The sequence below is a fragment of the Pseudomonas sp. JAI115 genome (assembly GCF_014200835.1).
Taxonomy (GTDB): Bacteria; Pseudomonadota; Gammaproteobacteria; order Pseudomonadales; family Pseudomonadaceae; genus Aquipseudomonas; species Aquipseudomonas putida_A.
This window is the reverse complement of the sequence record NZ_JACHCY010000002.1, coordinates 54764-169372: the sequence shown is the minus strand read 5'-3', so window position 1 is coordinate 169372 and position 114609 is coordinate 54764. Positions and strand designations below refer to the sequence as shown.

105 protein-coding genes and 2 tRNA genes (1 of these 107 running past the window's edge) are annotated in these 114609 nt (G+C 60.9%); 62 read left to right on the top strand and 45 right to left on the bottom strand.

Translation table 11 applies throughout. The features are described 5' to 3' along the window. The 5 genes from HDC30_RS05885 to HDC30_RS05865 form a co-directional block, all read right to left on the bottom strand. Positions 1-653, bottom strand: partial view of a phosphatidylserine/phosphatidylglycerophosphate/cardiolipin synthase family protein gene (locus tag HDC30_RS05885; RefSeq protein WP_098967611.1) — the 5' portion only. The gene continues 505 nt to the left of window position 1, outside the view; 653 of the gene's 1158 nt are visible here — the first part of the coding sequence; its start codon is at positions 651-653; its stop codon lies off the left edge, out of view. A gap of 1 nt (position 654) precedes the next feature. Next, a complete protein-coding gene (locus tag HDC30_RS05880) occupies positions 655-1245 on the bottom strand; it encodes a YceI family protein (RefSeq protein ID WP_096797056.1) in 591 nt (196 codons plus the stop codon). A gap of 190 nt (positions 1246-1435) precedes the next feature. Then, on the bottom strand, positions 1436-1753 hold the full coding sequence (locus tag HDC30_RS05875; protein WP_096797055.1) for an amidase: 318 nt from the start codon (positions 1751-1753) through the stop codon (positions 1436-1438). After that, complete coding sequence (locus HDC30_RS05870; RefSeq protein ID WP_183781556.1) at positions 1750-2829, bottom strand: serine hydrolase; 1080 nt, start codon at positions 2827-2829, stop codon at positions 1750-1752. Before HDC30_RS05870 ends, HDC30_RS05875 begins: the two co-directional genes overlap by 4 nt. Positions 2830-2978: 149 nt before the next feature. Then, positions 2979-3857: an acyl-CoA dehydrogenase family protein gene (locus HDC30_RS05865; protein ID WP_097086613.1), complete on the bottom strand. Its 879-nt coding sequence runs from the start codon at positions 3855-3857 to the stop codon at positions 2979-2981. Positions 3858-4010: 153 nt separating this feature from the next. Here HDC30_RS05865 and olsB point away from each other — a divergent pair, with 153 nt between their 5' ends. Together olsB and HDC30_RS05855 are read left to right on the top strand one after the other, a co-directional pair. Next, on the top strand, positions 4011-4766 hold the full coding sequence (olsB, locus tag HDC30_RS05860; protein ID WP_007963187.1) for an L-ornithine N(alpha)-acyltransferase: 756 nt from the start codon (positions 4011-4013) through the stop codon (positions 4764-4766). Next, the gene (locus HDC30_RS05855) at positions 4766-5560 is read left to right on the top strand and encodes a 1-acyl-sn-glycerol-3-phosphate acyltransferase (RefSeq protein WP_183781553.1); all 795 of its coding nucleotides are present in this window, start codon (positions 4766-4768) and stop codon (positions 5558-5560) included. Before olsB ends, HDC30_RS05855 begins: the two co-directional genes overlap by 1 nt. A gap of 110 nt (positions 5561-5670) precedes the next feature. Here the strand turns inward: HDC30_RS05855 and HDC30_RS05850 are convergent, their stop codons facing one another. Further along, a complete protein-coding gene (locus tag HDC30_RS05850) occupies positions 5671-6249 on the bottom strand; it encodes an ACP phosphodiesterase (RefSeq protein ID WP_183781550.1) in 579 nt (192 codons plus the stop codon). Between the two features lie 169 nt (positions 6250-6418). Between HDC30_RS05850 and HDC30_RS05845 the strand changes: the two genes are divergently transcribed. The 4 genes from HDC30_RS05845 to HDC30_RS05830 all read left to right on the top strand — a co-directional run bounded on the left by HDC30_RS05845 (position 6419) and on the right by HDC30_RS05830 (position 9603). Then, positions 6419-6739: a helix-turn-helix transcriptional regulator gene (locus tag HDC30_RS05845; protein WP_003222436.1), complete on the top strand. Its 321-nt coding sequence runs from the start codon at positions 6419-6421 to the stop codon at positions 6737-6739. A gap of 5 nt (positions 6740-6744) precedes the next feature. Then, positions 6745-7911: an MFS transporter gene (locus HDC30_RS05840; RefSeq protein WP_003222434.1), complete on the top strand. Its 1167-nt coding sequence runs from the start codon at positions 6745-6747 to the stop codon at positions 7909-7911. 30 nt (positions 7912-7941) lie between these two features. Further along, complete coding sequence (locus HDC30_RS05835; protein WP_096797051.1) at positions 7942-8991, top strand: alkene reductase; 1050 nt, start codon at positions 7942-7944, stop codon at positions 8989-8991. Between the two features lie 162 nt (positions 8992-9153). Continuing rightward, positions 9154-9603, top strand: coding sequence for a hypothetical protein (locus HDC30_RS05830; protein ID WP_183781547.1), 450 nt, complete (start codon positions 9154-9156; stop codon positions 9601-9603). Between the two features lie 365 nt (positions 9604-9968). On the opposite strand, the gene emhR is transcribed toward HDC30_RS05830, so the two are convergent. Further along, complete coding sequence (gene emhR / locus HDC30_RS05825) at positions 9969-10601, bottom strand: efflux system transcriptional repressor EmhR (RefSeq protein ID WP_027614407.1); 633 nt, start codon at positions 10599-10601, stop codon at positions 9969-9971. 267 nt (positions 10602-10868) lie between these two features. Here emhR and emhA point away from each other — a divergent pair, with 267 nt between their 5' ends. The 5 genes from emhA to HDC30_RS05800 all read left to right on the top strand — a co-directional run bounded on the left by emhA (position 10869) and on the right by HDC30_RS05800 (position 19394). Beyond that, a complete protein-coding gene (gene emhA / locus HDC30_RS05820) occupies positions 10869-12023 on the top strand; it encodes an efflux RND transporter periplasmic adaptor subunit EmhA (RefSeq protein ID WP_027614406.1) in 1155 nt (384 codons plus the stop codon). A gap of 3 nt (positions 12024-12026) precedes the next feature. Next, positions 12027-15176 (top strand): efflux RND transporter permease subunit EmhB, encoded by a 3150-nt coding sequence (emhB, locus tag HDC30_RS05815; protein ID WP_027614405.1) that lies wholly within the window; start codon positions 12027-12029, stop codon positions 15174-15176. Continuing rightward, entirely contained in the window at positions 15173-16633 is a 1461-nt protein-coding gene (emhC, locus tag HDC30_RS05810) for an efflux RND transporter outer membrane subunit EmhC (RefSeq protein ID WP_027614404.1), read from the top strand. The genes emhB and emhC overlap by 4 nt, the downstream gene beginning before the upstream one ends. Positions 16634-17048: 415 nt before the next feature. Continuing rightward, positions 17049-18308, top strand: coding sequence for an OprD family porin (locus tag HDC30_RS05805; protein ID WP_115988059.1), 1260 nt, complete (start codon positions 17049-17051; stop codon positions 18306-18308). 279 nt (positions 18309-18587) lie between these two features. After that, positions 18588-19394 (top strand): methyltransferase domain-containing protein, encoded by an 807-nt coding sequence (locus tag HDC30_RS05800; RefSeq protein ID WP_183781544.1) that lies wholly within the window; start codon positions 18588-18590, stop codon positions 19392-19394. 236 nt (positions 19395-19630) lie between these two features. Here the strand turns inward: HDC30_RS05800 and pcaC are convergent, their stop codons facing one another. The 11 genes from pcaC to pcaR form a co-directional block, all read right to left on the bottom strand. Next, positions 19631-20023, bottom strand: coding sequence for a 4-carboxymuconolactone decarboxylase (gene pcaC / locus HDC30_RS05795; RefSeq protein ID WP_003222417.1), 393 nt, complete (start codon positions 20021-20023; stop codon positions 19631-19633). Between the two features lie 10 nt (positions 20024-20033). Then, complete coding sequence (gene pcaD / locus HDC30_RS05790) at positions 20034-20825, bottom strand: 3-oxoadipate enol-lactonase (protein WP_183781541.1); 792 nt, start codon at positions 20823-20825, stop codon at positions 20034-20036. A gap of 12 nt (positions 20826-20837) precedes the next feature. Continuing rightward, positions 20838-22202: a 3-carboxy-cis,cis-muconate cycloisomerase gene (locus HDC30_RS05785; RefSeq protein ID WP_183781538.1), complete on the bottom strand. Its 1365-nt coding sequence runs from the start codon at positions 22200-22202 to the stop codon at positions 20838-20840. Positions 22203-22248: 46 nt separating this feature from the next. Next, positions 22249-23544, bottom strand: a complete 1296-nt coding sequence (locus HDC30_RS05780) for an MFS family transporter (protein ID WP_134785599.1) — start codon at positions 23542-23544, stop codon at positions 22249-22251. Between the two features lie 196 nt (positions 23545-23740). Beyond that, positions 23741-24307: a protocatechuate 3,4-dioxygenase subunit alpha gene (pcaG, locus tag HDC30_RS05775; protein WP_027614395.1), complete on the bottom strand. Its 567-nt coding sequence runs from the start codon at positions 24305-24307 to the stop codon at positions 23741-23743. Between the two features lies 1 nt (position 24308). Beyond that, a complete protein-coding gene (gene pcaH / locus HDC30_RS05770) occupies positions 24309-25013 on the bottom strand; it encodes a protocatechuate 3,4-dioxygenase subunit beta (RefSeq protein WP_027614394.1) in 705 nt (234 codons plus the stop codon). A gap of 37 nt (positions 25014-25050) precedes the next feature. After that, a complete protein-coding gene (gene pcaF / locus HDC30_RS05765; protein WP_178083188.1) occupies positions 25051-26256 on the bottom strand; it encodes a 3-oxoadipyl-CoA thiolase in 1206 nt (401 codons plus the stop codon). Continuing rightward, positions 26253-27032 (bottom strand): CoA-transferase subunit beta, encoded by a 780-nt coding sequence (locus tag HDC30_RS05760; RefSeq protein ID WP_027614392.1) that lies wholly within the window; start codon positions 27030-27032, stop codon positions 26253-26255. The genes pcaF and HDC30_RS05760 overlap by 4 nt, the downstream gene beginning before the upstream one ends. Then, on the bottom strand, positions 27032-27889 hold the full coding sequence (locus HDC30_RS05755; protein WP_003222404.1) for a CoA transferase subunit A: 858 nt from the start codon (positions 27887-27889) through the stop codon (positions 27032-27034). The genes HDC30_RS05760 and HDC30_RS05755 overlap by 1 nt, the downstream gene beginning before the upstream one ends. Positions 27890-28156: 267 nt before the next feature. Beyond that, positions 28157-29503, bottom strand: coding sequence for an MFS transporter (locus tag HDC30_RS05750; RefSeq protein WP_047601129.1), 1347 nt, complete (start codon positions 29501-29503; stop codon positions 28157-28159). Between the two features lie 294 nt (positions 29504-29797). Then, positions 29798-30640 carry a pca regulon transcriptional regulator PcaR gene (gene pcaR, locus HDC30_RS05745; RefSeq protein ID WP_007963153.1) on the bottom strand — a complete coding sequence of 281 codons (843 nt, stop codon included), beginning with the start codon at positions 30638-30640 and terminating at the stop codon, positions 29798-29800. Between the two features lie 653 nt (positions 30641-31293). Here pcaR and HDC30_RS05740 point away from each other — a divergent pair. Next, positions 31294-31494 carry a hypothetical protein gene (locus HDC30_RS05740; RefSeq protein ID WP_003222398.1) on the top strand — a complete coding sequence of 67 codons (201 nt, stop codon included), beginning with the start codon at positions 31294-31296 and terminating at the stop codon, positions 31492-31494. A 377-nt stretch (positions 31495-31871) separates the two neighbouring features. After that, entirely contained in the window at positions 31872-33347 is a 1476-nt protein-coding gene (locus HDC30_RS05735; protein WP_003222397.1) for an inorganic phosphate transporter, read from the top strand. Positions 33348-34391: 1044 nt separating this feature from the next. Here HDC30_RS05735 and ccoM read toward each other — a convergent pair. From ccoM to HDC30_RS05725, 3 genes are all read right to left on the bottom strand, one after another. Further along, the gene (ccoM, locus tag HDC30_RS29310; protein WP_003222396.1) at positions 34392-34505 is read right to left on the bottom strand and encodes a cytochrome c oxidase subunit CcoM; all 114 of its coding nucleotides are present in this window, start codon (positions 34503-34505) and stop codon (positions 34392-34394) included. Between the two features lie 148 nt (positions 34506-34653). Beyond that, complete coding sequence (locus HDC30_RS05730) at positions 34654-34815, bottom strand: hypothetical protein (RefSeq protein WP_096797040.1); 162 nt, start codon at positions 34813-34815, stop codon at positions 34654-34656. A gap of 112 nt (positions 34816-34927) precedes the next feature. Next, positions 34928-35269 (bottom strand): hypothetical protein, encoded by a 342-nt coding sequence (locus tag HDC30_RS05725; RefSeq protein ID WP_003222394.1) that lies wholly within the window; start codon positions 35267-35269, stop codon positions 34928-34930. Positions 35270-35522: 253 nt separating this feature from the next. Here HDC30_RS05725 and rapA point away from each other — a divergent pair, with 253 nt between their 5' ends. Then, positions 35523-38369 carry an RNA polymerase-associated protein RapA gene (rapA, locus tag HDC30_RS05720; RefSeq protein ID WP_097086592.1) on the top strand — a complete coding sequence of 949 codons (2847 nt, stop codon included), beginning with the start codon at positions 35523-35525 and terminating at the stop codon, positions 38367-38369. A gap of 172 nt (positions 38370-38541) precedes the next feature. On the opposite strand, the gene HDC30_RS05715 is transcribed toward rapA, so the two are convergent. Continuing rightward, complete coding sequence (locus HDC30_RS05715) at positions 38542-39891, bottom strand: MFS transporter (protein ID WP_134785597.1); 1350 nt, start codon at positions 39889-39891, stop codon at positions 38542-38544. A gap of 301 nt (positions 39892-40192) precedes the next feature. Here HDC30_RS05715 and HDC30_RS05710 point away from each other — a divergent pair, with 301 nt between their 5' ends. Both HDC30_RS05710 and HDC30_RS05705 read left to right on the top strand, forming a co-directional pair. Continuing rightward, positions 40193-40561: a YkgJ family cysteine cluster protein gene (locus tag HDC30_RS05710; RefSeq protein WP_183781535.1), complete on the top strand. Its 369-nt coding sequence runs from the start codon at positions 40193-40195 to the stop codon at positions 40559-40561. Between the two features lie 148 nt (positions 40562-40709). Continuing rightward, positions 40710-42992 (top strand): bifunctional diguanylate cyclase/phosphodiesterase, encoded by a 2283-nt coding sequence (locus HDC30_RS05705; protein ID WP_183781532.1) that lies wholly within the window; start codon positions 40710-40712, stop codon positions 42990-42992. Here the strand turns inward: HDC30_RS05705 and HDC30_RS05700 are convergent. After that, on the bottom strand, positions 42883-43779 hold the full coding sequence (locus HDC30_RS05700; protein ID WP_177408940.1) for an NAD(P)-dependent oxidoreductase: 897 nt from the start codon (positions 43777-43779) through the stop codon (positions 42883-42885). The two genes, HDC30_RS05705 and HDC30_RS05700, sit on opposite strands and share 110 nt — an antisense overlap. Before the next feature lie 195 nt (positions 43780-43974). On the opposite strand from HDC30_RS05700, the gene HDC30_RS05695 reads away from it, so the two are divergent. Beyond that, positions 43975-46173, top strand: a complete 2199-nt coding sequence (locus HDC30_RS05695) for a hypothetical protein (RefSeq protein ID WP_027614384.1) — start codon at positions 43975-43977, stop codon at positions 46171-46173. 293 nt (positions 46174-46466) lie between these two features. Here HDC30_RS05695 and HDC30_RS05690 read toward each other — a convergent pair whose 3' ends face one another. Further along, a complete protein-coding gene (locus tag HDC30_RS05690) occupies positions 46467-46772 on the bottom strand; it encodes a DUF2288 domain-containing protein (protein ID WP_027614383.1) in 306 nt (101 codons plus the stop codon). 351 nt (positions 46773-47123) lie between these two features. On the opposite strand from HDC30_RS05690, the gene HDC30_RS05685 reads away from it, so the two are divergent. The 5 genes from HDC30_RS05685 (at position 47124) to HDC30_RS05665 (ending at position 52124) form a co-directional block, all read left to right on the top strand. Then, entirely contained in the window at positions 47124-48251 is a 1128-nt protein-coding gene (locus tag HDC30_RS05685) for a branched-chain amino acid ABC transporter substrate-binding protein (RefSeq protein WP_007969483.1), read from the top strand. A 230-nt stretch (positions 48252-48481) separates the two neighbouring features. Then, positions 48482-49405: a high-affinity branched-chain amino acid ABC transporter permease LivH gene (gene livH, locus HDC30_RS05680; protein WP_047601144.1), complete on the top strand. Its 924-nt coding sequence runs from the start codon at positions 48482-48484 to the stop codon at positions 49403-49405. Beyond that, complete coding sequence (locus tag HDC30_RS05675; protein WP_183781529.1) at positions 49402-50658, top strand: high-affinity branched-chain amino acid ABC transporter permease LivM; 1257 nt, start codon at positions 49402-49404, stop codon at positions 50656-50658. The genes livH and HDC30_RS05675 overlap by 4 nt, the downstream gene beginning before the upstream one ends. Further along, entirely contained in the window at positions 50655-51422 is a 768-nt protein-coding gene (gene livG / locus HDC30_RS05670) for a high-affinity branched-chain amino acid ABC transporter ATP-binding protein LivG (protein ID WP_007969480.1), read from the top strand. The genes HDC30_RS05675 and livG overlap by 4 nt, the downstream gene beginning before the upstream one ends. Then, positions 51423-52124, top strand: coding sequence for an ABC transporter ATP-binding protein (locus HDC30_RS05665; protein ID WP_003222380.1), 702 nt, complete (start codon positions 51423-51425; stop codon positions 52122-52124). A gap of 183 nt (positions 52125-52307) precedes the next feature. Here HDC30_RS05665 and HDC30_RS05660 read toward each other — a convergent pair whose 3' ends face one another. Then, positions 52308-53546, bottom strand: coding sequence for a DUF2599 domain-containing protein (locus tag HDC30_RS05660; RefSeq protein ID WP_183781526.1), 1239 nt, complete (start codon positions 53544-53546; stop codon positions 52308-52310). Between the two features lie 30 nt (positions 53547-53576). After that, on the bottom strand, positions 53577-54950 hold the full coding sequence (locus HDC30_RS05655) for a DUF2599 domain-containing protein (protein WP_183781523.1): 1374 nt from the start codon (positions 54948-54950) through the stop codon (positions 53577-53579). Positions 54951-55222: 272 nt separating this feature from the next. Between HDC30_RS05655 and HDC30_RS05650 the strand changes: the two genes are divergently transcribed. From HDC30_RS05650 to HDC30_RS05635, 4 genes are read left to right on the top strand one after another with little or no spacing between them, the layout of a single operon-like run. Next, positions 55223-55531, top strand: coding sequence for a DUF2282 domain-containing protein (locus HDC30_RS05650; protein WP_007969475.1), 309 nt, complete (start codon positions 55223-55225; stop codon positions 55529-55531). A 25-nt stretch (positions 55532-55556) separates the two neighbouring features. Then, positions 55557-56444 carry a DUF692 domain-containing protein gene (locus HDC30_RS05645; RefSeq protein ID WP_183781521.1) on the top strand — a complete coding sequence of 296 codons (888 nt, stop codon included), beginning with the start codon at positions 55557-55559 and terminating at the stop codon, positions 56442-56444. Next, on the top strand, positions 56441-57199 hold the full coding sequence (locus HDC30_RS05640) for a DNA-binding domain-containing protein (RefSeq protein ID WP_183781519.1): 759 nt from the start codon (positions 56441-56443) through the stop codon (positions 57197-57199). The genes HDC30_RS05645 and HDC30_RS05640 overlap by 4 nt, the downstream gene beginning before the upstream one ends. Beyond that, positions 57196-57672 carry a DoxX family protein gene (locus tag HDC30_RS05635; RefSeq protein ID WP_183781517.1) on the top strand — a complete coding sequence of 159 codons (477 nt, stop codon included), beginning with the start codon at positions 57196-57198 and terminating at the stop codon, positions 57670-57672. The genes HDC30_RS05640 and HDC30_RS05635 overlap by 4 nt, the downstream gene beginning before the upstream one ends. Before the next feature lie 20 nt (positions 57673-57692). On the opposite strand, the gene HDC30_RS05630 is transcribed toward HDC30_RS05635, so the two are convergent. Then, positions 57693-58607: a LysR family transcriptional regulator gene (locus tag HDC30_RS05630; protein WP_183781515.1), complete on the bottom strand. Its 915-nt coding sequence runs from the start codon at positions 58605-58607 to the stop codon at positions 57693-57695. A gap of 104 nt (positions 58608-58711) precedes the next feature. On the opposite strand from HDC30_RS05630, the gene HDC30_RS05625 reads away from it, so the two are divergent. The 3 genes from HDC30_RS05625 to HDC30_RS05615 all read left to right on the top strand — a co-directional run bounded on the left by HDC30_RS05625 (position 58712) and on the right by HDC30_RS05615 (position 61735). Next, on the top strand, positions 58712-59311 hold the full coding sequence (locus HDC30_RS05625; protein ID WP_098967565.1) for a short chain dehydrogenase: 600 nt from the start codon (positions 58712-58714) through the stop codon (positions 59309-59311). Positions 59312-59370: 59 nt separating this feature from the next. After that, positions 59371-60024: a COG3650 family protein gene (locus tag HDC30_RS05620; protein WP_183781513.1), complete on the top strand. Its 654-nt coding sequence runs from the start codon at positions 59371-59373 to the stop codon at positions 60022-60024. A gap of 97 nt (positions 60025-60121) precedes the next feature. After that, complete coding sequence (locus tag HDC30_RS05615; protein ID WP_183781511.1) at positions 60122-61735, top strand: NAD(P)/FAD-dependent oxidoreductase; 1614 nt, start codon at positions 60122-60124, stop codon at positions 61733-61735. A 138-nt stretch (positions 61736-61873) separates the two neighbouring features. Here the strand turns inward: HDC30_RS05615 and HDC30_RS05610 are convergent, their stop codons facing one another. After that, positions 61874-62968: a PLP-dependent cysteine synthase family protein gene (locus HDC30_RS05610; RefSeq protein ID WP_409347904.1), complete on the bottom strand. Its 1095-nt coding sequence runs from the start codon at positions 62966-62968 to the stop codon at positions 61874-61876. Positions 62969-63304: 336 nt separating this feature from the next. Here HDC30_RS05610 and HDC30_RS05605 point away from each other — a divergent pair, with 336 nt between their 5' ends. Together HDC30_RS05605 and HDC30_RS05600 are read left to right on the top strand one after the other, a co-directional pair. Beyond that, positions 63305-64531, top strand: coding sequence for an S-type pyocin domain-containing protein (locus HDC30_RS05605; protein ID WP_183781506.1), 1227 nt, complete (start codon positions 63305-63307; stop codon positions 64529-64531). Between the two features lie 5 nt (positions 64532-64536). Continuing rightward, on the top strand, positions 64537-64794 hold the full coding sequence (locus tag HDC30_RS05600; RefSeq protein ID WP_371917799.1) for a colicin E3-like toxin immunity protein: 258 nt from the start codon (positions 64537-64539) through the stop codon (positions 64792-64794). Between the two features lie 71 nt (positions 64795-64865). On the opposite strand, the gene HDC30_RS05595 is transcribed toward HDC30_RS05600, so the two are convergent. Next, a complete protein-coding gene (locus HDC30_RS05595; RefSeq protein ID WP_007969461.1) occupies positions 64866-65330 on the bottom strand; it encodes a glycine zipper 2TM domain-containing protein in 465 nt (154 codons plus the stop codon). 167 nt (positions 65331-65497) lie between these two features. On the opposite strand from HDC30_RS05595, the gene HDC30_RS05590 reads away from it, so the two are divergent. Beyond that, positions 65498-65734, top strand: coding sequence for a hypothetical protein (locus HDC30_RS05590; protein ID WP_103369626.1), 237 nt, complete (start codon positions 65498-65500; stop codon positions 65732-65734). Between the two features lie 5 nt (positions 65735-65739). Here HDC30_RS05590 and pdxH read toward each other — a convergent pair whose 3' ends face one another. The 5 genes from pdxH to dinG all read right to left on the bottom strand — a co-directional run bounded on the left by pdxH (position 65740) and on the right by dinG (position 73757). Then, positions 65740-66387, bottom strand: a complete 648-nt coding sequence (gene pdxH, locus HDC30_RS05585; protein ID WP_027614366.1) for a pyridoxamine 5'-phosphate oxidase — start codon at positions 66385-66387, stop codon at positions 65740-65742. Positions 66388-66411: 24 nt separating this feature from the next. Beyond that, complete coding sequence (locus HDC30_RS05580; RefSeq protein ID WP_027614365.1) at positions 66412-67548, bottom strand: OmpA family protein; 1137 nt, start codon at positions 67546-67548, stop codon at positions 66412-66414. 113 nt (positions 67549-67661) lie between these two features. Continuing rightward, positions 67662-68807, bottom strand: a complete 1146-nt coding sequence (locus HDC30_RS05575) for a serine hydrolase domain-containing protein (protein WP_098967554.1) — start codon at positions 68805-68807, stop codon at positions 67662-67664. Positions 68808-69025: 218 nt separating this feature from the next. After that, positions 69026-71518: a beta-galactosidase gene (locus tag HDC30_RS05570; protein WP_183781503.1), complete on the bottom strand. Its 2493-nt coding sequence runs from the start codon at positions 71516-71518 to the stop codon at positions 69026-69028. Between the two features lie 94 nt (positions 71519-71612). Further along, positions 71613-73757, bottom strand: a complete 2145-nt coding sequence (gene dinG / locus HDC30_RS05565) for an ATP-dependent DNA helicase DinG (RefSeq protein ID WP_003222341.1) — start codon at positions 73755-73757, stop codon at positions 71613-71615. 99 nt (positions 73758-73856) lie between these two features. Here dinG and HDC30_RS05560 point away from each other — a divergent pair, with 99 nt between their 5' ends. Further along, positions 73857-74321: a CopD family protein gene (locus HDC30_RS05560; protein WP_041070611.1), complete on the top strand. Its 465-nt coding sequence runs from the start codon at positions 73857-73859 to the stop codon at positions 74319-74321. 82 nt (positions 74322-74403) lie between these two features. Here the strand turns inward: HDC30_RS05560 and HDC30_RS05555 are convergent, their stop codons facing one another. The 4 genes from HDC30_RS05555 to HDC30_RS05540 all read right to left on the bottom strand — a co-directional run bounded on the left by HDC30_RS05555 (position 74404) and on the right by HDC30_RS05540 (position 77101). Beyond that, positions 74404-75162, bottom strand: coding sequence for a collagen-like protein (locus HDC30_RS05555; RefSeq protein ID WP_027614361.1), 759 nt, complete (start codon positions 75160-75162; stop codon positions 74404-74406). Continuing rightward, positions 75155-75430, bottom strand: a complete 276-nt coding sequence (locus tag HDC30_RS05550) for a DUF1145 domain-containing protein (RefSeq protein WP_183781501.1) — start codon at positions 75428-75430, stop codon at positions 75155-75157. Before HDC30_RS05550 ends, HDC30_RS05555 begins: the two co-directional genes overlap by 8 nt. Positions 75431-75592: 162 nt before the next feature. Beyond that, positions 75593-76315, bottom strand: coding sequence for an OmpA family protein (locus HDC30_RS05545; RefSeq protein ID WP_183781498.1), 723 nt, complete (start codon positions 76313-76315; stop codon positions 75593-75595). Between the two features lie 90 nt (positions 76316-76405). After that, the gene (locus HDC30_RS05540; RefSeq protein ID WP_098967546.1) at positions 76406-77101 is read right to left on the bottom strand and encodes an OmpA family protein; all 696 of its coding nucleotides are present in this window, start codon (positions 77099-77101) and stop codon (positions 76406-76408) included. Between the two features lie 197 nt (positions 77102-77298). Between HDC30_RS05540 and HDC30_RS05535 the strand changes: the two genes are divergently transcribed. Genes HDC30_RS05535 through HDC30_RS05520 form a run of 4 tightly spaced genes read left to right on the top strand, consistent with a single transcriptional unit; the run spans position 77299 to position 79009 of the window. Continuing rightward, on the top strand, positions 77299-77796 hold the full coding sequence (locus HDC30_RS05535; RefSeq protein WP_183781495.1) for a DUF6231 family protein: 498 nt from the start codon (positions 77299-77301) through the stop codon (positions 77794-77796). 4 nt (positions 77797-77800) lie between these two features. Beyond that, the gene (locus tag HDC30_RS05530) at positions 77801-78277 is read left to right on the top strand and encodes a YchJ family protein (RefSeq protein ID WP_183781491.1); all 477 of its coding nucleotides are present in this window, start codon (positions 77801-77803) and stop codon (positions 78275-78277) included. Between the two features lie 43 nt (positions 78278-78320). Next, positions 78321-78815, top strand: a complete 495-nt coding sequence (locus HDC30_RS05525; RefSeq protein WP_027614355.1) for an LEA type 2 family protein — start codon at positions 78321-78323, stop codon at positions 78813-78815. Next, positions 78812-79009 (top strand): SEC-C metal-binding domain-containing protein, encoded by a 198-nt coding sequence (locus tag HDC30_RS05520; protein WP_183781488.1) that lies wholly within the window; start codon positions 78812-78814, stop codon positions 79007-79009. The genes HDC30_RS05525 and HDC30_RS05520 overlap by 4 nt, the downstream gene beginning before the upstream one ends. Positions 79010-79201: 192 nt before the next feature. On the opposite strand, the gene HDC30_RS05515 is transcribed toward HDC30_RS05520, so the two are convergent. Then, positions 79202-79759 (bottom strand): cysteine hydrolase family protein, encoded by a 558-nt coding sequence (locus HDC30_RS05515; RefSeq protein ID WP_183781485.1) that lies wholly within the window; start codon positions 79757-79759, stop codon positions 79202-79204. Positions 79760-79949: 190 nt separating this feature from the next. Here HDC30_RS05515 and HDC30_RS05510 point away from each other — a divergent pair, with 190 nt between their 5' ends. From HDC30_RS05510 to pdeM, 10 genes are all read left to right on the top strand, one after another. After that, the gene (locus HDC30_RS05510; RefSeq protein WP_183781482.1) at positions 79950-82397 is read left to right on the top strand and encodes a penicillin acylase family protein; all 2448 of its coding nucleotides are present in this window, start codon (positions 79950-79952) and stop codon (positions 82395-82397) included. 190 nt (positions 82398-82587) lie between these two features. Continuing rightward, positions 82588-83622, top strand: coding sequence for a ligase-associated DNA damage response exonuclease (locus HDC30_RS05505; protein WP_098967542.1), 1035 nt, complete (start codon positions 82588-82590; stop codon positions 83620-83622). Beyond that, on the top strand, positions 83619-85307 hold the full coding sequence (locus HDC30_RS05500; RefSeq protein WP_183781480.1) for an ATP-dependent DNA ligase: 1689 nt from the start codon (positions 83619-83621) through the stop codon (positions 85305-85307). Before HDC30_RS05505 ends, HDC30_RS05500 begins: the two co-directional genes overlap by 4 nt. Positions 85308-85732: 425 nt before the next feature. Beyond that, the gene (locus HDC30_RS05495; RefSeq protein WP_003222321.1) at positions 85733-86515 is read left to right on the top strand and encodes a transporter substrate-binding domain-containing protein; all 783 of its coding nucleotides are present in this window, start codon (positions 85733-85735) and stop codon (positions 86513-86515) included. A gap of 57 nt (positions 86516-86572) precedes the next feature. Further along, positions 86573-87301, top strand: coding sequence for an ABC transporter permease (locus tag HDC30_RS05490; protein ID WP_003222319.1), 729 nt, complete (start codon positions 86573-86575; stop codon positions 87299-87301). Then, positions 87298-88008, top strand: coding sequence for an ABC transporter permease (locus HDC30_RS05485; RefSeq protein ID WP_097086541.1), 711 nt, complete (start codon positions 87298-87300; stop codon positions 88006-88008). Before HDC30_RS05490 ends, HDC30_RS05485 begins: the two co-directional genes overlap by 4 nt. A gap of 11 nt (positions 88009-88019) precedes the next feature. Beyond that, a complete protein-coding gene (locus HDC30_RS05480) occupies positions 88020-89138 on the top strand; it encodes a succinylglutamate desuccinylase/aspartoacylase family protein (protein WP_097086538.1) in 1119 nt (372 codons plus the stop codon). 13 nt (positions 89139-89151) lie between these two features. Further along, positions 89152-89916 carry an ABC transporter ATP-binding protein gene (locus HDC30_RS05475; RefSeq protein WP_123586990.1) on the top strand — a complete coding sequence of 255 codons (765 nt, stop codon included), beginning with the start codon at positions 89152-89154 and terminating at the stop codon, positions 89914-89916. 192 nt (positions 89917-90108) lie between these two features. Further along, positions 90109-92598 carry a ligase-associated DNA damage response DEXH box helicase gene (locus tag HDC30_RS05470; protein WP_183781477.1) on the top strand — a complete coding sequence of 830 codons (2490 nt, stop codon included), beginning with the start codon at positions 90109-90111 and terminating at the stop codon, positions 92596-92598. Beyond that, a complete protein-coding gene (gene pdeM, locus HDC30_RS05465) occupies positions 92595-93251 on the top strand; it encodes a ligase-associated DNA damage response endonuclease PdeM (RefSeq protein WP_150370399.1) in 657 nt (218 codons plus the stop codon). Before HDC30_RS05470 ends, pdeM begins: the two co-directional genes overlap by 4 nt. Positions 93252-93297: 46 nt before the next feature. Here the strand turns inward: pdeM and HDC30_RS05460 are convergent, their stop codons facing one another. Together HDC30_RS05460 and dcd are read right to left on the bottom strand one after the other, a co-directional pair. Then, positions 93298-93507 carry a hypothetical protein gene (locus HDC30_RS05460; protein ID WP_027614346.1) on the bottom strand — a complete coding sequence of 70 codons (210 nt, stop codon included), beginning with the start codon at positions 93505-93507 and terminating at the stop codon, positions 93298-93300. 102 nt (positions 93508-93609) lie between these two features. After that, positions 93610-94176: a dCTP deaminase gene (gene dcd / locus HDC30_RS05455; RefSeq protein ID WP_003222308.1), complete on the bottom strand. Its 567-nt coding sequence runs from the start codon at positions 94174-94176 to the stop codon at positions 93610-93612. A gap of 353 nt (positions 94177-94529) precedes the next feature. On the opposite strand from dcd, the gene HDC30_RS05450 reads away from it, so the two are divergent. Beyond that, positions 94530-94739: a cold-shock protein gene (locus tag HDC30_RS05450; protein ID WP_002554837.1), complete on the top strand. Its 210-nt coding sequence runs from the start codon at positions 94530-94532 to the stop codon at positions 94737-94739. Between the two features lie 115 nt (positions 94740-94854). Here the strand turns inward: HDC30_RS05450 and HDC30_RS05445 are convergent, their stop codons facing one another. Beyond that, a complete protein-coding gene (locus HDC30_RS05445; protein ID WP_027614345.1) occupies positions 94855-95862 on the bottom strand; it encodes a DUF481 domain-containing protein in 1008 nt (335 codons plus the stop codon). 165 nt (positions 95863-96027) lie between these two features. On the opposite strand from HDC30_RS05445, the gene HDC30_RS05440 reads away from it, so the two are divergent. From HDC30_RS05440 to HDC30_RS05425, 4 genes are all read left to right on the top strand, one after another. After that, positions 96028-96381: an MGMT family protein gene (locus HDC30_RS05440; protein ID WP_183781474.1), complete on the top strand. Its 354-nt coding sequence runs from the start codon at positions 96028-96030 to the stop codon at positions 96379-96381. Positions 96382-96424: 43 nt separating this feature from the next. After that, positions 96425-97984 carry an AmpG family muropeptide MFS transporter gene (locus HDC30_RS05435; protein WP_183781470.1) on the top strand — a complete coding sequence of 520 codons (1560 nt, stop codon included), beginning with the start codon at positions 96425-96427 and terminating at the stop codon, positions 97982-97984. Positions 97985-98113: 129 nt separating this feature from the next. After that, positions 98114-99829 carry a proline--tRNA ligase gene (locus HDC30_RS05430; RefSeq protein ID WP_183781467.1) on the top strand — a complete coding sequence of 572 codons (1716 nt, stop codon included), beginning with the start codon at positions 98114-98116 and terminating at the stop codon, positions 99827-99829. Between the two features lie 17 nt (positions 99830-99846). Continuing rightward, positions 99847-100800 (top strand): hypothetical protein, encoded by a 954-nt coding sequence (locus HDC30_RS05425; RefSeq protein WP_027614341.1) that lies wholly within the window; start codon positions 99847-99849, stop codon positions 100798-100800. A 119-nt stretch (positions 100801-100919) separates the two neighbouring features. On the opposite strand, the gene dinB is transcribed toward HDC30_RS05425, so the two are convergent. Together dinB and HDC30_RS29060 are read right to left on the bottom strand one after the other, a co-directional pair. After that, positions 100920-101981, bottom strand: coding sequence for a DNA polymerase IV (gene dinB / locus HDC30_RS05420; protein WP_098967529.1), 1062 nt, complete (start codon positions 101979-101981; stop codon positions 100920-100922). Positions 101982-102098: 117 nt separating this feature from the next. Next, complete coding sequence (locus HDC30_RS29060; protein WP_260319896.1) at positions 102099-102227, bottom strand: hypothetical protein; 129 nt, start codon at positions 102225-102227, stop codon at positions 102099-102101. A gap of 34 nt (positions 102228-102261) precedes the next feature. On the opposite strand from HDC30_RS29060, the gene HDC30_RS05415 reads away from it, so the two are divergent. The 5 genes from HDC30_RS05415 (at position 102262) to HDC30_RS05395 (ending at position 107691) form a co-directional block, all read left to right on the top strand. Further along, positions 102262-102338: transfer RNA gene (locus HDC30_RS05415), tRNA-Met, on the top strand. Positions 102339-102558: 220 nt separating this feature from the next. After that, positions 102559-102635, top strand: a tRNA-Met gene (locus HDC30_RS05410). Positions 102636-102914: 279 nt separating this feature from the next. Beyond that, positions 102915-105554, top strand: coding sequence for a bifunctional lysylphosphatidylglycerol flippase/synthetase MprF (mprF, locus tag HDC30_RS05405; protein WP_027611098.1), 2640 nt, complete (start codon positions 102915-102917; stop codon positions 105552-105554). Next, complete coding sequence (locus HDC30_RS05400) at positions 105554-106846, top strand: virulence factor family protein (RefSeq protein WP_007964390.1); 1293 nt, start codon at positions 105554-105556, stop codon at positions 106844-106846. The genes mprF and HDC30_RS05400 overlap by 1 nt, the downstream gene beginning before the upstream one ends. A 518-nt stretch (positions 106847-107364) precedes the next feature. Further along, complete coding sequence (locus tag HDC30_RS05395; protein ID WP_183781464.1) at positions 107365-107691, top strand: DUF3077 domain-containing protein; 327 nt, start codon at positions 107365-107367, stop codon at positions 107689-107691. A 161-nt stretch (positions 107692-107852) separates the two neighbouring features. On the opposite strand, the gene HDC30_RS05390 is transcribed toward HDC30_RS05395, so the two are convergent. Beyond that, positions 107853-109694, bottom strand: a complete 1842-nt coding sequence (locus HDC30_RS05390; RefSeq protein WP_409347906.1) for a potassium transporter Kup — start codon at positions 109692-109694, stop codon at positions 107853-107855. Between the two features lie 349 nt (positions 109695-110043). On the opposite strand from HDC30_RS05390, the gene rimO reads away from it, so the two are divergent. The 5 genes from rimO (at position 110044) to tsaA (ending at position 114505) form a co-directional block, all read left to right on the top strand. Continuing rightward, positions 110044-111381 carry a 30S ribosomal protein S12 methylthiotransferase RimO gene (rimO, locus tag HDC30_RS05385; protein WP_183781461.1) on the top strand — a complete coding sequence of 446 codons (1338 nt, stop codon included), beginning with the start codon at positions 110044-110046 and terminating at the stop codon, positions 111379-111381. Positions 111382-111708: 327 nt separating this feature from the next. Next, positions 111709-112182: a GNAT family N-acetyltransferase gene (locus HDC30_RS05380; RefSeq protein WP_183781458.1), complete on the top strand. Its 474-nt coding sequence runs from the start codon at positions 111709-111711 to the stop codon at positions 112180-112182. Between the two features lie 188 nt (positions 112183-112370). Continuing rightward, positions 112371-113081, top strand: a complete 711-nt coding sequence (locus HDC30_RS05375) for an rRNA pseudouridine synthase (protein WP_123587001.1) — start codon at positions 112371-112373, stop codon at positions 113079-113081. Between the two features lie 72 nt (positions 113082-113153). After that, positions 113154-113621 (top strand): DUF1456 family protein, encoded by a 468-nt coding sequence (locus HDC30_RS05370; protein WP_027611093.1) that lies wholly within the window; start codon positions 113154-113156, stop codon positions 113619-113621. Between the two features lie 185 nt (positions 113622-113806). Continuing rightward, the gene (tsaA, locus tag HDC30_RS05365) at positions 113807-114505 is read left to right on the top strand and encodes a tRNA (N6-threonylcarbamoyladenosine(37)-N6)-methyltransferase TrmO (RefSeq protein WP_183781455.1); all 699 of its coding nucleotides are present in this window, start codon (positions 113807-113809) and stop codon (positions 114503-114505) included. The last annotated feature ends 104 nt before the right edge of the window (positions 114506-114609 follow it).

Genomic DNA, 114609 nt, shown 5'->3' with positions numbered 1-114609 from the left:
AACAGCGACTGCAGAATGTCGCGATGCTGACGCGCATCGGCATAGGCCACACGGCCCATGCCCTCGCCCATGTCCGGAACCTTGGGCAAGCGTGGCAGGCCGACATGCGCCGACGGTTTCCAGGCCCGGCGATGGCGGTTGGCGATCCATTGCCGGTCGAACAGCACTTGCCAGTCGAGCACCAGCGGGCCGTTGATTTCCACCATCACTTCGTGCCACTCGCTGCTGTCCTGCCCCGGTGTCCAGAATTCATCGGTAACACCGGTGCCGCCGACCACCGCCAGACGCTGATCGACCAGCAGCAATTTGCGGTGATCACGATAGAAGTTGCCGACCCAGCGCCGCCAGTTCAGGCGATTGTAGAAACGCAGTTCGACCCCGGCTTTGGTCAGGCGCTGACGCAGGTGCAGGGTAAACGCGAGGCTGCCGTAGTCATCGAACAGGCAGCGTACCCGCACGCCGCGCTCGGCGGCCTGGACCAGCGCCTGAACCACGGCCTCGGCACAAGCGCCCGCCTCCACCAGATACAACTCCAGTTCGACCTGCTCCTCGGCGCGGGCAATTTCCACCAGCATGCGCGGGAAGAATTGCGGGCCGTCGATCAACAGTTCGAACCGGTTGCCGTCACGCCATGGAAACACCGCGCCGCGCATGTCAGCGCGCCGTGAAAATCAGCACCGCACCCACCGGCACCGACAGACTGATGGCCGACAGGCCGGCCAGGTTGCGCAGGGTTTCCAGCCCCGGCGCCAGATCGAAATCCTCGGCGTTGATCACCAGCGGTTCCAGGGTCACCACTTGAAAACGTCGGTCATCGAGACGGGTGGCCAGCAACTCTGCCGGGTATTCATGTTGCTTGCCGTGCAGGTTGACGGTCAGCGGCAGACGCAATTCCAGCTGCGCACCGGGGGCCAGATCGTTGATCGGGCGCAGGTCGATCCGGGTGCTGATGGTCGCTTCGGGGAATTGCTCGATCTGGAACAGCTCCTTGCGCATGCGCTCGTCGCGCAGCGGGATGCCGCTGTTGATCGAATCCAGCTCGACTTCGACTTCAGCGCGGCCATCCGGATCGACCTTGCCGTGCAGCACCAGAAAGCGCTGCACTTCAGAAATGTGGGCGTTTTTCGTGCTGACGAACGACAGCCGCGACGACTCGCCATCCAGATACCAGTTGGCCTGCGCCGGCAGCGCGGCGGCAGTCAGCAGCAGACTGGCGAAGGCTGTATAGAGGGAGCGGTTGAACATTGAATACTCGTGGGGGCGATAAACCTGCACGAACCTTAACCGCCCACGCCGTTATTGCAAACTGATCGCCGCAAATCTATCGATTGGTGAAACCTCCTGTGGGAGCTGGCTTGCTCGCGAAGGCGGTGAGTCAGTCAACACAAATACTGAATGGCACACCACATTCGCGAGCAAGCCCGCTCCCACAGGGTTATCTATTGACTTGAGGATTGAGGCGGCAGCCCTGGCGTTCGCCCAGCCACTGGGCACGATTGCTGCGGCCCATGCCGCTGACGGTGATGGTTTTGCTCGCGCTGTCATCGCTAAAGTGGCTGGTTGGCAGCCACTGTTTCACATAACCCCGGCAGTATTCGGCATCGTTGTTCATCACGTAACGACACGAACAATATTCCTTGGCCGTGTACGCGCTGATGATGTCGGGGAACGCCCAGAGGTTTTCCCGTTCGAGCCAGATCCAGCCGAGCAGCACGATCAGCGCCAACAGCAACACCCGCTTCAACAGCTTCATGGCTGCACCGCCTTGAGCACGCGTTTGAGCAGCTCGCTGTGGCGATAGCTGCCGTCGCGGTCATCGGCGTAACGCACGATCACCAGTTTCTCGCTGGGGATCACATACAGCGCCTGGCCCCAGTGGCCGAGGGCGGCGAAGGTGTCGGGCGGCGCGTCGGGCCACGGCGCGGCGGCGCCATCCGCCGGGCGATTGAGCCACCACTGACCACCGGGCACCGCTTCGTCCTGATGCACCTTGTAGCCGGCAAAGGCAGTGCGGTTGAAAGCGACCCAATCCTTGGGCAGCAATTGCCGGTCGTGCCAACGTCCGTCGCGAGCCATCAGCAGACCGACCCGCGCCAGATCCCGCGCCGTGAGATAGGCATAAGAGGACGCGACAAACGTACCGCCGGCATCGGTTTCCCACACGGCGTGGCGGATGCCCAGCGGCTCGAACAACGCGGTCCATGGATAGTCGGGATAACGCTGCGGGCCAACCATGTTCTTCAGCGCCGCCGCCAGCAGATTGCTGTCGCCACTGGAGTAACGGAACGTCTGCCCCGGCGGCGCATAAGCGTCGTGATTGGCAGTGAACGCGGGCATGTCGCGATGCCCACGGGTGTAGAGCATCGCCACCACCGAGGATTTCAGCGGCGCGTATTCGTAGTCTTCCTGCCAGTCCAGCCCGGAAGCCCAGTGCAGCAGATCCGCCACGGTGATCGCCGGATGTTTTTCCAGCGCCGGATAAAACTTCGAAACCGGATCATCCAGTTTGAACAGGTCTTCGCCATACGCCACGCCGAGTACCGTGGCCATCAGGCTTTTGCTGATCGACCAGGTCAGGTGCGGGGTCTCGGCACGGGTCGGGCCGGCGTAGCGTTCGTAGATCAACTGGCTGTCGCGGATGATCAGCAGCGCGTCCGTGCGGATGCCCTGGCGGGTAGTGTCGTCGCGGGGTGGGAAGGCGTAGGTCTCTAATGCCTCGACCGCTGCGCCGCTGATTTTTGCGCCAGTCGGCCATTGCTCACCGGGCCATTGCTCGGCCTGGACCGTGAAGCTGATCAGCAGCAGAAACAGGGACAGGCTTTTGCACATGGTGAGGGCTCTTGGGGAGAACCTGCTGAGGGTAGTCTTGCCACATGACAGATGTGTGGTGTTTCTGCTGCCGCCTTCGCGAGCAAGCCCGCTCCCACATTTGAAACGCATTCCAAGGGTGGGAGCGGGCTTGCTCGCGAAGAGGCCAGTCAGCCCACCGCCAAAGCCTTGGCCAAGCGTTTGGCCCGCGCGCCGGCCGCCAACTGCATCACTCCCTGATCACGCTGCCACATCTGCGCCCACTCCGGACTACCCTCGGCCAACGCCTGATCGATCTCGCCCTTCAGCGCATCAAACTGCGCAAACAACCCGCCCAACAGCACATGCCCGGCCGGATTGTTCGGCGGCTGGCGACTCGCCTCCGCGCACCCGGCCAACAGAGCCAGCAAGCGCAGTTGCAGCGGCTGCGACCAGCCGCTGTCCTGACCGACACCGTACAGCCACGCGGTCATCGCGCTCAGCACGTAGACATCTTCCAGGCTACGAAACGGCTTCACATAAGCGTCCCAGCCATCGCCCGCGAGCAACTCGCACAACGCGCCGTCCAGATGCAGCCGACCGTGACTGATGTCCGGCATCAGCGGCAGCGCCGGGAGTTTTTCCACGCGCACGCCGGGCTCGCCGGGATAGACCACCGCCAGACTCAGGCGCGGCGTTTCGCCGGGTTCTTCACTGCGCGCGGCAACGAGCAGCCAGTCCGCCGCGTCCCCGGCGGTGACGAAATCCTTGCGCCCGTTGAGGCGCAAATCCGTCATGCGCGTCTGCATGTCCGCCGGGCGCAGGCTGCGCTGTTCGGTCGCACACAACGCGCCAAGACTCGGCGGCGCGCTCGGCCAGAGCATGCGCAACGCCGCCTGATACCCCACCAGAAATGCCAGCCCCGGCGTCGCCATCCGCCGCCCTCCGGCCACCGCCAGTTCGAACGGCGTCACGTTGCCCAATTGATGCAGCAAGGTAGCGAAACCTTCCGCCAGATCAGTCACGGCGGGCAGGCGTTCATGGCTTTCGAGCAGGCTGGGCCAGGGCATAAGAGGCTCCTTGAGGGCTGTCATACAAGCATCACCAAACGTTCACGGTGATGACACCGGGGCTACATAGCCTGACTTTGCACAACATGGCTGCATAAAGAAAGTCGATCGGCTGCAACCCACGACGGGTTCAAGGCCCGTACGGAGATTCAAATGACTCAGATCGCCCGCATCAGCGACACCGGCAATGAACGCCGCCTGCAAGCCGAACGCCTGATCGGCGCCGAGGCCTTGCAGCAAGCCCAGGCCTTGCGCTTCAGCGTATTCAGCGGCGAGTTCAACGCCAAGCTGAAAGGCGCGGAACTGGGTCTGGACATGGATGACTATGATGTTCACTGCAGCCACATCGGCGTGCGTGACCTGAACACCGGGCGTCTGGTCGCCACCACCCGTTTGCTCGATCACACCGCCGCCAGCAGCCTGGGCAAGTTCTACAGCGAAGAAGAATTCAGTCTGCATGGCCTCGCCCATCTGCAAGGCCCGATCCTCGAAATCGGCCGCACCTGCGTCGACCCGGCCTACCGCAACGGCGGCACCATCGCCGTGCTCTGGGGTGAACTGGCCGAAGTGTTGAATCAGGGCGGCTACAGCTATCTGATGGGTTGCGCGAGCATTCCGATGCAGGATGGCGGCGTGCAGGCCCACGCGATCATGCAGCGTCTGCGCGAGCGTTATCTGTGCACCGAACACTTGCGCGCCGAACCGAAGAATCCCCTGCCGTCGCTGGATATTCCATCGAACGTAATCGCGGAAATGCCGCCGCTGCTCAAGGCCTACATGCGCCTGGGTGCGAAGATCTGCGGCGAGCCGTGCTGGGACGAAGATTTCCAGGTCGCCGACGTGTTCATCCTGCTCAAGCGCGACGAACTCTGCCCACGCTACGCCAAGCACTTCAAGGCGGCCGTGTGATGAGCCGGTTGCGCGTGTACGCGCGGATCACGCGAGTGCTGCTGGTGGTGGCGCTGGGCCTGACCATGGCCAGCGTCTTCGGCGTGTTCGAACGTCTGGGCCTGGCGCACTCGATGCAACGTCGGCAGCGCTGGTCGCGGTTTTTCATGGCGCGTTTGAGCCATGCCCTGCCCTTTCGCGTGACCGTGCACGGCGACCTGCCGAAGCAGCCGATGCTGTGGGTCAGCAATCATGTGTCATGGACTGACATTCCGCTGCTGGGCATGCTCACGCCGCTGTCGTTTCTGTCCAAGGCCGAAGTACGCACCTGGCCGGTGGCCGGCTGGCTGGCGGCGAAGGCCGGCAGTCTGTTCATCCGTCGCGGCTCGGGCGACAGCCAGTTGATCCGCAAACAGATGACCCGTCACTTGCAAACGCAACATCCGTTGCTGATGTTCCCGGAAGGTACCACCACCGATGGCCGCTCGCTGCGCACCTTTCATGGTCGCCTGCTGTCGGCGGCCATCGATTCGGAGGTGATGCTGCAACCGGTGGCGATCCGTTATCTGCGCAATGGCGAAATCGACGCGCTGGCGCCGTTCATTGGTGACGATGATCTGCTGTCGCATCTGATGCGTCTGTTCAGCCACGACTGCGGCGATGTCGAAGTGCATCTGCTCAAGCCGATCGCCTGTCAGGGCCGCGAACGTGCGGCGCTGGCGTTCGAAGCGCAGCAGGCGGTGCAGAAGGCGTTGTTTGGTGATATCGCCAAAGCGGCCGAACCGCGTCGCACCGGCGAATTGATCGCTGCCTGAAACACAGATCCCCCCTGTGGGAGCGGGCTTGCTCGCGAAAGCGGTGGTTCAGCCAATGCACATGTTGAATGACCTACCGCATTCGCGAGCAAGCCCGCTCCCACAGGGGGTTACTGCGTTGCCGACGTTTGTGCAAATTCTTGAAGCTGCGGATAGAACAAGCGGAAATCCTCACTCAGCGGTTCATACAAACGCCGTAATTCCTGCATCGCCCCCGCCAGCTCCTCAGGCCGGGTCAGGCGGCGGGAGATCCCACGCAGCACCTGCTCCAACACTTCAAACTCTTGATACGAACCCAGCCAATCATTGGCAACCATGTGCGGGGCGATTTTCGCCAGGCGTTCTGGCAATTGCCGTTCATTCGACAGCACCCGGTAAACAGCGCGGGTGAAATGTTCCAGCGGCTGATCGGCGTACAGCGTCCAGTCGCGCGCCAGGCAATGGTCGAAAAACACATCGAGGACAATCCCGGCATATCGCCGCCGGGTCTCGGTGAAACGCCCGAGGGCGATGTCCACCAACGGGTGGCGATCGGTGAACACATCAATCCGCCGATGCAACTGAATCGCCGCTTCAATCTGGGGTGCAAATTGCCCTTGCAGGCGTCCTTTGACGAAATCGCCATACAGACTGCCGAGTAATTGCTCGGGGTGCTGGCCTCCGAGGTGTAAATGTGCGAGATAGTTCATGGGCGCAGCTTAGCACTGCGCGCTTTCATCGTTACAGCACACGTATCGTTATAACCCGATATACCGATTTATGCGGTCGTCAGATCAAATTCATATTGGTATATCGCGAAATACCGATTTAAAGTTCGCCTCATCGCGATATAGCGCTACACATCACGAGCATAAAGCCATGAACCTCGACCTCGACGAAATAATAAAAGCCCTGGCACACCCAGTACGGCGAGACATTCTCATCTGGCTGAAAGACCCCAAAGCCCAGTTTCCTGAGCAGATTCACAACCACGAGTACGGCATCTGCGCCGGGCAGATCGATCAACGCTGCGGCCTGTCGCAGTCGACCGTCTCCGCCCACCTGGCGACCCTGCAACGCGCAGGTCTGATCAGCAGCCAGAAAGCCGGCCAGTGGCACTTCTTCAAACGCAACGAGGACGTGATCCAGGCGTTCCTCGACGCCATCGTCAAAGAGCTCAGCGCTCCCACAAGGAATTGATTCAAATGCCCCTCTCGCTACTCATCCTGGCCTTGAGCGCCTTCGCCATCGGCACCACCGAGTTCGTCATCATGGGCCTGCTGCCCGATGTGGCGGCCGACCTCGGTGTGTCGATTCCCGGCGCCGGCTGGCTGGTGACCGGTTACGCCCTGGGCGTGGCCATCGGTGCGCCGTTCATGGCACTGGCCACTGCCAGACTGCCGCGCAAGGCCGCACTGGTAGCGCTGATGGGCATTTTCATCGTCGGTAACCTGCTGTGTGCCATCGCCAGTGACTACAACGTGCTGATGTTTGCCCGTGTCGTCACGGCGCTGTGCCACGGTGCGTTCTTCGGTATCGGTTCTGTAGTAGCCGCCGGGCTGGTGGCGCCGAACAAACGGGCGTCGGCCGTGGCGCTGATGTTCACCGGCCTGACCCTGGCCAACGTCCTCGGTGTACCGCTGGGCACGGCGCTGGGCCAGGAAGCCGGCTGGCGCTCGACCTTCTGGGCGGTGACCGTGATTGGTGTAGTGGCGCTGATCGGTCTGATCCGCTTCCTGCCGGCCAAGCGTGACGAGGAAAAACTCGACATGCGCGCCGAACTCGCCGCCCTCAAAGGCGCCGGCATCTGGCTCTCGCTGAGCATGACCGCGCTGTTCGCCGCGTCGATGTTCACCCTCTTCACCTATGTCGCGCCGCTGCTCGGTGATGTCACCGGTGTCTCGCCAAAAGGCGTGACCTGGACCCTGCTGCTGATCGGCCTCGGTCTGACGGTGGGCAACATCATCGGCGGCAAACTGGCGGACAAGCGTCTCGGCGCCACCCTGATCGGCGTGTTCGTGGCGATGGCGGTGGTCTCCACTGTGCTGAGCTGGACCAGCGTTGCGCTGATCCCGACGGAGATCACCCTGTTCCTCTGGGCCACCGCTTCGTTTGCCGCCGTCCCGGCGCTGCAAGTCAACGTGGTGACCTTCGGCAAGGCCGCACCGAACCTGGTGTCGACCCTGAACATCGGCGCTTTCAACATCGGCAACGCCCTGGGCGCCTGGGTCGGTGGCAGCGTCATCGCCCACGGTTTCGGCCTGACCAGCGTGCCCCTGGCCGCCGCCGCGCTGGCCGTGCTCGCGCTGCTGGTGACCCTGATCACTTTCCGTCAGAACGGCGACGCCGGTCTGGCCCCCGCTACCCACTGATTAACCACTTAACTGACGAGGGTTGTACACATGGCAACTATTTTCGATCCGATCAAACTGGGCGACCTCGAGCTGTCCAACCGCATCATCATGGCTCCGCTGACCCGCTGCCGCGCCGACGAAGGCCGCGTGCCGAACGCGCTGATGGCTGAATACTACGTACAGCGCGCGTCGGCTGGCCTGATCCTGTCCGAAGCCACTTCGGTGACGCCGATGGGCGTCGGCTACCCGGACACCCCAGGCATCTGGTCCAACGACCAGGTTCGCGGCTGGACCAACGTGACCAAAGCCGTGCACGCTGCCGGCGGCAAGATCGTCCTGCAACTGTGGCACGTCGGCCGCATCTCGCATCCGTCGTACCTCAACGGCGAAACCCCGGTCGCGCCGAGCGCCATCCAGCCTAAAGGTCACGTCAGCCTGGTGCGTCCATTGGCCGACTACCCGACCCCGCGAGCTCTGGAAACCGCTGAAATCGCCGAGATCGTCGAGGCCTACCGCACCGGTGCCGAAAACGCCAAAGCCGCCGGTTTCGACGGCGTGGAAATCCACGGCGCCAACGGCTACCTGCTCGACCAGTTCCTGCAAAGCAGCACCAACCAGCGCACCGACAATTACGGTGGCTCCCTGGAAAACCGTGCGCGTCTCCTGCTGGAAGTGACTGACGCAGCGATCGACGTCTGGGGCGCCGGCCGTGTCGGCGTGCACTTGGCACCCCGCGCCGATTCCCATGACATGGGCGACGACAATCTGGCCGAGACTTTCACTTATGTGGCTCGCGAGCTGGGCAAGCGCGGTATCGCCTTCATCTGCTCCCGCGAGAAAGAAGGCGCCGACAGCCTCGGCCCACAGCTGAAAGAAGCTTTCGGCGGCGCGTACATCGCCAACGAACGCTTCACCAAGGACAGCGCCAATGCGTGGCTGGCTGAAGGCAAGGCTGACGCGGTAGCGTTCGGCGTACCGTTCATTGCCAACCCGGATCTGCCGGCACGCCTGAAGGCCGACGCACCGCTGAACGACGCACGTCCCGAGTTGTTCTACGCGAAAGGCCCGGTCGGTTATATCGATTATCCAACGCTGTAAACAACAACAACAACTAACAAGTAAGCCCCACCTCGAAAGAGGCGGGGCTTTTTTTATTTTCATACATTTAAAGATTCGCCATCAGAACAATATAAACCTAAGCTCCGCCTAGCAACTCATCAATTACAACCCACCAACTTAATCAAGCAAGGTTATATAAAAATGAATGATATAGATCCAAACAAACTTACATTCCTTCTGCAAATCACCAATGCCACGGACTCTACTTTCTGGCTTGACGACGCCTCTCCAAAGCACCCACCCTTGACGCGTATCGACAAGATCCTCCCTTACCAGACCGTTTTTATGCTGTTTGAAGGAGATCCTCATCTGAAACAGGACATCGTTATTGATTACGATATCAAAAAAGAGTTATTCAACACTTACATCTGCTACACCAACTACAAGCAGAAAGTACGGTTCGACACTACGCTCAGTTATTGCTACCGACAAATGGCGGGGCACAGGGCTCCAAAAGTCGAACTTTTCTGGGATACCAACGCGTTCTCTGTTGGTGCCGAACCCATCACCTGCGGCGCAGCATTGGAAAATGAAAACCCGGTTTACCCTTACAGCTATAAGATGATCGCATTCATGACGCCATCGGCCTGATAGAGAGTTACCTGCTCATGCAGTAACGGTACGGACAACGCTGACATTATAGAGGCGCGAGCAAACTAAAGGCCGTGGCTCAAGCCCATCGGAAGTAACGCAGCCTGGTGGTGAGGATCGGGCAAAGGGAACTCAGAAACGAAACGGATCGGTTGGTGCGTATCGGCTGCTCGGCGCCCTTTTAGCCCGAGTCGTTAACATTCATTCACACAGTCGACACAAAACCCCTACAAAATACGTAGCTCGCTACCTATCAACCTGGCCAACGTACGTATATAAAAGCACTCCATTACAAAAAGACTTGAAGCAGGGACATTTCCCCGCTTCAAGTCTTGACACAGACAGATTCAATTACGCATTTTGTTTCATTTGCGCAGGCTAGGGCTCAGGCGCAGCATATCAAGCCCTGTATCGACCCAGCGCTCGGCTTCGGCATGCAATTGAAAGCTGTCCGGCGCCAACAGCCATCCATACAGGAGGCCATCGATATACGCATGAATGCTGATGGCCGCCCGGGCAGTGTCGAGATCTTCCGGCAACTGGCCGCGATTGACCGCATTACGCAGGGTCAGACCGATGCGCAGGTTGCAATCGAGACTGGCCGTGCGGCGCTGCTGGCGCAGATCGCACATTTCATCGGTGAATTCGCACTTATGAAACAGAATCTCGTTGATGCGACGGGTCTTCGGATCCAGGGCTACCTGATGAAACAGATGGATCAACAGCTTGCGCATGCACCCCAACGGGTCGAGTTCGTCCTCGCTCTCGCTGGCCTTGGCCAATTCATCCAGCGGTTCATGCAGGCTGTCGAGCATCGCCTGCACCAGATCGGCCTTGTTGCTGAAATGCCAATAGATGGCACCGCGCGTCACGCCGGCCATCGTCGCGATATCCGCCAGGGTCGTGCGGGCCACACCCCTTTCATAAAACGCTTTCTCGGCCGCTTCGAGAATCTGGCTGCGCGTTTCCTGAGCTTCCTCTTTGGTACGACGGACCATGGCAGTAAAACCTCAAACAGGATGTTTCAGGGATGGCTGAATATCCGCTGAATAAAGAGGGGGCTGATCTCTCACGAATCGGCTCCCCGGCCTACAATTTCAAACCTTGCGACGCATTTTGTAACAGGGTGGGTACGACGCCAAGCTATTTACAAACAACCATGAACGTAAGTATATTCCTTAGCAAGCTACTTATCCACTCGACCCGATTTTTTTACCCTTTCACACTTCTTGTGCGCAATGTGCGCGCCTGACCCGAGGATCTTCATGCAATTCAAGCCAGCTGTTACCGCTCTGGTCACTGCCGTCGCCCTGGCATCGCTGCTCAGCGGATGTAAAAAGGAAGAAGCGGCCCCAGCCGCTCCGCCTCCTCAGGTCGGCGTCGTCACCCTGCAACCACAAGCGTTCACCCTCACGTCGGAACTGCCGGGGCGCACCAGTGCGTACCGCATCGCTGAAGTTCGACCACAGGTCAACGGCATCATTCTCAAACGTCTGTTCAAGGAAGGCGGCGACGTCAAAGCCGGCCAGCAGCTGTATCAGATCGATCCGGCAGTCTATGAAGCGACCCTGAAAAGCGCCGAAGCCAACCTGCGTTCGACCAAGTCGATCTCTGACCGCTACAAGCAACTGGTCGACGAGCAGGCCGTGAGCCGCCAGGAATACGACACCGCCGTGGCCAATCGCATGGAATCGGAAGCGTCGTTGCAGAGTGCGCAGATCAACGTGAAATACACCAAGGTCTACGCGCCGATCTCCGGCCGTATCGGCCGTTCTTCGGTGACCGAAGGCGCACTGGTCAGCAATGGTCAGGCCGACGCGATGGCGACGATCCAGCAACTGGACCCGATCTACGTCGACGTTACCCAGTCCTCGGTTGAGCTGCTGGAACTGCGCCGCGAGCTGGAAAGCGGTCGCCTGCAGAAGGCCGGCGACAACTCGGCAGCGGTCAAGTTGACCCTTGAGGACGGCAGCCAGTACAAGCTCGACGGTAAGCTGGAATTCTCCGAAGTATCGGTTGATCCGACTACCGGTTCCGTGACCCTGCGTGCGGTGTTCCCGAACCCGGATCACACCCTGTTGCCAGGCATGTTCGTCCGCGCCCAGTTGCAGGCCGGGGTCAACGCCGCGGCCATTCTGGCGCCGCAACAAGGCGTGACCCGTGATCTCAAGGGCACCCCGACCGCACTGGTCGTCGGCCCGGACAATAAGGTTGAACTGCGTCAGCTCAAGGCCAGCCGTACCGTTGGCAGCCAGTGGCTGATCGAAGATGGCCTGAAAGCCGGCGATCGTCTGATCACCGAAGGCCTGCAATACGTTCGCCCAGGTGCTCAGGTCAACCCGACCGAAGCGACCAACGTAGCCAAGAACCCGGCCCCCGCTCAAGCAGCTGACAAAGCCGCTGGCGGCAAAGGGGAGTAACTCATGTCGAAATTTTTTATCGACCGTCCGATTTTCGCCTGGGTAATTGCCCTGGTGATCATGTTGGTCGGGGCACTATCGATCCTGAAATTGCCAATCAACCAGTACCCGAGCATTGCACCGCCGGCCATCGCGATCTCCGTGACCTACCCGGGCGCTTCGGCGCAAACCGTGCAGGACACCGTGGTTCAGGTGATCGAGCAGCAGCTCAACGGTATCGACAACCTGCGTTATGTGTCTTCGGAAAGTAACTCCGACGGCAGCATGACCATCACCGCGACCTTCGAGCAAGGTACCAACTCCGACACCGCGCAGGTTCAGGTTCAGAACAAGCTGAACCTGGCCACCCCGCTGCTGCCGCAGGAAGTGCAGCAACAGGGTATCCGCGTCACCAAGGCAGTGAAGAACTTCCTGTTGGTGATCGGCGTGGTGTCGCGTGACGGCAGCATGACCAAGGACGACCTGTCCAACTACATCGTGTCGAACATGCAGGACCCGATCTCGCGGACCGCCGGTGTCGGTGACTTCCAGGTCTTCGGTGCCCAGTACGCGATGCGCATCTGGCTCGATCCGGCCAAGCTGAACAAGTACAACCTGACGCCGTCTGATGTCAGCGCCGCGATCTCGGCGCAGAACGTCCAGGTGTCTTCCGGTCAGCTCGGCGGTTTGCCGGCGCTGCCTGGCCAGCAACTGAACGCTACGATCATCGGCAAGACCCGTCTGCAGACTGCCGAGCAGTTCAAGGCGATCCTGCTGAAGGTCAATCAGGACGGCTCCCAGGTCCGTGTCGGCGACGTGGCCGACGTCGGTCTGGGTGGTGAAAACTCGAGTATTTCTGCGCAGTTCAACGGCAGCCCGGCGTCCGGTCTGGCGGTAAAACTGGCCAACGGCGCCAACGCCCTCGACACCGCCAAAGCGCTGCGCAAGACGATTGACGACCTCAAGCCGTTCTTCCCGCAAGGCATGGAAGTGGTGTTCCCGTATGACACCACTCCGGTCGTGACCGAGTCGATCAAGGGTGTCGTTGAAACCCTGGTCGAAGCGATCGTGCTGGTGTTCCTGGTGATGTTCCTGTTCCTGCAGAACTTCCGCGCCACCGTCATCACCACGATGACCGTACCGGTGGTATTGCTCGGTACGTTCGGCATCCTCGCCGCCGCCGGTTTCAGCATCAACACCCTGACCATGTTCGGTATGGTGCTGGCCATCGGCTTGCTGGTGGACGACGCCATCGTCGTGGTGGAAAACGTCGAGCGGGTGATGGCCGAAGAAGGCCTGTCACCGAAGGAAGCGACCAAGAAATCCATGGGCCAGATCCAGGGTGCCCTGGTCGGTATCGCCCTGGTGCTGTCGGCGGTACTGTTGCCGATGGCGTTCTTCAGCGGCTCCACCGGTGTGATCTACAAGCAGTTCTCGATCACCATCGTCTCGGCCATGGCCCTGTCGGTAATGGTTGCACTGATCTTCACCCCGGCGCTCTGCGCAACCATGCTCAAGCCGATCGCCAAGGGTGACCACGGCACGCCGAAAAAAGGTTTCTTCGGCTGGTTCAACCGCAATTTCGATCGCGGTGTCAGGAGTTACGAGCGCGGTGTCGGCAACATGTTGTCGCGCAAAGCCCCGTATCTGCTGGCGTACCTGCTGATCGTCGTCGGCATGATCTGGCTGTTCACCCGCATTCCAACCGCGTTCCTGCCGGAAGAAGACCAGGGCGTACTGTTCGCCCAGGTACAAACCCCGGCCGGCTCCAGTGCGGAACGTACTCAAGTCGTGATCGATGAGATGCGTACCTACCTGCTGGATAAAGAAGCGGGTGCGGTGTCCTCGGTGTTTACCGTGAACGGCTTCAACTTCGCCGGTCGTGGTCAGAGTTCGGGTCTGGCGTTCATCATGCTCAAGCCATGGCACGAGCGAGATTCGGGCAACAGCGTGTTTGCCTTGGCACAGCGTGCGCAGCAACACTTCTTCAGTTTCCGCGATGCGATGGTGTTTGCGTTCGCCCCGCCTGCGGTACTGGAATTGGGTAACGCCACCGGTTTCGACGTGTTCCTGCAGGACCGCGCCGGTATCGGTCACGAAAAACTGATGGAAGCCCGCAACCAGTTCCTCGGCATGGCCGCGCAGAGCAAGGTGCTCTACCAGGTGCGTCCGAACGGTCTGAACGACGAGCCGCAATATCATCTGGAAATCGACGATGAGAAAGCCCAGGCCCTGGGTCTGAGCCTCTCCGACATCAACAGCACCCTGTCGATCTCCTTCGGTAGTAGCTACGTCAACGACTTCATCGACCGTGGTCGGGTGAAGAAAGTGTACGTGCAAGGTCAGGCCGGTGCGCGCATGAGCCCTGAAGACCTGAAAAAGTGGTACGTGCGCAACAGCGCCGGGACCATGGTGCCGTTCTCCGCCTTCGCCAAGGGCGAGTGGATCTACGGTTCGCCGAAACTGGCCCGTTACAACGGCGTCGAAGCGATGGAAGTGCTCGGTTCTCCGGCGCCGGGTTACTCCACCGGTGAAGCGATGGCCGAAGTCGAAGCGATCGCCAAGAAGCTGCCGGCCGGTGTCGGTATCTCCTGGACCGGTCTGTCCTACGAGGAACGTCTGTCGGGCTCGCAAGCGCCAGCGCTGTACGCCCTGTCGCTGCTGATGGTGTTCCTGTGTCTGGCGGCGCTGTATGAAAGCTGGTCGATTCCGATCGCGGTCATGCTCGTGGTACCGCTGGGGATCATCGGTGCGCTGATGGCCACCAGCCTGCGCGGGCTGTCCAACGACGTGTACTTCCAGGTGGGCCTGTTGACGACCATCGGTCTTGCGGCTAAAAACGCCATTCTGATCGTCGAGTTCGCCAAAGAGCTGCATGAACAAGGGCGCAGTCTGCGCGATGCGGCGATCGAAGCGTGCCGCATGCGTCTGCGACCGATCATCATGACCTCGCTGGCGTTCGTCCTCGGTGTAGTACCGTTGGCGATCTCCACCGGCGCCGGTTCGGGTAGCCAGCACGCGATCGGTACTGGCGTGATTGGCGGTATGCTCACGGCCACGATCCTGGCGATTTTCTGGGTCCCACTGTTCTTCGTCACGGTTTCGTCCATCGGCCAGCGTAAAATCGCCGACCCGGACGAGACGACTGAAACTCCTAAAGAGGCTGGCCAATGAGCAAGTCGCTACTCTCCATCGCAGTCGCCGCCTTCGTGCTGAGCGGTTGCTCGCTGATCCCCGATTATCAGCAGCCTGAAGCACCGGTCGCGGGCCAGTACCCGCAGGGCCCGGCGTACTCGCCGGCCCAGGCTCCGGCGCAAGCCGCTGCCGAGCAGGGCTGGAAGCAGTTTTTCCATGACCCGGCCCTGCAACAGCTGATCCAGGTGTCGTTGGAAAACAACCGCGACCTGCGCGTCGCGGCGCTGAACATCGACGCTTATGCGGCTCAATACCGCATCCAGCGTGCTGACCTGTTCCCGGCGGTTTCGGCCAATGCCAGCGGCAGCCGTCAGCGGGTTCCGGCCCGTGCCTCGCAGACCGGTGAAGCGAACATCAGCAGTTCCTACACCGCGACCGTCGGCATCAGCGCCTACGAACTCGACCTGTTCGGTCGGGTGCGCAGCCTGAGCGAACAAGCGCTGCAACAATACTTCGCTACCGAAGAAGCGCGCCGCAGCACGCAGATCAGTCTGGTGGCCAGTGTCGCCAACGCGTACATGACCTGGCAGGCCGACAAGGAACTGCTCAAGCTGACGCAAGACACCCTCGGTGCCTTTGAAGAAAGCTACAAGCTGACCAGCCGCAGCAACGAAGTCGGTGTGGCTTCGGCGCTGGACCTGGCGCAGTCGCGCACCTCGGTGGAAAACGCCCGGGCGCAATTGGCCAAGTACACCCGTCAGGTGGCTCAGGACGAAAACAGCCTGACCCTGCTGCTCGGCACCGGCATCCCGGCCAATCTGCAAGCGGCCAAACCGCTGTCGGATGACCTGCTCAGCGACGTACCGGCCGGTCTGCCTTCGGACCTGCTGCAGCGTCGTCCGGACATCCTCCAGGCCGAGTACAACCTGAAAGCGGCCAACGCCAACATCGGCGCCGCCCGTGCAGCGTTCTTCCCGAGCATCAGCCTGACCGCCAACGCGGGCAGCCTGAGCCCGGACCTGTCCGGTCTGTTCAAGGGCGGCTCGGGTACCTGGCTGTTCCAGCCGCAGATCAACCTACCGATCTTCAACGCCGGCAGCCTGCGCGCCAGCCTCGACTACGCCAAGATCCAGAAGGACATTGGCGTGGCGAACTACGAGAAGTCGATTCAAACCGCCTTCCAGGAAGTCGCCGACGGCCTGGCCGCGCGCCAGACCTACACCGAGCAGTTGCAGGCGCAGCGTGACTTCGTCGCGGCCAACCAGGATTACTACCGCCTGGCCGAGCGTCGTTACCGCATCGGTGTCGACAGCAACCTGACCTTCCTCGACGCCCAGCGTCAGCTGTTCAGTGCGCAACAGGCACTGATCACCGACCGCCTCGCGCAGCTGACCAGTGCGGTCAACCTGTACAAGGCCCTGGGTGGTGGCTGGAATGCGCAGACCGCGCAGAACGAACCGCTGAAAGAAGAAGCACCGAAGATGAAGCTGTTCTGATCATCCGGTGAACACAAGGAGCCCGCCATTTGGCGGGCTTTTTGTTGCCTGTCAGAAAAGTGTGTGGTTTGGGCTGGCCCCTTCGCGAGCAGGCTCGCTCCCACAGGGGATCGCATTCCAAAATGTGGGAGCGAGCCTGCTCGCGAAGAGGCCCTGACAGACACTATAAAATCCAGCTGTATCTTGCGTTCGATAATCGCCCAAAACCCGCTTTGCCCGATTGAATCCCGCCCATCGCCCCCCGCACCATTCGCTCCACAAAACCAATAACAACAGGTTCGACACCATGCTCCCGCGCCCTGTCCCGTCCGGCTGATCGCCGCCGCTTCATCCCTGATTCTGCAAGCTCGTGCCCGCCCCGAAAATGGCGGTAAGGGCTCCGTTCGACCTAAAAAAAATAACAAGAGACCCTGCGATGACTCATCCAACTGCGCCGTACGCACTCCCCGGCCTGATCGCCCTGGCCCTGACCGGCGTCGCCCTCCCCGCCGCAGCCGAAGAAGCCGGTTTCGTCGAAGGTGCCAAGGTCAACCTCAACCTGCGCAACTTCTACATCAACCGCAACTTCACCAACCCGACCAAGGCTCAGGGCAAGGCTGAAGAGTGGACGCAGAACTTCATCCTCGACGCCAAATCCGGCTTCACACAAGGCACCGTTGGCTTCGGCATGGACGTGCTCGGCCTGTACTCGGTGAAACTCGATGGCGGCAAAGGCACCGGTGGCACGCAACTGCTGCCGCTGGATCACGACGGACGGCCGGCGGACAACTTCGGTCGCACCAACGTCGCGTTCAAGGCCAAGCTCTCTCAGACCGAAATCAAGGTTGGCGAATGGATGCCGGTGCTGCCGATCCTGCGCTCGGATGACGGCCGTTCGCTGCCGCAAACCTTCCGTGGCGGGCAGATCACTTCGAAGGAAATCAACGGGCTGACCCTGTATGGCGGGCAGTTCCGCGCCAACAGCCCGCGCGACGACAGCAGCATGAGCGACATGTCGATGACCGGCAAAGCGGCGTTCACCTCTGATCGCTTCAACTTTCAGGGCGGCGAGTACGTTTTCAACGAAAAACGCACGCAGATCGGCCTGTGGAACGCCGAACTCAAGGACATCTACAGCCAGCAATACGTCAACCTGATTCACAGCCAGCCACTCGGCGACTGGACGCTGGGCGCCAACCTGGGCTTCTTCTACGGCAAGGACGACGGCAGCGCCCGCGCCGGCGAACTCGACAACAAGACCTGGTCGGGGATGTTCTCGGCCCGCTACGGCGGCAGCACCTTCTACGTCGGCCTGCAAAAACTCACCGGCGACAGCGCCTGGATGCGCGTCAACGGCACCAGCGGCGGCACCCTCGCCAACGACAGTTACAACGCCAGCTACGACAACGCTCAGGAACGCTCCTGGCAGGTGCGCCACGACTACAACTTCGCCGCCCTGGGCATCCCCGGCCTGACCCTGATGAACCGCTACATCAGCGGCGACAACGTGCACACCGGAACCATCACCGATGGCAAGGAATGGGGCCGCGAATCGGAACTGGGCTACACCGTACAGAGCGGCGCCCTGCGCGACCTCAACGTGCGCTGGCGCAACTCGACCATGCGCCGCGATTTCAGCAACAACGAGTTCGACGAGAACCGCCTGATCATCAGCTATCCGATCAGCCTGCTGTAAACACCAAGCCCCTGTGGGAGCGGGCTTGCTCGCGAAAGCGGTTTACCAGTCACGTCAATGCTGCCTGACCCTCCGCCTTCGCGAGCAAGCCCGCGCCCACAGGGGTGTTGTGCCATCCGTCAGGATCTGTGGCACTTAGCAAAGCCTCGGGTAGAGTAGGAAACACCTGAAGGACTCAGGCGCCACACCCTCCCCGCTTCCGCTATCCAAAGTTGTTGGTCCTCAAGATTTGGCCAGGTTGTCATCGGAAGACACTGCTGATCATCGGAGGACCACCTCATGATCAACCCACTCAACGCAGCCCCCGACTGGGACGCCAAGGCGTACCAGCAGTTTTCCCGTCAACGCCAGCGCCCGGTCCACGAATTGCTCGATCGCGTCGAACTGGATAACCCCAAATGTATTTACGACCTGGGCTGCGGCACCGGCATTGCCACGCAGTTGCTGGCCGAACGTTGGCCGCGTGCGCAGTTGCTGGGCGTCGACAGTTCGCGGCAGATGCTGGATCAGGCCCGATGTCTGCCGATCAACGCCCGCTGGCAAGAGTGCGACTTGCTCGAATGGCAACCCAGACAACCCGCCGACCTGCTGCTCGCCGCGGCGGTGCTGCATTTCATTGGCGATCATCAACAACTGCTGCCGCGCCTGTTGGGGCATCTGAACCCCGGCGGCTGTCTGGCGGCGCACATGCCGGACTGGCGCGATGCCTTGTGGTATCGACTGATGCTCGACACCCTGGAAGACGCCGGCCCGGGCCACACCCCCATCGGCACGCCGCAACTGCGCCAGCATATGGCGGCGCGACCGCTATTGTCGCTGGAGGATTACTACCGTTTGCTGGCGCCGCTGACCACGTCGCTGGAGATCTGGGAAACCGAGCAATTGCAGGTGGTTGGCGGCAAATCGCCGGTGTACGACTGGGTGAAGGTCTCGGCGCTGCGGCCGGTGATGCAGACGCTGACGTCTCAGGAACAGGCGCGGTTTATCTATCACTTCCTGATGCGGGTGCATAAACATTACCCGCCGGAGAAAAATGGGCAGACATTGTTTCCGTTCAAGCGGATTTTCATTGTCGCCAGGGTCTGAGTGCCTGTGCTGATTGATGCATCACGAGGTCTGCCGCTTTCGCGAGCAAGCCCGCTCCCACAGGGAAATGCATTCCAAATGTGGGAGTGGATTTTCATTGTTGCCAAGGTCTGAGTGTCTGTGCTGATTGATGCATCACGGCGTCTGCCGCTTTCGCGAGCAAGCCCGCTCCCACAGGGAAATGCATTCCAAATGTGGGAGCGGGCTTGCTCGCGAAGGCGTCAGTTCAGGCACCATCACTCCCGGGATTCGACTCCCAGCTCATCCCACACCGACTCCGCCAGGTGGAACGTGGCATTCGCCGCCGGGATTCCGCAGTAAATCGCGCTCTGCATGATCACTTCCTTGATCTCGCCACGGCTCACACCGTTGTTGGCCGCCGCACGCAGATGCAATTTCAGCTCGGCCTCGCGATTCATCCCGATCAGCATGGCGATGGTGATCAGGCTGCGCGTGTGCCGTGGCAGGCCCGGACGGGTCCAGATGTCGCCCCAGGCGTGGCGGGTGATCATCTCCTGGAATTCCGAGTTGAACTCGGTCAGCGCATTCAGGCTGCGATCAACGTGGGCATCACCCAATACCGCACGGCGTACTTGCAGGCCTTCGTCGTAACGTTGTTTCTCGTCCACAAACTTCCCCTCACTGAGCGTTCAGAAACGCCAACACACGATCACTGAAAGCGGCACCGGCCTGCACGTTGGACAGGTGCGCAGCATAGAACTCGGCGTACTCGGCGCCGCGCACATGCTCCTGAATGAAATGCCCGCCGGACGGTGGCGTTACCGCATCTTCAGTACCGGCAATCACCAGCAGCGGCAGGTTGATCGACGCCAACTGCTCGCGGAAATCGGCGTCGCGCACCGCCGCGCAATTGGCCGCATAACCGTCCGGCGAAGTCGCCGCGAGCATGTCGGTGATCTTCTTCGCTGCAGCCGGATTGGCCGCGGAAAAGTCCGGGGTGAACCAGCGCGCAATCGACGCATCACGCAGTGCGACCATCGCTGCCGGGCCGTCGCGCAGCACGGTTTCAATACGCGGGTTCCACACCGACGGATCGCCGATCTTCGCGGCGGTGTTGCACACGATCAGTTTGTGCAGACGATGACCGGCATTGATCCCCAGCCACTGGCCGATCAAGCCACCCATCGACAATCCGCAGAAATGCGCACGCTCGATGTGCAGCGCATCCAGCAGACTCAGCACGTCGCGGCCCAGCTGCTCGATGCTGTATGGCCCCGGTGTCACCAACGACTGGCCGTGACCACGGGTGTCGAAACGCAGCACCCGGAAATGCTCGGTGAATGCTGGCATCTGCGCGTCCCACATGTGCAGGTCGGTGCCCAGCGAGTTGGACAGCACCAGCACCGGTGCGTCGACCGGGCCTTCAATAACGTAATGCAGTTCGCCATCGGCGAGTTGAACGAAAGCCACAGCCCTCTCCTTTCAGACAGACAATGCGTTGTGTTCGGCCACCGCGCGCTCGACCCAGGTTTCTGCCTGGCCGAGGTAATGCGCGGGGTCGAGCAGATGATCGAGTTCGGTGCTGCTCAGTTCGGCAGTCACTTGCGGCTCGTCGCCGAGCACCGCACGCAGGTGGCGCTGTTCGGCCACCGCGCGTTTGCAGCATTGTTCAAGCAAGTGATGCGCGGTGTCGCGACCAACCCGTTGCGCGAGGACGATGCTCACCGCTTCGGCCAGCACCAGCCCTTGGGTCAATTGGAGGTTGCGCGCCATGCGCTCGGCATCGACCTCCAGACCATCGGCCAGCAAGCGTGCCTGTTGCAGCGCACCGGACACCAGGCAGCAGATCTCCGGCAGGGTTTCCCATTCGGCATGCCACAGACCGAGGCTGCGTTCGTGCTCCTGCGGCATGGCGCTGAACAACGTCGAGACCAGCCCCGGGACCCGGGTCGCCGCGCCGATCAACACCGCCGCGCCGACCGGATTGCGCTTGTGCGGCATGGTCGAGGAACCGCCCTTGCCCGGTGCCGACGGCTCGAACACTTCCGCCGCTTCGGTCTGCATCAACAGACTGACGTCGCGCCCCAATTTGCCGAGGCTGCCGGCGATCAAACCGAGTACCGCGCCGAACTCGACGATGCGATCCCGCTGGGTGTGCCACGGTTGCTCAGGCAAAGTCAGTTGCAGCTCTTCGGACAACGCCTGCGCGATCGGCAGCGCTTGCTCGCCGAGCGCCGCGAGGGTGCCGGAAGCGCCGCCGAATTGCAGCACCAGCAGCCGTGGCTTGAGTTCGCGCAGACGCTGACGGCTGCGGGTCACCGCGCCGAGCCAACCGGCGATTTTCATCCCGAGGGTGACGGGCGTAGCGTGCTGCAGCCAAGTGCGCCCGGCCAGTGGCGTCGTCGCATAACATTTGGCTTGGGTGGCGAGCGAATCGGCCAGCGCTGCCAGATCGCTTTCAATCAGCTCCAGCGCCTGCCGCAATTGCAGGACCAGCCCGGAATCCATCACGTCCTGACTGGTAGCGCCCAGATGCACATAGCGCTCGGCCTCGGCACTGCTCGCGGCGATCTGTTTGCCCAACGCCTTGACCAGTGGAATCGCCGAGTTGCCGGCCGTGGCAATCGCCTCGCCCAACGCCGCGAAGTCATACAGACCGGCATTGCAAGCGGCGGCAATCGGCGCGACGGCGGACGCCGGAATCACCCCGACCCGCGCTTCGGCCCGGGCCAGCGCCGCTTCGAAATCGAGCATGGCCTGCACCCGGCCCTGATCGCAGAACACCTCGCGCATGTCGCGGGCCGTGAAGTAGGCATCGAACAATTGATTGCCCGGTCGCTGAGTCATAAACAGTCCTTGCCGGCGCGGGCCAATGCGGCCCGCGCACATCGGTTTACAGATCGTGGTGCAAGTACGCCGCCTGTTTCGGCAGGCGCAGGCTGAACAGGAACGCCACCGCCATCATCACCGTGACGTACCAGTAGAACGCGTTTTCCATGCCCCCGGCTTTCAGGCTCAGGGCCACGTATTCCGCCGAACCGCCGAAGATCGCGTTGGCCACCGCATAGGCCAGACCGACGCCGAGGGCGCGGACTTCCGGCGGGAACATTTCGGCTTTCACCAGACCGCTGATCGAGGTGTAGAAACTGACAATCGCCAGCGCCACGGTGATCAGCGCAAAGGCCAGAATCGGGCTGCTGATGCTTTTCAGGCTCAACAGGATCGGCACAGTGAACAGCGTGCCGAGCGCGCCGAACCAGAGCATCGAATTACGTCGGCCGATCTTGTCGGCGAGCATGCCGAACAGCGGCTGCATGCACATGTACAGGAACAGCGCGCCGGTCATGATGTAGCTGGCGGTCTTGGCGTGCATGCCGGCGGTGTTCACCAGGTACTTCTGCATGTACGTAGTGAAGGTGTAGAAAATCAGCGAGCCACCGGCGGTGTAACCGAGCACGGTGATGAACGCGGCTTTGTGATCACGGAACAGCGCGCGGATGCTGCCGGCGTCCTTGTTCTCGCGCATTTCCTTGCTGGTGGTTTCTTTCAGGGAGCGACGCAGGAACAGCGAAATCACCGCCGCCACCGCACCGACCACAAACGGAATCCGCCAGCCGTAAGCACGCAGTTCATCTTCACTGAGGAACTGTTGCAGGATCACCACCAGCGACACCGCCAGCAGTTGCCCGCCAATCAGCGTCACGTACTGGAACGAGGCGAAAAAGCCGCGCTGGCCCTTGAGCGCGACTTCACTCATGTAGGTGGCGGTGGTGCCGTACTCGCCGCCCACCGACAGGCCTTGCAACAGCCGCGCGAACAGCAACAGCAGCGGAGCCCAGACGCCGATGCTGGCGTAAGTCGGCAGACAGGCGATGAGCAGGGAGCCGAAACACATCATCAGCACCGAAATCATCATCGAGGTCTTGCGGCCCTTCTTGTCCGCCAGCCGCCCGAAAATCCAGCCGCCAATCGGGCGCATCAGAAACCCGGCAGCGAACACCCCGGCCGTGTTGACCAGTTGCACCGTAGGGTTGTCGGAGGGGAAAAACGCCGGGGCGAAATAGATCGCGCAGAAGGCGTAGACGTAGAAGTCGAACCATTCGACCAGGTTGCCGGACGAGGCACCGACAATGGCGAAGATGCGCTTGCTGCGCTCCTCGCCGGTGTAATGAGCGGTGGTAGTGGTCATTGTTTTTTACTCTGAAGGGACAGGTGAGAGTCTAGACACACTTCGCAACAGTCCCGTTCCACAGTTCCATCTGCAACACAGTTCTCCGCTGTGGGAGCGAGCCTGCTCGCGAAGAGGGAGTGCCAGACGACATTTACGTTGGCTGACCCACCGCTTTCGCGAGCAGGCTCGCTCCCACAGGGGATTGGGGCGAACTTCAGTAATCGAAGAACACCGTCTCCGCCTCAGTGCCCTGCAAAATCACATTCCACTGATACACACCCGCCGCATCCGGCTTCGCCAGCAACGTCCCGCGGCGCTCCGCCGGCACACATTCCAGCAGCGGATCATCGACGTTCGCCGGATCGCCTTCAAAGTAGATGCGTGTCAGCAAGTGCTTGACCAGACCACGGGCAAATACCAGCACCACCAGATGCGGCGCCTGGGTCGAGCCCTTCAGGCCTTCGACCGTGCCCGGTTTGATCGTGGTGAAACGGAAGCGCCCTTCGGCGTCCACCGGCACCCGGCCAAAACCTTCGAAATGCGGGTCCAGCGGTTTGTCCTGCTCGTCTTCCGGATGCGCGTATTTGCCGGCGGCATTGGCCTGCCAGACTTCGAGCATCGCGTCGTTGACCACATCGCCGTTGCCGTCAACGACTTGGCCGGTGATCGCCACGCGCTCGCCGAGGGTTTGTTCGACCGCGAGGTTTTCGCGATTCAGCCAGGTCAGGCCGATGTGGTAGTACGGCCCGACGGTGTGGGACGTGGTGGCTGTCAGCGTCATCTTATTTCTCCATCGGCGTGGCGTCGCGGCCGCGCAAGACGATGTCCCAGCGATAGCCGAGGGCGTAGGACGGAATGGTTTTTTCCAGATCGAAAGCGGCGATCAGACGTTCCTTGGCGGAGGTGTCCGGCACGCAGTTGTAGATCGGGTCGTAGGCCAGCAGCGGGTCGCCGGGGAAATACATCTGCGTCACCAGACGGGTGAGGATGCTCGGCCCGAACAGCGAGAAATGGATGTGCGCCGGGCGCCACGCGTTGTGGTGGTTACCCCATGGATAGGCGCCGGGCTTGATGGTCTGGAACTGATACCAGCCATCGGCGTCGGTCACGGTGCGGCCGGTGCCGGTGAAGTTCGGGTCCAGCGGTGCGTCGTGCAGGTCGCGCTTGTGGTTGTAGCGACCGGCGGCGTTGGCCTGCCAGATCTCCACCAGAATCCCCGGCACCGGCAAACCGTTTTCGTCGAGCACACGGCCGTGAATGATGATGCGCTCGCCCAACGGCTCGCCGTCGTGCTGCGCGGTCAGGTCGTTGTCTTTCTCGGCGACGCGTTCGGCACCGATGGTCGGGCCGGTGATCTCCGACAACGAATGCGGCAGAAACACCAACGGCTTGGACGGCGAGCGCAGGTTGGTGGATTGATACGTCGGGTGCAGGTATTCAGGCTGGGTGCCTTCCTGCGGACGACGGTAGCCAGGCTTGTCAGTCATTTCGCTTTCCTCAGTTCTTATCAGTCGACGCGCTGCGTCAGACGCGTTCGATGGCCAGGGCCAGACCCTGCCCGACGCCGACGCACATGGTCGCCAGACCTTTCTTGCCGGCGGTCTTTTCCAGCTGATGCAGCGCCGTCAGCACCAGTCGCGCGCCGCTCATGCCCAACGGGTGGCCCAAGGCAATCGCGCCACCGTTCGGGTTGACCTGCGGCGCATCATCCGCCAGACCCAATTCACGCAGCACTGCCAGGCCTTGGCTGGCGAAGGCTTCGTTGAGTTCGATCACATCGAAATCGCTGACCGCCACGCCGAGACGCTCAATCAGTTTGCGCACCGCCGGCACCGGGCCGATGCCCATCACCCTAGGTGCAACACCGGCGCTGGCCATACCCAGCACTTTGGCCCGTGCTGTCAGGCCGTGTTTTTTCACCGCTTCCGCCGACGCGAGAATCAGCGCGGCGGCGCCGTCGTTGACCCCGGACGCATTGCCGGCGGTGACAGTCTTGTCCGGGCCGTTGACCGGTTTGAGTTTGGTCAGCGCTTCGAGCGTGGTGTCGGCGCGTGGATGTTCGTCCTGGCTGACCACGGTTTCGCCCTTCTTGTGGGCGATCCGTACTTCGACGATCTCCTCGGCGAAATAGCCCGCCGCTTGTGCAGCGGCCGTGCGTTGCTGACTGCGCAACGCGAAAGCGTCCTGATCGGCACGCGAAACCTTATAGTCGTCAGCGACGTTGTCGGCGGTCTGCGGCATCGCATCGACGCCGTACTGGGCTTTCATCAGCGGGTTGATGAAACGCCAGCCAATGGTGGTGTCTTCCAGTTTCATGTTGCGCGAGAACGCTGCGTCCGCCTTGCCCATCACGAACGGCGCGCGGGACATCGACTCGACGCCGCCGGCAATCGCCAGCTCCATCTCGCCGCTGGCAATCGCACGGAAAGCAGTGCCGATCGCGTCCATGCCCGAAGCGCAGAGACGGTTGAGGGTCACGCCCGGCACGCTCTCCGGCAAGCCCGCCAGCAGCAGCGCCATGCGCGCCACGTTGCGGTTGTCTTCGCCAGCCTGGTTGGCGCAGCCGAGGAACACTTCATCGATCGCGTTCCAGTCCACCGACGGATTGCGTTCCATCAGCGCCTTGATCGGCACGGCGGCCAGATCGTCGGCGCGCACGGCGGACAGACCACCGCCGAACCGGCCGATAGGGGTACGAATCGCGTCGCAGATATACACGTCACGCATCATGCTTCTCCCGGTGCCTGACCGTGGGCGGCGGCGGTGCGCGCTTCGAGATCGCGCAGTGCAGTGAGTTCGACCTCGGTCGGTGCCGCCGTGGTTTCAACGTTGTCGGCAAAGCGGATCGCCCAACCGGTGGCGGCGACCACTTGCTCGCGGGTCACGCCTGGATGCAGGGCGGTGACCACGAATTCGTGGGTGCCCTGCTCCGGTTCCATGATGCACAGGTCGGTAATGATCCCGACCGGGCCAGCACCCGGCAGGCCCAGACGCTTGCGCGAATCGCCGCCCTCGCCATGACCGACCGAGGTAATGAAGTCGAGCTTGTCGACGAACGAACGCGCCGACTGCTTGAGGATGATCAACACGCTCTTCGCCGAACCGGCGATTTCCGGCGCGCCACCGGCACCCGGCAAACGTACTTTCGGCGCGTGGTAATCGCCGACCACAGTGGTGTTGATGTTGCCGAAACGGTCGACCTGCGCCGCGCCGAGAAAACCGACGTCGATGCGCCCGCCTTGCAGCCAGTAGCGAAAAATCTCACCGGTCGGCACGACGGTGTCGGCGGTTTCCGCCAGTTCACCATCACCGATCGACAGCGGCAGCACGCTCGGCTTGGCGCCAATCGGACCCGATTCGTAGATCAGCACCACGTCCGGCGACGAAGTCAGGCGCGCAAGGTTGGCGGCTTTCGACGGCAGGCCGATGCCGACGAAGCACACCGAGCCGTTCTTCAGGCGACGGGCCGCCGCGACGGTCATCATTTCATTGGTGGTGTAAGTCATTACTTGGCCTCCGAAGCAGCGGCCAACTTGGCCTGAAACTCGCTGAAGTCAGCGCAGCCATGGATGTATTCGTTGATCCACGCGGTAAACGTCTCACGGTCGCGGGCGATCGGATCCCACGCCTGATAGAAGCGATTGTCACGCTCGGTGTAACCGTGGGCGTAGGATGGATGCGCGCCGCCGGGTACGTGGCAGACCGCGCTCAAGGCCCAGGTCGGCAGCACGCAAGCGTTCATCGGGGCGTTGAGGTTGTCGACGATTTCCTCGACGGTGACGATGCAGCGCTTGGCTGCCAGTGCCGCTTCTTTCTGCACCCCGAGAATGCCCCACAGCAGCACGTTGCCCTGACGGTCGGCCTTCTGTGCGTGGATCACGGTGACGTCTGGACGTACCGACGGCACCGCCGCCAGCACTTCACCGGTGAACGGGCAGGTCACGGACTTGATCAGCGGGTTGACCTTCGGCAGGTCGGAACCGGCGTAGGCCCGCAGTACGGCGAACGGCAGGCCGGAAGCGCCGGCGACGTAGGCATTGGCCAGGTCGGCGTGGCTGTGCTCTTCGATTTCCAGGGCATGCGGCCACTGCTTCTCGACCGCATCGCGCAGACGGTGCAGCGAACCCACACCCGGATTGCCGCCCCAGGAAAAGATCAGCTTGCGTGCACAACCGGCACCGATCAGTTGGTCGTAGATCAGGTCAGGCGTCATCCGCACCAGGGTCAGATCTTTCTTGCCCTGCCGAATGATTTCATGACCTGCGGCTGTCGGAATCAGGTGAGTGAAGCCTTCGAGCGCGACGGTGTCGCCGTCGTTGACGAATTGCTTCACCGCGTCGTGCAGCGAAAGGATCTCAGCCATGGAGCAGGCTCCCGTTTTTGTAGTGAATCGCCAGTGATAAAAAGGCGCGAGGTTCAGCGCCGGAGTCACTGCAGATTAAGCCGCTGAAAATCGCCAAACAATCCGATAATCGACTGAGTGTTCGTTTATCGAACGGATTGTTACTCCCCTAACTATCTCCTCATTCGCGAGCAGGCTCGCTCCCACATTGGAATGCATTTCAAAATGTGGGAGCGAGCCTGCTCGCGAAAGGGCCGGAACATTCAACAAATATTCCGACGCTTAAACTCAAGTCGCATCCGCATGACTGACCATGCCTTTGATCACCACCGCCGTCGTCGCCAACGCCGCCGGAATCACCAGCGCCGTCAACACCTGCTCAAAGTTCCAGCCCAACCCCAGCAACGTCGCGCCCATCCACGCCCCGAGAATCGCGCCAAAGCGGCCAATCCCGAGCATCCACGAGACCCCGGTCGCGCGCCCCTGGGTCGGATAAAACCGTGCCGCCAATGAAGGCATCGCCGATTGCGCGCCGTTGACGCACATACCCGCCACCAACACCAAAGTCGCGAGCAGCGTGATGTTGCCCAGGCTCTGCCCCACCGCATAGGCAAACACCCCGGCCAGCAGGTAGAACGTGCCGATGACCTTGTGCGGATTGAAGCGGTCCATCGCCCAACCCACAGCGACCGCACTCAACACCCCGCCAAACTGGAACAACGCGCCAATGAACGCCGCCTGCTCCATGCTCGCGCCGCTGTCACGCATCAGGGTCGGCAGCCAACTGGTCAGCAGATAAACGATGACCAGGCCCATGAAGTAGGTCAGCCACAGCAGCAAGGTACCGACGCTGTAGGTGCCGGAGAAAATCACCGCGAACACGTTGCGCGCCTTGACGGTTTTCTGTTCCGGTACGCTGAAACTCGAGGCTTGCGCAACGGCGACCGGATCGATCGGCGACAGGGTCTTGCGTACTTTGTCGGTGCCGCGATTGCGCACCACCAGAAAACGCGCCGACTCCGGCAGCCAGAACAGCAGCACCACCGCGAGGATCAGCGGCAGGATCCCGCCGATCAGCAGCAGGCTGTGCCAGCCGAACGCCGGGATCAGCTTCGCCGAAATGAAACCGCCACCGGCCATGCCGAGGTTGAAGCCGCAGAACATGCTGGTCACCAGCAAGGATTTCTTGCGCTCCGGGGTGTATTCCGAGAGCAGCGTGGTGGCGTTGGGCATGCCGGCGCCCAGACCGAGGCCGGTGAGGAAGCGCAACACCAGCAGTTGCTCGACGTTGGTGCTGTAGGCCGAGGCCAGGCTGAAAGCGCCGAACAACAGCACCGCGCCAACCAGCACCACTTTGCGTCCGAAGCGGTCAGCCAGCGGGCCGGAACCCAGTGCGCCGAAGACCATGCCGATCAACGCGGCGCTCATTACCGGGCCCAGGCTGGCGCGGTCGATGCCCCAGTCCTGGGACAGTGCCGGCGCGATAAACCCCATCGCCGCGGTGTCGAGACCATCGAGAAATACAATCAAGAAACACAGGATCACCACCCGCCACTGATAGCGCGAGATCGGTTGGGCATTGATGAAGGTCTGCACGTCGAGGCAGTTACCTACAGCGGACTGAGGCTGGTTCATTATTTTTATTCCACGCAAAAAACGCAGTCGAACGGCGGCCGGCCGAAGAGCGGCACGGTCACAAGAATAGAAGGTCTGGATCAGGCGTTGCGGGAAACCCGGCAACAGGGGATGGAGCTGAGACAGTCGGGGAGCATGCGCATGGTGAGTTGCCTCTTGTCATTATTATGGGAGTCGACAATCCGGCAGGCTCATTCAAATCTGCGCCGGATGACGCTGCCGCGACATTAATGATCCGGGGCTTTTAGCGTCAATTCGATAAACGCAACACTGTGCGTTTATCGAACAGCTTCATCAGGCGAACAACTGCGCGCTGAGGTCGCGGCTGGCACTGAGCAGGCCCGGCAGGAAGCGTTGTTCCAGTTCGGTACGGCTGACGCGGCCGGCGTGGGTGCTGACATTAAGCGCCGCCACCACCTGGCCCGACGCATCGTAAACCGGCACGGCAATCGAACGCAGGCCTTGTTCGAGTTCCTGATCGACGATGCACCATCCCTGCTGCCGTACTTCCTGCAGGCATTCGAGCAGACTTTCGGGGGTGTGCAGCGTGCGGCTGGTCTTGGCCACCAGTTCGGCATGGTCGAGGTATTCGCGCAGCGAGGTGTCGTCCAGCGCCGCCAGCAGGATGCGGCCCATCGATGTGCAATAGGCCGGCAGACGCCCGCCCACCGACAGGTCCACCGAGATCAGCCGTTGCGTGGTCGCCGAGCGGGCGATGTACAAAATGTCGTCACCTTCGAGCGTGGCCATGTTGCAGGCTTCGTGCAGTTGCTCGCTCATGCGGTCGAGGTACGGCTGGGCCGACACCGCCAGCGGCGTCGACGACAGATACGCGTGGCCGAGGGTCAGCACTTTGGGCAACAACGAGTACGTGCGGCCATCGGTGGTGGCGTAACCCAGTTTGATCAGAGTGTGCAGGCAACGGCGCACGGCAGCGCGGGGAATTTCCGTGCGATGGCTGATCTGGGCGATGGTCAGGTGCCGCTTGCGCTCCTGAAATGCCTGCACCACCGCCAGGCCACGGGCCAGCGAGGTCATGAAATCCGGATCGCCGGTCAGCGCCTGGATGCGTTTGGCCGGCGAAGCGACGATCGGCGGCGCCACGGAGGTGAAGGAGTTGCGCATTTGATCGTTCATTTCTTGTCCTTGTTTCCGGCACGAATCAATGGCTATACAAGCGGCTCGCCAGCAGATGCACAAGAGTCGAGACGCCAAGATTGGGCGATTATCGAACCGCCGACCGATTATCGCAATCCATCAGCCGCTGTCCTTCTCGGCTTCTTCATTCGTTCACCTGCCTGTTCATCCAACTTCGCATGCCTCATTAGTTGATCGACTTAATGGCGCCAGAAACTGAACGCGAGTCCTTAAAAGGTTTCGGCGAATTTCAACTAGCGATAAAACTTGTCAGTAACAAAACGATCACACATCCCGAACCGTTTTTAACTTGGCAAAGATAGTCATTCCCGAATCGACCGCTATAATGCACCTCAGTGGCGCCACGTTTTCACTGGCCGAGGGTGCCGCCCGCTGACCCGATGCCTATTGCCGTCAGCCCGGCCAGCGCCTGACGCTCATTATTCATGCACCGCCAGCGCGCTTGCTGAAACAGGAAACTGATGCTGCGTCAGTTTTAATCTGGTGCCGTAGCCGCCTGCAACATGGAAGTCTTGATCGCCCTGCCGATAACGCCAATGCCTGAACCGGCATGGCCCGTTGGTGGACGTGTTCAATCGACTCGTTGCCGTGCGTTTCACCAGATATTTATCTCAACTCAAACAGGTAGCACTGTGACGAAAGACGAACTGCGCGCGGAACTTGAGCGCCAGGAACAACGTTACAAGGAAGTTTACGGCGGGGAAGTCACCACCTACGCCGCGCAACCCGAACCGGAACGCAAGGCATGGCGCAAACGCCCCACCGTTCAGGATCAGGTTTTCCAGCAAGAACTGAAAAAGATGGAAGAAGAACTCAAAACCGAAGAGCCCTGAACGGGCGATCCTGAGATTTTCGAGGGTCTGCGTCGCCACCGGCTAAAAGCACGGTGACCCGACCATGCCTTGCGCGCCCGCTATCCGCGGGCAGCGGCCCACCTCCCCCCGGCCTGCACGGGAAAGGAGCGTGTCTGACTCGTTTCAGAGATATTTCACACAGGCGTTTGAGGCTCGCGCGCGCTCAACGAAATGCCTGCTGCCCGAAGGTTTTTTCAAGCTAATCAAACACTTGAAAAACCCTGCAACATGCTCGGGCATTGCACCTTGCAACAATTTAATTCGACATTGATTGCTACCGATGAGCAGGTAGGGGATCGATTTCCAGTCTTTTCTGGCATAATCGCGCCCCCTTATGACCGGGTCAGAAAACCTTCATGATCGATTTATTCAGCGGACTGGATGCTTGGGTGCTTGTGAGCCTCTTGCTCGCCCTGACGTTTGTCCTCGCCTTCGAGTTCATCAATGGATTTCATGACACCGCTAACGCGGTAGCCACTGTTATCTACACCAAAGCCATGCCGCCTCACCTGGCGGTGTTCTTCTCCGGTGTGTTCAACTTCCTCGGCGTGTTGCTGGGCGGCGTTGGCGTGGCGTATGCCATTGTTCACCTGCTGCCGGTGGAACTGCTGATCAATGTGAACACCGGCCATGGCCTGGCGATGGTGTTCTCGTTGCTCGCCGCGGCGATCACTTGGAACCTGGGCACCTGGTACTTCGGTATCCCGGCCTCCAGTTCCCACACCCTGATCGGCTCGATCCTCGGTGTCGGCCTGGCCAACGCCCTGATCAACAACATCCCGTTGGCCGACGGCGTGAACTGGCAGAAAGCGATCGACATCGGCGCCTCGCTGGTGTTTTCGCCAATGGCTGGCTTCCTGATCGCCGCGCTGATCCTGATCGGCCTGAAGTGGTGGCGTCCGCTGTCGAAGATGCACAAGACTCCGGAACAGCGCCGCAAGATCGACGACAAAAAGCACCCGCCGTTCTGGAACCGTCTGGTTCTGGTGATTTCGGCCATGGCCGTGAGCTTCGTGCACGGTTCCAACGATGGCCAGAAAGGCATCGGCCTGATCATGCTGGTACTGATCGGTATCGTGCCTGCGCAGTTCGTCCTCGACCTGAGCAGCACCACCTACCAGATCGAGCGCACCCGCGACGCGACCCTGCACCTGAGCCAGTTCTACAAGCGCAACGCCGATTCCCTGGGCGAATTCCTGGCCCTGGGCAAAAGTGTTGAAGGCGATCTGCCGGAAAAATTCCGCTGCAACCCGCAGCAGACCGAACCGACCATCAACGCCCTGCTTGGCACCCTTAAAGGTGTAGCGGACTACCATTCGCTGTCCTCGGAAAGCCGCATCGAAGTCCGTCGCTACTTGCTGTGCCTGGACGACACCGCGAAGAAAGTCGGCAAGCTGCCAGGCCTGGAAGCGCGTGAGAAGGCTGACCTGGACAAACTGCGCAAAGACCTGACCACCACCACCGAATACGCCCCGTTCTGGGTGATTCTCGCGGTCGCCCTGGCCCTCGGCCTGGGTACCATGGTCGGCTGGAAACGCGTGGTACTGACCATCGGCGAGAAGATCGGCAAGCAGGGCATGACCTATTCCCAGGGCATGTCGGCGCAGATCACTACCGCCAGTTTGATCGGTATGGCCAACATCTTCAGTCTGCCGGTATCGACCACTCACGTGCTGTCCTCGGGCGTGGCGGGCACCATGGTCGCCAACAAGAGCGGCCTGCAGGGTGGGACTGTTCGCACCATCTTGCTGGCGTGGGTTTTGACCTTGCCGGCGACTGTGGCGCTGTCGGCTGGGTTGTTCTGGTTGGCGTCCAAAGCGTTGGGTAGCTGATAGACCGCAGCACATGAGAAAGGCGTGATTCGTGAGGATCGCGCCTTTTTTTTGGGTTTGGTTTTGTGAGCATATCCGTTGCTGCGGTAACGGCCTCCTATGGTTCCGCCCTTACGGCGGGTCACTTTTTCCAAACGCCGAAAAAGTAACCAAAAAGGCTTCCCCCGGCGTACGGCACTTCGCTTAGGCTCAGTGTTCCCTCGCTACGGTGTCCATCAGGGGGCATCGCCTCCGGTTTGCTTCGCTGCACCTCCTCTCGATGTATGCGGCTTCGCCGCATGGCGCTGCGCGCCTAACCCCTGATGGACACCTTCGCTCGGCCTGCCGAAGGGGCTGAAGATCAAAAGCCACATCAAGAGCCAAAGCCAAAGCCAAAGCCAAAGCCAAAGCCAAAGCCAAAGCCAAAGCCAAAGCAGATCAAAAGATCACAGCCTTCGGCAGTTCCTACAGGGGATTGGGTGTATTCAGTTTTGAGATTTGGTCGGCTGTCAGGCCGCCTTCGCGAGCAAGCTCGCTCCCACAGTTGGATGAGTGCATTCAGCAGAGATCGGTCGGCTCGTAGGCCGCCATCGCCAGCAGGCTGGCTCCTACAAAAAAGCAAAAGCCGAGCGCACGCTTTTCCACCACTCAACACGATGAGCGTTAGCTCGAGTAAAGCTTTTGATCTGAGGGCCCGTCGGCAGGCTGAGTGGAGGGGTTTATCCGGGGGTGGGAGCGCAGCGACCGTTTGGCGCAGCCAAACACAGCGAGAGGAGGTGCAGCGAAGCAAACCGTAGGCGCTGCCCCCGGATGAATCCCGCAGCGAAGGAACCCGAGCCTAAGCGAGGGCCGAACGTCAGGGTAAAGCCTTTTGGGTTACCTTTTCGGCGTTTGGAAAAGGTGACCCGCCGTAAGGGCGGAACCCTAAGCCGCCGTTACCGCAGCAACGGATATTCACAAAGCACACCCAAAGTCTGGTCGGCCCAAAGGCCGCCAAGACACAAAAAAAAGGGGCAACCGAAGTCGCCCCAAAATGCCTTGCGTGCTCATCAAACCCGGAAAGACCTACTTCTTGCGCTTATTCGCATCCTTCCAGATAAAAAATCCAAACCCTGCAAAAAACAGAACCATGAGCCCCACGGTCAGAACCCCGGCAAACACCACGTTATCGAAAAACATGACTGTGGCCTCCTGGCCCCTGCTTTGCTGCGATGGAGCTAAGTTAACCAATCGCGCAGGCGCAGAAATTGACCAGGATCAAGTCCGGTCAACACAGAAGGCAAAGGCGGGAAAATAACTGACCTGCATCAAAGGATGCAGGGGAAGATCAACGCTTTTTCGGTTTCTTTTTCGGCTTTTTCTGGGCTTTTCCCAACGGCATGGCTTGCTCGAAGGCCTTGCGCACTTCGTTCAGCCGCTTTTCGTTGAGATCATGCACACGCTTGGCGCGCTCGGTGCCGAGGTCGATCAGTTTTTCATCTTGGCTCATGACGTTCAGCGCATCACTTGAAGAAAACACAACTGCCGCATCAGAGGCAGGACTGCGCCAATCATGCAGCCTGACGCCAGCGCTCGACAACAATTGATGTAAATAAGCAGACTCAGATCTCGATATCGACCCACAAGCCCTGACGCGGCTGATCTTCCATCAGCGGCACCACCGGCACGGTGTTGTCGGCATTCAGCTCGGTGCCCGGCACGGCCAGATGCTCTTCCGGGTCTTCGTCGGCTTCGCGACGGCGACGATCACGTTCCTGCTGACGGCGCTGTTCCTCGCGCGCCAGCAGTCGATCCTCTTCCGGGTCGCGTTTTTGCAGATCAATCGTGCTTTCGTTGGAGCTTTCCTGCACCGGCACCACCGGAGGAATGTCCGGCCGCTGGCGAATCGGATCCTGCTGGGAAGTGATCGGCACAGCGCTCAGGGGGAGCATCGGTGGCAGCATATAAAGGGTCTCCTGTCAGCAGGCTATCGGCTGCGGCAAAGGCGCCTTGAGCCATCCGTCGCAAATCTGTGACGCACTTGGCACCTGTAGGAGCTGCCGCAGGCTGCGATCTTTTAATCGGACACCACAAATCTCAAGTGTTTCCAAAGATCAGAAGATCGCTGTCTGCGGCAGCTCCTGCCCAGTAATCTTTGGCCCTGAAGCCTGCATTCCGTTAAGATAGCCCGCTTTTTCAAGGTGGGAGTCAGGCAGCATGGCGCAGCAGTATCAACCGGGGCAACGCTGGATCAGTGACAGCGAAGCAGAGCTTGGTTTAGGCACCGTTCTGGCACAGGACGGCCGCTTGTTGACCGTGCTTTACCCGGCCACTGGCGAAACCCGCCAGTACGCGCTACGGAATGCGCCCCTCACCCGCGTGCGGTTCTCGCCGGGTGACACCATTACTCACTTCGAAGGCTGGAAGATGACCGTGCGCGAAGTCGACGACGTCGACGGGCTGATGGTCTATCACGGCCTCAACGGGCAGAACGAAGCCGTCACCCTGCCGGAAACCCAGCTGTCGAACTTCATTCAGTTCCGTCTGGCCAGCGACCGTCTGTTCGCCGGGCAGATCGACCCGCTGTCGTGGTTCTCCCTGCGCTACAACACCTTGGAACACACCAGCCGCCAGTTGCAGTCCTCGCTCTGGGGCCTGGGCGGCGTGCGTGCGCAACCGATCGCGCACCAACTGCACATCGCCCGTGAAGTCGCCGACCGCATTGCGCCACGGGTTCTGCTGGCGGACGAAGTGGGTCTGGGGAAAACCATCGAAGCCGGTCTGGTGATCCATCGCCAACTGCTCTCGGGCCGCGCTAACCGTGTGCTGATCCTGGTGCCGGAAAACCTGCAGCACCAGTGGCTGGTGGAAATGCGCCGCCGTTTCAACCTGCAGGTCGCGCTGTTCGACGAAGAACGCTTCATCGAAAGCGATGCCACCAACCCGTTCGAAGACACCCAGCTGGCATTGGTTGCCCTGGAGTGGCTGGTCGAAGACGAGAAGGCGCAGGACGCCTTGTTCGCCGCCGGCTGGGATCTGATGGTGGTCGACGAAGCCCACCACCTGGTGTGGCACGAAGACAAGGCCAGCCCCGAGTACTCGCTGGTCGAACAATTGGCTGAAGTGATTCCCGGCGTGCTGCTGCTCACCGCGACCCCGGAACAACTCGGTCAGGACAGCCACTTCGCCCGTCTGCGCCTGCTCGACCCGAACCGTTTCCATGACCTGGCCGCGTTCCGCGCCGAGAGCGAGAACTATCGCCCGGTGGCCGAAGCCGTTCAGGAACTGCTCGACAAAGGGCGCCTGTCGCCTGCAGCACACAAGACCATCCACGGTTTCCTCGGCAACGAAGGCGAAGCCTTGCTGACCGCGGTCAACGATGGCGATAGCGAAGCCAGCGCGCGTCTGGTGCGCGAGCTGCTCGACCGCCACGGCACCGGCCGCGTGCTGTTCCGTAACACCCGCGCCGCGGTGCAGGGTTTCCCCGAGCGCAAACTGCACCCGTACCCGCTGCCATGCCCGGACGAATACCTCGAACTGCCGCTGGGTGATCACGCCGAGCTGTACCCGGAAGTCAGCTTCCAGGCCCAGCCGGACGCCAGCGAAGAAGAGCGCTGGTGGAAATTCGACCCGCGCGTCGAGTGGCTGATCGATCAGCTGAAAATGCTCAAGCGCACCAAAGTGCTGGTGATCTGCGCCCACGCCGAAACCGCGATGGACCTGGAAGACGCGCTGCGCGTGCGCTCCGGCATCCCGGCCACGGTGTTCCACGAAGGCATGAACATCCTTGAGCGTGACCGCGCCGCCGCCTACTTTGCCGACGAAGAGTTCGGCGCGCAGGTGCTGATCTGCTCGGAAATCGGCAGTGAAGGTCGCAACTTCCAGTTCGCCCATCACTTGGTGCTGTTCGATCTGCCGTCGCACCCGGACCTGCTTGAGCAGCGTATCGGTCGTCTCGACCGGATCGGCCAGAAGCACATCATCGAACTGCACGTGCCGTACCTGGAAACCAGCCCGCAAGAGCGCCTGTTCCAGTGGTACCACGAAGCCCTGAACGCGTTCCTCAACACCTGCCCGACCGGCAACGCCTTGCAGCATCAGTTCGGCCCGCGCCTGCTGCCGCTGCTTGAAGAAGCCGACGACGGTGAGTGGCAAGCGCTGATTGACGAAGCGCGCACCGAGCGCGAGCGTCTGGAAGCCGAGCTGCACACCGGCCGCGACCGTCTGCTGGAGCTGAACTCCGGCGGTTCGGGCGAAGGCGATCAGTTGGTCGAGGACATCCTTGAGCAAGACGATCAGTTCGCCCTGCCGATCTATATGGAAACCCTGTTCGACGCGTTCGGCATCGACAGCGAAGACCATTCGGAAAACGCCCTGATCCTCAAGCCGAGCGAGAAGATGCTCGACGCCAGCTTCCCGCTGGGCGATGACGAAGGCGTGACCATCACCTACGACCGCAACCAGGCGCTGTCGCGCGAAGACATGCAGTTCATCACCTGGGAACACCCGATGGTGCAGGGCGGCATGGACCTGGTGCTGTCCGGTTCGATGGGCAACACCGCCGTCGCGCTTATCAAGAACAAGGCACTGAAACCGGGCACGGTGTTGCTGGAACTGCTCTACGTCAGCGAAGTGGTTGCACCGCGCTCGCTGCAACTGGGCCGCTACCTGCCGCCGGCCGCCCTGCGCTGCCTGCTCGACGCCAACGGCAACGATCTGTCGGCCCGCGTCTCGTTCGAAACCTTGAACGATCAACTGGAAAGCGTGCCACGCGCCAGCGCCAACAAGTTCATCCAGGCCCAGCGCGATCAGCTGACGCCACGGATCAACGCCGGTGAAGACAAGATCACCCCGCGTCACGCCGAGCGCGTGGCCGAGGCCCGTCGTCGTCTGGCGGCGGACACCGACGAAGAACTGGCGCGCCTGACCGCGTTGCAAGCGGTCAACCCGACTGTACGCGACAGCGAACTGGATGCGTTGCGCAAGCAGCGTGAACTGGGTCTGGCGATGCTGGATAAAGCGGCATTGCGTCTGGAAGCGATACGGGTGTTGGTGGCGGGTTAAGCCGCCCTGCTCCAGCGTTGAAAACAACAAGGCCCGCAGTGATGCGGGCCTTTTTGTTTGTCTGTTATTTATCCGGTGATGCTACTGGCCCTTTCGCGAGCAGGCTCGCTCCCACAGGGATTGTGTTCACGCTGGAGATCCAATGTGGGAGCGAGCCTGCTCGCGAAGGCGGTTATGCAGTCGCCACAGAAACATCAGGCTCAACCACAGCCACCAACCCCTCCCTCATCCGCTGCGCATCGCGTACAAAACACCGCGCCGCCAGAAACAGAAACACCATGGTGAAGAACAGCGCCACCGGAATCAGGTACATCGCATCATGCAGCCCGACAGCCTTGAACGCCTCAGTCATCTGCTCGGCCCCCGCCGAGAGCATCGCCGATTTGGCGAAATGGTCGGACAAGGCCCCCACCACCACTGGCCCCAAGCCGCCGCCGAGCAGGTACAGCCCGGCAAAGAACAGCGCCATCGCCGTGGCCCGCAGGCGTGGTTCGACCACGTCCTGAATCGCCGTGTACACGCAGGTGTAGAAGTTATAGGCAAACAGCCAGCCGACGCTGAACACCGCGACGAACACGCCGATCTCGACCCGTCCGGCATGCAGCGCCCACGCGGTGCACAGGGTCGAGATGATCAGGCTGAAGCCGGCAAACAGCAGCCGGCCGTTGGCGACTCGTTGATGAATCTTGTCAGCGATCCAGCCGCCGAGGGTCAGACCGATCAACCCGGTGACGCCGACGATCACGCCGGTCGCCACCGCCGCCTCCTGCAACGGCATCAGGAAGTAGCGCTGCAGCATCGGCACCAGAAACGAGTTGCAGGCATAGGTGGCGAAGTTGAAGCACAAACCGGCCATCACCAGCCACAGGAATGTCGGCACCGCCAGCACCCGGCGGATAGGCTTGTCGACTCTCTCTTGGGACACCTGCACGGTTTCCGCCGCGCCGCGTTTGGGTTCCTTGATGAAGAACATGAACACCGCGAGGATCAGCCCCGGCACCGCCGCGATAAAGAACGGCGCGCGCCAGCTGTCGAATGCCTTGACCATCGCGCCGATGGTGAAGAATGCCAGCAACAGGCCCAACGGCAGGCCGAGCATGAAAATACCCATGGCCCGCGCCCGACGGTGCGCCGGGAACAGGTCACCGATCAACGAGTTGGCGGCCGGCGCGTAACTGGCCTCGCCAATGCCGATGCCCATGCGCACCAGCAGAAAACTCCAGAAACTGCCGACCAGCCCGTTGACCGCCGTCAGCGCGCTCCAGGTCGCCAGGCCCCAGCCCATCAGTTTGCTGCGCGAACCGGTATCGGCCATGCGCCCCAGCGGCAGGCCGGCGATCGCATAAACCAGGGTGAACGCGGTGCCGACGATTCCCAGTTGAAAATCGCTGAGGTGCCATTCCATGCGGATCGGCTCGATGATGATCGCCGGAATGGTGCGGTCGAAGAAATTGAACAGGTTGGCAAGGAATAACAGGAACAGAATGCGCCAGGCATTCGCCGCTTGGGTCGAGTTCTGCATGGGTCCGTCTCTTTATTGTTATGTGGGCTTCACTGCCGACGCATCCGAGCCCGGAACCTGCAATCTAGACAGGCCTGCCGGGGCTGTCTGTGATCATTCGTCAGCCTGATAACGGGCCATGGCACTGTAACGAAACGTAAGCCCTTGATAACACTGAAATCCCCCATAAACCGGGGGTTTCGCGGCAAAACCCGGCTACAAAAAAATACTTTCGCGCCCCCCTTCCCAAGTTCATGGCGAAGCCTAGAATAGCCGCCGGATCCGTCCGGATTCGCCGATCAACCCCTTTGATACCCTCCCCATGTCCGAAGTCAGTCCGTGTCTGAATTGCGGTGCCTGCTGTTCCCATTTTCGCGTGTCTTTTTTCTGGGGTGAATGCGCCTCCTCCGGCGGTACGGTGCCCGATGAACTGGTGACGCAGATCAGTCCCAGTCGGGTAGCGATGAACGGCACCGACTGCAAATCGCCGCGGTGTACGGCGTTGATCGGTGAAGTGGGCAGTAACGTGCAGTGCTCGATTTACGAGCAACGCTCCAGTCCCTGCCGCGAATTCGATGCTTCCTGGGAATACGGCGAACAGAATGTCGATTGCGACAAGGCGCGCGCCCGCTTCGGCTTGCCGCCGCTCGAACCGAAATGGAATCAGATCCCTTACGACCAAACCGCCTGATGGTTTAGCGCCAATCGCTATAAGTCTCATGCCGAAATGGTTGGCGCCAATGTGCCACTACCGCTTGCATGGCAAAAACCGCCTGTATACTCCTCTCATTCGCCTGCGTTGCTGACGCAGCAGGGACGACTTCACAGACGGGGATGCTATGGAGTGGCTTGGTTTGCAGTTTGTTACCGAGCTGCCGCAGAGCGGGCAGGTCATTCTCGATTGCACACACAATCCCTTGCTGGTGCTGGTGGCCTATCTGGTCGCCTGCGCCGCGAGTTTTGCCACCCTCGACATGGCCGAGCGGGTTGGCCACGCCGAAGATCCGGGTTCGCAACGGGTCTGGCGCTGGATCGGCGCCACCTGCCTGGCTGGCGGCATCTGGGCCATGCACTTCATCGCCATGCTGGCATTCCAGGCGCCGCTGGAAATCCATTACGAACTGGCCACCACTCTGTTTTCCCTGGTGATCGCCCTGCTCGCCTCATGGCTGGCGATGCACACCCTGAGCTTGCCTCAACCCTCGCTGATGCAATACCTGAAAACCGCCATCGTTATTGGCCTGGGCATCGCCGGCATGCATTACGTCGGCATGGCGGCGATGCACTCGGTGGCCACTGCGTATTACCAGCCGCTGCTGTTCTGCCTGTCGATCGTGATTGCCATCGGCGCCAGCTTCGCCGCGCTGTGGGTCGCCGGTTATCTGCGTGAAGGCAGCGGCCGTTTTCATCAGTTGCTCAAATACACCGCCGCAGTGATCCTCGGCGCCGGCATCATCAGCATGCACTTCACCGGCATGGCCGCGTTGCATCTGGTGGTGCCCGAGGGCGCAGCACCGACCCTGAGCGGCGAAACCAATTACCTGCAACTGGGCCTGACCGTCGCATTGATCATCCTGCTGATTCTCGGCAGCGCGATCAGCGCGGCACTCGCCGACAAGAAACTGCAAAGCAAGGAACACGATCTGCGCCGGGTCAACGCCCTGCTCGGCCAGCTCGATCAGGCGCGGATGTCATTGCAGCAAGTGGCCAATTACGACGCGCTGACCAACCTGATCAACCGCCGCGGTTTCAACCAGCTTTTCGCCGAGAAACTCAACCAGAAAACCAGCGAAGGCGGCATGCTCGCGGTGATGTTTCTCGACATCGACCACTTCAAGCGAATCAACGACAGCCTCGGCCATGACGCCGGCGACGCCCTGCTCAAAGTCATCGCCAATCACATCAAAGGCTCGGTGCGCAGCCATGAAGACGTGGTCGCCCGCTTCGGCGGTGACGAGTTCTGCATCCTGATCAGCCTGCGTGAACGTGAGGAAGCGCGCAACATGGCGCAACGGATCATGCTGAAAATGAAGGAGCCGATCGAACTGGCCGGCCGCCGTATGGTGATGACCACCAGCATCGGCATCAGCCTGTTCCCCGACGACGGCACCACCTGCGAAGAACTGCTCAAGCACGCGGATCTGGCGCTGTATCAATCCAAGGGCGCCGGGCGTAACGGCCTGCATTTTTTCAGTGCCAACATGAAGACCCGCGCCAGCCTCGAACTGCAACTGGAAGAAGAACTGCGCCAGGCCCTGCGCGAAGAAAACGGGCTGACGCTGTATTACCAACCGATCTTCGAACTGAAAACCGGTCGAGTGACCAAACTCGAAGCGCTGATCCGCTGGCAGCATCCGGTGCATGGCTTGCTGGCCCCGGATCGCTTCATCGCGATCGCCGAAACCAATGGCCTGATCGCCGAACTGGATAACTGGGTGTTGCGCCGGGCCTGCACTGACCTTGGCGAACTGACGCGGCATGGCTGCAACGACCTGAAAATCGCCTGGAACTGCTCGCCGCTCAACCTTGCCCGGGAAGAGCTGGCCGATGAGATCGAAAGCGCACTGCGCAGCGCTGGCGTTGCGCCGGAACGGCTGGAACTGGAAGTCACCGAAAACGCGCTGATGGGCAACATCGCCAACACCCTGGTGCTACTGCGGCAGATCCGCGCTCTCGGCGTCTCGCTGTCGATCGACGACTTCGGCACTGGCTATTCGTCGCTGGCCTACCTCAAGCGCCTGCCGCTCAATACGCTGAAAATCGACCGCTCGTTCATCCTCGACATTCCCACGGCGACCGCCGACATGGAGATCGTCCAGGCGATCATCGTCATGGCCCACACCCTGCATTTGCAGGTGGTGACCGAAGGCGTGGAGAGCCTGGAACAGTACGAATTCCTCGAGCGCTCAGGCTGCGATTTCATTCAGGGCTACCTGCTCAGCCGCCCGGTGCCGCTGGACGAGTTACGCCCGGTGCTGGAAGAAATCAATCAGCGCAAACACTCGCATGCAGTCAATCCGTTGAGTCTGGCGCGCGGTACATTTGTACCAGTGTCGCTGGATCCTTCTGCAAAAAGCCCTGCGCCCCATGCAGGCGCATCAATTGTGCGGCCAATCCGCTGATCGGCGTGGCCGAGCCTTGTTCGCGGGAGAATTTCACTGCGGTATCGAGGTCCTTGAGCAGCGTGCGCACGTGCCATTTCACCGGTTCAAAACGGCTCTCGGCCATTTGCGGGGCGAGGATCTGCAACGGTTTCGAATCGGCAAAACCACCGGCCAGCGCTTCGGCAATCAGGCTCGCATCGACCCCGGCCTGTTCGGCCAGCGCCACTACTTCGGCGATCACCAGCGCATTACAGGCGACGATCATCTGGTTGCAAGCCTTGGTGACCTGCCCGGCGCCGATGCCACCCATGTGCGTGACCCGTTGACCAAGGTTGAGCAGCACCGGGTGCACCCGCTCCAGATCCGCCACCGCGCCGCCGACCATGATCGCCAGACTGCCGGCCTCGGCCCCCACCACGCCGCCGGACACCGGTGAGTCGAGCCAGCTCATCCCGGTCTTGTCGGCCAACTCGGTTGCCATCTCGCGGGTAGCGGTCGGTTCGAGGCTGGAAAAGTCCACCAGCAACTGGCCGCTTTTCGCACCTTCAGCGACACCCCCGGCGCCAAACACCACCTCGCGCACCACCGCCGTGTCGGCCAGACAGAGCATCACCACGTCCGCGTGTTCGCACAGTTCAGCGGGGCTTGCCACCTGCCGGGCGCCGGCTTCGACCAGTGGCGCGCACTTGGCCGGGTTGCGATTCCACACGGTCAACGGGTAGCCGGCAGCCAGCAAACGGCGGCACATCGGCAGGCCCATCAGGCCGATTCCGGCAAAACCCAACGAAGGGAGCGTTGACATCATTTCGCCTCTTTTTGATTAAAGATCACTGAATAATGGCCGATTCATGAGCGATCAGGAAAGGATTCCCCCGTGCGACGATCAGGCCAAGCCCCTGACGCCCGGGCCAAATTCGCGCAATAAAAGACGCGAGATCTTATTCCGTGAGGCTCGCTGACACTGGTCAGCGGACCAACCAGTCCAGGTATATGGCGCACAATGACTTCTAAAAACAATCCCGCCACTGCGGTATCCGATCTGACCCTGAGCCCTGCCGCAAACAGCCCGTCATCATCGAAGCCATTGCCTCCCTCGCGCCCGCTGGGCACTCAGCAATATCTGTACTACACCGAAACCAACACCGACCGCATCCTCGACAACCTCGATGGCCTGCGTGATCTGGTGTTCCCGCGTCCACCGCACCTGGAAGGCGACAACGAACAGCACAACGATCAGGAGTTTCCGTCGGTGTGCCTGATCGGCCTCGGTCGCTGCGGCTCGAACATCGCACTCGACGTCGCGGAGCTGGTGTACAACGCGCGCAAGTTCTACCTCAACGAATTCAACAACGAAGACCGCGCTGCTGACCGCCGTCTGGCCGACAAGGGCTACAGCCCGGCGCAGTGGATCAAAAACAACCTGCGGATCGGCACCAACAAGTCGAGCAAACCAGTGTTCCTCGTCGAACCGCTGGTGATGCTCGGCGACCTCGACAAGGACATCGCCGGGCGCATCCGCTTCTCGCGCAAGGGCGAGAAAAGCGGCTTCCTGCGCGATTACAGCAAAATGAAGATCATGGACTTGTCCGAAGTCCACGCCGGTGGCGCCGGTAACGCGCCGATCCTCGGCCAGTATCTGGCGAAGATCATCCTCAACAAGGACACCCAGCGCTTCTCCAGCCCTGACTGGAAAATGATCCACTCGTACCTGATCGACAGCTGCGGCATCAAGGCCAACCAGTCGCGCCTGTACTTCTCGATCTTCAGTGCCGGCGGCGGTACCGGTTCGGGCATGGCCTCGGAATTCGGCCTGGCCCAGCAGCACTCGTACATGAACAAGACGTTCGACACCAAGCCGATGGACGAACACGACGGCAAGAGCGGACATTCGTTCGTGTTCGAGCCGATCTTCACCAGCGGCATCTGCGTGCTGCCGAACATTTCCGATCACCGCAGTGAAATGTCCGAGGCGCTGCACATCAACGCCGGACGCCTGCTGTGCAAATACCTGTCGGAGGAATGGGATTTCTCCTACAACTTCGCCAATGAAGACAGCAGCGAAGCCAGCGTCATGGGCCGTATCCGCCCATGGAACGCGATGATGCTGATCTCCAACGACATCATGCGTTACGCCGAAGAGAGCGATGACGGCAACATCCAGAACATTGATGTCAATGCGATGGAGAAGCACGCCAACCAGTACATCTCGCAGCAGATCTTCAACATTCTGACGGCGCAGGCGGTGACCACCGACTACGACCAGAACTACTTCCGCCGCGCCGGCATCGACATCGGCGAAACCATTCGCCTGGATGCCAACGACCTGTTCATGAGTCTGGCCGGCCCGGTGGCGATTGCCTACGCCGAATCGGTGGTGCCGGAAACCCCGCCGCCGAGCAGCGACAAGTTCAAGGTCTTCGACAAAGAGCCGCAGCGTCTGAACATCGATGACCTGTTCTTCCGCTCGATCGACCTGCCGCACTTCAACAAGGTCACCCAGGCCATCGAAGGCATCAGCCTGCTGCCGATCGAATCCAAGCGCTATCGCGCCTCGCTGGAGCAGTACAAGAATTCCGGCTACGACGCCGCGGCGCTGCACGACCTGCACTTCTTCAAGAACTGCTCGTCGGTGGTGTCGATCGTCTCGTTGCCCAAAGACTACAAGCTGTCGTACATGGATCTGAACCGGTTGAAGACCCACCTCAACAGCCTGTTCCCCAACACCACGCTCAAGCGTTATGCGCTGGTGATCGGCGCTTCGGCCAACCTGTCGCTGACCACCCTGATCGCCAAGAGCCCGTGCCTGTCGGACGACTTCCTGACGTTGATCGTGGCGTTCATCAAGCGCTGCTTCGCCAAGACGCCGTACCGTTTTGACGAGACTTTGGACAACTCGATCCTCGACTTCATCATTAATGAAGAGTTCGACGAAGACCGCATCGACGATCTGCTCAACGAGTTCGAGAACCCGGCGAAGATCCTCGACACCAACTGGTACGCGATCAAGCCGATGTACGAGAAGAAGTACCGCGAGCTGATCAACGACAAGGACAAGTTCGTCTCGATCAACGACATTCGCCTGTCGCGCGATTGCGTGAAGAAGTCGATCAAGTACCTGCGCGAGATCTACCGTCACCGGATCGGCAAGACCAAGGTTATTTCCCTGAATAACCATACGGGCAAGACTTACTCGGTCTGATCCAGACCGAGTTGCCCTATTCGCGAGCAGGCTCGCTCCCACAGGGAAATGCATTCCAAATGTGGGAGCGAGCCTGCTCGCGAAGAGGCCGCTCCAAACACCGCAAAACCTTGATTGCCAATATCCAGAAACAATTAAGCAGCCCTTCGGCTGCTCAATAAACTGTTCCCGTTACGTTTACGTCACCGTGAGGCCACCCACGCTTGTGGCCTTTCTCTACGGCAACGTGCCATCACGCTACTCGGCTACACACTTTTCGCTGCTGGCCAGGCGCACTACAAAGGTGCACAAGCTCAGACGGCCGCCCTTTCCTGGATCAGAATCCATGGACTCACCACCACCGCCCATAGCTGCGGATCACGCTCGAAAATATCCAGCGCCCGCGTTTCAGAGAGCTTGGCGACCTTGTCCTCGGCCAGCCAGGCGGCGACTTTCTCGCCATCATCCGATGCCACGGCCTCGGCGGCGGCGATCAAATCCAGGGCTGGGTCGACCCACAATAGGGCACCCTTGGCGAAGAACGGCTCCAGCTCTTTCCAGGTAATAGATGCGGTTTCACCAAGCAGCTTGGCATAGAGGGTGCTAGGTTCTTGATTCATGGGACTGTCCGGAAAAGAAATCGACGCGAATGATAACGTCGGTGGTCCGGCAGAAAAACCCGGTTGCAAATGGCTTCACCGAACGAAAAGAGCAGGAACGCCAAGGAATGCTGGTGTTTGGGATATATGCCCACGAAAGCCCCGCCGCAATTCTGTCTTTTTCATTCAAAAATGCGACACCCCCAAGTTTTGCCCCTCGGCGCCTGCTTCCCAGGCCAACAACCGGCGCTCTACACTGTACCGGTACAGTTGCCGGGGGCATTTCCGGAGGGTATCGCAAAGATATCTGACCCGGTTCTGCTGCTACGGCGCCAGAACTCAAAAAAATTACAACAGTAAGAGTGGAGCACTATGACTAAGGCTACTAAGCAGATTTCCAAACTGTTTGCCGCTATGGTTCTGGCCGGGGTTGCCAGCCATTCGTTCGCCGCTGACACCATCAAGATCGGTATCGCCGGCCCTAAAACCGGTCCTGTAGCCCAATACGGCGACATGCAGTTCAGTGGCGCGAAAATGGCCATCGAGCAGATCAACGCCAAGGGCGGCGTCGACGGCAAGAAACTCGAAGCCGTTGAATACGATGACGCGTGCGATCCGAAACAAGCGGTAGCGGTCGCGAACAAGGTCGTCAACGACGGCGTCAAGTTCGTGGTCGGTCACCTGTGCTCCAGCTCCACTCAGCCTGCTTCGGACATCTACGAAGACGAAGGCGTCGTGATGATCACCCCGGCTGCCACCAGCCCGGACATCACCGCCCGTGGTTACAAAATGGTCTTCCGCACCATCGGTCTGGACAGCGCCCAGGGCCCTGCCGCCGGTAACTACATAGCCGACCACGTGAAGCCGAAAATCGTCGCCGTACTGCACGACAAGCAGCAATACGGTGAAGGCATCGCTACCGCAGTCAAAGCGACCCTGGAGAAGAAAGGCGTGAAAGTCGCCGTGTTCGAAGGCGTCAACGCCGGCGACAAGGACTTCTCTTCGATGATCGCCAAGCTCAAGCAAGCCAACGTCGACTTCGTCTACTACGGCGGCTACCACCCGGAGCTGGGTCTGATCCTGCGTCAATCCCAGGAAAAGGGCCTGAAAGCCAAGTTCATGGGTCCGGAAGGCGTGGGTAACGACTCCATTTCGCAGATCGCCAAAGAGTCCTCCGAAGGCCTGCTGGTGACCCTGCCGAAATCCTTCGACCAGGATCCGGCCAACGTCGCCCTGGCAGATGCCTTCAAGGCGAAGAAAGAAGATCCGAGCGGCCCGTTCGTGTTCCCTTCCTACTCGGCGGTTGAAGTGATTGCCGGCGGTATCACCGCAGCCAAATCCGAAGACCCTGCCAAAGTGGCCGAAGCCATCCACGCCGGCACCTTCAAGACCCCTACCGGCGACCTGAGCTTCGACGCCAAGGGCGACCTGAAGGACTTCAAATTTGTGGTTTACGAGTGGCACTTCGGCAAACCGAAAACTGAAGTTTCGCCTCAGTAAGGCGCGCCCTGACTGACTGCCAATAAAGCCCACGGCGTGCCGTGGGCTTTGTTTTACGAATGTATGGGCCGCGCTGGCGTGATCCGCCAGTCTCCCCACCTGAAAATCTCAAAACCGTCATCAGCGGTTCGCTGGCAAAACCCGGATTCGAAGTGGATAAAGATCCACGGGGCCGGGCGGGAAAATGACTCCACCAGTGAAATGCGTATCAGGTTTTTAGGAGCGTTGTAATGCCTGACATCTATCACTTCTTCCAACAGCTGGTTAATGGCCTGACCATTGGCAGCACGTATGCCCTGATCGCCATCGGCTATACGATGGTTTACGGCATCATTGGAATGATCAACTTCGCCCACGGCGAGGTGTACATGATCGGTTCCTACGTGGCGTTCATCGCTATCGCCGGGCTGGCCATGATGGGAATCGACAACGTCCCGCTGTTGATGACCGCCGCGTTCATCGCGAGCATCGTCGTCACCAGTTCCTACGGTTACAGCATCGAACGGATCGCCTACCGCCCCCTGCGCGGCAGCAACCGTCTGATCCCGCTGATTTCCGCAATCGGTATGTCGATCTTCCTGCAGAACACAGTTCTGCTCGCGCAAGACTCCAAGGACAAATCCATCCCCAACCTGATCCCCGGCAACTTCTCCATCGGGCCAGGTGGTGCACATGAAGTGCTGATTTCCTACATGCAAATCGTGGTGTTCGTGGTGACCCTGATCGCCATGCTCGGCCTCACGCTGTTCATCTCCCGCTCTCGCCTGGGGCGCGCCTGCCGCGCCTGCGCCGAAGACATCAAGATGGCCAACCTGCTGGGCATCAACACCAACAACATCATCGCCCTGACCTTCGTCATCGGTGCTGCGCTGGCAGCCGTCGCCGCTGTGCTGCTGAGCATGCAGTACGGCGTGATCAACCCCAACGCCGGTTTCCTCGTCGGCCTCAAGGCCTTCACCGCTGCGGTACTCGGCGGGATCGGCAGCATCCCCGGCGCCATGCTCGGCGGGCTGGTGCTTGGGGTGGCGGAAGCCTTTGGCGCCGATATCTTCGGCGACCAGTACAAGGACGTCGTGGCTTTCGGCTTGTTGGTTCTGGTGCTGTTGTTCCGTCCGACCGGCATTCTGGGCCGTCCGGAGGTTGAGAAGGTATGACTAAAAATCTTAAGCAAGCACTCTTCAGTGCGCTCTTGGTTTGGGCGGTTGCGTATCCGGTACTCGGTCTGAAACTGACCATCGTCGGCATCAACCTCGAAGTGCACGGCACCAGCCCGGCCATTCTGGCGACCATCGCCGTGTGCTCGGTGCTGATGTTCCTGCGCGTGCTGTTCAACCAGCAGATCAGCAAGGCGTGGAAATCCTCGCCGGGCCTGCCGTTGATCCCGGCCAAAGCCAGCAACTTCCTGACCCTGCCGACCACGCAACGCTACATCATCATTGCGCTGATCCTCGGTGCACTGGTGTGGCCGTTCTTCGGCTCCCGTGGTGCGGTGGACATCGCCACGCTGATCCTGATCTACGTGATGCTCGGCCTCGGTCTGAACATCGTCGTCGGTCTGGCCGGTCTGCTTGACCTGGGTTACGTCGGCTTCTACGCCGTCGGCGCCTACAGCTACGCGCTGCTGTCGCACTACTACGGCCTGAGCTTCTGGATCTGCCTGCCGATTGCCGGCCTGATGGCGGCGACGTTCGGCTTCCTGCTGGGCTTCCCGGTGTTGCGTCTGCGCGGTGACTATCTGGCGATCGTGACCCTCGGTTTCGGCGAAATCATTCGTCTGTTCGTGCGTAACCTGACCGACATCACCGGTGGCCCGAACGGCATCAGCAACATCGAGAAACCGACGTTCTTCGGCCTGACCTTCGAACGTAAAGCGGCGGAAGGCATGCAAACCTTCCACGAATATTTCGGCCTCGAATACAACTCGATCAACAAGGTGATCTTCCTCTACCTGGTTGCCCTGTTGCTGGCGCTGGCAGCGCTGTTCATCATCAACCGCCTGCTGCGCATGCCGATCGGCCGTGCGTGGGAAGCGCTGCGTGAAGATGAAATCGCCTGCCGTGCACTGGGTCTGAATCCGACGATCATCAAGCTGTCGGCGTTCACCCTGGGTGCGAGCTTCGCCGGTTTCGCCGGTAGCTTCTTCGCTGCCCGTCAGGGTCTGGTGACGCCGGAATCGTTCACCTTCATCGAGTCGGCGATCATCCTCGCCATCGTCGTGCTGGGTGGCATGGGCTCGCAACTGGGCGTGATTCTCGCGGCCGTGGTGATGATCCTATTGCCGGAAATGATGCGTGAGTTCAGCGAATACCGGATGTTGATGTTCGGTGCGCTGATGGTATTGATGATGATCTGGCGTCCACAAGGTCTGCTGCCGATGCAACGCCCACACATGGAGTTGCGAAAATGAGCCGCGAGATCCTTAAAGTCGAAAACCTGAGCATGCGCTTCGGCGGCTTGCTGGCGGTCAATGGCGTGGCCCTGACCGTCAAGGAAAAACAAGTGGTGGCGCTGATCGGGCCGAACGGCGCGGGCAAGACCACCGTGTTCAACTGCCTGACCGGTTTCTACCAGCCCTCGGGCGGCAGCATCCTGCTGGACGGCGAGCCGATCCAGGGCCTGCCGGGGCACAAGATCGCCCTCAAGGGCGTGGTGCGCACCTTCCAGAACGTGCGGTTGTTCAAGGACATGACGGCGGTCGAGAACCTGTTGATCGCCCAGCACCGTCACCTGAACACCAATTTCCTGTCCGGCCTGTTCAAGACCCCGGCGTTCCGCAAGAGCGAACGCGAGGCCATGGAATACGCCGAATACTGGCTGGAAAAGGTCAACCTGAAAGAGTTCGCCAACCGTACCGCCGGTACCCTGGCCTACGGTCAGCAACGACGTCTGGAAATCGCCCGCTGCATGATGACCCGTCCGCGGATCCTCATGCTCGACGAACCGGCCGCCGGTCTGAACCCGAAGGAAACCGAAGACCTCAAGGCGCTGATCAGCGTGCTGCGTGAAGAGCACAACGTCACCGTGCTGCTGATCGAACACGACATGAAACTGGTCATGAGCATTTCCGACCACATCGTCGTGATCAACCAGGGCACACCTCTGGCTGACGGTACGCCGGAACAGATCCGCGACAATCCTGAAGTGATCAAAGCCTACCTGGGGGAAGCGTAAATGCTGCAGTTCGAAAACGTTTCCACCTTCTACGGCAAGATCCAGGCCCTGCACAGCGTCAACGTCGAAGTCCGCCAGGGCGAGATCGTGACCCTGATCGGTGCCAACGGTGCCGGCAAGTCCACGCTGCTGATGACGCTCTGCGGTTCGCCGCAGGCGCACAGCGGCAGCATCCGCTACATGGGTGAGGAGCTGGTCGGCCAGGACTCGTCGCAGATCATGCGCAAGAGCATCGCCGTGGTGCCGGAAGGTCGTCGGGTATTCGCCCGGCTGACCGTCGAAGAGAACCTGTCGATGGGCGGTTTCTTCACCGACAAGGGCGACTATCAGGAGCAGATGGACAAGGTCCTCGGCCTGTTCCCGCGCCTGAAAGAACGCTTCAACCAGCGCGGCGGCACCATGTCCGGCGGCGAACAGCAGATGCTCGCCATCGGCCGCGCGCTGATGAGCAAGCCGAAACTGCTGCTGCTCGACGAGCCGTCGCTGGGCCTGGCACCGATCATCATCCAGCAGATCTTCGACATCATCGAACAGCTGCGCAAGGACGGTGTAACGGTGTTCCTGGTCGAGCAGAACGCCAACCAGGCGCTGAAAATCGCTGACCGTGCGTACGTTCTGGAGAACGGCCGCGTAGTCATGCAAGGCACCGGTGAAGCGCTGCTGACCGACCCGAAAGTGCGCGAGGCGTACCTCGGCGGTTGATCCTTTTCGCTGAACAGAAAAACGGCCCTCGGGCCGTTTTTTTGTGCCTGGCAGATAGATTGAATCCAACACAGATCCCCTGTGGGAGCGGGCTTGCTCGCGAAAGCGCTGTGTCATCCGACATCAATGGTGTCTGACACTACGCCTTCGCGAGCAAGCCCGCTCCCACACAATCAAAAGCCGTCAGTAGGGGTTGCAGTACTGCGCCACCGCCTTCGCCTGATCGACATAAGGCCGTGCCGGCTCAAGGTTCCACTCAGGCTTGTTCCTCACAGGCTTGCCGTCGTAGACCGCCGCCAGATGGCAAACCATCTGCCGCCGCAATGACCCGCCATTGACGCTGTACTCACGCCATTGCGCATCGTCCTTGTGCTTGTTGTACAGCTCGGCAAACATCCGGTCGGTCTGGTCGTCCTTGATCGCCCGACCACACGCGGTCGGTACTACCGAGAGCGACCAGGTCTTCGGCCCCAGTTTCGGATCGGGACGTTGTACCCAGGTGCTGGACTCGATGTACTTGTCGCAAAATTTCGGTTCTGTCGGGGTCGAGGTCTGGATGCACGAGAAAGAGGCCTTGGCCACCGGCGTTCTCGGGAAGTCGATCTTGATGATGTTGCGATCCTTGCCGGTCTTGGCCTTGTAATCCTTTTGATTGGCCAAGGCATCATTCAAGCCGCGCTGATCGCTGTAGAAAAACGCCAGAATCGGCAGTTCATCGGTTTTCGGATTGCCCAGGCGCAGCTCCGTCTGAGTCTGAAACTCACGGCTGTTGATGACTTTGCGCGCGCCCATGAAATTGCGGAAGGCGTCGACCCGCTCCTTGCTGCTCATCGGATTGCGCATGTTGAAACCGCACTGCAACTGGTCCTGCTGGCGATTGTTGTTGTACTGAGTGAAGTGCGCCACCCAGGCATTCGGACTCGTGATAGGTGGCTTCATGGCCTGGCAGACTGCCTCGGTCGGGGCGGTGTTCTTGTTGTCGCCACAGCCACGATCGTTGCGAAAGTCGGTCCAGGCATCGTTGGGAAACGCGCAATAGACATGCACCGGCGTCTCGGGGTCTTTCACCAGATCCCGGGGCGTAATCAGGTAGCCGTTCTGCGTGCTCATGCCAGGGTCTTCATAACTGATGCCGTCGGCGCGCATGAACGAGGCGGCAAACGTGCCCAGCTCCACGGCTTTCGGGCTGGGGTTCCAGACGTCCCACTTTTGCCCCTTGGCCGGATCGGCCCGGTGCGTGCCGCGCACCAGCAGCCCTGAGCAGTCCGACGCGGGGTCCTGACCGCAACTGTCGACGGTATTGTTGTAGAGCTTTTCAACCTTCCTCAGCGTCTCGTCACATGACTCGGCGCTGGCCCATGCCGCATGCACCAACAGCGGCAACACGAGCAACGGGGCGATCCTGTTCAGACGTTTCTTCATGGCTTGCATCTCCTTGATTAGCCAACACACTCAACGCGGGACCGGGTTGCAACCCGCGGCGCGAGTCTCGCTGTCCGACAACGCCGGCCTGAACGGTTCCAGATTCCATGGCGTCTTGTTGCGGTAATTGACCAGCACGCAGCGCAGTTGCTGACGCATGCTGCCAGCGGACTTTTCGTTGTCGCGCCAGTTGCTGTCCGGCCCCTTGAGGGCGAACAACTGATCGTACAGAGCGCCGACCTGCTCACCGGGCAAGGCGCGCCCCGCCGCGGTGGGCACGATGCTCAGGCTCCATTCATCCTTGCGGGTGCCGGGGTCGTAACGTTTGATCCAGTTGGCTGAAGCGATGTACTGCGGCGCCGGGGCGCCACCCACCACCATTTCAGCGATCGCCTGATCGGCAGCGACATAGCTGAAACGCTGTTCGGCTGGCTTGGTGAAGTCCAGGCGCAGGATCGGCACGCTGTAGCCCTGGGCCTGGAGTTTTTTCTGGAAATTGCGCGCGCTGTTCAGACCGTTCTCCGGTTTCGGCGGTGCCTGATCACCGCGGGTGGCGAAATTCTGCGTGCTGTTGACGTTGTAGATGAAGGCGTCGATGTACTTCATGTTTTCGCTGCCGTCGTTGGTGGCGGTGGCGTTCTTCAACATGAACTCGTTGACCTGGGCACTGAAGGCAAAGGGGTCTTTATTAGTGGTGTTCGGGCGCGACTCGTGCACGCGGATCATCGCGTGCCAGTCGCTGGTTTTTTCCGCGTTCCACGAACATTGGCTGTACTGGATCGGCCCCTTCATCAGCCCGGTGTATTTCTGCGTCCACTGCTCGGCGGTGGTGACACCGGCCTCGGCACAGGTGCCATAAGCCAGCGCGGCATTGCGATTGTTCAGCGTGCCTTGCGCCGCGCGCGGCGGTTCGCGGCTGTCGAAGAAACCGCAGCCATACCATTTGCGCTCCGGCCCGGTGCCGCCATCAAACGCATAGATGCAGGTGAAACCCTGCTCTTTGACCGGCAGCTTCAACGCTGCCGCATCGGTGGGTGTGCGCAGAATGAAACCGGCCGGATGAATCAGAATCCGCGTGCTCAGATCCTTGCGAATCCACGAATAGGAAGTGGCGCCGATCTTGATTGCGTAGGGGCTGTAATCCCACGGATTGAACGGCCCGTCATTGACCATGCGCAAGGTCACGCCGCTGCAGTAATACAGCCCGCGCGCAGCACCGGTATCGGGTTCCTGGCAAGCGTCCTTGAGGGTGTTGTAGTTGCTGTTGATGCGCTTGAGCGTGTCCAGCGGATCAACTTGCGTCTGGGCGCAAACCGTGCCGAACAGCAAGGGCAGCATGCAGGCGAGCGCAAAAGAGGAAGTCCTGCGCAATAGTGCAGCGCGGGCCGAGCGATCCTTCGTCATGAGATACCGTCCTGGTAAATCGGCCTGTGACAGAGGCCGTTGCAAATGACTATAGACGCGGAGCCACAGAAATCCCTGTAGGAGCTGCCGCAGGCTGCGATCTTTTGATTTTCAAGATCAAAAGATCGCAGCCTGCGGCAGCTCCTACAGGGATTTGCATTTTTTTCTGAAAATTTTCGACTGCGCTGTAACGCATCGCCATGAGCCTTCTCTAGTGGGACAAGCAAGCGCACTTCGCTTGTAAAACCCAAGCTCAAATCTGGAGAAACATCATGACTGCTACCACTCGCACCCTGTCCGCCGCTGCACTGGTTCTGGCTCTTGGTTCCGCCCTGAGCATGACCGCCGTTTCCAGCGCCAATGCCGCCGACAACAGCAACATGGAAAAATGCTTCGGTGTGGCCATGAAGGGTCACAACGATTGCGCCGCAGGCGCAGGCACTACCTGTGCCGGCACAGCGAAGATGGACTACCAGGCCAACTCGTGGAAGTTCGTGCCAAAAGGCACCTGCACCACCACCGAGAGCAAGACCTCGCCGACCGGTTTCGGTCAGATGGAAGCCTTCAAAGCCAAGTCCTGATCCACAGCCTGCCCGAGTGACGCTCATGTTCACCACCAGCGAACCTGTCCCACCGCGCACTCGGGTAGCCCTTGGCGGGCTCCCGCCCCGTGCGGGGCTGGGGCTCAAGACCGGGCACTTGCGTGAAGTGCTCGGCACCCGACCGGACATCGGTTTCTTCGAGGTCCACGCCGAAAACTACATGGTCGACGGCGGCCCGTTTCATCATTACCTCGGCTTGATCCGCGAGCAGTATCCGCTGTCGCTGCACGGTGTCGGGCTGTCCATCGGGGCCGAAGAGCCACTGGATCTTCAGCACCTGCAACGTCTGAGAACGCTGATCGAGCGCTATCAACCACAATCCTTTTCCGAACATCTGGCCTGGTCGAGCCACGGCCCGGTGTTTCTCAATGACCTGCTGCCGCTGGCGTATGACACGCCGACGCTGAACCGCGTCTGCGAACACATCGATCAAGTGCAGAACAGCCTCAAGCGGCCGATGCTGCTGGAGAATCCAGCGACCTATCTCGGGTTCAAACGCTCGACCATTGATGAGCCGGAGTTCATTACCGAGGTGATCCGCCGCAGCGGCTGCGGTCTGCTGCTCGACGTCAACAACGTCTACGTCTCGTGCATCAATCATCAACGCGATCCACTGACCTACCTCGACGCGCTGCCGTTGCACGCGGTTGGCGAGATTCATCTGGCCGGGTTCGCCGAAGACGCCGACAACCTCGGCGACCGCTTGCTGATCGATGATCACGGCGCGCCGATTGACGACGCGGTCTGGGCGCTGTACCGACAGGCGCTCGAACGCGTTGGCCCGGTGGCAACCTTGATCGAGCGGGACAATCAGGTCCCGGCGTTCAATGTGCTGCTGGGCGAGGCGCAGCAGGCCGAAGCGTTGTTGCTGCACGCTGGGAGTCGGCCATGAGCACTCAAGCCGACTTCAGCGCCGCTCTGCTCGACACTCGCCTGCCCTGCCCCGCCGGCCTGTGCAGCACCAACGGTGCCGATCCTGCCAGCCGATTCTCGGTGTATCGCAATAACGTGCAAGGTTCGTTGATCAACGCGCTGGCCGACAGTTATCCGGTGGTGCAGCAGTTGGTCGGCGAGGAATTCTTCCGCGCCATGGCCGGCATATTCATCCAGCAACAGCCACCGCACAGTCCGTTGATGAGCCGTTACGGCGACGGTCTGGCGGACTTCATTGACGCATTCGAACCGGCGGCCGAGGTGCCGTATCTGGCCGATGTCGCACGGCTCGAACGCTTACGCACCCGCGCTTATCACGCCGCCGATGCCGCGACGGTCAGTGCGCAACAGATCAGCGCTGCACTGGCCGATCCGCAAACACTCGCCGAACTGGACATCCCCCTGCATCCCTCGCTGCACCTGCTCGATTCGGCTTACGCGGTGGTTTCGATCTGGGCGGCACATCAAGGAGACGCGACGCTCGCGGGCATCGACATCCATCAGGGGCAACACGCACTGGTGCTGCGCAACGGTCTGGAGGTCGAGGTCTTTGCCCTCGATCACGGCGCCAGCGTATTCATCCGCCATCTGCTCCATCACCGACCGCTGCTGCAAGCGGCGCAAGACAGTCCGCCCTTTGATCTGCCGCAGACCCTCGCCCTGCTGATCGGCCACAACGCCATCACCGACCTGAACACCAAGGTATCGCCATGAACAACCTCATCACTCGCGCCATCGGACTCATGGAAAAAATCCCCCACAGCCTGATCGCCTTCATCGCGCGGTTCTCGATTGCCGCGGTGTTCTGGAAGTCCGGGCAGACCAAGGTCGAGGGGCTGGCCATCGACTTGATCGATGGCACCTTGCAACTCGGCTGGCCACATTTGGCGGACTCGACGATTCCGTTGTTCCAGAGCGAATACCACGTACCGCTGCTGTCACCGGAAATCGCCGCGCACATGGCGGCGTTTGCCGAACACTTCTTTCCGGTGCTGATATTGATCGGCTTCGCCACGAGGTTTTCGGCGCTAGCGCTACTGGGCATGACGCTGGTCATCGAGGTGTTCGTCTACCCCGATGCCTACCCGACCCATGGCACCTGGGCGGCAGTGTTGCTGTACCTGATGGCGACCGGGCCGGGGAAATTGTCGATCGATCACCTGATCGCACGACGTTTTGCCAGCTGACCACAAACTGTAGGAGTGAGTTAGCGCTGAAGTCGATCCAGTGCCTCACCACTGCGCTTGAACCAGCCAATCAGATAATCCGCCAGCACCTGCGTGCGTTTGGGCAAGCCGCCCTGGTATGGGTGCACCAGATACATCGGCATCCGCCGCGTCTGAAAATCGCGCAGCAGCCAGCGCAACCGGCCATCAGCCAACTCCGTTTGCAGCAGGTACGACGGCAACCGAGCGATACCGGCGCCGGCCAGTGCGGCTTTCTTCAGCAGGTTGTAATGGTTGCTGGCGAACGGCCCCGACACCCGCACCCGCAGCAATTCGTGCTGTTGGTGATACAGCCATTCCTCGCGGCCACTGTAGTGGCTGTTGAGCAGGCAACGGTGTTCGGCCAGCTCCTGCGGGGTCAGCGGTTCGCCGAACTGCGCCAGATAAGCCGGGCTGGCGCAGGTCATTTCCTGCCACGCCAGCAGCGGCTTGGCCACCAGCCGCTCGTCATTGGCCACCTCGGAGCGAATCGCCAGATCGAAGCCATCCCGGGACAGGTCGCGATAGTGGTTGTTCAGCTCCAGCTCGATCAGCACCTCGGGGTATTTCTGCGAGAACTCCAGCAGCAGGCCATCGAAAAACGTTTCCCCCAGCGACACCGGCACCGTCATCCGCACCGGCCCGGCCATGTCGTCCTTCAAACGCGCCAGCGCCTGACGTGCCCGCTCCACCTGAACGACCAGCGCTTGCGCCTGCGGCAGCAAAGCGGCGCCGGCGGCAGTCAGGCTCAGACGGCGCGTCGTGCGTTGCAGCAACACCACGGAAAACTGTGCTTCCAGCTGACTGATGCGTTTGGACAACTGGCCCTTGCTGCAACCCAGTTGCTGCGCCGCCAGGGTAAAACTGCCGGCCTCGATCAATACCGCAAACGCCGCCAGATCATCCATTTCGCTCATGGATTGTTTCCATTTGAAAACCAAAGGTTGCCTATTAGTGCGCTTATCCGCAGAAAAAACCACTCTAGACTGAAACCTCGTTCAACCCATTGAGGAACAGTCCCATGAAGATTCTGTTGATCGGTGCCGCCGGCACCATCGGTTCGGCCGTGGATAAAGAGCTGAGCCAGCGTCACGAAGTGATTCGCATCGGTCGCAGCAGCGGCGACTTCCAGGTCGACATCAGCGACAGCGCCTCGATTCGCAAACTGTTCGAGCAGACCGGCAAGTTCGACGCGCTGATCTGCGCCGCCGGCAACGTGACCTTTGCTCCGCTCGGCGAGATGAACGCTGACAGTTTCGCTTTGGGCCTGAAAGACAAGCTGATGGGCCAGGTCAACCTGCTGCTGATCGGCCGCGAATACGCCAACGACGGTGCCTCGTTCACCTTCACCACCGGCGTGCTCAGCCACGACCCGATCCGTACCGGCGCCTCGGCGGCACTGGTCAACGGTGCGCTGGACAGCTTCGTCAAAGCCGCCGCCATCGAGTTGCCGCGAGGCCTGCGCGTCAACTCGATCAGCCCGACCGTGCTGCTGGAAGCGATGGGCAGCTATGCCCCGTACTTCCGTGGCTACAAGCCGGTTCCGGCAGCCGATGTGGCATTGGCCTACGCGAAAAGTGTCGAAGGCCTGCAAACCGGTCAGACCTTTCACGTGGGCTAACCCCTTGTGATCAACGGTCAGCCTGCGTAACGTGGCGGCACTTGTCTGGAGAGCCGAAGATGCGTGTTGCCCGTTCGTTGATCGTTGTTGCCCTGCTGCCATTGTTCGCCGCCTGCCAATTGCTCGATGGCCCGCGGGAAAGCGCGTCCCACATCGGACAAACCCGGATGCAGGGGCAGTTGACCGCAGCCGACGGCAAACTGGTGTTCCAGCCGTGTGGCGAACAGCGTCAGTACGCGGTCAACGACATCGGCGGCACCAGCGTGCTGCAAGAGGCCGCGACCCTCGCCGATCAGCAGGGCAAGCTGTTTGCCGATGTGCGCGGGAAGATCGCCGGCGACCGCCTCGATCTCGGTCAGTTGTATCGCGTCGAGCGCTCCGGCACCGCGTGCGATGACCCGAACTTCAAACTGTTGATCCTGCGTGCCGCCGGCCACGGGCCCGAGTGGAACGTCAAAGTCAGCGGCAAGGGCATGGTCATCGACCGTGAAGGCCAGCCGGCGCTGGCGGTGCCTTATGTCGAAGAGCAATTGGGCGACGGCCGCTTCAACCTGAGCAGCGAAGCCAACAACCAGCGCATCGAGTTGTGGGTCGCGCCGCAGCGCTGCGTCGACAGCAGCACCGGCAGCGTGCAGCACATGAGCGCCGAGCTGCGCATCGACGGCAAGGTCGAGCGTGGTTGCGGGTATTTCGGCGGATCGCGTAACGACTGAGCGTTTTAGCCTCACCGGATCCGGCCTTTGCGGCTTATAATCGCGGCCTTCAAACGCCCTGGCGCAGTTGTGCGCCCCGCGAATCCGGATCCTCGCCATGTTACGAATCACCGAACTCAAGCTGCCAATCGACCATCCCGAAGAAGACCTGCGTGCCGCCATCGTGCAGCGCCTGGGCATCGCCAGCGATGATTTGCTCGATTTCACCTTGTTCAAGCGCAGCTACGACGCGCGCAAAAAGTCCTCCGAACTGTGCTTCATCTACACCATCGACCTCACCGTACGCGACGAGGCCAAGGTGCTGGGCAAGTTCGCCGACGACCGTAACGTCAACGTGGCGCCGGATGTCAGCTACAAATTCGTCGGTCAGGCGCCGAGCGACCTGAGCCAGCGCCCGATCGTGGTCGGTTTCGGCCCGTGCGGGATTTTCGCCGGCCTGCTGCTGGCGCAGATGGGCTTCAAGCCGATCATCCTTGAACGCGGCACCGAAGTTCGTCAGCGCACCAAGGACACCTGGGGCCTGTGGCGTAAAAGCGTGCTCAACCCCGAGTCCAACGTGCAGTTTGGCGAAGGCGGCGCGGGCACGTTCTCCGACGGCAAGCTGTACAGCCAGATCAAGGATCCGAAGTTCCTCGGTCGCAAAGTCCTGCACGAATTCGTCAAAGCCGGTGCGCCGGAAGAAATCCTCTACGTCAGCAAACCGCACATCGGTACGTTCCGTCTGACCGGCATGGTCGAGACCATGCGTGAAGAGATCCGCGCCCTGGGCGGTGAAGTACGCTTCCAGGAGCGCGTCACTGACGTGCTGATCGAAGACGGCCATCTGGTCGGCGTCGAGCTGGCGAGCGGCGAAACCCTGCATTCGAAACACGTGGTTCTGGCCCTCGGCCACAGTGCCCGCGACACCTTCCGCATGCTCCACAGCCGTGGCGTGTTCATGGAAGCCAAGCCGTTCTCGGTGGGTTTCCGCATCGAGCACCCGCAATCGCTGATCGACCGTGCGCGGCTGGGCAAATATGCCGGCCACCCGAAACTCGGTGCCGCCGACTACAAACTGGTGCACCACGCCAAGAACGGCCGTTCGGTCTACAGCTTCTGCATGTGCCCGGGCGGCACCGTGGTGGCGGCGACTTCCGAGCCGAATCGCGTGGTCACCAACGGCATGAGCCAGTACTCGCGTAACGAGCGCAACGCCAACTCCGGGATCGTCGTCGGCATCACCCCGGAAGTCGATTACCCGGGCGGCCCGCTGGCCGGGATCGAGTTGCAGGAGCGTCTGGAATCCCACGCGTTCATCCTCGGCGGCAGCGACTACAAGGCCCCGGCGCAACTGGTCGGCGACTTCATCAACGGCACCCCGTCCACCGAACTGGGCGAAGTCGAGCCGTCGTACAAACCGGGCGTGGCCCTGGGCGACCTGGCCTTGGCGCTGCCGGACTTTGCCATCGAAGCGATTCGTGAAGCGTTGCCGGCGTTCGAGAAACAGATTCGCGGCTACTCGCTGCACGACGCGGTGTTGACCGGGATCGAAACCCGTACCTCGTCGCCGCTGCGCATCACGCGTAACGAATCGCTGCAGAGCATGAACGTCAAAGGTCTGTTCCCGGCGGGTGAAGGTGCGGGTTATGCCGGTGGCATTCTGTCGGCGGGTGTGGACGGGATTCGGATTGCGGAAGCTGTGGCGCGGGACATTCTTGGTCTGGAAGCCTGATCAGCATGAGCTGACTCAACATAAAACCCTGTGGGAGCGAGCCTGCTCGCGAAAGCGGTATTTCAGACAACAATGATGTTGAATGAGATGACGCCTTCGCGAGCAGGCTCGCTCCCACATTGGTCTCTGTATTCGGCTTTAGATATTCGCGCGCTGGACTGAGTCAGGCAGCGGCTCACCCCGTTCGGCACTCGCCGCCACCGCCGCAATCAATCCCTCCAGCTCATAGCCCTGCGCCTTGAGCCACGTCTGATCGTAATAGGTGTCGGCATAACGCTCGCCGCCATCGCACAGAATCGCCACGATCGACCCCGACTCCCCCGCCGCTTTCATCTGCTGCGCCGCCATCAGCGCGCCGATCAGGTTGGTGCCGCTCGACCCGCCGACATGCCGTCCCAGACGCTGCGCCAGATAATGCATGGCCGCCAGCGACAAGGCGTCCGGCACCTTGACCATCGCATCGATGACCTTCGGCAGGAACGACGCCTCGACCCGTGGCCGGCCGATGCCTTCAATTCGTGAACCGCAGTCCAGACGCAGACTGGCGTCGCCAGTCTGGTAGTAATCGAAGAACACCGAGCGCTCGGCGTCGGCGCACAACACCCGGGTGCAATGCTGGCGATAACGCACGTAACGACCGAGGGTAGCGGTGGTGCCGCCGGTGCCGGGGCTGGAAATCAGCCAGCTCGGTTCCGGGTGTTTCTCGAAACGCATCTGCTGGAAGATCGACTCGGCGATGTTGTTGTTCGCCCGCCAGTCGGTGGCCCGCTCGGCGTAGGTGAACTGGTCAATGAAGTGGCCGCCATGCTCGCGGGCCAGACGTTCGGATTCGGCGTAAATCTGCGTCGGATCCTTCACCAGATGGCTCTGGCCACCGTAGAAGGCGATCTGCGCGATCTTCTCTTTCGAGGTGGTCGCCGGCATCACCGCAATGAACGGCAAACCGAGCATGCGCGCGAAATACGCTTCGGAAATCGCCGTCGAACCGCTGGACGCCTCGATCACCGGCGCGCCGGGTTTGAGCCAGCCGTTACACAATGCATACAGGAACAGCGAACGTGCCAGACGATGTTTGAGGCTGCCGGTGGGATGGCTCGACTCGTCCTTGAAATACAACTCGATGCCTGCAAACCCCGGCAGCGGCAAGGGGATCAGATGGGTGTCGGCGCTGCGCTGGAAGTCCGCTTCGATGATGCGGATGGCTTCGCGGGCCCACTGGCGGTTGTCGCTCATGGTCATGCTCTCGTTGAGTCGGGCAGGAGTAGCCTTGTCACAGGCTCAGTCCCCCAGCATAGGAAAAAACCGGCAAGGCTCACAGATACAGCTGAGGCTCAATTCATCCACCAACTGCCAGGTTCTGGGCAAATGGGTATCAGGCTTTTGCAGTAATTGCGCAGAACCCATCTCCCCGTTCTTTGAACTGAAGCGGCCTGCTCGCCCCCCTGCCAGACAAATAGCGAACAATCCGCACTTAATCAAAGATCCGTCCTACAGCCAGCAATTGTCCGCTTCGTTAACGTCGTGCAGCCCTTTCGAAGGGTTGTCGATGGATGAACGAAAGGACGCTCAGTGGCTCGCAACAAGGACATTCCCCGGGTTCCCAACCCGCCGGCGGGCGACGGTCATCACGTCACCTGGCGCTACATGACGGCCACTGAACTGGCCGAGCGCGACGCCCGACAAAATGCATACGACGCCATGCTGGCGCGGCAGGAGGCTTTCGAGCGCAGTCGAGAGGTTGCGGCGAAAAAGCCTGATCCCGTACGCGCCGGGTGCGTGTTCGCCAAGTCCTGCAAGTTGCCGGACGCGATCATCGATTACTCGAATCCTTCGGGGATGGTACCCACCGACAGCCTGAAAGATTACGGAGATCTGGTCCTGCTCGGCGGCCGTGAAGCCGATGACAGCGGCGGCGTTCCACTCAAGAAAATCAGCGGCACTGCCATCCCGGCAGGTCTGGGCACCTTCGCCTTTGCGGGTGAGGCGTTCAAGGCATTGCCCGCCATCGCTTCCGCCGCCGTTGTGACACCTTTGGTCGGGCTGGTGGCGTTGCTCATGCCATCGAACCTGGGCGACAGCGCCCTCTACACCGAAGACCAGTTGCTCGCCCTCAGACAGGCACGCACCCGCGTGCGCCTGCACGTCGAACAACAGGCCGACGGCAGCCTGCGGGGCTACGGCTTCTACACCGGCAGGAATCGCGATTGGGAAATGGTCGATGTCGTGCAGTTCACCGCGCGCGGCAACCGGTTCGTCGCCGACCTGGGTGAAGGGGTCGAACTGCTCTGGACGCCGGCGGTGAATGGCTCGGACGTTCTCGGTATTCCGGCGCTGGAGGCTGCACCGCAAGCACCGCACATCTGGGTGTATCCGCCGACGAAAGCGGCGGACGGGATTCTGGTGAATCCGGTTTATCCGCCGGAGTATCGGGATTTCATTCTGGTGTTTCCGGCGGATTCGGGGGTTCGGCCTCTATACATCGTGGTCAACACCTCGCGCAAAGGCTTACCACCAGCAGGACACAGCTATCATAAACCTCCGAAAGCAGAGGAAATTACCGCGTTTCCCGGCCTGAAAAAGGCACAGAAAATGAATCCCGTACAAGGAGGTGGCGGACTTCGGGAGCGATGGAAGGATGCAAAAGGCAGGAGAATTTATGAGTGGGACTCGATGCACGGCGAGTTGGAAGTTTACCGTGCAAGTGACGGAACTCACCTAGGCGCTTTTGACCCTTTTACAGGAGAGCGACGAGAAGACCCGAAAGATGAAAGAAGCATCAGAAAAAAATACTTGTGAGGGTGATGATGGGATTAAAACTAAGGCTGGAGTGGTACGACAAGCAAACCCATCTATGCGAGGGCGAAGAATATTCCGAGGATTTAGGCGACGATGAAACCGTTTTGAATGCCTTGGGTATACCGGTGGAAAACAACATTAATAATGGCGGCTTCAACGTACTCGAAAGTTGGAAACCTGTCCTTCAACCTTACTTTCAAAATAATATTTCCCTAACGACTTACGACTATCAAATTTCGTTCGACTACAGCGACGTCTGGTAAGCGGCACCTCAGATCATAAAAAACCCCGACCAGTCACCTGATCGGGGTTTTTCTTTACCGCTCGTTGTCGCTTAGTGCGAAACGCGGCTGGTGCCACCGACGGTGGAGATGCGCACGCGCTCACCGACACGGAACACTTCGTTTTCCTGAACCTGTTGCACGTAGGCGCGCATGCTGCCGTCGTCTTCGCGCACGGTGATTTCCACGCCCTGGGTGCGGGTCAGGCCTTCTTCAGTCGCGGAACCGATCAGACCACCGGCCACAGCACCGATGACCGCCGCGACGATGCTGCCTTTGCCGCCACCGATGGCGCTGCCGCCGACACCGCCGACCACTGCGCCTGCAGCGCCGCCGATCGGGGTCTTGGTGCCTTCGATTTTCACCGGACGCAGGGATTCGATGGTGCCCATGCGAATCGTCTGCACACGACGCGCTTCGTCACGGGAGTAGGAGTCACCGGTCAGGCTCGACTGGCAGCCGGTCAGCAACATCGCCATCGTGGAAAAGGAAGCAACCAGCAGAACAGACTTACGCATAGCATCAACTCCAAAAGAACATGTGTTCATTAAACCCCGCTGCTTGACGCCTGTCACGACGCAGCCCGGATAAACTTGATTTTATTCAGGCCCGGTACAGGCACCTGCAAACTCACCCAACAGTAGCGCCAAATCGCTCAATCCGCCCTGCCGACCCAAGGATTTTCATGGATTACCTGATCATTTTCGTCACCACCGTCGCCGGTCTGTACTTCCATTGGTGGCTGTACGTGCGGATCAAACGCTGGATGGATCGTGATCTGGCCCTGTCGCTGGCGGGCAAGGATGAAGACAAACGCGCCTTCATGCTGGAACGACTGGCCGATGCCCGCGTGCAGAGGATCAAGCGTCGGGACCTGCCGAAGTGGCTTGAGGCCGCTGCGGCAGGCTATCCCGCTCGGTAGACTGCTCAGGGCGCCAGACGTTCAAGAATCCAGTTGGCGCCCTGCTGACGGTAGTTCAGGCGATCGTGCAGACGACTTGGACGGCCCTGCCAGAACTCGATGCGCTCAGGCAGCAGGCGGTAACCGCCCCAATGTTCCGGGCAGTCGGGCTGAGTATCGCTGAAGCGCTGTTCGGTGGCCTTGAGCAGATCCTCCAGCTCGCCGCGCCCGTTGATCACCCTACTCTGCGGTGAGGCCCAGGCGCCGAGCCGGCTGCCCAGCGGTCGCACCTGATAATACGCGTCGGACTCTTGCGGCGTGACCTTCACCACTCGCCCTTCGACGCGCACCTGGCGTTCCAGGGTTGGCCAGAAAAACGTCATGGCCGCGAAAGGATTCGCCGCCAGATGCTGGCCCTTGGCGCTGTCGTAGTTGGTGAAAAAGGTGAAGCCCTGCGCGTCCAGGCCCTTGAGCAGCAGAATGCGGCAATGCGGTCGACCGTCCGAATCCACCGTGGCCAGGGTCATGGCGTTGGCTTCCACTGGCGCCTGTTCGGTTTTCACCGCGTCGGCAAACCACTGGTGGAACAGCGCAAAGGGTTCGGCCGGGGCTTGCGCCTCGGTCAGACCGTCCCGGGTGTAATCACGACGCATATCTGCCAGAGCCTGGGTCATGGCGCATTCCTTTTCGTTAGCGGATCACTGCTTGGAAGTATCGCTGGCGGCGACTTTCTTGTCTGTGGTCGCCGCTTTGGCCGGAGCGGTTTTCTTGGCCGGCGTTTTTGCCGGTGCCTTGGTCGCTGCTTTCTTCGCAGGTGCCTTGGCGGCGGCTTTCTTCGCTGGAGCCTTTTTGGTTGCAGGTACGGCGGCCTTCGAAGCAGCCGGCGCCGGGGTGACCGGTTTGGCTGCAGGCTTGACGTCCTGTGCGGCAAGCATCGTGGTCGGTGCCGGCGCCGGCATGTTGTACTTGCTCAACAGCGCAACCATGGTGTTCTGCGGGGTCACCAGCAGTTCGACGCGACGGTTCAGGGCACGGCCTTCGGCGCTGTCGTTGGCCGCACGCGGGGCATCGCCGCCCATGCCGCGCAGCATCAGGCGATCACGCTGCAAGCCGCTCAGGCGGAAGATCGCCGCCACGGACTGGGCGCGCTCCTGGCTGAGTTTGACGTTGGCCGGCGCGGCGCCGGTGTTGTCGCTGTGACCGAGTACCAGAACTGCGGTTTTCGGGTCAGCTTCGAGGATTTTCGCGACGTTGGTGAACGGGCTGAGGGTCACCGGCAGCAGCATGGCCGGACGCTTCGGGTTGAACGAGCCTTCAACCGGCGCGATCACCACCAGCACGTTGTCACGGCGCTCGAGTTGCAGGTTGCTGTCCTTGATCGCCGCACGCAGGCGCGGTTCGTAGTCATCCAGCCAGGCCTGGGTGACTTTCGGGTCAGGCATCGGCACCACTTTGGCAGTCGATTGATCCTTGCCGCCGAACGGCCACCACCACTTCGTGCCGGTGTCGGCATCGGCCTTGGCCACTACCGCCGGTTTGGCTTCTGGTTTGACTTCGGGTTTCACCTCGGCTTTGGCCGCCGCATCATCGGAACCGCCGAACGGCCAGTACCAGTGGCTGCTGCTTTCAGTCTTGGCCACCGGTGCGGTCGCGGCAGGTTTGAGCGGCGCCGGGGCTACGGCAGGAGCCGGAGCCGGGGCCGGCTCTTTGGCCGCCACTTTGTCGGAGGACCCGAACGGCCACCAGCTACCGCCGTCCGCATCGTTTTTAGGAGTCTGTGCACAACCGGTGATCGCAACACACAGGGCCAGGGCGAGAGTTTTTTTGGATGACATTGAAAATCCACAAAGTGAAGTAATGAAAAATCAGAGCTCTTTTGCCCGGATAAACTGACGCTTTGAATCGAAAAACCGGATCTGGTTCCAACCCTGGAACCTCATGTAAAGCTTTACAGACAAGTGGCAAGTACCCGCGCCAGTTGCTGCGCGCGCGGATCCATCAAGACGTAAGGCCCAAGGGTATTTGTCACAAAACCGAACGCGACATCGTGCTCGGGATCAGCAAAACCCACTGAACCGCCCGCCCCCGGATGACCAAACGCCCGCGGGCCGAGGCCGTAGGTGGCGTTCGCCATGTCCGGTTGATCGAGCATGCAGCCCAGACCGAAGCGGGTGCGGGTCAGCAGGGTCTTGTCCTCGCCGTAGCTGTGTTCGCGGGTCAGCTCTTCGAGCATTTCGCTTTCAAGCAGGCTGCCGTCGAGCAAACCGGCGTAGAAACCGGCCAGGCTGCGCGCGTTGCCGTGACCGTTGGCGGCCGGCTGCTGCATGCGGCGCCATTCCGGTTTGTTGGTGCTGGTGAGCACCGACGGCGGATTGGTGAAGGCGCGAGTGGTCATGGCGGTCGGTTCGCGCATGGTCACTTGCAACAGGCGCTGGGCCGCGGCATCGCCGACGTTGCCCTTGCCCCGTGCAATATGCGCCACGCGGTGGAACTCTTCGTCAGCCAGGCCGACGTGGAAATCCAGCCCCAGCGGCTTGGCGACGCGGGCGACGATCGACTCGCCCGGCCCGCGACCGTCAGCGCGACGCAGCAACTCCCCGACCAGCCAGCCATAGGTGATGGCGGCATAGCCGTGGCCGGTGCCCGGCGTCCACCACGGCGCTTCGGCCGCGAGGGCGTCGACCATGGTCTGCCATTCGTAGAGGGCGGCGGGCGCCAGCAACTCGCGCAGGGCCGGCAGACCGGCCTGATGGCAGAGCAATTGGCGCAAAGTGACGGATTCTTTGCCGGCAGCCGCGAATTCCGGCCAGTAGCGAGCAACCGGTGCATCCAGTTGCAGTTTGCCTTCGGCCACCAATTGCAATGCGGTGACCGCGGTAAAGGTCTTGGTGCAGGAAAACAGGTTGGCGATGGTGTCGCTGTGCCAGGCCTCGGTTCCGTCCTTGTCGGCAGTACCGGACCAGAGGTCGAGGACGGTTTCTCCGCCGACCTTGATGCACAGGGCTGCGCCGCGTTCCTGGGGATCGTCGAACAGTGCCGCGAAAGCCTCGCGCACCGCTTCGAATTGAAGCTCGTAATGTCCCTGAATCTGCACCCGCAACTCCCCCGCGAAAACGCTCTACAAAGTGGCCCGCATTGTTCCAGCCCTTGACGGATTTGGGAACAGCTGCGGGCCGGACGGTTACTTCCAGATGTTTGCTGAGACGGCTGCCGCCTTCGCGAGCAAGCCCGCTCCCACATTTGATCTCTGCGGCACTGGAGATCAGTGTGGGAGCGGGCTTGCTCGCGAAGAACGATGACGCGGTCTAAACCTTAATGACCATTGCCCGAATGCCCACCGGCATGCCCGCCCCCCGGGCCTTTGCCAGCTTCACCCTTGCGCCCGCCCTCCGCTTCATGACCGGCAGCGGCGGCCTTCTCAGCCTCTTTGCCCAACTGATCAACTGCCTGCAGGTTGCTCTTGCGCACCGCCTCGACAAAGCCCTGATACGGCAGATCGGTAATCCCCACCAGCCCGAAGTGCCCGTTCTCGCCATCGAGCAGACGGCCGGTCACCGGTTGATCCAGATACTGGAACCAGTGCACCCCGACAATCGACGGTTCACTCAATGCCTGTTTGAGGAAATTGGCGTACGCCGGGCCGCGATCTTCTTCCCGCGCCAGCTGCGTCACGCCCCCCCAGAACGGGCCACGATCACTGGAGCCGAAGTTGAATTCGGTGATCAGTACCGGTTTGTCGAGGGCGCGCAGAGCGGCGAAGTCATAGCCGTCCTGCGGTTTCAGCGTGTACATATTGAAACTCAACACGTCGCAATACTGCGCGCAGGACGCCACCGCTTCCGGAGTGCTGGTGGCGAAACGGCCACCGAGCAGCAACTGATTCGGCGCGTGCCACTTCAGCGAATCGGAGATGGTCTTGAAGTAGGTGTCGGCGAACACTTTCTGGAAGTATTTGAAGTCGTTTTCGATTTCCGGGTGCTCCGGATTCGGCATTGGTGGCACGAAACCCGGGTCTTCCATCAATTCCCACGCCGGCAGATCAATGCCCCACGCTTTCGACAGGCCCGCCTGGTTGCGGTACTTGTCGCGCAGTTGCTTGAGGAATGCGCGCTTGGCCGGCACGTCGGTGGTCATTTTCAATGTGCCGTAGGCCAGGGCGTAGCGCGACTGCGGGTCGTCGCCGGGGCCGGCCCAGGCCAGTTCGTTGTCGGCGTAGTAGCCGATCAGCCACGGATCATCACGATGATCGCGGGCAGCAATGGCCACGGCACGCTCGGTGGCCATGGCGAAACGCGGGTCGAACGGGTCAGGCATGCCGCCCCACCAATCGCTGCCGGTGCTGATGCTGGTGTAGTCGCCGACGATCGACAGCGGCAAGGTGTACGGCACCCGTTCGGCGTCGGCGAGCGAGTCGGCACTCCAGTTGCCGACGGTGTTGAAACCCCAGGCCTGCAGGCGATCGAGGGTGTGCGTGGCCCACTTCTGCTGATCGACCGTGGCCTTGCACGGCGCAGCGACGGGTTGATCGGCAGCCTTTTCAGCAGTCGTCGCTACGGCGTCTGTTTTCGCCGCTGCGGCGACACCGGCCTTCGCCTCGTTTGACTTTGGCACAGGCTCGGCAGCTTTTACTGCGGTTTCTTCAACCGCACCAGCCTTGGCCGCTTCAGCAATTCCGGCCTTGGTATCGCTGTCCGGTTTGCAGGGCTCGCCGTAAACCCGCTGCAGGTTGGCGCCGTAGAAATCGTACCAGCGCCCGTTGCCATAGCCACGGCCCTGATCGGCACCGTTGCCGCCACGGTTGTCGCCCTCGCCGAAATGGCTGGCGAGCGGCTCGTCGGCCTTGGGCAGGGATTCGAACATCCACTCACGCCCGGCCACGTAAGTCTGGTTGACCTGCGGGCTGACGGTGTTGACCCCCAGCGAATAGAACGGATGCCCTTCAGGGGTCACCAGATACCAGCGACCGTCACGCTTTTCGGTGCGGAAAAAACCGCTGGCCTTGAACGCCGGGCCTTTATTCCAGCCACCGAACTTGTCCAGCGAGGACTTTTCGCGCTCGGCCAGCCAGGTTTTCAGCTGTTGCTGTTCCTTGGCGGTGGCGGATTTCAGTTGTTCGTCGTTGCTGATTTTTTCCGGCCATTTGCTGCGGGTCGATTGACCGTAAGCGTCCACCAGATTGCCGTAGACGGCCTGGGTCACAGCATCGCCGTCCTGCACGCCGAATCGCTCGAGCAGCAGGCTCTGCGCGGCTTTCGGCTGATCCATCCACAGACTCACCGACACCACCTGGCTGCGATCCAGTTCACCGCTGCTGCTGGCCAGCAGAATTCGCTGGCCATCGACAGTCATCGGCATCGGCGGCCCGGCCTTCATGCCCTGGCTCAGTGGCGAAGTCGCCACCAGCGGCACCAAAAGGGTTTGCGCGGGTCCGGCCGGCAGGTCGACGCGGCTGGTCAGGGTCTGGCCGTTGTTACTCTGGATTTGCACATAGACCGTCACGGCCCAGTTCATTGCGCTTTGCAGACGCAGGCTCATCATGCCCGACTGCGACCAGTCCCAGGCGCCGGTTTGCGGAGTCAGACGCAGGGTCGGGCGAGCCACCGGGTTGAACGTCACCCGGCGCAGCACTTCACCTTCGGGGGTTTGCTCGGCGTTGGCTTGTGGCAGGTCAGTGTTTTCGGTGACGACTTTCACCACGTCGGCAGGACGGACGAAGTTGAACAGGGTCTGCTGACCCGCAGGCGCCGCCAGTAACGGGGCAGCGAAAATCAAGGCGAATACGGCAGGCAACGAACGGCGAATCATAAGAACGGAGTTCTCCCTAACGACCAACTAAGGCCAATGGAAAAGCATGGCAGAGAGATAGACAGCGCGGCGGGCAAAACTGCCCACCGTTGTCTCAGGATATTTCACGACGGAATGGCGGCAACGCATTGAGGATCGCCTTGCCGTAGCGCTGGGTGACCAGGCGCCGATCGAGCAAGGTGATGGTGCCGCGATCCTCTTCGGTACGCAGCAGACGCCCGCAGGCCTGAACCAGTTTCAGCGAGGCATCGGGCACCGAGATTTCCATGAACGGATTGCCGCCCCGGGCCTCGATCCACTCCGACAGCGCCGCCTCGACCGGGTCGTCCGGCACCGAGAACGGGATCTTGGCGATCACCACGTGCTCGCAGTAGGCGCCCGGCAAGTCCACGCCTTCGGCGAAACTGGCGAGGCCGAACAACACGCTGGAATCGCCGCCATCGACCCGCGCCTTGTGCTTGTTCAGGGTTTCCTGTTTCGACAGGTTGCCTTGAATGAACACTTGCTTGCGCCAGTCGCGGTCGAGGCCGTCGAACACGTCCTGCATCTGTTTGCGCGAAGAGAACAGCACCAGCGTGCCGCGCGAGCCTTCGACCAGATCCGGCAACTCGCGGATGATCGCCGCGGTGTGAGCCGCGGCGTCGCGTGGGTCGGCCTTCAGATCCGGCACCCGCAGCACACCGGCGTCGGCGTGATGGAACGGGCTCGGCACCACGGCGGTGACGGCTTTTTTCGGCAGACCGGCGCGCATGCGGAAACGGTCGAAAGTGCCCAGCGCGGTCAGCGTTGCCGACGTCACCAGGCAGCCGTAGGCCACGTTCCAAAGGCTGCGGCGCAGGGTTTCGGCGGCAAGAATCGGGCTGGCGTTGACCTCGATGTCGAACAGCGAACCGCTTTCGGCCAGCGTCAGCCAGCGCGCCATCGGCGGGCTGTCTTCCGGGTCTTCGGCGGTGAACGCGGTCCACAACTCCCAGTTGCCCGACGCCCGCGACAACAGGCTGCCGAACAGCGGATACCACTCCTCGGCCTGATTGCTGGCGATGCCGATGTTGACCTCGCCGTCCATGCCTTCCTTGAGCAGGTCGGTCAGGCGGGTGAACAGATCGTTGAGCCGCGAATAACCCTTTTTCAGCTCGATGCCCATTTCGCGCATGTGCTCGGGAATCACCCCGCCGACGAAACGATGGCGTGGTCGTTCGCGACCTTCGACGTCTTCGCCGGGTTTGAAATCGGCAATCTGCTCGCACGCGGTGAACATGAACTGCTGCTGGGTCTTGATCTCGCGCGCCAGCTCGGGCACTTGCTCGATCAGCTTGCCGAGATCGCCCGGCAGCGGATGCTGGGCCAACAGTTTGGTGAGGTTCTTCGCGGTGGTTTCCAGCCAGTCGGCGGTGGAACGCAGACGCGTGTAGTGGGCGAAGTGGCCGATGGCCTTGTCCGGCAGGTGGTGACCCTCGTCGAATACGTAAATGGTGTCGCGCGGGTCGGGCAGCACCGCGCCGCCGCCCAAAGCGAGGTCAGCCAGCACCATGTCGTGGTTGGTGACGATCACGTCGACCTTGCCCATGCCTTCGCGCGCCTTGTAGAAAGCGCATTGGCCGAAGTTCGGGCAGTGGCGATTGGTGCACTGGCTGTGATCGGTGGTCAGGCGCGCCCAGTCGGCGTCTTCCAGCGCGTTGGGCCAGCTGTCGCGGTCGCCGTCCCATTTATTGCCGGCGAGCTTCTCGATCATGCTGGTGAACAGCTTCTGACTGGCCTCGTCGACCTCGATCTTGAAACCTTCCTCTTCGAACAGCTGGGCGGTGGCAGTTTGCGCGTGGCCTTCCTGCAGCAGCATGTCGAGCTTGGACAGGCACATGTAGCGGCCACGGCCCTTGGCCAGCGCGAAGCTGAAGTTCAGCCCGCTGTTGCGCATCAGGTCGGGCAAGTCCTTGTAGACGATCTGCTCTTGCAGGGCCACGGTCGCGGTGGCGATCACCAAGCGCTTGCCGGCCAGCTTCGCCGTCGGGATCGCCGCCAGGCTGTAGGCCACGGTCTTGCCGGTACCGGTGCCGGCTTCCACCGCGACAATCGCGGGGTCGCCACTGCGCCGGCCTTCGTCGTCGGTGTCGATATCCCCGAGGACTTTGGCGATTTCAGCGATCATCAGGCGCTGGCCGTAACGCGGCTTGAGGCTCTTGGCTTCAAGAAAACGCGAATAGGCGCCCTGGATCGTGGTTTTGAGTTCAGTGCTGATCATTGATTGTCGGGCGCTAAAAACGCTGGATAAATTTTCAGTGGTTTCGGATGGCGGCTATCATACCCCGCTAATTAATCCTGCGCAGAACGGAGTGCCCCAATGACACCTTTTAGCCTCGTTTATCCGCTGCATGTCCTGTCCGCCCTGGTCTGGGTCGGCGGCATGTTTTTCGCCTGGATGGTCCTGCGTCCGGCGGCGGTCAAGGCTCTCGACGGCCCTGCTCGCCTGACCTTGTGGGTGGAAGTGTTTCAAGGTTTTTTTCGTTGGGTCTGGGTCGCGGTGATCCTGTTGCCGATCAGCGGCGTGGGCATGTTGCATTTACAGCAGGTCGGTTTCGAGACCGCGCCGAAGTACGTGCAGGTGATGATCGGGCTGTACGTGGTGATGACGGCGCTGTTTATCCGGATTCAGGGTTTGATGCTGCCAGAGTTGCGTAAAGCCGTTGAAGCCAAGGAATGGCCAGTGGGTGCGGCGGTGCTGGGGCGGATTCGCCGAGTGGTGGGGATCAACCTGATTGTCGGGTTGGTGCTGGTGGCGATTGCGGCGGCGCGGCCGATGTTCTGACCCGCTGACGGCAAGCACTAAAAGCACTATTTGAGGTGAGGGGATTTATCCCCTCACCTCAAATAGTGAACAGTGCTGTTATTCAGAGGCGCTGTACGGTCACCGCCCCCGCCGCACCCACCGGTCCAGGCTGACCATCCGCCCCGGCCTTGCCGTTCTTGCCGCCATCGGCGCGATACACCAGGCAGCCCTTGGACTGGCCGCCCTTGCCCGCCTTGCCGCCAACACCCGCTGGACCACCGGCGCCGCCCGCAACGTTGACCTTGATCAGCTCGGCCGGAAACTCGCGCGGCACTTCCAGACGCACCAACGCACCCGGTGCACCCGGCTGGCCGTCACTACCATTGCTGCCGTCAAAACCATGACCGGCCGCGCCCCAGGTGCAGCCCGGATCTTCGCCGTTGCCGCCATCCAGGCCGACGAAACCCGGTGCGCCGGTGCCGCCACGGGCATCGACAAACAGTTTTGGCGCGTTCAGTGCCTTGAACTGCAAATTCAGATTGCGCCCGGCACGGGCAGCTTTTTCATAGGTGCCCGGCGCGCCGCGTGCGGTGATTAGGCTGCCTTCGGACAGTTCGGCACGAATGACTTTCATGTCCAGCGCCTGTTCACTCGGGACGATCGCGATGCGCGCTTCATGGCCCAGACGCAATTCACCGACGGTCAGCTCGGTCACATTGGCAGGAATCAGCAAGGTGCCGTAGTCCGCCACTTCCAGGCGTTCCAGCTGCAAGGTGCTGGCGGTGTTGGGCAAACGCATCAGGGAGTTGGTTTCGACGCTGACCACCTGGGCGCAGGCCAGAGGACTGATGAGTGCAGCGAGCAGGCAAAGTTTACGCATGGGAAGAAGCCTCCGGAGCGGCCGGGGCCGGGATGGTTTGCAGGTGAAAAACGCCGAACAGCAGGATGCGCAGACGGTCGCGCCACGGGTTGGGACGCCCTTTGACGCGCGAGAAAAGCAACTCCAGCACATGCAGCGCCAGCAGCGAGGCACCGGCCAGATTGACCAGCGCATGCAGCGGATGCACAAACGGCAGCAGCAGATTGACCACCACCACGCACCAGAACAGCAGGGTCAGCAAACGCCCCAGCCCCCAGAAAACCTTCATACGCTCCCCCGTGTCGGAATTATTCTTTGGGCGCACAGTAACGGCTTACGCGGGGGATAAGCCAGAGGGGCAAAAGAAAAAACATTTGTCAGTCGTCGGATCGCCGCCGGTTCGACGACGATCGTCGACCGGCAGCTCTAGCCTGCGGACTACAGACAAGTCCTAGCGATTGATATGCAACTCCACCCGACGGTTTTTTGCCCGTCCCTCGTCCATTGCGTTGTCAGCCACCGGCTCGCTCTCGCCGCGCCCTTCACTGGTCAGTTTGTCCGGCGCCAGGCCCTGACTCAGCAGGTACGCCGCCACGCTGCTGGCGCGTCGTTCCGACAGTGCCTGGTTGTAGGCGTCCGAACCTTTGCTGTCGGTATGGCCGATAACCTTGATGCTGACCACGTCGGCGTTGCGCAATTTGTCCATCAGCGTATCGAGCTGGGCCTTGGCGGCCGGGGTCAGATCCGACTTGTCGAAATCGAACAACACATTACCGGCATCGCTGAGGGTGATGACTTCCGATTGCGGCGCAGGTTCGGGAGCTTTTGCAGTGACCGGATATTGCGGCAGCGGACAGCCGCGATGATCGACCGGGGTATTGGCCGGGGTGTCAGGGCAACGGTCGCGGCGGTCGAACACGCCATCGCCGTCTTCATCGCCATCCTGGGCATAACAGATCAGCCCGCCAGTCAGAATCCCCAGCGCCGCACCGCCGCCGGCCCAGCCGCCACTTTCAATGGCGCCAAGACCGCCACCGACCAGCCCGCCGATCAGGCTGCAGATCGGCCACGTACGTTGATTGAGGGGGGCATCGCCATCGCTATGAGTGGCGCAACCGGTGAGCAGGCTGCCCAGCAGCAGCACCGGCAAGACGGACCTTGAGAAAACAGTCATTGTGAAAGCTCCTGTGTCACCGGCCCATACCGGTTACACAGGAGTAAAGACCCGCATCCGCGACTGCACAAGCCGCAGATGCGAGAGGGGCTAGCGGACGATTTTGATTTCGGTACGACGGTTCTGTGCGCGACCGTCAGCGGTTTTGTTATCCGCCACTGGCTGGCTTTCACCCATGCCCGAGACCGAAACGAAGCTGGCACGCGGCACACCCTGCTGAATCAGGTATTCCACCACCGAGTGCGCACGGCGATCCGACAGTTTCTTGTTGTAGGCATCGCTGCCGACGCTGTCGGTGTGGCCGGTCACGGTCAGTTGCGCCGTGGACGACTCTTGTTTCAGGCGTGTGGCGACTTTATCCAGCACCTGTTTGTCGGAGCCGGTCAGGGTGGCTTTGTCGAACTGGAAGTGCACATCGCGAATGACGATAGTTTCTTCCTTGACCACAACCGCCTCTTCTACCACTGGCGCAGGGGCAGGTGGTGGGCAGCCGTCAGCATCGACCTGCACGCCTTTAGGCGTGTGCGGGCACTTGTCGCGACTGTCCGGCACACCATCGCCGTCTTCGTCGCCATCACCGTGCACCCAGCAATAGGCGGCTGCCGTACCACCGACCACCAGCGCGCCATAACCGGCCCACGCCGAACTTTCCGTCGCGCCGAGACCGGCACCGACTACACCACCGACCGCCGCACAGGTCGGCCAGTCGGTTTTCTGCAAACCTGCGCAACCAGTCAACACACTGGTTAGCAGAATCAAAGGTAATGCTGTCCGAACTATGCTCATCTGGTTTTCTCCTGAGGGATCGGCTTAGAACCGATTCACGGAGTAAAGACCGGAGTTTTAATCTCCGCCAGCAATAGGCCACTGGCATTTGGGAGCGTGTTCACAGGGATTTGGCACTTTTGCCACGCGCGACAAATCGGGGTCTAGGCCGGATCCGTCTGGCGCGCTAGTCTTGGCGATCTGATTGAGGAGCTTCGATGAACGTCGCCATTTCTCCGCGCACGCCGCAACAGGCGCTGGCTGCTTTACTGGATCGCTATGCCCCGGCGCGTCTGCTGTTGATCGGCGCCAGCGAATTTCCGGCGCTCGCCGCTTTCAAGCAGGCACATCCGGACACCTGCGTGGCCCACGCCGCACCCGGTGCATTGCCCGCCGAACTGGCGGCGCGGCGCTTCGACCTGGCGCTGGTGGTCGATTGCCTGGAGCACCTGCCCAAGCGTGACGGCTTGAATCTGCTGGGCGGGATTCGCAACCTCAACGCCAGTCGCATTGCAGTGCTGGCGGATCTGCCGGCCAGCGGCTGGCAGGAAACCGATTTCTACTCGCTGGCGCTGCAGGCCAGTGAACGCTTCCAGCGTGACGATCAGGTACTGACCCTGTTCACCTATGATCTGCTTGACTACAAACAAGTCCCCGACTGGCTCAACTCGCGATTCTGGGCCAATCCGGAAAACTTCGGCAAATACTGGTGGTAATGCAATGAGTACAGCCATTTGCCCGTGCGGCAGCGGCAACCTGCTGGAGGCCTGCTGCGGCCACTATCACGAAGGCCACCCGGCGCCTTGCGCCGAAGCGCTGATGCGTTCGCGCTACAGCGCCTACGTGCTGGGGCTGATCGATTATCTGGTGGCCACCACCCTGCCCGCCCAGCAGGCCGGTCTGGATCGCCAGTCGATCAGCGCCTGGAGCGCGCAGAGCACCTGGCTCGGCCTTGAGGTCGAAAGCTCGGAAGTGCTCGGCGGCCAGCCCGAACATGCCTTCGTCACCTTTACCGCACGCTGGCACGACAGCCAGGGCGAACACAGCCACCGCGAGCGCTCCTCGTTCGTGCAGAACGCCGGGCGCTGGTACTTCATCGACCCGACCGTGCAGTTGAAGCTGGGGCGCAATGACGCGTGCCCGTGTGCGAGCGGACAGAAGTTCAAGAAGTGCTGTGCGGGGTATTTCGGCGCATAAAGGGAAGTGCCGACTAGACTGGGGCACAAAGGGAGTTTTTTCGATGCTCGGTCACTGTCGCACACTGCATGGCTTGTTATTGATGCTGATCCTGAACCTCGGCGGTTGCGCCTCATGGTTCAGCGACGACAGCGTCGACCCCGCCGTGCACCTGGTAAAAGTCGAGGTGGTGCGGGCCAAGCTACTCGAACAGAAATTCATCCTGCACTTTCGCATCGACAACCCCAACGACAGCGACCTGACCGTGCGCGGCATGGAATATCGCATTCATCTGGCAGACCTGTTGCTGGCCGAAGGCGAGCATGAACACTGGATCACGGTAGGGCCGAAAAGCAGCGCGTTCTATCGGATACCGATCCGCACCAACCTGTGGCCGCGGGTCAAGGACGTGGTGAAAATGCTGAAAAGTCAGCACCAGCAGGTGCCCTATCGATTGCAGGGTGAGATGGAAACCGGTTTATTCATCGCCCACTACGTGCACCTGGAGCGCAATGGCGTGATAATCCCCGCCGATTTAATTCCGGAGCACAACCGATGACTCAGCAACCTCATGTCCATGGCCCTGACTGCAACCACGATCATGACCATCATCACGACCATGGCCATGTCCACGGCCCGAACTGCGGCCACGCCCACCAGGAACCGGTGCGCAACGCCCTGAAAGACGTCGGCCGCAACGACCCTTGCCCATGCGGCAACGGCAAGAAATTCAAGAAGTGCCACGGCGCTTGATGTTTCGGGTGAAGATACTCTTCGCCTGAAAGAACGCCATCGCGAGCAGGCTCACTCCTACCTTCGAGCGCATTACTCCAGCTGGAATGCAATCACTGTGGGAGCTGGCTTGCCAGCGATGAGGCCGGCACATACAGCATTGATGTAGCCTGACGCTCCGCTATCGCTGGCAAGCCAGCTCCCACAGGTTTTTCAGGCGACTGCCAGAATCTGCGCAGCGCTGACCACCGTCGCATACTCCCCGTGCACATTCCCCAGCGACATCCCGTGCACTTCTTCGGCTGAACGCGGTGTGCCGAAATAATCGGCCTTGTCGAAGGTGAAACACGCATCCTCCGCCACCCACGCCTCAAACCCCAGATTGCTCGCCGTGCGCGCTGTGGATTCCACCGAGTTGTTGGTCGTTACACCAACAATGATCAATTGCCCGATCCCCGCCTCACGCAGCTGCTCTTCCAGCCCCGTGGCACAAAACGCATCCGGTACCTGTTTCTGGATCAGCCATTCACCGTCCTGCGGCATGAATCGCTGCTGAAATTCCACCCCTGACTGCCCGGGCCAGAACACCGAATCCGGTTCACGCGACAGATGCTGCACATGAATCACCGGCCGCCCGCTACTGCGCCACGCCCTCAGTAAATCGAGCATGCGTTCTTCGGCCTGCGGATTATTCCGCCGCCCCAGTCGCGGCTGCAGAATGCCTTGTTGCTGGTCGATGATGATCAGTGCAGCGTTGGCCTTGAGCTCCATGGCGTCTTCTCACGAGAGTCATTTGATTCCCGCACTTCATCACCCACCCCTGCAAATAAGCAAGCCATCAGACAATCATCGATCAATGGCAAGAAATAACCACTCGCCCCGCTTGCGCGGCCATCTCCTGCTCACTAACGTAGCGGCTTTATTGCGCCCCCAGCCTCTACACCCCCGCAGGAGCTTTGCCATGGCCTCGCCAGCCCTTACACATTTTCTACCCCGGTTCGGCGTTGCCGCAGCAGTGACCGGTGTCTTGAGCCTGTCCGGTTGCCAGACCTGGAACGCGCAGGACACCGTTCCTCCCACCTCCGGCGTGCAACCGCTCAAGGGTCTGGCACAGAACGTCTCGGTACGACGCAATGCCATGGGCATGCCGTTGATCGAAAGCAACAGCTTCCACGACGCGCTGTTCACCCTCGGTTACGTGCATGCCAGCGACCGCATCAACCAAATGGTCACCCTGCGCCTGCTGGCCCAGGGCCGACTGGCGGAAATGTCCGGCGCCTCGATGCTCGACGCCGACCGCTACATGCGCGCGGTCAACCTGAAGAAAAGCGCCGACGAGCTGTACAAGGCCTCGTCGCCACGCCTCAAGCGTTTCTTCGAAGTCTATGCGCGGGGCGTCAACGCCTACCTGTTCCGCTACGCCGACAAACTGCCGGGCGACCTCGCGTCCAGCGGCTACAAGCCGGAATACTGGAAACCGGAAGATTCGGCACTGATGTTCGCGTTGCTGAACTTCAGCCAGTCGGCCAACCTGCCGGAAGAGATTGCCTCGCTGGTGCTGGCGCAAACCGTGAGCAGCGACAAACTCGCCTGGCTGACCCCGTCCGCACCGGATGAAAACCTGCCACTGGCCGAGGCTGACAAGCTGCAAGGCCTCAAGCTCAACGGGCAGATTCCCGGCCTGACGGAGCTGAGCAACGCCAGCCAACAACTGGCGGCGGTGAATCTGCTCGGCGCCAGCACCTCGAACAACTGGGCCATCGCCCCGCAACGCAGCCGCAGCGGCAAGAGCATTCTCGCCAGCGATGCCCATGGCCCACTGGCAGCGCCGTCGCTGTGGACTTTCGTGCAGATCCGCGCGCCGAAATATCAGGCCGCCGGTGTCACCGTCGCCGGTTTGCCGATGGTCCTCGGTGGTTTCAACGGCAAAGTGGCGTGGAGCGCCACCAGCGTGCTCGGCGACAATCAGGACCTGTTCCTGGAAAAAATCCGCCGTCAGGGCAACAGCCTGACCTATGAGGTCAATGGCAAATGGCAGCCGCTGGGCGTGCGCAACGAAACCTATTTCGTCAAAGGCCAGCGACCAATTCGCGAAGCGGTGTACGAAACCCGCCACGGCGCGCTGCTCAACAGTGCTCAGGCCGTACAGGGCAACGGTTTCGGCCTGGCCCTGCAGACCCCGAGCTTCACCGACGACAAATCGCTGGACGCATTTTTCGACCTGACCCGCGCGCAGAACGTTGAACGTGCGTCAGACGCCAGCCGCGAGATCCGCGCCATCGCCCTGAACATGGTATTCGCCGACGCCAGCAACATCGGCTGGCAGGTCACCGGACGTTTCCCCAACCGTCGCGAAGGCGAAGGCCTGCTGCCATCGCCGGGCTGGGAGGGTCGTTACGACTGGGACGGTTACGCCGACCCGATGTTGCACCCGTACGATCAGGACCCGACCCAGGGCTGGCTCGGCACCGCCAACCAGCGGGTCATTCCTCACGGCTACGGCATGCAGTTGTCCAACTCGTGGGCGGCGCCGGAGCGCGGTGAGCGCTTGGCGGAACTGGCCAACAGCGGCAAACAGGACGGTCGCAGCGTGATCGCCATGCAGTACGACCAGACCACGACGTTTGCCGCCAAACTGAAGAAAATGTTTGAAGCGCCGGGCATGAAGCAGCCGCTGAAACAGGCGATCGACGCCCTGCCGGAAGCCGATCGCAACAAGGCGCGCGAAGCCTTCACGCGGTTGATGACGTTTGACGGCAAGCTCAGCCCGACCTCGGCGGATGCGGCGATCTATGAACTGTTCCTGCAAGAAAGCATGAAGCAGATCTTCCTCGATGAGCTCGGCCCGGAGTCGAGTCCGGCGTGGAAAGCCTTTGTTGCCAATGGCGACTTGTCCTACGCGGCGCAGGCCGATCACCTGCTCGGGCGCGAAGACAGCCCGTTCTGGGATGACTTGCGTACCCCGCAGAAAGAAGACAAAGCCGTGATTCTGGCGCGCAGTCTGGCCGCCGCGATCAACGCTGGCGACAGTCAGTTGGGTGGCGATCGCAAGGCCTGGCAGTGGGGCAAACTGCACAGCTACACGTGGAAAAACGCCAACGACCAGACCGTTCGCGGCCCGCTGGCAGCCGGTGGCGATCACACCACGCTCAATACCGCGGCGTTTGCCTGGGGCAAGGACTTCAACACCACGCGGGCGCCGTCGATGCGTTTCATCGTCGATTTCAGCCAGGCTGAGCCGCTGATGGGGCAGAACGGCACCGGCCAGTCCGGCAACCCGGCCAGCCCGAACTACCTCAACGGCATCGACGCTTGGCTCAAGGGTCAGTACATCGGCTTGCCGATGCAGCCGCAGAACTTTGACCGGGTGTATGGCAAGACGCGCTTGACCCTGACCCCCGGCAAATAAACGCAGTTCCCTTGTGGGAGCGAGCCTGCTCGCGAAGACGGAGACACAGTCAGAATAGATGTGTCAGTTAAACCGCTTTCGCGAGCAGGCTCGCTCCCACATTGGTTTTGTAGCGACTCGAAAATAATCGATAGAACTTCCAGACTCGCGCCAACCTCATAGCTAACAAGCCCCCCATTCTGGTAACGACATGGACCTTGTTATCGCCCGCCCCGAAGGTTTGTATTGCCCTGCCGGGGATTTCTACATTGATCCGTGGCGCCCGGTCGAGCGCTCGGTGATCACCCATGCCCACGGCGATCACGCCCGTAACGGCAATCAGCACTACCTTGCCAGCAGCGCCAGCGAAGGGATTTTGCGTGCGCGTCTGGGTCAGGACATCAACCTGCAAACCCTCGCCTACGGCCAGCGGCTGACCCATCACGGCGTGACCTTGAGTTTCCATCCCGCCGGGCATGTGCTCGGTTCGGCACAGGTGCGTCTGGAATACGGCGGCGAAGTCTGGGTCGCATCGGGAGATTACAAGATCGAACCCGACGGCACCTGTGCGCCGTTCGAACCGGTGCGCTGCCACACCTTCATCACCGAGTCGACTTTCGGCCTGCCGATCTACCGCTGGCAACCACAGGCGCAGGTGTTCAGCGAGATCAACCAGTGGTGGCAGGCGAACATCGCGGCGGGCAAGGCCAGCGTGTTGTTCTGTTATTCATTCGGCAAGGCTCAGCGGATTCTGCACGGCATCGACGCCAGCCTCGGCCCGATCCTCAGTCACGGTGCCGTCGAACCGCTGAACCGGGTCTACCGCGAGGCCGGCGTGTACCTGCCGCCGACGATCTACGCCGGCGACATCAAAAAATCCGACCCGATCATGCGTCAGGCGCTGGTCATCGCCCCGCCCTCGGCCGGTGGCAGCACTTGGATGCGCCGTTTCGGCGACTTCAGCGACGCCTTTGCCAGCGGCTGGATGCGCCTGCGCGGCACCCGCCGGCGGCGCGGTGTGGATCGCGGTTTCGTGCTGTCGGATCACGCCGACTGGCCGGGCCTGCTCTGGGCCATCGAACAGACCGGCGCCGAACGGGTGATGGTCACACACGGCTCGATCGGCGTGCTGGTCCGGCATCTGCGCGAACAAGGCCTGGACGCGCAGGGTTTCAACACCGAATACGGCGACGACGAAGAGGAGAACATTGGCGCCGAGCCGGTTATCGCCGAGGTGCAAGCATGAAAGCTTTCGCCGAGCTGTACGCCGAACTCGACGCCACCACGTCAAGCAATGCCAAACTGGCGGCGATGCAAACCTACTTCGCTCAAGCAGCACCACAGGACGCGGCATGGGCGGTGTACTTTCTGTCCGGTGGACGCCCGCGGCAACTGGTGCCGGTGCGCATCCTGCGCGAACTGGCGGTGGAAGTCTCGGGATTGCAACCGTGGCTGTTCGAGGAAAGTTATCAATCCGTTGGCGATCTGGCGGAAACCATTTCCCTGGTGCTCCCGGAAAATTCGCACAGCTCCGAGGCCGGTCTTGCCGAATGGATTGAAGACAAGCTGCTGCCGCTGCGCGGTGAAACCCCGGAGTACCTCGCCCGTCACCTGCCCGCGCTGTGGGCGCAACTGGATCGGCCGAGCCTGATGCTGTGCATCAAGCTGATCACCGGCAGTTTCCGCGTCGGCGTGTCGAAACTGCTGGTCACCCGCGCTCTGGCGTCGATGGCCGGCCTCGACAGCAAACGCGTGGCGCAGCGCCTGGTGGGTTACACCGACCTGTCGAACCGGCCGAACGCGACCAGCTACCTGAAACTGATCGCGCCGGAATCCGCCGATGAACATGCGCAACGTGGCGGCCAACCCTACCCGTTCTTCCTTGCGCATGGCTTGTCACAACCGGTGGAGGAGTTTGAAGCGCTGCTAGGGCCGGCGAGCAACTGGCAAGTGGAATGGAAGTGGGATGGCATCCGCGCGCAGGTGGTCAAGCGCGAGGGTCGGCTGTGGGTCTGGTCGCGGGGTGAAGAACTGGTGACCGAGCGTTTCCCCGAGTTCGACACACTGGTCCACGCGTTACCCGACGGCACGGTAATCGACGGCGAAATCGTGGTCTGGAAAAGCACCCATCCGAGCACCGCAGACGCCTTCGACCCGCAATCGAGCGCACCGCCGGCGGTGCAACCGTTCGCGCTGCTGCAGCAACGCATCGGGCGCAAAACCCTCGACAAGAAAATCCTCGAAGAAGTGCCGGTGGTGGTGCTTGCCTACGATTTGCTGGAGTGGCAAGGCGAAGACTGGCGCAACCGTCCGCAGGCCGAACGACGCGCGCAACTGGAGCAGGTCATCGCTCACGGTAACAACCCGGTGTTACTGGCCTCGCCGATTCTGACCGGCAGCGACTGGTTCGATCTCGCCCGCCAGCGTGAAGCCTCACGGCGCCTCGGTGTCGAGGGCATGATGCTCAAGGCCCGCGACGCCCTGTACGGCGTGGGCCGGACCAAGGACATGGGCGTGTGGTGGAAGTGGAAGGTCGATCCGTTCAGCGTCGATGCGGTGTTGATCTATGCCCAGCGCGGACATGGCCGGCGCGCCAGCCTGTACAGCGATTACACCTTCGCCGTGTGGGACGGCCCGCCCGAGTCCAGCCAACGGGCGCTGGTGCCGTTCGCCAAGGCCTATTCGGGGCTGACCGACGAGGAAATGCGCCAGGTCGACAGCATCGTGCGCAAGACCACCGTGGAAAAGTTCGGCCCGGTCAGCAGCGTCAAGCCGAGTCTGGTGTTCGAACTGGGTTTCGAAGGCATCGCCCTGTCGCGGCGGCACAAGAGCGGGATCGCCGTGCGTTTTCCAAGGATGCTGCGCTGGCGGCAGGACAAGACGGTGGATGAGGCCGATAGCCTGGCAACGTTGCAGGATTTGCTGGCCTGACCGGGTTTTCCGGGACAAACCTCCAATCATCCTGAATGAACATCCTGTAGTGAGTGGATTTTCTGGTGAGGAGATCTTGTGGTGAGGGGATTTATCCCCGATGGGCCGCGAAGCGGCCCCCCATCATTCTTTCAGTAAACCGCGTGTACCGGATTTGCGACTGCTGCGCAGCCGATCGGGGATAAATCCCCTCTCTACAAGTATTCTGAATCACTTAAAAATGCGTGCATCGACCCAACTTGGTGCAGCCTTCAACAGCCGCCCATTCCCGTGCACCAATCCCTCTCCCTCCTCCCTCCCCCAACCTTTTAAAACACTTGTTCGGGACTCTGGTTCGGAAATTGCTACTTTCTATAGGTCGTACGCGTTCCAGTAACAATAATTCTGCGCCACAAGCGCTCATATTGGTTCTTAGGGATTGAATAATGAAAAAAGCATTGCTGACCCTTTCTGCACTGGCGTTGTGCATGGCTGCCGGCTCCGCGCTGGCCAAGGAATACAAAGAGCTGCGTTTTGGCGTTGATCCTTCCTACGCACCGTTCGAGTCGAAAGCGGCCGACGGCAGCCTGGTGGGCTTCGACATCGACCTGGGCAACGCGATCTGCGCCGAGCTGAAGGTCAAGTGCAAATGGGTTGAAAGCGACTTCGACGGCATGATTCCGGGCCTCAACGCCAACAAATTCGACGGTGTGATCTCGTCGATGACCGTGACCCCGGCCCGTGAAAAGGCGATCGACTTCTCCAGCGAGCTGTTCTCCGGCCCGACTTCCTACGTGTTCAAGAAGGGCTCCGGCCTGAGCGATGACGTCGCTTCCCTCAAGGGCAAGTCCGTCGGTTACGAGCAAGGCACCATCCAGGAAGCCTACGCCAAGGCCGTATTGGAGAAGGCCGGGGTAAAAATCCAGGCGTACGCCAACCAGGATCAGGTCTACGCCGACCTGAAAAACGGCCGTCTCGACGCCTCGATCCAGGACATGCTGCAAGCCGAACTGGGCTTTTTGAAGTCGCCGGATGGCGCCAACTACGAAGTCAGCAAGCCGGTCGACAGCGAATTGCTGCCAGCCAAAACCGCTGTCGGTATTAAGAAAGGTAACAAAGAGCTGAAGGCGCTTTTAGATAAAGGTATCAAAGCGTTACACGATGACGGCAAATACGCCGAGATTCAAAAGAAACACTTTGGCGATCTGAATCTGTACAGCGGTAAATAATGCCCTGGCGCCCATCAGTCGATGGGCGCCTTTTCCATCCGCTCAGGTTGCTGATTTATGTTCGAAAACCTCTTACAAAATCTGGGGCTCTCCGCCTTCAGCCTCAAGGGCTTTGGCCCGTTGCTGTTGGAAGGCACCTGGATGACCATCAAATTGTCCGCGTTATCGCTGCTGGTGGCCGTGTTGCTCGGGCTCTTGGGCGCCAGTGCCAAACTGTCGAAATCCAAACTGCTGCGCCTGCCTGCCCAGCTCTACACCACGCTGATTCGCGGGGTGCCGGATCTGGTGCTGATGCTGCTGATTTTCTACAGCCTGCAAACCTGGCTGACCGCCCTGACCGACGTCATGGAGTGGGACTACATCGAAATCGACTCTTTCACCGCCGGGGTGATCACTCTGGGCTTCATCTATGGCGCGTATTTCACCGAAACCTTCCGTGGGGCAATCCTCGCCGTACCACGCGGTCAGGTCGAAGCGGCCACCGCTTATGGCCTCAAGCGCGGCCAGCGTTTTCGCTTCGTGGTGTTCCCGCAAATGATGCGCTTCGCCCTGCCGGGCATCGGCAACAACTGGATGGTGATGCTCAAGGCCACCGCGCTGGTGTCGATCATCGGCTTGGCCGATCTGGTCAAAGCCGCGCAGGACGCCGGTAAAAGCACCTATCAACTGTTCTACTTCCTGGTACTCGCCGCCTTGATCTATCTGCTGATCACCAGTGCATCCAACGTCATCCTGCGCTGGCTTGAGCGTCGCTACGCCGCCGGTGCCCGGGAGGCCGTACGATGATCGAACTCCTGCAGGAATACTGGAAACCCTTCCTTTATACCGACGGCACCAACATCACCGGTCTGGCGATGACCCTGTGGCTGCTCAGCGCCTCGATTTTCATCGGTTTTCTGGTATCGATCCCGTTGTCGATCGCCCGTGTGTCTTCGCATTTCTATGTGCGCTGGCCGGTGCAGTTCTACACCTACCTGTTCCGTGGCACGCCGCTCTACATCCAGTTGCTGATCTGCTACACCGGGATCTACAGCCTGGCCGCCGTGCGCGCGCAGCCGTTGCTCGACAGTTTCTTTCGCGATGCGATGAATTGCACGATCCTCGCGTTCGCCCTCAACACCTGCGCCTACACCACGGAGATTTTCGCCGGGGCGATCCGCAGCATGAACCATGGCGAAGTCGAAGCGGCCAAGGCCTACGGCCTGACCGGCTGGAAGCTGTACGCCTACGTGATCATGCCCTCGGCGCTGCGCCGGTCGTTGCCGTATTACAGCAACGAAGTGATCCTGATGCTGCACTCGACCACCGTGGCCTTCACCGCGACCATCCCCGACATCCTGAAAGTTGCGCGGGACGCCAACTCGGCGACCTACCTGACCTTCCAGTCGTTCGGCATCGCCGCGCTGATCTACCTGACCATCACCTTCGCGCTGGTCGGCCTGTTCCGCCTCGCCGAACGCCGATGGCTGGCATTCCTCGGGCCGACCCACTAGGAAAACCTGTAATGCGACACCAGATCCATGACCTGTTGGCCCCGGTGCCGGGGACCGCACGACAGATCCACAGCTTCCACTTCGGCCCGGAGCAGGCCCAAGGCAAGATCTACATCCAGTCCTCGCTGCATGCCGACGAAATGCCCGGCATGCTCGTGGCCTGGCACCTCAAGCAGCGACTGGCGGAGCTGGAAGCCGCCGGGCGCCTGCGCAGCCAGATCGTGCTAGTGCCGGTGGCCAATCCGGTCGGCCTCGAACAAGTGCTGATGGACGTGCCGCTGGGCCGGTACGAGATGGAGAGCGGGCAGAATTTCAATCGCTGGTTCGTCGACCTCAGCGAAGAAATCGGCAACGACATCGAGGGCAAACTGGGCGACGACCCGCAGCGCAACCTTGAGCTGATCCGCGCCAGCCTGCGCAACGCCCTCGCCCGTCAAACGCCCGGCACACAACTGCAATCCCAGCGCCTGACCTTGCAACGGCTAGCGTGCGATGCCGACATGGTGCTGGATCTGCACTGCGATTTCGAATCCGTGGTTCATCTCTACACCACGCCCGAAGCGTGGCCGCAGGTCGAGCCGCTGGCGCGTTACATCGAAGCTCAGGCCAGTCTGCTGGCCACCGATTCCGGCGGCCAGTCATTCGACGAATGCTTCACCCTGTTGTGGTGGCAACTGCAGGAGCGCTTTGGCGAACACTTCGAGATTCCGCTGGGCAGCTTTTCGGTGACCGTGGAATTGCGCGGCCAGGGTGACGTCAATCACCCAATGGCCAGTCGTGACTGCCAGGCCTTGATCGATTACCTGATCCAGTTCGACGCGATCGTCGGCGAGACCAAGCCGCAGCCGCCCCTGCCGTTCCCCGCCACGCCGCTGGCCGGCGTCGAACCGGTGACCACGCCGGTGGGCGGCTTGCTGGTGTACACCGCCACGGCCGGGCAATACCTGCAAGCCGGGCAACAGATTGCCGAAATCATCGACCCGATCCACGACCGGGTCACCCCCATTCATTGCACTGCCGCCGGCCTGCTGTACGCCCGCTCGCTGCGGCGCATGGCTACTGCCGGTATGGTGATCGCCCACGTGGCGGGCGCCGAAGCCTATCGCAGCGGCTATCTACTTTCGCCTTGAGGATGTCTGTCCCATGTACAAATTGACTGTTGAAGGTCTGCACAAAAGCTATGGCGACCATCAGGTACTCAAAGGCGTTTCGCTCAAGGCCAAGACCGGCGACGTGATCAGCCTGATCGGCGCCAGCGGCTCGGGTAAAAGCACCTTTTTGCGCTGCATCAACTTCCTCGAACAACCCAACGACGGCGCCATGAGCCTCGATGGCCAGGCGATCCGCATGGTCACCGACCGCCACGGCATGCACGTCGCCGACCCGAATGAACTGCAACGCCTGCGCACGCGACTGGCCATGGTGTTCCAGCATTTCAACCTGTGGAGCCACATGACCGTGCTGGAAAACATCACCATGGCCCCGCGCCGGGTGCTGGGTTGCAGCAAGCAGGAAGCTGAAGACCGCGCCCGCCGCTACCTGGACAAGGTCGGCCTGCCGGCGCGTGTTGCCGATCAGTACCCGGCGTTTCTCTCTGGCGGCCAGCAACAGCGGGTGGCGATTGCCCGGGCGCTGGCGATGGAGCCGGAAGTGATGCTGTTCGACGAACCGACCTCGGCACTCGACCCGGAGCTGGTGGGTGAGGTGTTGCGGGTGATTCAGGGTCTGGCTGAAGAAGGTCGGACGATGATCATGGTGACCCATGAAATGAGCTTCGCCCGCAAAGTCTCCAGCCAGGTGTTGTTTTTGCATCAAGGGCTGGTGGAAGAAGAAGGCGCGCCGGAAGACGTGCTGGGCAATCCGCGCAGCGAACGGCTGAAGCAGTTCCTCAGCGGGAACCTCAAGTAACAGACGCAGATAATAACCTGTGGGAGCGGGCTTGCTCGCGAAAGCGGTGTGTCAGTCAAAACTGTTCTAACTGGCACACCGCTTTCGCGAGCAAGCCCGCTCCCACAATGGTGTAGGTAATCGCACAAAATTAAACTTGTCCCGCAACGGCGCGGTCACTGAAGGAACACTTTCAGAGCGCACGCCGCCGGTATGCCCACCTCCACCGACTTCGCAAAACTCTGGTTCAGCGCACGCAACTGGAAGCCGTTCGCCTTTCAAAAGCAGGTGTGGGCCGCCGTCAAACAAGGTCAGTCGGGGTTGCTCCATGCCAGCACCGGCGCCGGTAAAACCTATGCGGTGTGGTTCGCCGCGCTCAACCGCTTCGCCCGCATCAAACCCAGCGTTGCAGACAGCAAAAAACGCAAAACGCCAGCCGAACCACTGACCGTGCTGTGGATCACGCCGATGCGCGCTCTCGCGGCCGACACCGCGCGCGCCTTGCAAGCGCCGGTCAGCGATTTGCAGATTCCGTGGAGCATCGGTCTGCGCACCGGCGACACCAGCAGCGCCGAACGTGCGCGTCAGGGCCGGCGCCTGCCGACCACGCTGATCACCACCCCGGAAAGCCTGACCCTGCTGCTTGCCCGAGCCGACGCCAGGACTGCGTTGTCGAGCCTGCGGATGATCGTTGTCGATGAATGGCACGAACTGCTCGGCAACAAACGCGGCGTGCAGCTGCAACTGGCCCTCGCCCGTCTGCGCCATTGGCAACCCGAGCTGATCGTCTGGGGCGTTTCTGCCACCCTCGGTAATCAAGCCCACGCCGAACAGGTGCTGATCCCACAGGGCGGCGGGATCAGCGTGCAGGGCCAGAGCGAAAAATCACTCAAGGTCGACACCTTGATCCCACCGGCCATCGAGCGTTTTCCCTGGGCCGGGCACATCGGTCTGAAGATGCTGCCGCAGGTTGTTGCCGAACTGGACGCCTGCGCCAGCAGCCTGGTGTTCACCAACACCCGCGCGCAGTCGGAAATCTGGTATCAGGCGTTGCTCGAAGCGCGGCCGGACTGGGCCGGGCTGATCGCGCTGCACCACAGTTCACTGTCCCGCGAGACCCGCGACTGGGTCGAGCAAGCGTTGAAGGACGGCAAGCTGAAAGCCGTGGTCTGCACTTCGAGCCTGGATCTGGGCGTGGACTTTTTACCGGTGGAACGGGTCCTGCAAATCGGCTCGGCCAAAGGCGTAGCGCGACTGATGCAACGCGCCGGGCGCTCCGGTCACGCGCCCGGGCGCACCTCGCGAGTGACACTGGTGCCGACCCACAGCCTGGAACTGATCGAAGCCGCTGCCGCAGGCGACGCCGTGGCGCAACGACTCATCGAACCGCGTCTGTCGCCGCACAAACCGCTGGATGTGCTGGTGCAGCATCTGGTCAGCATGGCGCTGGGCGGTGGCTTTATTCCCGAAGAGCTGTATGAAGAAGTGCGTGGTGCCTGGGCTTATCGTGATCTGACACTGGCAGATTGGGCCTGGGCGCTGGCTTTCGTACGTCACGGCGGGCTTTCTCTGACGGCCTATCCGGATTACCGCCGGGTCGAACCGGATGAACACGGCGTCTGGCGCGTGCCCGATGCGCGATTGGCGCGCCGTCATCGCATGAGCATCGGCACCATCGTCAGCGACGCGAGCATTAATCTGAAATTCTGGAGCAAGGGTGGCGGCGGCAAGCAGTTGGGCAGCGTCGAGGAAGGTTTTATCGCGCGGCTGAAACCGGGTGACGGCTTTCTCTTTGCCGGGCGCCTGCTGGAGTTGGTGCGGGTGGAGAACATGACCGCGTACGTCAAACGCAGCACCGCGAAAAAAGCCGCCGTGCCGCGCTGGAATGGCGGGCGGATGCCGCTTTCCAACGAATTGGCCGCCGCTGTCGTCAGCCGCTTCACGGCGGCAGCGCGCGGTGAGTTCGCCGGCCCGGAAATGCAGGCGCTGCAACCGTTGCTGCAAACCCAGGCGCGTTGGTCGGGTCTGCCCACCTCCGACAGTCTGTTGGCCGAAGCGCTGAAATCCCGTGAAGGCTGGCACCTTTTCCTTTATCCGTTTGCCGGGCGCCAGGTGCATCTGGGGCTCGCCAGCCTGTTGGCGTGGCGCGTGAGTCAGCGCCAGCCGCTGACGTTCTCGATTGCGGTGAATGATTACGGGCTGGAGTTGCTCAGCGCCACGCCGGTCGATTGGTTCGAGCAATTCGATGCGGCGCTGCTCAGCCCCGAGCATCTGCTGCGCGACGTGCTGGCCAGCCTCAATGCCGGGGAGTTGGCGTTGCGGCGTTTTCGCGAGATCGCGCGGATCGCCGGGCTGGTGTTCGCCGGCTATCCCGGCGCGCCGAAAAGTACCCGCCAGGTACAGGCTTCCAGCGGATTGTTCTTCGAAGTGTTCAAACAATACGACGCTGACAACCTGCTGCTGGCTCAAGCCGGGGAAGAAGTCTTACGGGAAGAACTGGATATTCGTCGTCTGGAACAGACATTGGAGCGGATCAACCGGATGAAACTGGACATGCACCTGATCAAACGTCCTACACCGCTAGGCTTTCCGTTGCTGGTGGAGCGCATGCGCGAAAGCATGAGTTCGGAAAAACTCGCTGACCGCATCCGGCGCATGGTCGGCGATCTGGAGAAATCCGCCGACAAGGGTCAAGCCTCATGAGCGCAGCGTATCCAGTGCGCCTGGCCGGTGAAGAACTCTGGCTGCTGCCGGAAAAGGCCCTGTACTGGCCGGCGCAGCAAGCACTGCTGATCGCCGATGTGCATTTCGGCAAGGCCGCGGCCTATCGCAGCCTCGGCCAGCCGGTGCCACAAGGCACCACGACGGCGAACATCGAAGTGCTCGACCGCTTGCTGGCCAGACTGCCCTGTCGGCAACTGATTTTCCTCGGTGATTTTCTGCACGGCCCCGGTTCGCATGCGGCGGGCACGCTGAATGCACTGGCCGAATGGCGTGCACGGCACGCGGATCTGCCGATGACGCTGATTCGCGGCAACCACGACAAACGTGCCGGAGATCCACCGGCGGCGCTGAATATCCGCGTGGTTCCGGAGCCCCTGCTGCTCGGGCCGTTTGCCCTGCAACACGAACCCGCCCCACATTCCGAACGACACGTGCTGGCCGGGCATGTGCATCCGGTCTATCGGCTCAACGGCAAGGGGCGGCAGCGTTTGCGCCTGGCATGTTTTCGACTGGGTGAGCGATTGAGCCTGCTGCCGGCCTTTGGTGCCTTTACCGGTGGTTATCAGGTCGAGAAAGACGCTCAGTGCAGGATTTTCGTCATCGGCGACAACGAAATATGGCCCGTCAGTTGAGGTCTTGGGCAAACCTCAACTGACTGGCCATTCATGGAGTAGCGACTCAGGCCACTGGCGCGGGTGGCGGCTCGTCCGGCAGCGTCGGCTCGCCGGGTTCGGTCGGTTGTTCGTTAGGGGTGTCGGGATCAGGCTGACCGGGAATGCCGCCTGCCATATGGAAAGCCGGGTGTGCCAACAATGACCAGGCCAAAACGCCAACCTGATTGGGCTCAAGCCTTGCCAGTTGGGCGGTGATATGCGGATCGATCTTCATGCAACCTCCTCGGCGAAGGCCCGCTTTGCCAGAAGCAAAAACGGGCAGTACACCCCATAGAGTGTCTGCCCGCCAAAGAATTCCCGCGAACTGCCGGATGGATCAGGTACGCGGCAGGGTCACGCCACGCTGGCCCTGATATTTGCCGCCGCGATCCTTGTACGAAACTTCGCATTGCTCGTCGGATTCGAGGAACAGCATCTGCGCCACGCCCTCGTTAGCGTAGATTTTCGCCGGCAGGTTGGTGGTGTTGGAGAATTCCAGGGTCACGTGGCCTTCCCACTCAGGCTCGAGCGGGGTGACGTTAACGATGATACCGCAGCGCGCGTAGGTGCTTTTACCCAGGCAGATGGTCAATACGTTGCGCGGAATGCGGAAGTATTCGACGGTGCTGGCCAGGGCGAAGGAGTTCGGCGGGATGATGCAGACGTCGCTGTGGATGTCGACAAAGCTGCCGGCGTCGAAGTTTTTCGGATCGACGATCGCCGAATTGATGTTGGTGAACACCTTGAAATGATTGGTGCAGCGCACATCGTAGCCGTAGCTCGACACACCGTAGGAGATCACACGGCTGTCGTCGCTGCCGCGCACCTGGCGCTCGACGAAGGGCTCGATCATGCCGTGTTCCTGCGCCATGCGGCGAATCCACTTGTCCGATTTGATGCTCATGGCGGGTGTCCTGAATAGCGAGGTGGAAAAAATCTGTCCGGCATCTTACCGGGCGCGCCGCCGGGTTCAAAGTCCGCGCTGCAATTCTCGCCGAACACCCTGGAAATACAGGCCCTGGCGACGAACCGTCACACCGTCGATCCCTAAAACAGAGAAACCTTCGCAAGAAACATTGGCACGTTCCGGAAAAAGGGTTAAGGTGGCGCCACTGTGTTGCTTGTGTCACTGAGAATCTCTACACGATATGTTGAATTTCGATCCAACCATCTACAAGAATTTTTCCTGCTCTTTGCACTCAGTCTCGGCCAGGGTTCTTCCTGAGTCGCAGTTATCTTTGTTCAAGGAGTTACACCATGTCTAATCGCCAAACCGGTACCGTTAAGTGGTTCAACGATGAAAAAGGCTTCGGCTTCATCACTCCACAATCCGGTGACGACCTGTTCGTTCACTTCAAAGCTATCCAATCCGACGGCTTCAAAAGCCTGAAAGAAGGCCAACAGGTTTCTTTCATCGCTACCCGCGGTCAGAAAGGCATGCAAGCTGAAGAAGTACAAGTTATCTAACTTGTAGCTTCTTTAGAAAAGAGCCCCGCCCTCAAAGCGGGGCTTTTTTGTGGGCGTGTGTTTTTTAACGGCCACAAAAAAGCAGCCCTCACGGCTGCTTTTTTTTCGACTTGCCTTACCAGGCCACGCCAAACCCTGCGGTGTAGCGGGTCTTGTTCAAATCCGCATCCTTGGTACCACTGATGATGTCGCGTTCGGCCTTGAGGTTGAGCGAGGCCCAGTCGGTGACCTTGTAGCGCAAGCCCATCTCGGCATCGAGCGCATAGTTGGCTACGTCAGACAGCGGCTTGCCCAGTTCGCCATTGGTGAAGAACTCGACTTTTTTGCCGATCAGGTAACGGTTGTAATCCCACTTCATGGCGACCGAATAGAAGTTGTCCTTGCCGCCATCGCTGTACTCGTAATCGGTGCGGTTGAGCAGCGAACCGAGCGAGAACGCGCCCAGCTCGTCGTCCCAGAACTGGTAACCCGGACCGGTACCGACCACACGCTGACGCGACAGCTCTTCAACGTAGTCGCGCTTGTAGTTCAGGCGCCCCTGCCAGAACCATTTGTCGGTGAGGAAGCGGTCAAGTGCGTATTCGGCGCGCCAGTTATTGGTGGTGACCTGCTCGTCCTGCACTTCGCGGTTGTATTCGCCCTCGGCGGTGTGCCGCCAGCGGCCATGACGCGCGGTGGTCTTGAAGTCGATGTCGTAATCGTCGGTGTCCTTTTCCGCCCGTTGATAATCCATCGCCAGGCCTATATTGCCTTTCCATACCAGATCCTCGACCACCGGTTTGGGTTTGAGAATCTGCTGAATGCTCGCCAGCTCGACGGTCTTCGGTGCCTCGCCGTTGGCCAGGGTGACCTTGCCGTCATCGGCAGCGGTCAGCGACTTGGCTTTTTCACCGTTGTAGGCGTCCTGTTTGACCAGCAGTTCCTGATCGCTTTGCAGGGTCTTGACCTCTTTCCAGTCGATGCTGACCGCACCCGCATACTGGGTCTGAATCAGCAATTTGCCGCCATCGAAAACGGAAATCTTGCCGCTCAGCTTGTCACCGTTCTTTAACCAGACGGTATCGGCAAGCAGCGGCGTGGAGGCACTGAAGACAGCAAGGCACAGCAAGGTTCTGGACAACATAAGCGGATCGAGGGCTCAAGTTTGCGAAAAAGGTCGGCATTATCCGTAGGAATAAGACCCTGACAAGGACTGACCGAGCGATTTCCATTGAGTTCATTTCTCATCTGGCCAACGAGCGATTACGCTTGAGCCCATCGATACGACTATTGTTCAGGAACCGCGCAGGTGAAAGAGCCGAATCATCCCGAGGAAAGCGAAGCGCAAATCCGACGCACGGCGCTTTATTCCACCCTTGCCCAAGTGCCTGAGGGCAAGGTGGTCAGCTATGGTCAGTTAGCTGAACTCGCAGGGTTGGGGCGCGCCGCCCGCTGGGTCGGCCGGACCCTGAGCCAATTACCCGGCGATACCAAACTGCCGTGGCACCGGGTATTGGGTGCCGGCGGTCGGATCAGCCTGCCGCCGGGCAGCCCTTCGGGGGACGAACAACGGGCACGATTGCGTTCTGAAGGCGTCACCGTCCTGAACAATCGTGTGGATATTCGGCGCCATGGCTGGCGTCCGGTAGAGCACAGCGGTTAGAGTGCGCGCTTTGTTTTCGCAATCTTGAGGCAGACTTCAGCCCATGCCCCGTAAAACCTGGCGCGCCGCGCTCGCCGCCTATGCCAGTCCCTCGACGCTCGTGCTGTTGTTGCTCGGTTTTGCTGCCGGCCTGCCGTACATGCTGGTGTTTTCGACGCTTTCCGTCTGGCTGCGTGAGGCCGGCGTTGCCCGTGAAACCATCGGCTACGCCAGCCTGATCGGTCTGGCGTACGCCTTCAAATGGGTCTGGTCACCGCTGCTCGACCAATGGCGCCTGCCTTTATTGGGCAAGCTGGGCCGCCGCCGTTCGTGGCTGGTGCTCTCGCAGACGCTGGTGATTCTGGGCCTGATCGGCATGGGCTTCTGTGATCCACAGAAACACCTGTCCTGGCTGATCGCCATTGCCGTTATCGTCGCTTTCGCTTCCGCCACCCAGGACATTGCGGTAGACGCCTATCGCCTGGAAATCGCCGACGACAGCCGCCAGGCCGCGCTGGCTGCCAGTTACATGTCCGGCTATCGCGTCGCCGCCCTGCTGGCCACCGCGGGCGCACTGTTCTTCGCCGAAGGCTTCGGCTCCACCGGCTTCAACTATCAACATTCGGCCTGGACCGGCACCTACGCGCTGTTCGGCGTGTTGATGGTGCCTGCCCTGCTGACTTCGCTGCTGATGCGCGAGCCGCCAGTGCCACTGCGCACGCAGCTGCAGGCCGGCCGCTACAGCTTCGCGCATCAACTGGCCTCGGTATTCGTACTGATCGTGTTGCTGGTGTCGGTTCCGGCGATGTTCACCCAGCTCTACAACACCGATTTCGCCACCGTATTGTTCGGCCAGATGAGTCCGCTCGACCTGCTGCTCGAAGACCGCGCTTTCCTGCGCGCGATCCTCTATACCCTGCTCACCGGCCTGTGCCTGTCGACCATGGGTCGTCGCGGCCTGGCGCCGGTGCTGACCCCGGTCAACGACTTCATCCTGCGCTACCGCTGGCAGGCGTTGCTGCTGCTCGGACTGATCGCCACCTACCGGATGTCCGACACGGTGATGGGCGTAATGGCCAACGTGTTCTATATCGATCAGGGCTTCACCAAGGACCAGATCGCCAGCGTCAGCAAGATCTTTGGCCTGATCATGACCCTGGTCGGCGCCGGCATGGGCGGCCTGCTAATCGTGCGCTTCGGCATCCTGCCGATCCTGTTCATCGGTGGCGCGGCGTCGGCGGCGACCAACTTGCTGTTCGTGATGCTTGCCGATATGGGGCCGAACCTGAAGATGCTGGTGGTCACCATTTCGCTCGACAACTTCAGTTCCGGGCTTGCGACCTCGGCGTTCGTCGCCTATCTGTCGAGCCTGACCAACCTCAAGTTTTCGGCCACCCAGTACGCCCTGCTCAGTTCGATCATGCTGTTGCTGCCGCGGCTGATGGGCGGCTATTCCGGGGTAATGGTCGAGAAGTTCGGTTACCACAGCTTCTTCATGATCACCGCACTGCTCGGCGTGCCGACCCTCCTGTTGATCGCCCTGCACTGGTTCCAGGAAAATCGCCGTGCGGGCCCGACGCCGACACCCGAGCCTGCACCGACCTCCGTCGTCGAGGAGTCGTAGGACATTTCAGCAACGGCGGGAGGATTCCCGCCGTTGAGCCTCACCGCCGAGCGCAATCCTGTACGTCGGCAAATCTCGCCGGTACACTGCTCCGTCATTTCCAGTCATAGCAACCGACAACGGCCAACCATGCGCACCAGTCAATTTTTGCTCGCCACACAGAAAGAAACGCCTTCCGATGCGGTCGTCGTCAGCCACCAGCTGATGCTGCGCGCCGGCATGATCCGCAAACTCGCTTCGGGCCTGTACACCTGGCTGCCGATGGGCTTGCGGGTAATGCGCAAGGTTGAAGCCATCGTTCGCGAAGAAATGAACGCTGCCGGTTCTCTTGAAGTGTTGATGCCGAGCACCCAACCGGCCGAGCTGTGGCAGGAATCGGGGCGCTGGGAAGAATACGGCCCTGAGCTGCTGCGCATCAAAGACCGCCACGGTCGCGACTTCTGCGCGGGCCCGACCCACGAAGAAGTGATCACCGATCTGATGCGCAACGAGTTGAGCAGCTACAAACAGCTGCCAATCAACCTGTACCAGATCCAGACCAAATTCCGTGACGAAATCCGCCCACGCTTCGGTTTGATGCGCGGCCGCGAATTCATCATGAAAGACGCCTACTCGTTCCACGCCGATCAGGCTTCGCTGCAGGTCACCTACGACCGCATGCATCAGGCGTACTGCAACGTGTTCACCCGTCTGGGCCTGAAATTCCGTCCGGTTGAAGCCGACAACGGTTCGATCGGTGGCGCCGGCTCCCACGAATTCCACGTACTGGCCGAATCCGGCGAAGACGATATCGTTTTCAGCAACGGGTCCGACTACGCCGCGAACATCGAGAAAGCCGAAGCCGTGCCACGCGAAACTTCGCGCGCCGCGCCGACCGAAGAGCTGCGCCTGGTCGACACTCCGGACACCAAAACCATTGCCGCGCTGGTGGAAAAATTCAATCTGCCGATTGAAAAGACCATCAAGACCCTGATCGTCCACGCCGAAGAGCCAGGCAAGCTGATTGCGCTGATCATCCGTGGCGACCACGAGCTCAACGAAATCAAGGCTGCCAACCAGCCAAGCGTTGCCAGCCCGCTGGTCATGGCCTCCGACGCCGAACTGCGTGACGCCATTGGCGCCGGCGCCGGTTCCCTCGGCCCGCTGAACCTGCCACTGCCGATCATCATCGACCGTTCGGTCGAACTGATGAGCGACTTCGGCATCGGTGCCAACATCGACGACAAGCACTACTTCGGCGTGAACTGGGAGCGTGACCTGCCGGTTCCGACCGTGGCCGACCTGCGTAACGTTGTGGCCGGCGACCCAAGCCCGGACGGCAAGGGCACTCTGGAAATCAAGCGCGGCATCGAAGTCGGGCACATCTTCCAGTTGGGCAACAAGTACAGCAAAGCGATGAAGTGCGAAGTGCTGGGCGAGAACGGCAAGCCGGTCACCCTGGAAATGGGTTGCTACGGTATCGGCGTATCCCGCGTGGTCGCTGCCGCCATCGAGCAGAACAACGACGAAAAAGGCATCATCTGGAGCGACACCCTGGCGCCATTCCAGATCGCCCTGGTGCCGCTGCGTTATGAAACCGAGCAGGTGCGCGAAGCCACTGACAAGCTGTATGCAGAACTGACGGCGGCCGGTTTCGAAGTGTTGCTGGACGATCGCGACAAGAAAACCAGCCCGGGCATCAAGTTCGCGGACATGGAGCTGATCGGCATTCCTCACCGGATCGTGGTCAGCGACCGCGGCCTCGCCGAAGGCAACCTGGAATACAAGAGCCGCACCGAAGCCGAAGCGCAAGCGCTGCCGGTCGCCGACGTGGTGCCCTTCCTTCAGGCCCGTATCCGCCGCTGAATCCAGATAGAGACCTCATGTTCAAGCGAAACACCTTGGGCCTCGGTGGCGCCGCCTTGTGCGGCGCCCTGCTGGTCAGCGGCTGTGCCAATCAGATGTCACAGCGCAGCGAGCACGAAGAGCGGGTCGAGCGCAAACTGCTCGATCACAGCCTGCAGATCGATGTCGGTGAGCCTAAGGTGCTCGAACTGCCGCAGCGTCGCGTGAAAATCAACGAACAGAAGACCTTCGAAGTCACCGAGTTTGAGGTCACCCGCCGTTACGATCGCTACACGCCTTACCAACCCTGGCGCGAAATCTACGAGATTCCGCTGGGCGCGGTGGCCGTGGTCGCCGGTATCGGCGCCAATGTGGTCAACGTGTTCGCCCTGGGCAATCTGCCGGACAGCGTGACCAAGGACTGGCTGAACTACGGCATCGCCGGGGTCAACCCGTTCATGAACGTGCAGTCCCACGGTCGTGCGCAACAGAACCTGGCCGGTATCGATGAAGTCCAGCGCGACAAGCGCACGGAGTATTCGAGCCTGCCGTGGAGCGAGCGTCCGGTGCAGGTCAAGGCCGGCAAGCAGACCTTCGACATGACCACTGACCGCAACGGCGTGCTGCGCCTGAACCTGCTGGACAGTCCGTTCGCCGAAAATGACCTGAACCATATCGGCAAGCTGCAGATCAGCGTCGAAGACGGCAAGGATGACGTGCACAGCGACTCATCCCTGGCGATCAGCAGCCATTTGCGCAGCAAGTTGCTCGAAGCGCACGGGTTGATTTACGACGATCTGGAAGACGACGAAGTGAGCCAGTGGGTTCACCGGGTCAAACGTCTGTCGGAACTGGGTCTGGAAGAAGAAGCCAGCGAGCTGGAGCAAAGCCTGATCGAACTGACGCGTAACGATCCTGAGTTGCAGGCGGAATTTCTCAAGTCGCTGACCAAGGATGCGGGGCGTCTGGTGGCGGATCCGGGACCGAATTAAGCCTGAAAAGCTTCGCGAGCAAGCCCGCTCCCACATTTGATCGAGTTCCTTCAGAGGGAATGCAGTCAAATGTGAGAGCGGGCTTGCTCGCGAAGGCGCCCTTGAAATCACTGATGAGTTCAGCGCTCGAACAACTCCATCTGCTCAAACCCGCCGCGCAAATCCTCCAGCCTCACCCCCACACCCAACAACCGCACCGGTTTCCCACCCCGGTTGAACGCCTGCGTCAGCATCAACTGATAACTGCCCAGATCGCGCCCTGCCCCGGCTTGCTCCAGTGTGGTCTGGGTAAAGTCATGGAACTTCACTTTGACGAACGGCTTGCCCGGGCGATAACTGCTGTCGATCCGCTCCATGCGGGTTTTCAGGGTTTCCAGCAGCTCCGGCAGCTTGTCGAGGCAACTGCGCAGATCCGGCAGATCGACGTCGTAGGTGTTTTCCACACTGATTGACTGACGGCGGCTGTCGTTGTGCACCAACCGGTCATCGATCCCACGGGCCAGACTCCAGAGTCGCTCACCGAAACTGCCGAATTCGCGCACCAGCGCCAACTTGTCCCACTCGCGCAGTTGCAGGCAATCGACGATGCCGAGCTTGCCCAGCTTGTCGGCGGTAACTTTGCCGACGCCGTGCAACTTGCTCACCGGCAAGCCACTAACGAAATCCTCGACCTGGTCCGGAGTAATCACGAACAACCCATTGGGCTTCTTCCAGTCGCTGGCGATCTTGGCCAGAAACTTGTTCGGGGCCACGCCAGCAGAGACGGTGATGTGCAACTGATTGGACACCCGCCGGCGGATATCCTGCGCGATGCGCGTGGCACTGCCGCCAAAATGCGCGCTGTCGGAAACGTCAAGATAGGCCTCGTCCAGCGACAGCGGCTCGATCAGGTCGGTGTAATCGCGAAAGATCGTATGGATTTCCTTCGAGGCTTCGCGATAGGCCTCCATGCGCGGCTTGACGATGGTCAGGTCCGGACACAGCTTCAAGGCATGCCCGGATGACATCGCCGAACGCACGCCGTACGCCCGCGCTTCGTAGTTGCAGGTCGCAATCACCCCACGCCGATCCGCCGACCCGCCCACCGCCAGCGGTTTGCCGGCCAGGTTCGGGTCGTCGCGCATCTCGATGGCGGCGTAGAAACAGTCACAGTCGACGTGGATGATTTTTCGCTGGGTCATGACAGAAAAGGAAACATGGCGAGCCGGAAACGCAGTATCTCACTGACACCTGTATATAGCACCAGTGGTCTGAAGGTTCTTTTCAGACTGTAGGAAAACAACGATGAATTTATTTTCTCAATCGAGAATCACCGACCGATAGAGCTGAAAGCCTTGCCCCGCCTGCCCTGCGCCCTCTTCATCCGCACTGAAAATAGCGCTAACCGATTGAACAGGAACAGATTTATCCAGATTCAAGGTTGACACCCCGGCGATCCTCTGTAGAATGCCGCCACACAGACGCGGGATGGAGCAGTCTGGTAGCTCGTCGGGCTCATAACCCGAAGGTCGTCGGTTCAAATCCGGCTCCCGCAACCAAACATCAAAAAAGGCTACTCGAAAGAGTGGCCTTTTTTGTGTCTGTCTGTTTTTCAGACCAGCCTCTGCATCACGCACATCCGGGCGAACAGGAATTCGTTGCATTTCCGAAACTTACCGCGCCGCTGCGACCGTTTGACGCAAATTCACACTTATTTGACCCTTTACGGGATTAGCGGTTGACACCTCGCCGTTCGCCTGTAGAATGCCGCCACACAGACGCGGGATGGAGCAGTCTGGTAGCTCGTCGGGCTCATAACCCGAAGGTCGTCGGTTCAAATCCGGCTCCCGCAACCAAACATCAAAAAAGGCTGCTCGAAAGAGTGGCCTTTTTTGTATCTGTGGAAAAAGTCCTTTCGCAACAATGATCTGTCACGCTGCAGTGAAACGCTCAGGATCATCAGACCCGCCCAGTTGCGACTATGCTTGAGTCGCAGGCAAGACGTCTGCAATCCATGACCCGCCCTCGCCGATCCCGGATGAGAGGCGTAGTATTTTGTGATTATTTTTTTCTACAGGGATTGGTAACTTGGCTGGATACCTCCATCCTGTCGCGCACAATCCAAGAGGTGATTGATGCGCGCCAACTCGTCTGATTCACAAGACACCGTCACAGCAGAACATCCGATCAAACCCGAGCGCCTGCGCTTGCTGGATCGGTTGAGCAAATATCGCCAGCCGATCGGTCTGGCGGTCACGTTGCTGCTGTTTGCCATTGCGCTGATTGCCTGTCGCCACCTGCTGAGCGAGCTCGATCTCTACGCATTGCACGACTCGATCCTGGCGGTGCCGAAACCGGCTCTGCTCGGCGCGTTGGGTGCAACGGTGGCCGGCTTTATCATATTGCTGGGCTATGAATGGTCGGCCAGCCGCTATGCCGGCGTGACACTGCCGCCGCGCACTCTGGCGCTGGGCGGCTTCACCGCATTTGCGATTGGCAACGCCATCGGCCTGTCGCTGCTGTCCGGCGGCTCGGTGCGCTACCGTTTATATGCACGCCATGGGCTGGGCGCCTCCGAAGTCGCGCACATGACGCTGTTCGCCAGCCTGTCGCTGGGTTGCGCCCTGCCACCGCTGGCGGCTCTCGCGACCCTGAGCGACCTGCCCGCCGCCTCCGCCGCACTGGGCCTGTCAGAAGGCCTGCTCGGCACGATCGCCATGGTGGTGCTGGGTCTGGGCGCGATTCTGGCGATCGGCATCTATCGCCGCCGTCTGCCGGAGCAACCGTACCGCGACAATCTGCTGGTCAGGGCCGGTCGCCGGACGCTGCGCCTACCAGGCCGCCGCCTGACCTTCCTGCAACTGATCATCACCGCCCTCGACGTCGCCGCAGCAGCCACCGTGCTTTATCTGCTGCTGCCGGAAGCCCCGCCGTTCGGCGCCTTCCTGCTGGTGTACCTGCTGGCCCTGGCCGCCGGCGTCCTCAGCCACGTACCGGGGGGTGTCGGGGTCTTCGAAGCGATCCTGCTCGCCGCGTTTGCAGACACTCTCGGTGCCGCACCGCTGGCCGCCGCCCTGCTGCTCTACCGTCTGATCTACGTCGTGCTGCCGCTGCTGGTAGCCTGCCTGTTCTTGCTGATCAACGAAGGCCAGCGCCTGTTTCAGACCCAGACCATGCGCGCCGCATCCGGTCTGGCCGCGCCGATTCTGGCGGTGCTGGTGTTTCTGTCCGGCGTGGTGCTGCTGTTTTCCGGCGCCACCCCGGAGATCGACACTCGTCTGGAACACATCGGCTTCCTGATCCCGCATCGCCTGGTCGACGCCTCGCACTTCGGCGCCAGCCTGATCGGCGTACTGTGCCTGATGCTGGCGCAGGGCCTGCGCCGGCGCCTGTCGGCGGCGTGGATGCTGACCACCATCCTGTTGCTGGTCGGCGCCCTGCTCTCGCTGCTCAAAGGCTTCGACTGGGAAGAAGCCACGCTGATGACACTTACCGCCGCGTTGCTGGGAGTGTTCCGTCGTTCGTTCTATCGCCCGAGCCGCCTGACTGAACTGCCCTTCTCGCCGCTGTATCTGGTGGCCAGCCTTTGCGTCCTGGGCGCCTCGACCTGGTTGCTGCTGTTCGCCTATCAGGACGTGCCTTACAGCCATCAACTGTGGTGGCAGTTCACCCTCGACGCAGACGCCCCACGCGGCTTGCGTTCGTTGCTCGGCGCCGCCGTGCTGTTGCTGGTGATCGCCCTGACCTGGCTGCTGCGCACCGCGCGCCCGGTGATCCACCTGCCGACCCCGGACGAACTGGATCGCGCCGCGAAAATCCTGATGGCTTCGTCGCAACCCGATGGCGGCCTCGCGCTGACCGGTGACAAGGCGTTGCTGTTTCACCAGAACGACGAAGCCTTCCTGATGTACGCCCGCCGTGGCCGCAGCCTGGTGGCGCTGTACGACCCGATCGGCCCCGGCCAGCAACGCGCCGAGATGATCTGGCAGTTCCGCGACCTGTGCGACATCCATCACGCTCGCCCGGTGTTCTATCAGGTACGTGCGGAAAACCTGCCGTACTACATGGACATCGGCCTGACCGCGATCAAGCTCGGCGAAGAAGCCCGGGTCGATCTGCAGCGCTTTGACCTGGAAGCCAAGGGCAAAGAGATGAAGGACCTGCGCTACACCTGGAACCGTGGTACCCGCGATGGTCTGTCGCTGGAAATCCATGAACCGGGCCAGGCGCCGATGGACGAGTTGAAAGTGATTTCCGATGCGTGGCTGACCGGCAAGAACGTGCGCGAGAAAGGTTTCTCCCTCGGTCGGTTCAGCGACGATTACCTGAAGCATTTCCGCATTGCGGTGATTCGCTTCGAAGGTCGCCCGGTGGCGTTCGCCAACCTGCTCGAGACTTTCAGCCATGACCTGGCCAGTCTGGACCTGATGCGCTCGCACCCGGACGCCCCCAAGCTGACCATGGAATTCCTGATGGTCGGCCTGATTCAACACTATAAGAGTCACGGATACGCGCGCTTCAGCCTGGGCATGGTGCCGTTGTCGGGGTTGCAACCCCGGCGTGGTGCACCGCTGACCCAGCGTCTGGGTTCGATGGTCTTCCGCCGTGGTGAGCAGCTGTACAACTTCCAAGGCTTGCGCCGCTTCAAAGACAAGTTCCAGCCTGACTGGGAACCCCGTTATATGGCAGTGCCCGCCGGACTCGATCCGCTGGTGGCGCTGGCCGATACTGCTGCCCTGATCGCGGGCGGCTTGACTGGATTGGTGAAACGCTGATGATTCAACGCTCCCTGAAGTACATCCTGGCCGCACTGATCGTGCTGGCCGTGATTGCCGGCGGCGGTTACTGGTACCTCAAACGCCCGGCACCGCAACCGACTCTGCAACCACTGACGGCCGCCGACGGCACGGTAATGACCCGCGTCATTCCCGGCACCCAGCCCAAGGCTCAGGTGCTGGTCGCGGTCAATGACGACCAGAAGCTGACCGACAACCAACTGAGCACCCTGAGCCGCAGCGCCTCGGCGCAGATCGTTCAAGTGATTCTGCCCAAGGACTGCCTGCAACAGAGCCGCGCCCTGCAGACCGGCCTGCGCGAACTGAACGGCCCGGCTACGCTGGTCAGCGGTATCGGCCCTGGCGCCGTGCTGGCCTGGCGCTGGTTGTCCGAGCAGAAGGACGACAAGGCCCAGGCGATCTCGGTTGACCTGGCGCTGGAAAAACCCGGTTGCACCCACCTGCTGCCGAAGTCCGCGGCTCATGGCCATTGGCTGGTGGCATGGAACGACAACCCGGACGACACCAGCGCCGGTTTCGTGCGCGATCAACCGAACGCCGAAACCAGCATCAGCGACTACGACATCAACCTGCCGCAAGTGCTGAACAACGAGCTGCGCAAAATCCTCGTCGGCGGCGACAAGGCCAACGGCGGTCTGGCGATCCCGGTGGTGGAAGTGCCGGCCGGTCAAGCCAAGGACACCGTGACCCTGTTCCTCTCCGGTGACGGCGGCTGGCGCGACCTCGACCGCGACGTAGCGGGCGAGATGGCCAAGATTGGCTACCCGGTGGTCGGCATCGACACCCTGCGCTACTACTGGCAGCACAAGAGCCCCGAGCAAAGCGCGCTGGACCTGACCGAACTGATGCAGCACTACCGGCAGAAATGGGGCACCAAACGCTTCATCCTGACCGGATACTCGTTCGGTGCCGATGTCCTGCCGGCGATCTACAACCGCCTGCCGGACACCGAGCAGCAACGCGTCGACGCCATCATCCTGCTGGCTTTCGCCCGCACCGGCAGCTTCGAAATCGAAGTCGAAGGCTGGCTCGGCAACGCCGGCAAGGAAGCCGCCACCGGCCCGGAAATGGCCAAGCTGCCAGCGGCCAAAGTGGTGTGCATCTACGGCGCCGAAGAAACCGACGAAAGCGGCTGCACCGACAAGACGGCAGTCGGCGAAGCGGTGAAACTGCCTGGCGGCCACCACTTCGACGAGAACTACCCGGCGCTGGCCAAGCGCCTAGTGGACTTGATCGAGAAGCGTCAGAGCAAGGATCAGCCGGCAGAGTGATCTGAGCCGGCCAAACAAAAAGCCCCCGCAGCCTTACGCTTGCGGGGGCTTTTTACATTCCAGCCGCCACCAAAATCCCCTGTGGGAGCGAGCCTGCTCGCGAAGCGGTGAGTCATTTAACAGACTCGTCGACTGACACTACGCCTTCGCGAGCAGGCTCGCTCCCACAGGGAATCTTGTGCCAGATGTTTAGTTTCGTTTACTTCCAGTTTCGCAATATCAAATGACGCCCACAGACCTTGTAGGCAAACTCCGAAACTCGTGTTCGGGCGCTTTGCGGCTCTATTGCGCTGTTTTTTGACGAGATACTCTCCGGACGTCGCTGACCCATTCAGCGATCGGGTGTGGTAACCCGGAGAACCCAGCGCAAGAGCCCGCTCATCGAGTAATGGCGGCTGTGCGTGGGACGCTTTCGAGCGTGCCGGTTTCCTTGGTTCCCGGTTTACCACCCTGCGTACAGTTGCCTCCCTTTCGTGTGGTAACGAAAGTCGCGGCACTTCGAACCAAGGAGTAACACGATGACCGAAACTGATCTGCACGGACCCGCAAACGTTAAAACCATTGGCTGCACCCCCTTCCTCTACCACTCGGATCAAGCGCTCTTCAATGTCCGCTCTGGCATCCCGATTCTCGATGCATTGTCCCAATCTTCCGACCTGTTATCCCTCGCCAAATCCTTCACCGAAGACGCTGTCTTCACCAGAGACACTGACCGCCACGCCTGGGCTGCGCATTACCTGACGGTGATGGGCAAAGCCTTGATTGATGACGTAATACAGACACTGATGCCGCGAACTGCGCGCACGAAGACCGAGTCTGAAGCAGAGATACCTGAATGCTCGTAGAGGTTTGAAGATCAAAAGATCGCAGCCTTCGGCAGCTCCTACATGGAATGCGAAACCTGTAGGAGCTGCCGAAGGCTGCGATCTTTTGATCTGAAGTTGCCGCCCACAAAAAAGCCCCCGCCAGCCACAAGGCTGACGGGGGCTTTCCAGTTAGGGCGCAGCTACATCTCCACCTGAGTCCCCAGTTCAATCACCCGGTTCAGCGGCAGATTGAAGAACCGCAAGTTGCCGTTGGCATTCTTCAACATGAACGCAAACAGCGCCTCGCGCCAGCGGGCCATGCCTTCGAGTTTCGAGGCGATGACCGTTTCGCGGCTGAGGAAGTAGGTGGTGCGCATCGGGCTGAAGTCGAGGTCTTCGAGGTGGCACAGTTTCAGCGCCTGCGGCACGTCCGGCTCGTCGGTGAAGCCGAAGTGCAGGATCACCCGGAAGAAGCCTTCGCCGTGGGCCTCGACTTCGAAGCGGCGCGATGGCGGCACGCGCGGGATGTCTTCGTAGACCACGGTCAGGAGCACCACTTGCTCATGCAGTACCTGGTTGTGCAGCAGGTTGTGCAACAGCGCATGCGGCACCGCGTCGGAGCGTGCGGTGAGGAACACCGCCGTGCCCTGCACGCGGTGCGGCGGTTGCACGCGGATGCTGCTGATGAAGATCGGCAGCGGCAACGCGCCTTCGTCGAGGCGTTCGACCAGCAATTGCTTGCCGCGCTTCCAGGTGGTCATCAGCACGAACAGCGCAATACCGGCGATCACCGGAAATGCACCGCCCTGCACGATCTTCGGCACGTTGGCGGCGAAATACAGGCCGTCCACCAGCAGGAAACCGATCAGCACCGGCACCGCGAGGACCGGCGGCCATTTCCACAGCAGCAGCATGACGGCCGACACCAGAATGGTGGTCATCAGCATCGTACCGGTCACTGCCACGCCGTAGGCCGAAGCCAGGGCGCCAGAGGATTCAAAGCCGAGTACGAGCAGCACTACGCCGACCATCAGCGACCAGTTCACCGCGCCGATGTAGATCTGTCCTTGTTCATCGCTGGAGGTGTGCTGAATGTACATGCGCGGGATGTAACCGAGCTGGATCGCCTGACGAGTCAGGGAGAACGCGCCGGAAATCACCGCTTGCGAGGCGATCACCGTGGCCAGCGTCGACAGTCCCACCAGCGGAATCAGCGCCCAGCTCGGCGCCAGCAGGTAGAACGGGTTACGCGCCGCTTCCGGGTTTTCCAGCAGCAGTGCGCCCTGACCGAAGTAGTTCAGCACCAGCGCCGGCAGCACCAGCAGGAACCATGCACGGGCAATCGGCTTGCGACCGAAGTGGCCCATGTCGGCGTACAGCGCTTCGGCACCGGTCAGCGCCAGTACCACCGCGCCGAGGATCGCCACGCCCATGCCGGCGTGCACCATGAAGAAACGCACCGCCCAGACCGGATTCAACGCATGCAGCACTTCCGGGTAATGGCTGATGCCATACACCCCGAGGGCGCCGAGCACCAGGAACCAGGTGACCATGATCGGCCCGAACAGAATGCCGATCCGCGCCGTACCGTGGCTCTGGATCAGAAACAAGCCGACCAGCACCACCAGCGACAGCGGCACCACCCAGTGGTCGATGCCGTCGAACGCCAGGCCCAGGCCTTCGATCGCCGACAACACGGAAATCGCTGGGGTGATCATGCTGTCGCCGTAAAACAGCGCCGCGCCGATCAGTCCGCAAACCACCAGCAACGAACGCAACCTCTTGCGCTTGCCCGCCGCACGACGTGCCAGTGCGGTGAGCGCCATGATGCCACCCTCGCCCTGGTTGTCGGCGCGCAGGACGAACATCATGTATTTGATCGAAACGACCCAGATCAGCGACCAGAAGATCAACGACAGAATGCCCAGCACCCCATCGTGATTGACGGGCACGCCATACGCGCCGGAAAACACTTCTTTGAGGGTGTACAACGGGCTCGTGCCGATGTCGCCGTAAACTACCCCGACTGCCGCGACCAGCATGCTCAGCGGTTTTGCAGCCGAATGCTCGGCGCCCGCCGCCTGACTACTTGCCTGACCCATCCAACACTCCTGATTCTCGAACCGGCTTCTTTGAATGAAGCACTATGCTTTGTGGTGCAGCATGCGCTGTTTTACCTGTTGTTACAGACGTTTTGTTGACTGTAAAAAATTGGTAAAGCTCAACGGCGCGAAGCATAGCGCAGCACTCGTCGTATTTCCCTGCATAAAGCTGGTCAAGTGCGTTGCTCATCGCTAGAATTGCGCACTTTTTGATCAGAGGCGCACCCTAAGCGCCCATCCGTCGGCTTTCCCACACGGCAAGCGACGTCACAAAACACCGAGGTTAGACATGTCCACCACTCCTGCGCCGGCCAATCCAAAGGTTGGCTTCGTATCTCTGGGTTGCCCGAAAGCACTGGTCGACTCCGAGCGCATCCTGACCCAGCTGCGTATGGAAGGCTATGACGTGGTGTCCACCTATCAGGACGCCGACGTGGTGGTGGTCAACACCTGCGGTTTCATCGACTCGGCCAAGGCTGAGTCGCTGGAAGTGATCGGTGAAGCGATCAAGGAAAACGGCAAGGTGATCGTCACCGGTTGCATGGGCGTGGAAGAAGGCAATATCCGCGACGTACACCCGAGCGTGCTGGCCGTGACCGGCCCGCAGCAGTACGAGCAAGTGGTCAACGCCGTGCACGAAGTGGTGCCGCCGCGTCAGGATCACAACCCGCTGATCGACCTGGTACCGCCGCAAGGCATCAAGCTGACTCCGCGTCATTACGCCTACCTGAAGATTTCCGAAGGCTGCAACCACAGCTGCAGCTTCTGCATCATTCCGTCGATGCGCGGCAAACTGGTCAGCCGTCCGGTGGGTGATGTGCTCGACGAAGCCCAGCGTCTGGTCAAATCCGGCGTCAAAGAGCTGCTGGTGATCTCGCAAGACACCAGCGCCTACGGCGTCGACGTGAAATACCGCACCGGCTTCTGGAACGGCGCGCCGGTGAAAACCCGCATGACCGAACTCTGCGAGGCGCTGAGCACCTTGGGCGTGTGGGTGCGTCTGCACTACGTTTACCCGTACCCGCACGTTGACGAGCTGATCCCGCTGATGGCCGCCGGCAAGATCCTGCCGTATCTGGACATCCCGTTCCAGCACGCCAGCCCGAAAGTGCTGAAGGCGATGAAACGCCCGGCGCTCGAAGACAAGACTCTGGCGCGGATCAAGAACTGGCGCGAGATCTGCCCGGACCTGATCATCCGTTCGACCTTCATCGTCGGCTTCCCGGGCGAAACCGAAGAAGATTTCCAGTACCTGCTGAACTGGCTGACCGAAGCCCAGCTCGACCGCGTCGGCTGCTTCCAGTACTCGCCGGTCGATGGTGCGCCCGCCAATGATCTGGACCTGGAAGTAGTGCCGGACGACGTCAAGCAAGACCGTTGGGAGCGTTTCATGGCGCACCAGCAGGCGATCAGCTCGGCCCGTTTGCAAATGCGCATCGGCCGCGAGATCGAAGTGCTGGTGGACGAAGTCGACGAACAAGGCGCCGTCGGCCGCTGCTTCTTCGATGCCCCGGAAATCGACGGTAACGTATTCATCGACAACGGCAGCAACCTCAAGCCGGGCGACAAGGTCTGGTGCAAGGTGACTGACGCTGACGAATACGACCTGTGGGCTGAGCAGATCTGATCTGAAGATCAAAAGCCCCTCACCCTAACCCTCTCCCTGAGGGAGAGGGGACTGATTGAGTTGCTCTTTCGAATGACGGCGACTTGAAATATCGAGTCGACCTCAGATTTTGAACAGCATGAAGATCAGCTCCCTTCCCCCCTCGCCCCCCTTGGGGGAGAGGGTTGGGGTGAGGGGGAAGCTCTTGCAGGCAACATTAACAGCCAGCCAGACACCGAAATAAATACAAAAAGCCCCGCTCTTTTTACGAGATGCGGGGCTTTTTTGCGTCTATCGTTTGCAGTGGGAAGGAATCCCGCTCATCCATTTGAAAAGAGGCAGCCGGGCATGCGTCAGCATTCGGTCATTCACACGCCGAAACTCAGCGATTATCAGGAACTGACCCGGGTCTGGGAGGCCTCGGTCCGCGCGACCCATGATTTTCTGCCGGACAGCTACATCGAGTTGCTGCGTAATCTGGTGCTCACCCGTTATCTGGACGCGGTGATGCTGATTTGCACCAGGGATCATCAGCAACGCATCACCGGATTCGCCGGGGTGGCGGCGGGCAAGATCGAAATGCTGTTCATCGATCCCGAGTATCGTGGCCAAGGCTTGGGCAAGAAACTGCTCAACTACGCCATGCAACATCTGAATGCCGATGAACTCGACGTCAACGAACAGAACCCGCAGGCACTGGGGTTTTACTTCAAGCAGGGTTTTGAAGTGATCGGCCGCTCGGAGCTGGATGGCATGGGCCAGCCGTACCCGTTGCTGCATATGCGCCTGCGGCAGCCCCAGCAGCGCTCAAGTAACGGCTGACACATCGTAGAACCCTGTGGGAGCTGGCTTGCCAGCGATGCAGGCGACTCGGTCTGACAGATGCACCGAGGTGATGCCATCGCTGGCAAGCCAGCTCCCACAGGAATTGCGAACCCCTGCAAATGGAACCGGGCTTAACCGGCGCCAGGCAGGTACAATGCCCACCCCTTTTTTGTTACGGCCCTGTCATGACTGACCCGATTCGCCTCTCCAAACGCCTCATCGAACTGGTCGGTTGCTCCCGCCGGGAGGCCGAGCTGTTCATTGAGGGCGGCTGGGTCACCGTGGACGGCGAAGTGATCGACGAACCGCAATTCAAGGTCGGCGACCAAAAGGTCGAGCTCGACAAGGACGCTCAGGCCACCGCGCCGGAGCCGGTCACGATTCTGCTCAACGTGCCGGCCGGCATGGATGTCGACACCGCCATGCAGTCGCTCAGCGCCGACACCCTCAGCGACGAGCATCGCTACGGCAAACGCCCGCTGCGTGGGCACTTCCTGCGCCTGACGGCCAGCGCCGATTTGCAGCCCAAGGCCAGCGGCCTGCTGGTGTTCACTCAGGACTGGAAAGTGCTGCGCAAACTGACTGCCGACGCGGCCAAGATCGAGCAGGAATACGTGGTCGAGGTCGAAGGCGACATGGTTGCCCACGGCCTCAATCGCCTGCAGCACGGTCTCACCCACAAGGGCAAGGAGCTGCCGCCGGTCAAGGCCAGCTGGCAGAACGAAAACCGCCTGCGCTTCGCCATGAAGAACCCGCAGCCGGGGATCATCGCGCAGTTCTGCGAAGCGGTTGGCCTGAAGGTCGTCGGCATCCGCCGCATCCGCATCGGCGGCGTGTCGATTGGCAAGGTTCCGGTGGGCCAATGGCGCTACCTGTCCGGCAAAGAGAAGTTCTAAAGCTTCCACTGCCGCCACACATTCCGGCAGCGCGCCTGCGTGCTGCCCACAACGATTATCAGGATTACCCACATGATTCATAACGACGTATTGCGCAGCGTGCGCTACATGCTCGACATCAGCGACAAGAAAGTCATCGAGATCATCAAGCTCGGCGGCCTGGACGTGGAGCTCAAAGACGTCGTCGCGTACCTCGACAAGAAAGAAGAAGACGAAGAAGGCTTCGTGCGCTGCCCGGACGAAGTCATGGCGCACTTCCTCGACGGTCTGGTGGTGTTCAAGCGCGGCAAGGACGAAAGCCGTCCGCCGCAGCCGATCGAAGTGCCGGTGACCAACAACATCATCCTGAAGAAGCTGCGCGTGGCCTTCGAACTCAAGGAAGACGACATGCACGCGATCCTCAAGGCTGCCGAGTTCCCGGTGTCCAAGCCTGAGCTGAGCGCACTGTTCCGCAAGGTCGGCCACACCAATTACCGCGCGTGCGGCGACCAGTTGCTGCGCAACTTCCTCAAGGGCCTGACCCTGCGCGTTCGTGGCTGATCTGCGCCACAAGCTCTGAATCGGCGGCGCGGCCTTCGCGAGCAAGCCCGCTCCCACAGGTTTTGTGGCTGACACAAAACCGGACTCCACTCGAGATCCCTGTGGGAGCGGGCTTGCTCGCGAAGGCGTCGGCCCGGCCACCTCGGGTTATCATCCCCACCCCGCTCCCACCTCGACTCCAGACCATGACTTACAACGTCTCCCCCATCGGCTTCGTGCGCTCCTGTTTCAAGGAGAAGTTCGCCATCCCGCGGCAGCCGCAACTGGCCCCCGCCGCCCGTGGCGTGCTGGAACTGGTGGCGCCGTTCGATCAGGGAGACGCCGTGCAAGGGCTGGAGCAGGTCAGCCATGTCTGGCTGCTGTTCCTGTTTCATCAGGCGCTGGAAGAAAAGCCGCGTCTGAAAGTGCGGCCACCGCGCCTGGGCGGCAACAAGTCCATGGGCGTGTTCGCCACCCGTGCGACGCACCGGCCCAATGGCATCGGGCAGTCTGTGGTGAAGCTGGACAAAGTCGAGGCCAATCGGCTGTTCATCTCGGGGATCGACTTGCTCGACGGCACGCCGATTCTCGATATCAAACCCTACGTGCCTTACGCCGATATCATCGCTGACGCCTCCAACAGCATCGCCAGCGCCGCGCCACAGCTGATTGATGTGCAGTGGACGGACGCCGCGCTGCAACAGGCGCACGGCCATGCTCAGCGCCTTGGCGAGCCGCTGGTCGAGTTGATTGAGCAGTGTCTGGCGCAGGATCCGCGTCCGGCGTACCAGACGCCGACACCAGAGCGCGAATACGGTGCGCAGTTCTGGGATCTGGACGTGCGCTGGCATTACCCGACGCCGGAGCAGATCCGGGTACTGGAAGTCATCCCCGCCAACACCTGAACCCCGGAAACGCAAAAGCCCGCGCTGCCTTCTCAGGCAACGCGGGCTTTTCTGTGTAGCACGAAACCATTGTGGGAGCGGGCTTGCTCGCGAAAGCGGTGCGC

Coding starts and splice junctions, on each gene's coding strand:
- HDC30_RS05495 (WP_003222321.1), top strand. CDS start 85,733: ATGAAAAAAGCATTGCTGACCCTTTCTGCACTGGCGTTGTGCATGGCT.
- HDC30_RS05625 (WP_098967565.1), top strand. CDS start 58,712: ATGAAGATTCTGTTGATCGGTGCCGCCGGCACCATCGGTTCGGCCGTG.
- pdxH (WP_027614366.1), bottom strand. CDS start 66,387: ATGACCCAGGCTCTGGCAGATATGCGTCGTGATTACACCCGGGACGGT.
- HDC30_RS05630 (WP_183781515.1), bottom strand. CDS start 58,607: ATGAGCGAAATGGATGATCTGGCGGCGTTTGCGGTATTGATCGAGGCC.
- emhR (WP_027614407.1), bottom strand. CDS start 10,601: ATGGTCCGTCGTACCAAAGAGGAAGCTCAGGAAACGCGCAGCCAGATT.
- HDC30_RS05545 (WP_183781498.1), bottom strand. CDS start 76,315: ATGACTGTTTTCTCAAGGTCCGTCTTGCCGGTGCTGCTGCTGGGCAGC.
- HDC30_RS05710 (WP_183781535.1), top strand. CDS start 40,193: ATGTCCGAAGTCAGTCCGTGTCTGAATTGCGGTGCCTGCTGTTCCCAT.
- HDC30_RS05490 (WP_003222319.1), top strand. CDS start 86,573: ATGTTCGAAAACCTCTTACAAAATCTGGGGCTCTCCGCCTTCAGCCTC.
- HDC30_RS05655 (WP_183781523.1), bottom strand. CDS start 54,950: ATGACGAAGGATCGCTCGGCCCGCGCTGCACTATTGCGCAGGACTTCC.
- livH (WP_047601144.1), top strand. CDS start 48,482: ATGCCTGACATCTATCACTTCTTCCAACAGCTGGTTAATGGCCTGACC.
- HDC30_RS05390 (WP_409347906.1), bottom strand. CDS start 109,694: ATGCTGGTCGCGGCAGTCGGGGTAGTTTACGGCGACATCGGCACGAGC.
- rapA (WP_097086592.1), top strand. CDS start 35,523: ATGGCGCAGCAGTATCAACCGGGGCAACGCTGGATCAGTGACAGCGAA.
- HDC30_RS05595 (WP_007969461.1), bottom strand. CDS start 65,330: ATGCGTAAGTCTGTTCTGCTGGTTGCTTCCTTTTCCACGATGGCGATG.
- HDC30_RS05480 (WP_097086538.1), top strand. CDS start 88,020: ATGCGACACCAGATCCATGACCTGTTGGCCCCGGTGCCGGGGACCGCA.
- HDC30_RS05485 (WP_097086541.1), top strand. CDS start 87,298: ATGATCGAACTCCTGCAGGAATACTGGAAACCCTTCCTTTATACCGAC.
- HDC30_RS05865 (WP_097086613.1), bottom strand. CDS start 3,857: ATGCCCTGGCCCAGCCTGCTCGAAAGCCATGAACGCCTGCCCGCCGTG.
- HDC30_RS05525 (WP_027614355.1), top strand. CDS start 78,321: ATGCTCGGTCACTGTCGCACACTGCATGGCTTGTTATTGATGCTGATC.
- HDC30_RS05445 (WP_027614345.1), bottom strand. CDS start 95,862: ATGTTGTCCAGAACCTTGCTGTGCCTTGCTGTCTTCAGTGCCTCCACG.
- HDC30_RS05430 (WP_183781467.1), top strand. CDS start 98,114: ATGCGCACCAGTCAATTTTTGCTCGCCACACAGAAAGAAACGCCTTCC.
- HDC30_RS05475 (WP_123586990.1), top strand. CDS start 89,152: ATGTACAAATTGACTGTTGAAGGTCTGCACAAAAGCTATGGCGACCAT.
- HDC30_RS05515 (WP_183781485.1), bottom strand. CDS start 79,759: ATGGAGCTCAAGGCCAACGCTGCACTGATCATCATCGACCAGCAACAA.
- HDC30_RS05870 (WP_183781556.1), bottom strand. CDS start 2,829: ATGTGCAAAAGCCTGTCCCTGTTTCTGCTGCTGATCAGCTTCACGGTC.
- HDC30_RS05845 (WP_003222436.1), top strand. CDS start 6,419: ATGAACCTCGACCTCGACGAAATAATAAAAGCCCTGGCACACCCAGTA.
- rimO (WP_183781461.1), top strand. CDS start 110,044: ATGTCCACCACTCCTGCGCCGGCCAATCCAAAGGTTGGCTTCGTATCT.
- HDC30_RS05600 (WP_371917799.1), top strand. CDS start 64,537: ATGATGGGATTAAAACTAAGGCTGGAGTGGTACGACAAGCAAACCCAT.
- HDC30_RS05435 (WP_183781470.1), top strand. CDS start 96,425: ATGCCCCGTAAAACCTGGCGCGCCGCGCTCGCCGCCTATGCCAGTCCC.
- HDC30_RS05555 (WP_027614361.1), bottom strand. CDS start 75,162: ATGCGTAAACTTTGCCTGCTCGCTGCACTCATCAGTCCTCTGGCCTGC.
- HDC30_RS05380 (WP_183781458.1), top strand. CDS start 111,709: ATGCGTCAGCATTCGGTCATTCACACGCCGAAACTCAGCGATTATCAG.
- HDC30_RS05780 (WP_134785599.1), bottom strand. CDS start 23,544: ATGACCACTACCACCGCTCATTACACCGGCGAGGAGCGCAGCAAGCGC.
- HDC30_RS05460 (WP_027614346.1), bottom strand. CDS start 93,507: ATGAAGATCGATCCGCATATCACCGCCCAACTGGCAAGGCTTGAGCCC.
- HDC30_RS05505 (WP_098967542.1), top strand. CDS start 82,588: ATGGACCTTGTTATCGCCCGCCCCGAAGGTTTGTATTGCCCTGCCGGG.
- dcd (WP_003222308.1), bottom strand. CDS start 94,176: ATGAGCATCAAATCGGACAAGTGGATTCGCCGCATGGCGCAGGAACAC.
- HDC30_RS05645 (WP_183781521.1), top strand. CDS start 55,557: ATGTTCACCACCAGCGAACCTGTCCCACCGCGCACTCGGGTAGCCCTT.
- HDC30_RS05805 (WP_115988059.1), top strand. CDS start 17,049: ATGACTCATCCAACTGCGCCGTACGCACTCCCCGGCCTGATCGCCCTG.
- dinG (WP_003222341.1), bottom strand. CDS start 73,757: ATGATCAGCACTGAACTCAAAACCACGATCCAGGGCGCCTATTCGCGT.
- pcaH (WP_027614394.1), bottom strand. CDS start 25,013: ATGACTGACAAGCCTGGCTACCGTCGTCCGCAGGAAGGCACCCAGCCT.
- HDC30_RS05755 (WP_003222404.1), bottom strand. CDS start 27,889: ATGGCTGAGATCCTTTCGCTGCACGACGCGGTGAAGCAATTCGTCAAC.
- HDC30_RS05725 (WP_003222394.1), bottom strand. CDS start 35,269: ATGCTGCCACCGATGCTCCCCCTGAGCGCTGTGCCGATCACTTCCCAG.
- HDC30_RS05375 (WP_123587001.1), top strand. CDS start 112,371: ATGACTGACCCGATTCGCCTCTCCAAACGCCTCATCGAACTGGTCGGT.
- HDC30_RS05730 (WP_096797040.1), bottom strand. CDS start 34,815: ATGAGCCAAGATGAAAAACTGATCGACCTCGGCACCGAGCGCGCCAAG.
- HDC30_RS05550 (WP_183781501.1), bottom strand. CDS start 75,430: ATGAAGGTTTTCTGGGGGCTGGGGCGTTTGCTGACCCTGCTGTTCTGG.
- HDC30_RS05640 (WP_183781519.1), top strand. CDS start 56,441: ATGAGCACTCAAGCCGACTTCAGCGCCGCTCTGCTCGACACTCGCCTG.
- tsaA (WP_183781455.1), top strand. CDS start 113,807: ATGACTTACAACGTCTCCCCCATCGGCTTCGTGCGCTCCTGTTTCAAG.
- HDC30_RS05690 (WP_027614383.1), bottom strand. CDS start 46,772: ATGAATCAAGAACCTAGCACCCTCTATGCCAAGCTGCTTGGTGAAACC.
- HDC30_RS05735 (WP_003222397.1), top strand. CDS start 31,872: ATGATCGATTTATTCAGCGGACTGGATGCTTGGGTGCTTGTGAGCCTC.
- dinB (WP_098967529.1), bottom strand. CDS start 101,981: ATGACCCAGCGAAAAATCATCCACGTCGACTGTGACTGTTTCTACGCC.
- HDC30_RS05830 (WP_183781547.1), top strand. CDS start 9,154: ATGAATGATATAGATCCAAACAAACTTACATTCCTTCTGCAAATCACC.
- pcaF (WP_178083188.1), bottom strand. CDS start 26,256: ATGATGCGTGACGTGTATATCTGCGACGCGATTCGTACCCCTATCGGC.
- HDC30_RS05535 (WP_183781495.1), top strand. CDS start 77,299: ATGAACGTCGCCATTTCTCCGCGCACGCCGCAACAGGCGCTGGCTGCT.
- HDC30_RS05540 (WP_098967546.1), bottom strand. CDS start 77,101: ATGAGCATAGTTCGGACAGCATTACCTTTGATTCTGCTAACCAGTGTG.
- HDC30_RS05520 (WP_183781488.1), top strand. CDS start 78,812: ATGACTCAGCAACCTCATGTCCATGGCCCTGACTGCAACCACGATCAT.
- HDC30_RS05715 (WP_134785597.1), bottom strand. CDS start 39,891: ATGCAGAACTCGACCCAAGCGGCGAATGCCTGGCGCATTCTGTTCCTG.
- HDC30_RS05610 (WP_409347904.1), bottom strand. CDS start 62,968: ATGAGCGACAACCGCCAGTGGGCCCGCGAAGCCATCCGCATCATCGAA.
- HDC30_RS05580 (WP_027614365.1), bottom strand. CDS start 67,548: ATGTCATCCAAAAAAACTCTCGCCCTGGCCCTGTGTGTTGCGATCACC.
- HDC30_RS05880 (WP_096797056.1), bottom strand. CDS start 1,245: ATGTTCAACCGCTCCCTCTATACAGCCTTCGCCAGTCTGCTGCTGACT.
- pcaR (WP_007963153.1), bottom strand. CDS start 30,640: ATGAACGATCAAATGCGCAACTCCTTCACCTCCGTGGCGCCGCCGATC.
- HDC30_RS05660 (WP_183781526.1), bottom strand. CDS start 53,546: ATGAAGAAACGTCTGAACAGGATCGCCCCGTTGCTCGTGTTGCCGCTG.
- HDC30_RS05760 (WP_027614392.1), bottom strand. CDS start 27,032: ATGACTTACACCACCAATGAAATGATGACCGTCGCGGCGGCCCGTCGC.
- HDC30_RS05590 (WP_103369626.1), top strand. CDS start 65,498: ATGGATTACCTGATCATTTTCGTCACCACCGTCGCCGGTCTGTACTTC.
- emhB (WP_027614405.1), top strand. CDS start 12,027: ATGTCGAAATTTTTTATCGACCGTCCGATTTTCGCCTGGGTAATTGCC.
- HDC30_RS05450 (WP_002554837.1), top strand. CDS start 94,530: ATGTCTAATCGCCAAACCGGTACCGTTAAGTGGTTCAACGATGAAAAA.
- HDC30_RS05705 (WP_183781532.1), top strand. CDS start 40,710: ATGGAGTGGCTTGGTTTGCAGTTTGTTACCGAGCTGCCGCAGAGCGGG.
- HDC30_RS05675 (WP_183781529.1), top strand. CDS start 49,402: ATGACTAAAAATCTTAAGCAAGCACTCTTCAGTGCGCTCTTGGTTTGG.
- HDC30_RS05650 (WP_007969475.1), top strand. CDS start 55,223: ATGACTGCTACCACTCGCACCCTGTCCGCCGCTGCACTGGTTCTGGCT.
- HDC30_RS05510 (WP_183781482.1), top strand. CDS start 79,950: ATGGCCTCGCCAGCCCTTACACATTTTCTACCCCGGTTCGGCGTTGCC.
- HDC30_RS05570 (WP_183781503.1), bottom strand. CDS start 71,518: ATGATTCGCCGTTCGTTGCCTGCCGTATTCGCCTTGATTTTCGCTGCC.
- HDC30_RS05700 (WP_177408940.1), bottom strand. CDS start 43,779: ATGATGTCAACGCTCCCTTCGTTGGGTTTTGCCGGAATCGGCCTGATG.
- HDC30_RS05855 (WP_183781553.1), top strand. CDS start 4,766: ATGAGCCGGTTGCGCGTGTACGCGCGGATCACGCGAGTGCTGCTGGTG.
- HDC30_RS05425 (WP_027614341.1), top strand. CDS start 99,847: ATGTTCAAGCGAAACACCTTGGGCCTCGGTGGCGCCGCCTTGTGCGGC.
- emhA (WP_027614406.1), top strand. CDS start 10,869: ATGCAATTCAAGCCAGCTGTTACCGCTCTGGTCACTGCCGTCGCCCTG.
- HDC30_RS05400 (WP_007964390.1), top strand. CDS start 105,554: ATGATTCAACGCTCCCTGAAGTACATCCTGGCCGCACTGATCGTGCTG.
- HDC30_RS05850 (WP_183781550.1), bottom strand. CDS start 6,249: ATGAACTATCTCGCACATTTACACCTCGGAGGCCAGCACCCCGAGCAA.
- mprF (WP_027611098.1), top strand. CDS start 102,915: ATGCGCGCCAACTCGTCTGATTCACAAGACACCGTCACAGCAGAACAT.
- HDC30_RS05835 (WP_096797051.1), top strand. CDS start 7,942: ATGGCAACTATTTTCGATCCGATCAAACTGGGCGACCTCGAGCTGTCC.
- HDC30_RS05665 (WP_003222380.1), top strand. CDS start 51,423: ATGCTGCAGTTCGAAAACGTTTCCACCTTCTACGGCAAGATCCAGGCC.
- olsB (WP_007963187.1), top strand. CDS start 4,011: ATGACTCAGATCGCCCGCATCAGCGACACCGGCAATGAACGCCGCCTG.
- HDC30_RS05530 (WP_183781491.1), top strand. CDS start 77,801: ATGAGTACAGCCATTTGCCCGTGCGGCAGCGGCAACCTGCTGGAGGCC.
- HDC30_RS05695 (WP_027614384.1), top strand. CDS start 43,975: ATGACTTCTAAAAACAATCCCGCCACTGCGGTATCCGATCTGACCCTG.
- pcaG (WP_027614395.1), bottom strand. CDS start 24,307: ATGACGCTGACAGCCACCACGTCCCACACCGTCGGGCCGTACTACCAC.
- livG (WP_007969480.1), top strand. CDS start 50,655: ATGAGCCGCGAGATCCTTAAAGTCGAAAACCTGAGCATGCGCTTCGGC.
- HDC30_RS05635 (WP_183781517.1), top strand. CDS start 57,196: ATGAACAACCTCATCACTCGCGCCATCGGACTCATGGAAAAAATCCCC.
- HDC30_RS05750 (WP_047601129.1), bottom strand. CDS start 29,503: ATGAACCAGCCTCAGTCCGCTGTAGGTAACTGCCTCGACGTGCAGACC.
- HDC30_RS05785 (WP_183781538.1), bottom strand. CDS start 22,202: ATGACTCAGCGACCGGGCAATCAATTGTTCGATGCCTACTTCACGGCC.
- HDC30_RS05470 (WP_183781477.1), top strand. CDS start 90,109: ATGCCCACCTCCACCGACTTCGCAAAACTCTGGTTCAGCGCACGCAAC.
- HDC30_RS05840 (WP_003222434.1), top strand. CDS start 6,745: ATGCCCCTCTCGCTACTCATCCTGGCCTTGAGCGCCTTCGCCATCGGC.
- HDC30_RS05685 (WP_007969483.1), top strand. CDS start 47,124: ATGACTAAGGCTACTAAGCAGATTTCCAAACTGTTTGCCGCTATGGTT.
- emhC (WP_027614404.1), top strand. CDS start 15,173: ATGAGCAAGTCGCTACTCTCCATCGCAGTCGCCGCCTTCGTGCTGAGC.
- HDC30_RS05875 (WP_096797055.1), bottom strand. CDS start 1,753: ATGAAGCTGTTGAAGCGGGTGTTGCTGTTGGCGCTGATCGTGCTGCTC.
- HDC30_RS05800 (WP_183781544.1), top strand. CDS start 18,588: ATGATCAACCCACTCAACGCAGCCCCCGACTGGGACGCCAAGGCGTAC.
- ccoM (WP_003222396.1), bottom strand. CDS start 34,505: ATGTTTTTCGATAACGTGGTGTTTGCCGGGGTTCTGACCGTGGGGCTC.
- HDC30_RS05395 (WP_183781464.1), top strand. CDS start 107,365: ATGACCGAAACTGATCTGCACGGACCCGCAAACGTTAAAACCATTGGC.
- pdeM (WP_150370399.1), top strand. CDS start 92,595: ATGAGCGCAGCGTATCCAGTGCGCCTGGCCGGTGAAGAACTCTGGCTG.
- HDC30_RS05615 (WP_183781511.1), top strand. CDS start 60,122: ATGTTACGAATCACCGAACTCAAGCTGCCAATCGACCATCCCGAAGAA.
- HDC30_RS05620 (WP_183781513.1), top strand. CDS start 59,371: ATGCGTGTTGCCCGTTCGTTGATCGTTGTTGCCCTGCTGCCATTGTTC.
- HDC30_RS05500 (WP_183781480.1), top strand. CDS start 83,619: ATGAAAGCTTTCGCCGAGCTGTACGCCGAACTCGACGCCACCACGTCA.
- HDC30_RS05560 (WP_041070611.1), top strand. CDS start 73,857: ATGACACCTTTTAGCCTCGTTTATCCGCTGCATGTCCTGTCCGCCCTG.
- HDC30_RS05370 (WP_027611093.1), top strand. CDS start 113,154: ATGATTCATAACGACGTATTGCGCAGCGTGCGCTACATGCTCGACATC.